Source organism: Paenibacillus anseongensis (assembly GCF_009757995.1).
GTDB classification, from domain to species: Bacteria; Bacillota; Bacilli; order Paenibacillales; family NBRC-103111; genus Paenibacillus_E; species Paenibacillus_E chondroitinus.
On sequence record NZ_WSEM01000028.1, the window covers coordinates 1 to 86653 of the forward strand.

The 86653-nt window shown below is 47.5% G+C and carries 76 protein-coding genes, 12 tRNA genes, 1 rRNA gene, 1 pseudogene and 1 riboswitch; of the genes and pseudogenes, 17 read left to right on the forward strand and 73 right to left on the reverse strand.

Annotated elements, in window-relative coordinates:
* Window positions 1-523 precede the first annotated feature (523 nt).
* Window positions 524-1054, reverse strand: coding sequence for a hypothetical protein (locus GON05_RS28155; RefSeq protein ID WP_157323889.1), 531 nt, complete (start codon window positions 1052-1054; stop codon window positions 524-526).
* Window positions 1055-1202: 148 nt separating this feature from the next.
* Window positions 1203-1493, reverse strand: a complete 291-nt coding sequence (locus GON05_RS28160; protein ID WP_157323891.1) for an immunity 53 family protein — start codon at window positions 1491-1493, stop codon at window positions 1203-1205.
* 309 nt (window positions 1494-1802) lie between these two features.
* Here GON05_RS28160 and GON05_RS28165 point away from each other — a divergent pair, with 309 nt between their 5' ends.
* A complete protein-coding gene (locus GON05_RS28165; protein WP_127457982.1) occupies window positions 1803-1961 on the forward strand; it encodes a YjzC family protein in 159 nt (52 codons plus the stop codon).
* A gap of 125 nt (window positions 1962-2086) precedes the next feature.
* Here the strand turns inward: GON05_RS28165 and GON05_RS28170 are convergent, their stop codons facing one another.
* The 9 genes from GON05_RS28170 to GON05_RS28210 all read right to left on the reverse strand — a co-directional run bounded on the left by GON05_RS28170 (window position 2087) and on the right by GON05_RS28210 (window position 12814).
* Entirely contained in the window at window positions 2087-4423 is a 2337-nt protein-coding gene (locus tag GON05_RS28170) for a heavy metal translocating P-type ATPase (protein WP_309492234.1), read from the reverse strand.
* An 8-nt stretch (window positions 4424-4431) separates the two neighbouring features.
* A complete protein-coding gene (locus GON05_RS28175; protein WP_185157253.1) occupies window positions 4432-4623 on the reverse strand; it encodes a hypothetical protein in 192 nt (63 codons plus the stop codon).
* Between the two features lie 285 nt (window positions 4624-4908).
* Window positions 4909-7122: a heavy metal translocating P-type ATPase gene (locus GON05_RS28180; RefSeq protein ID WP_157323895.1), complete on the reverse strand. Its 2214-nt coding sequence runs from the start codon at window positions 7120-7122 to the stop codon at window positions 4909-4911.
* A gap of 202 nt (window positions 7123-7324) precedes the next feature.
* A complete protein-coding gene (locus GON05_RS28185; RefSeq protein WP_157323897.1) occupies window positions 7325-7726 on the reverse strand; it encodes a cupredoxin domain-containing protein in 402 nt (133 codons plus the stop codon).
* Window positions 7727-7885: 159 nt separating this feature from the next.
* Complete coding sequence (locus tag GON05_RS28190; protein ID WP_157323899.1) at window positions 7886-8488, reverse strand: hypothetical protein; 603 nt, start codon at window positions 8486-8488, stop codon at window positions 7886-7888.
* A gap of 159 nt (window positions 8489-8647) precedes the next feature.
* Entirely contained in the window at window positions 8648-9748 is a 1101-nt protein-coding gene (locus tag GON05_RS28195; protein WP_157323901.1) for a Ger(x)C family spore germination protein, read from the reverse strand.
* Entirely contained in the window at window positions 9745-10851 is a 1107-nt protein-coding gene (locus GON05_RS28200) for a GerAB/ArcD/ProY family transporter (RefSeq protein ID WP_157323903.1), read from the reverse strand. The genes GON05_RS28195 and GON05_RS28200 overlap by 4 nt, the downstream gene beginning before the upstream one ends.
* Entirely contained in the window at window positions 10848-12185 is a 1338-nt protein-coding gene (locus GON05_RS28205; protein WP_157323905.1) for a spore germination protein, read from the reverse strand. The genes GON05_RS28200 and GON05_RS28205 overlap by 4 nt, the downstream gene beginning before the upstream one ends.
* A 167-nt stretch (window positions 12186-12352) precedes the next feature.
* Window positions 12353-12814: a carboxymuconolactone decarboxylase family protein gene (locus tag GON05_RS28210; protein ID WP_157323907.1), complete on the reverse strand. Its 462-nt coding sequence runs from the start codon at window positions 12812-12814 to the stop codon at window positions 12353-12355.
* 259 nt (window positions 12815-13073) lie between these two features.
* On the opposite strand from GON05_RS28210, the gene GON05_RS28215 reads away from it, so the two are divergent.
* The 3 genes from GON05_RS28215 (at window position 13074) to GON05_RS28225 (ending at window position 15652) form a co-directional block, all read left to right on the forward strand.
* Window positions 13074-13583 (forward strand): RrF2 family transcriptional regulator, encoded by a 510-nt coding sequence (locus tag GON05_RS28215; protein WP_157323909.1) that lies wholly within the window; start codon window positions 13074-13076, stop codon window positions 13581-13583.
* Window positions 13584-13789: 206 nt separating this feature from the next.
* Window positions 13790-14728, forward strand: coding sequence for a permease (locus GON05_RS28220; RefSeq protein ID WP_157323911.1), 939 nt, complete (start codon window positions 13790-13792; stop codon window positions 14726-14728).
* Between the two features lie 18 nt (window positions 14729-14746).
* Window positions 14747-15652, forward strand: coding sequence for a TIGR03943 family putative permease subunit (locus tag GON05_RS28225; protein WP_157323913.1), 906 nt, complete (start codon window positions 14747-14749; stop codon window positions 15650-15652).
* A gap of 66 nt (window positions 15653-15718) precedes the next feature.
* Here the strand turns inward: GON05_RS28225 and GON05_RS28230 are convergent, their stop codons facing one another.
* The 7 genes from GON05_RS28230 to uptA form a co-directional block, all read right to left on the reverse strand.
* Window positions 15719-21037, reverse strand: coding sequence for an S-layer homology domain-containing protein (locus GON05_RS28230; RefSeq protein WP_157323914.1), 5319 nt, complete (start codon window positions 21035-21037; stop codon window positions 15719-15721).
* A 198-nt stretch (window positions 21038-21235) separates the two neighbouring features.
* On the reverse strand, window positions 21236-23200 hold the full coding sequence (locus tag GON05_RS28235; RefSeq protein ID WP_246239535.1) for an AraC family transcriptional regulator: 1965 nt from the start codon (window positions 23198-23200) through the stop codon (window positions 21236-21238).
* Window positions 23201-23329: 129 nt separating this feature from the next.
* Window positions 23330-24412, reverse strand: coding sequence for a Gfo/Idh/MocA family protein (locus tag GON05_RS28240; RefSeq protein ID WP_157323916.1), 1083 nt, complete (start codon window positions 24410-24412; stop codon window positions 23330-23332).
* Window positions 24413-24646: 234 nt separating this feature from the next.
* The gene (locus tag GON05_RS28245; protein WP_157323918.1) at window positions 24647-24952 is read right to left on the reverse strand and encodes a hypothetical protein; all 306 of its coding nucleotides are present in this window, start codon (window positions 24950-24952) and stop codon (window positions 24647-24649) included.
* Window positions 24953-25204: 252 nt separating this feature from the next.
* Window positions 25205-25828, reverse strand: coding sequence for an MBL fold metallo-hydrolase (locus GON05_RS28250; protein ID WP_157323920.1), 624 nt, complete (start codon window positions 25826-25828; stop codon window positions 25205-25207).
* A 20-nt stretch (window positions 25829-25848) separates the two neighbouring features.
* On the reverse strand, window positions 25849-26415 hold the full coding sequence (locus GON05_RS28255; RefSeq protein WP_127457988.1) for a thioredoxin family protein: 567 nt from the start codon (window positions 26413-26415) through the stop codon (window positions 25849-25851).
* Window positions 26416-26527: 112 nt separating this feature from the next.
* Window positions 26528-27127, reverse strand: coding sequence for an undecaprenyl phosphate transporter UptA (uptA, locus tag GON05_RS28260; protein WP_127457989.1), 600 nt, complete (start codon window positions 27125-27127; stop codon window positions 26528-26530).
* A 261-nt stretch (window positions 27128-27388) separates the two neighbouring features.
* Here uptA and GON05_RS28265 point away from each other — a divergent pair, with 261 nt between their 5' ends.
* Both GON05_RS28265 and GON05_RS28270 read left to right on the forward strand, forming a co-directional pair.
* Complete coding sequence (locus GON05_RS28265; RefSeq protein WP_397370537.1) at window positions 27389-27751, forward strand: cupredoxin domain-containing protein; 363 nt, start codon at window positions 27389-27391, stop codon at window positions 27749-27751.
* Between the two features lie 109 nt (window positions 27752-27860).
* Window positions 27861-28178 carry a dehydrogenase gene (locus GON05_RS28270; RefSeq protein ID WP_157323922.1) on the forward strand — a complete coding sequence of 106 codons (318 nt, stop codon included), beginning with the start codon at window positions 27861-27863 and terminating at the stop codon, window positions 28176-28178.
* 64 nt (window positions 28179-28242) lie between these two features.
* Here GON05_RS28270 and melA read toward each other — a convergent pair whose 3' ends face one another.
* Entirely contained in the window at window positions 28243-29541 is a 1299-nt protein-coding gene (gene melA / locus GON05_RS28275) for an alpha-glucosidase/alpha-galactosidase (protein WP_157323923.1), read from the reverse strand.
* Between the two features lie 145 nt (window positions 29542-29686).
* On the opposite strand from melA, the gene GON05_RS28280 reads away from it, so the two are divergent.
* The gene (locus GON05_RS28280) at window positions 29687-30550 is read left to right on the forward strand and encodes an AraC family transcriptional regulator (RefSeq protein WP_157323924.1); all 864 of its coding nucleotides are present in this window, start codon (window positions 29687-29689) and stop codon (window positions 30548-30550) included.
* A 736-nt stretch (window positions 30551-31286) separates the two neighbouring features.
* Here the strand turns inward: GON05_RS28280 and GON05_RS28285 are convergent.
* The 3 genes from GON05_RS28285 to GON05_RS28295 form a co-directional block, all read right to left on the reverse strand.
* Window positions 31287-31580, reverse strand: a complete 294-nt coding sequence (locus tag GON05_RS28285; RefSeq protein WP_127457671.1) for a Dabb family protein — start codon at window positions 31578-31580, stop codon at window positions 31287-31289.
* Window positions 31581-31753: 173 nt separating this feature from the next.
* Window positions 31754-32443 carry a Rossmann-fold NAD(P)-binding domain-containing protein gene (locus GON05_RS28290; protein ID WP_157323925.1) on the reverse strand — a complete coding sequence of 230 codons (690 nt, stop codon included), beginning with the start codon at window positions 32441-32443 and terminating at the stop codon, window positions 31754-31756.
* 30 nt (window positions 32444-32473) lie between these two features.
* A complete protein-coding gene (locus tag GON05_RS28295; RefSeq protein WP_157323926.1) occupies window positions 32474-33274 on the reverse strand; it encodes an RDD family protein in 801 nt (266 codons plus the stop codon).
* A 132-nt stretch (window positions 33275-33406) separates the two neighbouring features.
* Here GON05_RS28295 and GON05_RS28300 point away from each other — a divergent pair, with 132 nt between their 5' ends.
* Window positions 33407-34381 carry a stage II sporulation protein M gene (locus tag GON05_RS28300; RefSeq protein ID WP_157323927.1) on the forward strand — a complete coding sequence of 325 codons (975 nt, stop codon included), beginning with the start codon at window positions 33407-33409 and terminating at the stop codon, window positions 34379-34381.
* Here the strand turns inward: GON05_RS28300 and GON05_RS28305 are convergent.
* The 6 genes from GON05_RS28305 to GON05_RS28330 form a co-directional block, all read right to left on the reverse strand.
* Window positions 34376-35758, reverse strand: coding sequence for a DUF58 domain-containing protein (locus GON05_RS28305; protein WP_309492240.1), 1383 nt, complete (start codon window positions 35756-35758; stop codon window positions 34376-34378). The two genes, GON05_RS28300 and GON05_RS28305, sit on opposite strands and share 6 nt — an antisense overlap.
* A complete protein-coding gene (locus tag GON05_RS28310; RefSeq protein ID WP_157323929.1) occupies window positions 35709-36629 on the reverse strand; it encodes an AAA family ATPase in 921 nt (306 codons plus the stop codon). The genes GON05_RS28305 and GON05_RS28310 overlap by 50 nt, the downstream gene beginning before the upstream one ends.
* Before the next feature lie 5 nt (window positions 36630-36634).
* Window positions 36635-37888, reverse strand: coding sequence for a DUF4350 domain-containing protein (locus GON05_RS28315; RefSeq protein ID WP_157323931.1), 1254 nt, complete (start codon window positions 37886-37888; stop codon window positions 36635-36637).
* Entirely contained in the window at window positions 37869-38522 is a 654-nt protein-coding gene (locus tag GON05_RS28320) for a DUF4129 domain-containing protein (RefSeq protein WP_157323933.1), read from the reverse strand. The genes GON05_RS28315 and GON05_RS28320 overlap by 20 nt, the downstream gene beginning before the upstream one ends.
* Window positions 38512-39543 carry a hypothetical protein gene (locus GON05_RS28325; protein WP_157323935.1) on the reverse strand — a complete coding sequence of 344 codons (1032 nt, stop codon included), beginning with the start codon at window positions 39541-39543 and terminating at the stop codon, window positions 38512-38514. Before GON05_RS28325 ends, GON05_RS28320 begins: the two co-directional genes overlap by 11 nt.
* Window positions 39544-39999: 456 nt before the next feature.
* A complete protein-coding gene (locus tag GON05_RS28330; RefSeq protein WP_157323937.1) occupies window positions 40000-41601 on the reverse strand; it encodes a sensor domain-containing diguanylate cyclase in 1602 nt (533 codons plus the stop codon).
* A gap of 181 nt (window positions 41602-41782) precedes the next feature.
* On the opposite strand from GON05_RS28330, the gene GON05_RS28335 reads away from it, so the two are divergent.
* Window positions 41783-43930: a DNA topoisomerase III gene (locus GON05_RS28335; protein WP_157323939.1), complete on the forward strand. Its 2148-nt coding sequence runs from the start codon at window positions 41783-41785 to the stop codon at window positions 43928-43930.
* Between the two features lie 80 nt (window positions 43931-44010).
* Here the strand turns inward: GON05_RS28335 and GON05_RS28340 are convergent, their stop codons facing one another.
* From GON05_RS28340 to GON05_RS39485, 4 genes are all read right to left on the reverse strand, one after another.
* The gene (locus tag GON05_RS28340; RefSeq protein ID WP_157323941.1) at window positions 44011-44340 is read right to left on the reverse strand and encodes a hypothetical protein; all 330 of its coding nucleotides are present in this window, start codon (window positions 44338-44340) and stop codon (window positions 44011-44013) included.
* 98 nt (window positions 44341-44438) lie between these two features.
* Entirely contained in the window at window positions 44439-44909 is a 471-nt protein-coding gene (gene lspA / locus GON05_RS28345; RefSeq protein WP_157323943.1) for a signal peptidase II, read from the reverse strand.
* A gap of 188 nt (window positions 44910-45097) precedes the next feature.
* Complete coding sequence (locus GON05_RS28350) at window positions 45098-45733, reverse strand: HAD hydrolase-like protein (RefSeq protein ID WP_157323945.1); 636 nt, start codon at window positions 45731-45733, stop codon at window positions 45098-45100.
* Window positions 45727-45903: a hypothetical protein gene (locus GON05_RS39485; protein WP_246239537.1), complete on the reverse strand. Its 177-nt coding sequence runs from the start codon at window positions 45901-45903 to the stop codon at window positions 45727-45729. The genes GON05_RS28350 and GON05_RS39485 overlap by 7 nt, the downstream gene beginning before the upstream one ends.
* 284 nt (window positions 45904-46187) lie before the next feature.
* Here GON05_RS39485 and GON05_RS28360 point away from each other — a divergent pair, with 284 nt between their 5' ends.
* From GON05_RS28360 to GON05_RS28390, 7 genes are all read left to right on the forward strand, one after another.
* Window positions 46188-46748: a CcdC protein domain-containing protein gene (locus tag GON05_RS28360; RefSeq protein WP_157323949.1), complete on the forward strand. Its 561-nt coding sequence runs from the start codon at window positions 46188-46190 to the stop codon at window positions 46746-46748.
* Window positions 46749-46954: 206 nt separating this feature from the next.
* A complete protein-coding gene (locus GON05_RS28365) occupies window positions 46955-49252 on the forward strand; it encodes a helix-turn-helix domain-containing protein (protein ID WP_157323951.1) in 2298 nt (765 codons plus the stop codon).
* A gap of 163 nt (window positions 49253-49415) precedes the next feature.
* On the forward strand, window positions 49416-50366 hold the full coding sequence (locus GON05_RS28370) for an ABC transporter permease (protein ID WP_220138878.1): 951 nt from the start codon (window positions 49416-49418) through the stop codon (window positions 50364-50366).
* An 11-nt stretch (window positions 50367-50377) separates the two neighbouring features.
* Window positions 50378-51244 (forward strand): carbohydrate ABC transporter permease, encoded by an 867-nt coding sequence (locus GON05_RS28375; RefSeq protein WP_157323953.1) that lies wholly within the window; start codon window positions 50378-50380, stop codon window positions 51242-51244.
* Between the two features lie 43 nt (window positions 51245-51287).
* Window positions 51288-52826 carry an extracellular solute-binding protein gene (locus GON05_RS28380; RefSeq protein WP_157323955.1) on the forward strand — a complete coding sequence of 513 codons (1539 nt, stop codon included), beginning with the start codon at window positions 51288-51290 and terminating at the stop codon, window positions 52824-52826.
* A 23-nt stretch (window positions 52827-52849) separates the two neighbouring features.
* Window positions 52850-54271 carry a sulfatase family protein gene (locus GON05_RS28385; protein ID WP_157323957.1) on the forward strand — a complete coding sequence of 474 codons (1422 nt, stop codon included), beginning with the start codon at window positions 52850-52852 and terminating at the stop codon, window positions 54269-54271.
* A gap of 126 nt (window positions 54272-54397) precedes the next feature.
* A complete protein-coding gene (locus tag GON05_RS28390; protein WP_157323959.1) occupies window positions 54398-54700 on the forward strand; it encodes a hypothetical protein in 303 nt (100 codons plus the stop codon).
* Window positions 54701-55110: 410 nt separating this feature from the next.
* On the opposite strand, the gene GON05_RS28395 is transcribed toward GON05_RS28390, so the two are convergent.
* The 20 genes and pseudogenes from GON05_RS28395 to yyaC all read right to left on the reverse strand — a co-directional run bounded on the left by GON05_RS28395 (window position 55111) and on the right by yyaC (window position 77353).
* On the reverse strand, window positions 55111-56151 hold the full coding sequence (locus GON05_RS28395; RefSeq protein ID WP_157323960.1) for a FecCD family ABC transporter permease: 1041 nt from the start codon (window positions 56149-56151) through the stop codon (window positions 55111-55113).
* Window positions 56148-57179 carry a FecCD family ABC transporter permease gene (locus GON05_RS28400; protein WP_181646541.1) on the reverse strand — a complete coding sequence of 344 codons (1032 nt, stop codon included), beginning with the start codon at window positions 57177-57179 and terminating at the stop codon, window positions 56148-56150. The genes GON05_RS28395 and GON05_RS28400 overlap by 4 nt, the downstream gene beginning before the upstream one ends.
* A gap of 79 nt (window positions 57180-57258) precedes the next feature.
* Window positions 57259-58242, reverse strand: a complete 984-nt coding sequence (locus tag GON05_RS28405) for an ABC transporter substrate-binding protein (RefSeq protein ID WP_157323962.1) — start codon at window positions 58240-58242, stop codon at window positions 57259-57261.
* Window positions 58243-58382: 140 nt separating this feature from the next.
* Window positions 58383-59717 (reverse strand): LLM class flavin-dependent oxidoreductase, encoded by a 1335-nt coding sequence (locus GON05_RS28410; RefSeq protein ID WP_181646542.1) that lies wholly within the window; start codon window positions 59715-59717, stop codon window positions 58383-58385.
* Window positions 59718-59745: 28 nt separating this feature from the next.
* Entirely contained in the window at window positions 59746-60360 is a 615-nt protein-coding gene (locus GON05_RS28415; RefSeq protein ID WP_157323964.1) for an RraA family protein, read from the reverse strand.
* Window positions 60361-60391: 31 nt separating this feature from the next.
* The gene (locus GON05_RS28420) at window positions 60392-62341 is read right to left on the reverse strand and encodes an IucA/IucC family protein (protein WP_157323966.1); all 1950 of its coding nucleotides are present in this window, start codon (window positions 62339-62341) and stop codon (window positions 60392-60394) included.
* A complete protein-coding gene (locus GON05_RS28425) occupies window positions 62341-64161 on the reverse strand; it encodes an IucA/IucC family protein (RefSeq protein WP_157323967.1) in 1821 nt (606 codons plus the stop codon). Before GON05_RS28425 ends, GON05_RS28420 begins: the two co-directional genes overlap by 1 nt.
* Before the next feature lie 10 nt (window positions 64162-64171).
* Window positions 64172-65410 carry an MFS transporter gene (locus GON05_RS28430; protein ID WP_181646543.1) on the reverse strand — a complete coding sequence of 413 codons (1239 nt, stop codon included), beginning with the start codon at window positions 65408-65410 and terminating at the stop codon, window positions 64172-64174.
* A 2-nt stretch (window positions 65411-65412) separates the two neighbouring features.
* Window positions 65413-67176 (reverse strand): IucA/IucC family protein, encoded by a 1764-nt coding sequence (locus tag GON05_RS28435; RefSeq protein ID WP_157323969.1) that lies wholly within the window; start codon window positions 67174-67176, stop codon window positions 65413-65415.
* Between the two features lie 34 nt (window positions 67177-67210).
* The gene (locus GON05_RS28440; protein ID WP_157323971.1) at window positions 67211-68578 is read right to left on the reverse strand and encodes an aspartate aminotransferase family protein; all 1368 of its coding nucleotides are present in this window, start codon (window positions 68576-68578) and stop codon (window positions 67211-67213) included.
* Between the two features lie 129 nt (window positions 68579-68707).
* The gene (locus GON05_RS28445) at window positions 68708-69172 is read right to left on the reverse strand and encodes a helix-turn-helix transcriptional regulator (RefSeq protein ID WP_157323973.1); all 465 of its coding nucleotides are present in this window, start codon (window positions 69170-69172) and stop codon (window positions 68708-68710) included.
* A gap of 48 nt (window positions 69173-69220) precedes the next feature.
* The gene (locus GON05_RS28450; protein WP_157323975.1) at window positions 69221-71227 is read right to left on the reverse strand and encodes a helix-turn-helix domain-containing protein; all 2007 of its coding nucleotides are present in this window, start codon (window positions 71225-71227) and stop codon (window positions 69221-69223) included.
* Between the two features lie 190 nt (window positions 71228-71417).
* Window positions 71418-71855, reverse strand: a complete 438-nt coding sequence (locus GON05_RS28455) for a rhodanese-like domain-containing protein (protein WP_157323977.1) — start codon at window positions 71853-71855, stop codon at window positions 71418-71420.
* Between the two features lie 104 nt (window positions 71856-71959).
* A complete protein-coding gene (locus GON05_RS28460; protein WP_181646544.1) occupies window positions 71960-72850 on the reverse strand; it encodes a LysR family transcriptional regulator in 891 nt (296 codons plus the stop codon).
* 103 nt (window positions 72851-72953) lie between these two features.
* A complete protein-coding gene (locus tag GON05_RS28465) occupies window positions 72954-73217 on the reverse strand; it encodes a hypothetical protein (RefSeq protein WP_157323981.1) in 264 nt (87 codons plus the stop codon).
* 56 nt (window positions 73218-73273) lie between these two features.
* Window positions 73274-73819 carry a hypothetical protein gene (locus GON05_RS28470; protein WP_157323983.1) on the reverse strand — a complete coding sequence of 182 codons (546 nt, stop codon included), beginning with the start codon at window positions 73817-73819 and terminating at the stop codon, window positions 73274-73276.
* A pseudogene (locus GON05_RS28475) lies at window positions 73783-74454 on the reverse strand (phosphotransferase enzyme family protein); the annotation flags it as partial. The gene GON05_RS28470 and the pseudogene GON05_RS28475, both read right to left, overlap by 37 nt.
* A 15-nt stretch (window positions 74455-74469) precedes the next feature.
* Window positions 74470-74787: an aminoglycoside phosphotransferase/kinase family protein gene (locus GON05_RS28480; RefSeq protein ID WP_221435271.1), complete on the reverse strand. Its 318-nt coding sequence runs from the start codon at window positions 74785-74787 to the stop codon at window positions 74470-74472.
* 198 nt (window positions 74788-74985) lie between these two features.
* Window positions 74986-76788 carry an ABC transporter ATP-binding protein gene (locus GON05_RS28485; RefSeq protein ID WP_157323988.1) on the reverse strand — a complete coding sequence of 601 codons (1803 nt, stop codon included), beginning with the start codon at window positions 76786-76788 and terminating at the stop codon, window positions 74986-74988.
* 31 nt (window positions 76789-76819) lie between these two features.
* Window positions 76820-77353: a spore protease YyaC gene (gene yyaC / locus GON05_RS28490; protein ID WP_181646545.1), complete on the reverse strand. Its 534-nt coding sequence runs from the start codon at window positions 77351-77353 to the stop codon at window positions 76820-76822.
* 102 nt (window positions 77354-77455) lie between these two features.
* On the opposite strand from yyaC, the gene GON05_RS28495 reads away from it, so the two are divergent.
* Window positions 77456-78637 (forward strand): glycosyltransferase family 2 protein, encoded by a 1182-nt coding sequence (locus GON05_RS28495; RefSeq protein ID WP_181646546.1) that lies wholly within the window; start codon window positions 77456-77458, stop codon window positions 78635-78637.
* Between the two features lie 85 nt (window positions 78638-78722).
* On the opposite strand, the gene GON05_RS28500 is transcribed toward GON05_RS28495, so the two are convergent.
* The 21 genes from GON05_RS28500 to rrf form a co-directional block, all read right to left on the reverse strand.
* Complete coding sequence (locus GON05_RS28500; RefSeq protein ID WP_157323990.1) at window positions 78723-79382, reverse strand: hypothetical protein; 660 nt, start codon at window positions 79380-79382, stop codon at window positions 78723-78725.
* Between the two features lie 168 nt (window positions 79383-79550).
* Entirely contained in the window at window positions 79551-80462 is a 912-nt protein-coding gene (locus GON05_RS28505; protein ID WP_246239540.1) for a C40 family peptidase, read from the reverse strand.
* Window position 80463: 1 nt separating this feature from the next.
* Window positions 80464-80613: riboswitch (cyclic di-AMP (ydaO/yuaA leader) on the reverse strand.
* Between the two features lie 142 nt (window positions 80614-80755).
* Window positions 80756-81826, reverse strand: coding sequence for an aldo/keto reductase (locus GON05_RS28510; protein ID WP_338114210.1), 1071 nt, complete (start codon window positions 81824-81826; stop codon window positions 80756-80758).
* 291 nt (window positions 81827-82117) lie between these two features.
* Window positions 82118-82188, reverse strand: a tRNA-Gly gene (locus GON05_RS28515).
* Window positions 82189-82195: 7 nt separating this feature from the next.
* Window positions 82196-82269 (reverse strand) — tRNA-Pro (locus GON05_RS28520).
* Between the two features lie 23 nt (window positions 82270-82292).
* Window positions 82293-82369: transfer RNA gene (locus GON05_RS28525), tRNA-Arg, on the reverse strand.
* 8 nt (window positions 82370-82377) lie between these two features.
* Window positions 82378-82452, reverse strand: a tRNA-Gly gene (locus GON05_RS28530).
* 101 nt (window positions 82453-82553) lie between these two features.
* A complete protein-coding gene (locus GON05_RS28535; protein ID WP_309492252.1) occupies window positions 82554-83252 on the reverse strand; it encodes an AIM24 family protein in 699 nt (232 codons plus the stop codon).
* Window positions 83253-83266: 14 nt separating this feature from the next.
* Entirely contained in the window at window positions 83267-83722 is a 456-nt protein-coding gene (locus tag GON05_RS28540) for a hypothetical protein (RefSeq protein ID WP_157323993.1), read from the reverse strand.
* 49 nt (window positions 83723-83771) lie between these two features.
* Window positions 83772-84398, reverse strand: coding sequence for a GyrI-like domain-containing protein (locus tag GON05_RS28545; protein ID WP_157323995.1), 627 nt, complete (start codon window positions 84396-84398; stop codon window positions 83772-83774).
* A gap of 134 nt (window positions 84399-84532) precedes the next feature.
* A complete protein-coding gene (locus tag GON05_RS28550; protein ID WP_127458788.1) occupies window positions 84533-85042 on the reverse strand; it encodes a ferritin in 510 nt (169 codons plus the stop codon).
* Window positions 85043-85160: 118 nt separating this feature from the next.
* Entirely contained in the window at window positions 85161-85412 is a 252-nt protein-coding gene (locus GON05_RS28555; RefSeq protein WP_127458787.1) for a DUF1450 domain-containing protein, read from the reverse strand.
* A gap of 145 nt (window positions 85413-85557) precedes the next feature.
* Window positions 85558-85642 (reverse strand) — tRNA-Leu (locus GON05_RS28560).
* A gap of 16 nt (window positions 85643-85658) precedes the next feature.
* Window positions 85659-85731: transfer RNA gene (locus GON05_RS28565), tRNA-Lys, on the reverse strand.
* Between the two features lie 15 nt (window positions 85732-85746).
* Window positions 85747-85823: transfer RNA gene (locus GON05_RS28570), tRNA-Asp, on the reverse strand.
* 30 nt (window positions 85824-85853) lie between these two features.
* A tRNA-Met gene (locus GON05_RS28575) sits at window positions 85854-85930 on the reverse strand.
* A 16-nt stretch (window positions 85931-85946) separates the two neighbouring features.
* Window positions 85947-86019 (reverse strand) — tRNA-Val (locus GON05_RS28580).
* Window positions 86020-86034: 15 nt separating this feature from the next.
* Window positions 86035-86109: transfer RNA gene (locus tag GON05_RS28585), tRNA-Glu, on the reverse strand.
* Between the two features lie 39 nt (window positions 86110-86148).
* Window positions 86149-86240: transfer RNA gene (locus tag GON05_RS28590), tRNA-Ser, on the reverse strand.
* A gap of 27 nt (window positions 86241-86267) precedes the next feature.
* A tRNA-Asn gene (locus GON05_RS28595) sits at window positions 86268-86343 on the reverse strand.
* A gap of 43 nt (window positions 86344-86386) precedes the next feature.
* Window positions 86387-86503: ribosomal RNA gene (gene rrf / locus GON05_RS28600) — 5S ribosomal RNA — on the reverse strand.
* Between the last annotated feature and the right edge of the window lie 150 nt (window positions 86504-86653).

An 86653-nucleotide genomic window follows, 5' to 3' on the forward strand; every position in this document is an offset into this window, starting at 1 on the left:
AAAGCATACCAATATATAGTAACAGATAATTACCATTTACTGAAGAATTCTGCCCGTTACTTCAATAATAAAGGAAGCAGCTGCCGGCCCCGCGGCAAACTGCTCCCTTTATTATTGTTTATGATTTTTGAAGATAACAGATCCTAAAACGACACTAATCATTCCAATTATTAATATTTTTAACCATGATATTTTTGCAATAGTAACATCAGAACCAATGTGCTCGAACTCGAATATTGACCACCATTCATCAGATTTGTGAAGGAATAACGAGAAGGCAAACCAAAAAATGAACACTACTGTTATTGCGAATACGAATATGTATAATGCCACTTTTTTCAATACCCCACCTCCTGCATTACCTATATGTTAGAACGCAAATTTATATACTTGATGTTGATAATACCCGTTTTTTAAATCATTGAAAAAGGCAGCTGGATGTGCTCAGCTGCCTTAATGTCGTGATTAAACTATAGTATCCGTTAGTTTAATAATCGGTACACTTTGGGGAAGTAGTCTCCAGTTAAAACTTATTAGTGACCTTTAGGGTTATGTCAAGTGTGTCCCCATCAAGTTCTAATTCCACATGGTTGTCCCAATTCAAAAATTCATCACATGTTATTGCTAATTTATTGTTATACCAACCCTGAAATTTAATTGTATCCATTTTTATCGGACTATCTACTGATATCTTATCTTCTAATGTTGATTTAATGATTTCGATACTATAGTAATCAGCTAAAATGAAATCGCCTAAAGTGGTTACTGTTAGAATTTGATATTGAGGCTGGGATTCATATTCAACTAACTTTTCACTAACACTGTCAAGTCTATATAAATAATCCGAAGTTAGAACAAGTACGGAATTATACTTTTTTGATACAGAAACATCTCGTGGAGACCCTCTAAAGTTTCCACACCATTCGGTTAAATCATCGTTTGTGAATTTAATCCAAGTCCAGTTTTGGGAATTCCAGAGGCTAGAAATATCATAAATCCTCTCCTTGCATTCTCCTGATTGTGGCTGATTTATTACCTCCGCTTTGATTATCATCATTCGTCCTCCATAATTCGTCTAAATCTACTTATAGATATTCAAATATCGTATTCAACTTTCCTGCCCAACTGCTGGCCACCACGCTAACCTGCCCGTGAACGTAATAAAGGCTGCTTCTCCGCAGCCTGTTAAGTATCGTTATCCGTTAGTTTAATTCTACCCAATCTTTGAAGATTAAAAGAATTTCTCCTAAGTTTTTAGGACCACCAAAACCCTCAAAGTACCCTTCTTTCAACCTACAATGTATCCAGTCATGCTCGGTTCTTTCATTGACCAAACTTTCAAATGATTTGTTTTCTAAAGTAGTTTCTTGCAAGTTTATTTTGACACTCCAACCAGGATTATCAAGCGTTTCGATTTTCAATCCATAACAATGTTCCCAATCTCCATCACACTGTGATAAATACCAATCTTCCAACCATTCTATTAAATTCAAATTTAAATCCCCCTGAACTATTTCATTTAAAAATTAATTCAAATCTTGATAAGTTGGATAAAGAAAGTTCACAACCTTACTGAAGAATTCGTGAAGTGATTAAACAATCCTGCCCGTTAGTTTAACTCCCAGTAAGTCTACAACTTTATTTTCACGGGACTGTAGGTTTCGAGTCTGCAAAACACTGCTAGCCCATTTAGTATGGACAAAATTGGAAGGTTCATCTTATTAAAGATCAGGGAATATTACTTTTCGTGAATACATGTTCTCTATTTATGTGTCACAATAAACTAAGGAGTGTGACGCCGTATGGCAAACCCAAATCATCGCCACAAGACGGGTGAAAAGGTAACGGAAGCTGGACATTATATTGATGGTGATGGAGGACACGTTGTTCTTCAAGCAGGTGATACTTTCCCTAACTGTCCTAAGACAGGTAAAGCAACCACTTGGAAGCATGAAGCATGAATAAGTAAATTTTATGTGGAAACGCTGGCTTATGAGCTAGGCGTTTCTTTTTTAATAAAAAAATGTTCAAGGCAATTAAATGCCTTGAACATTTTTTATTGATATGCTTCTATAGTACTTCAAGGTTAATCCGATTTTTTTCGAAGCAATCTCATTCCATTCGCGATTACAATGAGTGAGCTTCCCGTATCCGCTAATACAGCCATCCAAAGAGTTGAAGTACCCATAAAGATCATGACAAGAAACACAACTTTTACTAACAAAGAGAAAACAATGTTCTGTTTTATAATTTTCAATGCTCTCCGACTTAAACTTATTGCATAAGGTAGCTTGGAAAGATCATCTGCCATTAAAGCTACGTCTGCCGTTTCTAAGGCAGTATCTGTACCTGCTGCTCCCATCGCAATACCAACAGTAGCTGTAGCTAAGGCAGGAGCGTCGTTCACTCCGTCACCAATCATGGCAACATGACCATATTCCGCCATTAATTTTTTCATAGAAGCAACCTTATCTTGTGGAAGCAACTCAGCATAATAATCGATATCCCCGAGCTTAGCGGCTACAGCTTGAGCTGTTCCTCGATTGTCTCCTGTCAACATGACTGTCTTCTTAATTCCTATACGTTTTAACTGTTCAAGTGTAGATTTGCTATTTGCCCGAACCTCGTCCGCTACAGCAAAAATTGCAATGACTTGCTCACTGGTACCCATGACCATAACCGTTTGCCCTTGTTGCTCTAATTCTTGAATTCTTGCCTTTATCTCTTCAAGGGAAACATTCAAGTCGTGAATAAACCATTTTGGACTGCCTATGAAATATTCCTCACCTTGAATTGTAGCCTTGACACCTTGACCAGTGACAGAACTAAACGATGAAATTTCCTTCAACCGAATACCCTTTTGTTCTGCGAACCGAACAATTGCCTCTGCAACAGGGTGCTCCGATGAAGACTCAATTCCTGCTGCAATAGATAAGACTTCTTCCTCTTTTCGTCCATCCAAAGCGATGACTACCGTTACTTGTGGCATCCCTGCGGTTAATGTCCCTGTTTTATCAAAAGCAACAACCGAAACTGCACCTAATCTTTCTAGATGTGCCCCGCCTTTAATAAGAATGCCATTTCTCGCCGCGTTTCCTATTGCAGACACGATTGAAACCGGTGTTGAAATCACCAATGCACACGGACAGGATACGACCAACATCATGAGTGAGCGATAAATCCACGTTTGAAAAGGCTGACCAAAGAATACAGGAGGAATAATGGCTATCCCCACAGCAATAATTAATACGGCAGGCGTATAATATTTAGAAAAAACATCAACAAAACGTTGAGAAGGAGCTTTTTGAGCTTGTGCATCTTCAACCATACTAATAATGCGAGATAAGGTATTATCTTTAGACAGTTTCGTTACTACAACCTCTAGTGCACCCTGTTGGTTAATTGTCCCTGCAAATACTTCATCGCCTCTTGATTTCTCAACAGGGATCGATTCCCCAGTAATCGGGGCTTGGTTTATCGTTGAATGACCTTTGATAATAACGCCGTCCATCGCAATTTTCTCACCAGGTTTGATGATAACGGTATCGCCAATTTGAATTTCTTCAATGGCAATCATAGACTCGCGGCCGTCTCTACGAACTAAGGCTTCTTTCGGAGAGAGATCCATCAGCCCACGGATTGATTTCCTAGTCCGATCCATCGTGTAAGCTTCTAATGTTTCACCCAAGGAAAATAAAAATACAACCGCTGCACCCTCCTCCCATTGTCCGATAAGTGCAGCACCAACAGCTGCGACAGTCATGAGTAGATCCATCCCAATTGTACGGGACTTCAAACCATAAAATCCTGTCCTGGCAATCCGAAATCCACCAACAACAATAGCCGCGGCATATAATACCGTTGAGAAGACCTGATTTACGAGATCACCAAATGTTAGAACCCATGCTAATGCAAATAATAGCCCTGATAAAAATGTAGGAAGAACTTTATTATTCCGTCTCCAGAAGCTGGCTTCGGCAGTTGGTCGAGTTATATTCCCCGTATCTAACGTGGCTGTATACCCCGCCTGCTTTACCGTTTGCAGAATGCTTTGATCGGCTGTTCCATTATGTTCAACAGTCATCTTAGCAGCCCCATAGTTAACTGTTACCTGGTTCACAGCTGTAAGTGAGCCAACTCTCTTCTCAAGTTTTTGCGCGCAATCTGCACAATCCATCCCATCTATTCGAAAGACGGAAACTTGATTCTCAGATGATTGTTGTTGAATACCATATCCCAAATTATTAATCTGTTTCTTAATAACCTCAAAATTAACGATCGGTTCTGTATAAGCAAGACTCATCTTGGCTGTAGCAAAGTTAACAAAAACCTGATTTACTCCATCTAAGCGAGATACAGATCTCTCCAGCTTCACTGCACAATCGGCACAATGCATACCTTCAAGTGTAATTGTTCGATTCACCGTATCACCTAATGAGCTACCACAGCAGGAATCACCATGGTGGTGATCGTGATCGTGTGTGTGATCGTGGTCATGGTGATGATCATGAGCGTGATCGTGTGTGTGGTCGTGGTCATGGTGATGATCATGAGCGTGATCATGTGTGTGATCGTGATCGTGATCATGGTGATGATCATGAACGTGATCGTGTGTGTGATCATGAGCATACTTGTTGTCCTGATTTTGCGCACCTTCGTGTCCCTGATTTTGATGCAGGTCCTTTTTATTACCTCCGTTGTTGCAACAAGATGAATGTGAAGACATTAGAGATCAGACTCCTTAATATCCGCTAATATATGATTATATGTTCATGTATTAACTTTATATTATGTCGATCTCCTTATTATGTCAATCGTCAATAACCCAACGAAATGACTTTAAAAAGGAAAATAAAAAAAGAGGTTCCATGATGGAATCCCCTTACCTCGAAAGAGCTATAAAACATATTAATTTCGCCAAGATGCTTTCTGTAGTCTGCTCGCATTTGTAACGACAGATACAGAACTTAGCGCCATAGCTGTTCCAGCGATCCATGGTGTCAACAGCCCCATGAACGCAAGCGGTATAGCCAAGACATTGTACATTAAAGCAAAAATTAAGTTTTGACGAATGTTGCGCATGGTCTTACGGCTCATTACCACGGCATCCGCAACGCCTCCCAAATCGCTATGAAGCAAATTGACATCTGCTGCGTCCTTGGCGATCTCTGAACCGGTACCAACAGCAATTCCAATATCCGCAGCTGCTAAGGCAGGGGCATCATTCACGCCATCCCCGACCATAGCAACACGTTTTCCCTTTTGCTGAAGTGTTCTGACCAAATGAACCTTATCCTGAGGCAGCATTTCCGAATAAACTGTTGTTATGCCAGCTCTTTCAGCTATCGCATTAGCTGTTTTACGGTGATCGCCAGTTACCATAACCACAATGATTCCCATTTTTTTCAACCTTCGTAGAGCCTGAGGTGTAGATGCTTTTAATGTATCCATGAGTGCGATTACACCTGCAGGAACACCATCCACAGCTGCAAATAGCATCGTCTTACCTTCCCTTTCCAACTGTTCTGTTACAGGCACAAACCTCTGGATGGAAATCTCAGCCTGATTCATAAAAGCTCTGGAACCGATTAGAATCTCATGTTCATCTACTCGCGCCTTCACACCCAGGCCTGTTATTGCTTGTGAGGAGGTTGTCTCTTTAACCTGAAGTCCGCGCCGAACGGCTTCCTTCACAATTGCTTTCGCATAAGGATGTTCGATGCCATTCTCAGCAGCAGCAAGCAGGCGAAGCAGGCGATGCTCCTGGCCCGGGTCCGTGATGACGTCTGTCACACGGGGTGTTCCATGGGTAAGTGTTCCTGTTTTATCCATTAAAATGATGTCGATCTGCTGCAATTGTTCCACATACTTGCCTTCTTTAAATAAAATCCCCGACTCCAGAGCACGGCTTGTTCCCACAAGTATCGAAGTTGGCGTCGCCAATCCTAAGGCGCAAGGGCACGCAATTACAAGCACAGCTATCGCTTTGAATAGTGCTCCTTTGATATCCCCCGGAGTAAGCCATAGAGACCAAATACAAAATGTAAGTAAGGCAAGCACCAAAACAGTAGGAACGAACACTGCGGCAATTCGATCTACATAACGTCCGATCTCAGCCTTCGAGCCTTGGGCTTCCTCCATCAAATGAATCATCTTACCGAGCGCAGTTTGAGACCCAAGAGCAGTCACTTGCATCGTAATGGCTTCATCTCTAATAACAGATCCGCCTATCAGGCGATCGTATTGACGTTTCTCTACAGGTACGGACTCCCCCGTAATGAATGCTTCATCAACAGCTGACCGGCCGCGAATAACTCGTCCATCCGCAGGAACAACTTCACCTGGCAGGATGAGGAGCATATCCCCAATTTTGACTTCTTTTATCGATATGACTTCTGGCTGCATCTCATTTCTGATAATTGTGACTGTTTGCGGGCTTAAACGGCGCAGTCGATGAATAGTTTTCATACTTCTTTCTTTCGCAGAAGCTTCCAACCACTTACCAAGCAGCACTGCGGTAATAATCATGGCGCTTGTCTCAAAATAGACTGCATGCGGGTCAGCTCCTCCCGAACGAAGCATATGTATCGTCATGTAATGGCTATACAAGTAAGCGCAAGTCGTACTAAGTACGATAAGAACATCCATATTCGCACTTTTGTTTTTTATGGCCTTCCACGCGTTAAAATAAAATGGAGCACCTATTGCAAATTGAACCGGCGTAGCAAGCAGCCACTGGAACCATGGTTCCAAAAATAGATCAGGAATCCATAGGCTCGATGTCATGGTATAATGACGAACCATTGCCCACAGAAGAGGAAGTGTTAATAACGCCGAAATCACTAGTTTTGCTCCCAGTCCAAATATCGCTGGCTGAGAATCACTCGCTTCTTCAAAGCTTCTAGCCGAGTATCCCAGTTTCTCAATACGTTCAATAATTTCCCCTTTCAACTCTGTGCCTGCATCCAGCACTAATGCTGCACTGCCCATTGGTAAATTCACAGCAATTTCATGCACGCCTGCCATTTTGCCGATCACTTTCTCAATACGCGCAGAGCAGGCTGCACATGTCATGCCCTCTATTTGCAGGTTTATTTTCTGATACGATACTTGTTCGTTCAAGCTCTGCACCTCCGATATCAATTGCTCGCTTACTTGCAACTATATGGGGTGTGATCCAAAATCATGCTAGACTCTCTGAAACTTTTCATATCGAGGTATGGTTAATTATCACAAAATGGACAAAGAAAAAGATCGTTTCATCCCTAAAAGGTTGAAATGATCTTTTATTCGCCATTTATAGATGGAGATTTCAACTGTTCCATTATTTCACCGTTATTGTCCCATAGTACATATACATACCGCAGTGAAACTTATAGGTTCCGGGTTTTAAATCTTTTAATGTAAAGAAATTATCCCCTTTTTCCAAATAGACATCCATTCCTAATTCAGGAGATGCTACACTTTTGATACAAGTCAAGCGGCTTTGTTTTTTGAAATTTAGCTTTGTCGGCACACCTGCCTGAACCTCGATATTGTTAGGATAAAAACCGTCATCTTTCACATTTATCGTAACAACTTGATATCCGCCTTGTTGCGTAACCGTGGGCTCTTCGGCTGATGACTCCGGCTGCTGAAAATAAAATAAAGCAAAAATAAAAAGACAAATCATAAGAACTCCCGAAATAAGACCAAATCTTGAGAATTTCGTTAAACGACTTTTCAAGCTAGTCCCCCCTTTCGAATCATAAAAAAAACAACCTAGCCAGTGAATCTGGCAAGGTTGATTATACACCTGAACATGTCATTAGATTGTGTCCTTTGTGCTAATAATATGAATGATTGATGAAAATTTAGTTTCAATCCAATGAACTCACCTCTACAGCTACGCCTCTAACTGAGAAACGGAAGTATCCACAGGAAGATTTTCTTCGGCATCTAACAGCTTATATAGGAGCAACATCGAAACCGCTAAGACAACATCCATGAAAACGATGGAAAGTGTAGGATAATCCGAAATCACCATAACACCCAGCATTGCCCCCATCATGCCTCCCATCAAACCTGCTAACATGCCATCCAAAGAGGCAAGCAGATGCAAGAACCCTCCGGATAAATAACCAACACTCATGCCAAAGGTGACTCCAATAACAGTTGATAGGAATAACTTCTCCAAAACAATTCCAGCTATTGTGCCGACTGCCAGACTGGATACCATAGCAATCGCCATAGCCGCCATCATGCCTGTCATTTTAGTTAAAACAGTTTTCTTAGTGCGTAAGTGAAGAATGAGAACGACAACTACAAGCAGGACGAAAATAAGAGAAGCAATACTTGTATTCACTGTTAAAGTAGAAGGCCCCATTTGGATCTCTGTCGCTGAGTCCCCGTGTTCATGCGCGGCTGCTGGTAAACTGCGTGAACATGCACTTATGATCAGGAATAAACCGCATATTTTCATATAAATGCCTTGAGTTAATCTTCTCAACCGTCTTCACCTCTTTACTTTTTGCAGTTTATTTCAACACATGGATCATTGACCCTCCCTTCCAGTCCAGCTCAGATTAACTGTCTAAAGTATACTTGAAAGCTGAACGTTTGAAATGACTCATAAGGGCTATAAAGGAAATTAAAAACACGGTATTTTCTAATTCAACAAACCACGATTTCTTACGTTCACTGTAATGTGAGGCTCTATTTTAATTTTCGGATACGTCGTTTCCCAAGCTAATGTTTCCCATAGGTGAGGATTTGTCGCTTTGATCCGATAACCAATACCGTAACCGTCACAATTAGCTGTTTGCAGTTGTTTGACCATTTCCTTCGCACGTTCGGTAAGCAATCGCTCCAATTGGCGCCCCATCTCCACCGTTTTACTTTCATTCAGCTTTTCTCCAGTGGGGTTATCCACGAGTTGACATAAAAGCGTAGCATATAAATTTACGGTTATGCCATTCTGCGTATCGATTTTCATATTTTCATGTTTGCTCTCAAATGAGAACGTTACATAGCTATCTTTTGGCCCGATTTGTTCCGTCAACATGCCATGCGACTTTTGAGGAGATAACATCACAAATGTTCGTGCAACTTCATCTTTCAGCTTACCTGTCATCTTCTTGTTGTGAAATAACGCAATGCCGTCAATTCTGGCACGACCCTTGATGGAGGAAGATATGACATAAGGTAATACGATATCTTTACCTGGCTTATTCAACGTGGAAGAAATCAGATAAGGTGATTCTCGGGGAATCATGCCATCTTCTTCACCGCTCTTTAATAGATCGTACAAATATTCACTGATTAACGATCGATCCTCTACAGCTAACTGAACAATATTATGGGCCGAACTGTTGGTGACTGCGATATATACACTAATGGGAAAATGGGCTTCGCGATAAAAAAAATCCAAGCCTTCGTAGAGATCTTTTTTTGCATATTTTTCATTGACAAGCAAGATACGAATTTCCCGTAAGTCCATGTGCTGTGAAACAACTTGCTGCAAAAAATTACTGGCCTCAAGGACCGTATGCCCTTCGGCGCTGACTTTGGGTGTGACGACCTTCGCTGACGATTCCAGGGAGCTCTTCACGGTCGGAATTGATACCGTTAGCTTAACTAACCCATTTTCCATCAAATCGATGCCTGCCATATGAACCATTCGTATGTTTTTTAATTCACGCTGATCCCAGCATCCGCTTAGCACAATAACTGAGAAAAGCAAAAAAACACAGGACAACCTTTTCTTCATGAAGGCTCACTCCCATTTTTAGCCGGAAAAATCTTTAGCAGCAAGAGTACACATAAAATCAATCCCAATGAGCATCCCTGAACATAATAGTTGACTTGCAAATGAAAACGGTCAAGCTGATCAGCAGTTAAGCGTTTCATACTGGCCAATAAAAGCAAGATGCCGCATATGAGCGTTAACACAAGAGGCATTTCTTTCTTTTGTTTTAGCATGGCAGAAAGCGAAGAGACAAATAGCATGAAATACGTGCAAAAGGAAGTCATAACAAATAGTATCCATATCGTGATAATCAGCAGATCCATCCGCTCAATAATATTTAACGAAATGGCCTTCATCTGGTAGAGCAGCGGCTCCCGAATATAGGAGATTGTTTCCGTTCCGAACAGCGCCAACGAAGACAGCGTGCTAAACGTATACAGCCCAATGGTTGTCGCATAGCTGAGCAAAGCGATTTTCAACACTTTTTTTGGCGCCAAATCTTGATGATACTTAGGGAGAATTAATAAAATCTCAACTCCTAACAGCGACCAAAGGATAACGATTGCGCCATCAAAAATCTTAAATGGACTAGCGCTTATCAGCGGCAATAAGTTGTAGATATCCCATTCTTTCAGTGTATACATCGACAAAAAAATGAATATCGGTATAAAACACACGCTAAGGACACAAAATCGGGCATACGTCGTGATGGGTTGAATAACCAGATAGACGCTCAAGCCAATCAAACACAATAGCAAAAAAAATTGCGGCGTTCGCTGATACGCCCATAAACCTGTGGTATAAATCCAATTCGATAAAATGATATAAGCAATCAGAGCATAAAGCAGTGAGAAGATCAGCAGCAGCAATCTGCCTGTCCAGCCGCCGAGTCGGTTCATAATCAATTGAAAAACATTGCCGCTCGATGCCTGTGAGGAAACTTTCCATACAAAATAGACAAATAGAAGGCTTATCGCACCTCCCAGCAAACATGAAATCCACCCGCTCGTCCCTGATTTGGCGTTCACGTCATGAGCGATAGAGATAGCTGTAGATCCAAATTGACTTTGCACGATCAAACTATAGAGTTGGAAAGCTCCGATACGTGGGGAGGATCTCATCATTTTGCTCTACTCCTTATTGGCATGCAGTAGGGAACACCAAACGGCTCTAAGGTAAAGAAATGGATTAACAAAGCTATTGTGACAAAAGCAATTCCGTAAAATCCTAAAATTGCTGAACCAAATACCAACAGCATTTGTCCCGCAAAAGCAAATATTCTCATTTGAAAGGTGGGAATCATGAAATTGCCGATCATGGACAGTGCGATGATGACAATATAAACGTTCGAGACGAATCCAATTTTCACCAGTGATTCGCTAATGATGATTCCACCGGCAACACCGGTCATCTGTGCCAGCTGCGACGGCAGGCGAATCGTTGCTTCCGCGATCAATTGGAAAATAACGATCATGAGTATCGCCTCGATAAATGGCGGATAGGGAACATTTTCAAGCGAGCTTTTAATACTGATAGACATTTTTGCCGGCAGCACTTCATGATGAAAGGTGACAATCGCAATATAAAGGGCACAAGCATATAAACTTAGGAACATTCCGATAGCACGCAGACTATGCAGAAGGAGGGCTATTCCTTTGCCAAGCAAATAAGCATCCACAGATTGCATAAACGTATATAAGGAAGCCGGTACGATTAAACAGGTAGAACTTTGATCGCATATAACCGCGATTCTGCCTTGCATCAACAAACCTGCCGTAGCATCAATACGTTCGGTACCGAAAATTTGCGGAAAAATGGAATATTTCGATTCCATCAATTGGCGTTGAAGCCTGCCTGGATGGACCTCTCGATTCGTTGTAAAACGAGATATTCGCTGATATGTCTCTTCGACAATCTCTTTATCTGCAATTTCCTCAATCCAGACGACAGCTACGCGGTGGGTGGACTGCCGGCCGAGCGAGCAGTAACGGACCCTGAACTCACCTGTCGACACGCGGCTGCGAAGCAAGTGCAGATTGGTCGTCATCGACTCGACAAATCCAGCACGCTCCCCGACAATGGAAAGTTCATTAACAGGCTCTTGGATGGACCGAATGGTATCCATGCCGGCATTGAACGCGAACCAGACCCTACCTGAGTCAAGCCCGATGATCCCTTTCCCTTTCAGCAATTCTTTGACTGCCTCATCTACCGCTGTTACCTCTTTAATGTCAACCGCCGTCAGCAGCTGATCCAGCTCCAGATCAGGATATTGGTTGGACTTGGCACGAAACCATTGCTTGAACAAACTAATTTGAAGTTTTTCTTCATCGCAAAGTGTTTCAAGAAACACAAGTTTCGCCATTTGGCCTTCCACTTCAAAGGAGCGAATGGTTAGATCCTCCGTATGAAATAACGCTTCCCTGATTTGCTCTAATTGTTTCTGCAGCCTAACCATCCTCCCTAGAACGATTAGTTGTACTTTTCCCCGAAAAGGAAATTATATGTAATTCCTTTACACGAATATAGCGACTGGGCAGCCTGTCAATTAATAAAAAAAGGGTATCCGATAGCCGGGAAATTGGCTTTTGGACACCCTCTTTTCATTTTCACGTCAAAATTAGATTATTTACTTGCAGGAGGCTGATAATCGCCAGGTACCATGCCCGTTGAAATCGCCATGCGATTCCAACTGTTAATGGCGTTAATTGCCATAATTAAATCAACGTATTGTTCCTCATCGAAATGTCTGCGAACTTGGTCATACAAATCATCCGGCACGCCGGCATTTGAAATTCTGGTCACAGCTTCCGTTAGAGCTAACGCAGCACGCTCTGATGGCGTGTAAAATGGAGCTTCTCTCCATGCGTTGAGCAAATAAATACGCTGCTCTGTCTCTCCCATTGCACGTGCGTCTTTCGTATGCATATCCAGGCAGTAGGCGCAGCCATTAATTTGCGAGGCGCGAATTTTAATCAACTCCACCAGTTTGCCGTCAAGCCCACTCTTTTTCACGTACCCTTCCAATTTTAATAGTGTTTGTAGAGACTCCGGCTGTACTTTCGTATAATCCAATCTGATTTCCATGTGTTTGACACTCCTTAGTTTCATTATTTTTATGAAAATTATGGTGGGTTTCATTGATCTTACTCTTCGTCATATCGTAGATAAATTTAATCGACGATTAATCTTGTCTATAATATATCTCTTTCGTTCATGGCTGTCAACCCACAATTCATCCCCGACTCATTATCCGAAAAATGCCAAACCTCCCTATTTGACAAGGTTCCTAAATCCACCTAAGATGATGTATAATAACTTTTTTTATCTGAAAGCAGGTGTTTGCATGCAGTATAGTATTGGCGTTGAATATGGACTGCATTGCTTAGTATATTTAATCGATATTCCTCCTGATTCTACGATTGGGATTAAAGAACTTTCCGCTTTTCAAGGTATTTCCGAGACCTATCTTTCGAAGATTTTCAGCAAATTAACAAAAGCCGGCATCGTAAGCTCTGTTCCTGGAGTTAAAGGCGGCTATAAATTAGCCAAGCATCCTTCGGATATCTCGTTCTGGGATGTAGTCGAAGCAGTCGAAGGGGCAGCGCCTATTTTTCAATGCAAAAACATCAAAGATAATAGTTATTTATGTATGAAGGACGAAGAGGTTGCAGCATGTACCAAAGCTACTCCCTGTACGATTAACATGGCGATGCTGGAGGCTGAGGATAGTATGCGCAATGTTCTGCGTAACAAGTCACTTACTTGGCTAAATGAGGAACTTGATCGTGTCTTAACGCCTCAATCTCGTAAACAAACCCGTGAATACTTCGCTACTAGCAAGCAAGACACCTGACATCTTCCTGATGTCAGGTGTTTTTTTATGCTGGAACAAGAATTGACCAACTCCCCCTCTCCTTAACAATTTCTTAACGTCATTTTGTTATAGAAATAATAGTCGCCTGCTAAAATCAGTAGAAAATACAAATAAAACAAATTAAAAACAACTATTAATAGTTGTTTTTAATCATTCATTCTATTATTAAGAAGGCGGCGGGCTTAATGAGTTTTCTAAGTGATTTTCGCACCATGGTTCTCGGTATTTTACTAGAGTCGTTCCCGTTTATTCTGCTTGGCGTCGTGATTTCCGCTTTGCTGCAAACATTCATTAGTGATCAAACGCTGCAGCGATGGATCCCGAAAAAAACCGTTCCCGGCATCCTCTTTGGATGTCTGCTGGGCATCGTCTTTCCGCTTTGCGAATGCGGAATTATCCCTGTTGTGCACCGCCTGATCCGCAAAGGCATGCCGCCTTATATCGGTCTTGTCTTCATGATGGCCGGACCGATTATTAATCCCGTCGTGTTTACATCCACGTTCGTAGCCTTTCGTGCTCATCCGGAGATGGCCGTGGCCCGCATGGTATTGGCGTTTGCCGCAGCGGCTATGATTGGGCTATGGGCTGCCCGAGGTGTGGGCAATTCTGCGCTTCGCTCGCAAGTAGGCAATACGATTGAACAAGCCACTCCAATCAAAAAAAGCCCCAAACGACCTCTCCCGGTCCAACCACCAAAAGCAGCCGCATGGACGAACAAATGGCATGAAACCTTGGAACATGCCGCCATTGAAATGTTTGATGTAGGCAAATTTTTAGTTTTAGGCGCTACGGTTACGGCTTTGCTGCAAACAGTTGTAAGCAAAAAATGGCTTCTCACATTAAGCGATGGCGATTTCACTCCTCATTTGTTTATGATGGGACTCTCCTACATCCTTTCCATCTGCTCCACGGCAGACGCTTTCGTCGGCGCAACGTTCCTTCCAGGCTTCAGCCTCGGCTCCGTGCTTGCCTTTCTCGTTTTTGGCGCTATGCTCGATATCAAAAGCACGATGATGCTGCTGAAAGTGTTCCGAATCAAAACCGTCGTGACGGTTATGCTCATTTCAGCTGCAGTCGTTCTGCTAGGTTCCGTCGCATTCGATCAGCTGTATACGTACTTATAGAATGGAGGCAAGGTAACTATGCAAAAATGGTCCACGTTCGCGCATCGAACGATTCGAGCTGCGGTCTTACTCGCCTTCGTTATTTTTATCGTGGAGATCAGCCGTTCTGATGCTTTGATTTATTATGTCGCTCCAACCATGAATCTATGGGTGAAAAGTCTTGCCGTGGGCATGTATGTACTGGCTATGCATCAGCTTTATTTGGCAATTCGAGCTATCCGCGCCAAGAATCCAACAGCGGCAGCCGCCTGTTCATGCTCGGCACATAGCCACGATCACTGGAAGCCCGGCGTTATTATCATGTATGGAGCTCTAATCATCCCTCTGGTCCTTGCCTTTTCTTTTCCCAGTGCAGTACTAGGCAGTCAGATGGCGGCCAAAAAAGGATTAAATTTCACGCCTTCAGGCATTCTAGTGAATAACAATTACGGCGATGCAAGCCCGAACTTAATTCCGAATGATAAGCTGCAATCAGATACGGGTCAGGTTTTTCCGTTTAATGAATACACCAAGCCTTACGCTAAGCGGGCTGCGGAGATGTACAAAGAACCTCTCATTGTGATTAACGATGATTTTTATATCGAATCGCTGACATCACTGGACTTGTATCAAGATCAATTTGTGGGTAAAAAGGTGCAGATTAGCGGTTACGTATACCGTCTGGATACGATGAGCAAAAGCCAGTTTGCCCTCGGCAGATTTTCCATGAGGTGCTGTGTTGCAGACTCTGTCCCGCTCGCGATCCTAGTCGAAGCCGATACCCCGGAACAATGGAAAAACGATATGTACGCAGTCGCGCTCGGCACCATAGAGAAACGACAATTTGACGGTAAAGACGTATTAACGATCGTGGCTAAAACAGTTGACACGCAAGATGCGCCCACAAGTCCTTATGTGTATCAAAATCCATACTTTGGAACTTAAAAAACGAGGTTATCCCAAAGGTCATCTAATGACCAAGGGATAACCTCGTTTTTTTAACTAAAACATTTAGTTCATAAACTTCTCAAATTGCAGCAATCGTTTCAGGATAACCGCCGCTTGCGCACGTGTCGCGTTCTCTCCCGGCATGAAACTGGAATTGGTTATGCCGTTCATAATGCCTGCATTTAAAGCTCGGGCAACCGCGTCTTTGGCCCATCCATTCATCGAATTCTCATCATCGAATGCTTGTAGTCCTTTGACATCCGCTAGCCCACTGTTACCTGCAAGCGCCATGGCTCGCGCAATCATTACCGCCATTTGTTCACGCGTAAGGTTGGCGCCCGGCCTAAACGTCCCATCTTCAAATCCTTCTACCAAACCGGCTTTCACAGCTGCCCCTACCGCTCCGGAAAACCAATCGGATTCCTTCACATCATTAAACTTACCATGGCTCGTCTCGGTCAATCCAAGTCCACGCACCAAAAGTGCTGCAAACTCCGCACGTGTAATTTGATTTTCAGGAACAAAGTTCTTCTCTGTCATTCCCTTGATAACTAACTTGGAAGCCAGAAGCTCAATATCCGCTTTAGCCCAGTGACCGTTCAAATCTCCAAACGACTTTGACGATTCTACAACCGTATAGATACTGTTGCCCAGACGTTTGATCGTTGCTTGCATACTGCCGTTGGCTGTAGTGAAGATTGCGGGTACAAAGCTCATTTCACCGGTAGTTGGATTGTACATAACCGCTGTCACATTTGCCGGGTCGATTACCTTAGCAAGAGCTAACGTTCTATGCACATACGTTTTGCCAAAATCATTTACGGTAATTGACTTGCCGTTCGCTTCAGCAGTTACAGTAAAATCTACGGCTTGGGACACAGCTTGGTAGCCGGATTGTTGAATCTTTGCCTCAAGCTGGCTTGCCACCGTTCCATTCAGTTTCTCGATGGTGACGCTGATTTTCACATGTTTCACATCGGTGCCAAGTGCGTCGGCCAAACCTTGCACATCTATCGCTTTGATCGGCAATTCATACGTCACATTGTCAAATTTTAGCGAGATGACAGCATCAGGAACCTTGGACTGCGTATCCTGTATGACTTCTGCCGGAAGTTTAAATTGTGCCGCATCTGTTAGTCCCTTAATTTCCAACTGAATTTCATTTTTATTTTCTGAGGAGCTTAGCGCATTGATGGCTCGTAAGAACGTCGCTGCGTCTACGTCCCATTGAGACGTTGTGCGTCCCTTTTCTTCTTTCACGACTTCAGGGGATGAATTAACAAGTTTAACCCCATTAATCGTAGTAGTTTGTGTTATTTCCTGCTTCGTAGTCGTTGTTGTTGAAGGTGATGAAGATGTTGATGACGTTTCGTCTGGCCCTTTATGGATAATCAAGTCTTTAAATGTCTTCAAAACTTGCGCCAAGTAGCTTTCCGCATCATCAATTTCTTGCTGAGTCACAGCCCCTGCAAGCACTGTATTAGCCTCATTGATTGCTTTTTGCAAATTAGAAATGGAACCAACCGGATATTGGCCATCCCCGGTACCTTCTACCGCAGCATTTATCACACCCTGTGCTTGAGCGATGAGGGCATTTAATGCCGACTTATTCAATACGTCAATTTGGACGTTATTCGTAACAGCAGCCAGCGAGATCGAATCCCCTGATGCATATCCGAGCTCCACTGGCGAGAGTGTTAAACTCGCTTTCGTCGCCGTACTAATTTCCTTGGCCTTCCAATCCAGCTCCAACAACTCTCCGTCAGAAGAAATGCTATGATCGGCCCCTAGGCTTGCAAGCAAAATTCTAACCTGCCCTGCAAGATCTGTTTGAATATGCACCATTTCCAGACCGGTCTTCAAAGATGTTGCCGAAACAAACTCCAGCAAATTCGAATCAAACCGGAACGTCAAATCCTGGGCGTATACAGCTCCATAAACACTGCCGGATACGTTGCTTAATCCATAATTCACGCTAAAGCTCTGCCCTGCGAGAACGGAGGAGATTCCCGTCAACGTTGCTATCGGAATGGATGTCTGTGACTCCGGTTGTCGGGTTACCACAAGGTTATAAACACTGATCGCTCCGTTTTGCGCCGTTACTGTAACGGTAATCGGATTAGCACCGACAACTAAATTCTCACCGCCGTAAACCGCTACGGTTGCAGTAGGACTCGCTTTCTCGTAAGTCACAGTTGCCACGGTTGTGCCGTTAGGTACAGAATACGTATAGTCGAGTTTGCTCGGGTCGAAACCGCTCAATGAAGTACCGTTCACTTTTAAATCCGTCAGATAACTCGCATTGACGCTTGAAACCTTTTCACCCGTAAAATCAATTTCACTCATACTGGTATAGGTTGCGGCCGAGTCATAGGTTCCTGTCACGACAAATTTTACATATCGGCCCTGTACCGTTTTGTCCAATGATACAAAATCTTTATAGACCGTCCCCGTCCAGGTTTGGCCAAACGTGCCGGTAACCTTATTAGCCGCATTCGCCAAGAATGTTGGATCATTTAGATCGGTCACTTGATCCGAGGCGTACAATTCAAATGTCTTAGGGAATTCCATTTTACCCTGATTCGGACGGCTCTTTCTTTGGATGCCGCTTAATTTATACGTGCTATCCATATCGATCACAACCCAATGCGGGAAAGCCGCAGCCGGCGATTGATATTTGGTATGCCATATTGTCGTTTCTAGGCCATCCAATATGTTTCCTGCGGCATCACCATCATTGTCCGCATAAGAACTGTAAGAATGAATGGACAAATTAGTTTTCGGAATAAATGTATACGTAATGCCGTTCTGAGCTGCTCGCAACGCCCAAATCAAATCAAGATAAGCTTGATCAATGACTTCTGCTTCGGAGCTGGAAGTCAAGGACTTTGCTGCCGAAATCTGGGCCGCCAGTTCATTTTGCACCTGCACAGGAAGTGACAATCCCGTTGTTCCCGTAACATGCGCAATGAATGCTTCGGATTCCTGAATCTTTGTCGTCAACTGATTGAAATTGTACAGAGTGCTTGTTGAGTCATCTTTATAGGAATCGGATAACGCTTTGGCTTCGGTTGCGGACAGAGCACGTTTCCATATTTTCAAATCGTCCAGTGTAACGGTCGCTCCGCCATTGCCCTTATTCCCATCTGCTCCAAGAATAATGTTAAAAGAAGTATCCATACTGGACGTACCCAGTACAGAGATATCCTTGGTTGCCTTGGCAACGCCATCCACATAGGTTGAGGCTGTATTATGTACCCGATCTACCGATATCGTAAAGTAGTGCCAATCCTGTCCCACATTTGCTGCTGAATAATCAACACGCTTGCCGGTAACCGCCATGTTAAGCGACATGCTGTTCGTAGTGGCAGGACCGACATACCAGCCTGGATTCCCGCCGGAATTCCAGTTTTTGTTGGAGAGAACCGTCTGATCTCCTGCCAGATTGCCCTTATGCCAGAACGAAAGTGTGAAGTCGCCGCTTCCGAACTTTAAGTCAGATCGATTGCCAAGATCGACATAGTTCGTATTGCCGGCTGCAATATTAACGGCTTGTCCGGACTTGCCTTCGACGAAAGAGACGGTTCCGCTTTGCGTAGCCAAACCCGTTGCGCCTGGAGCAGCATCGTTCAGGTTCCCGTCGAACTTCATATCCGCAACGAGCTGGTTCCACATCGTTGTCGGGTCAATTGGCGTCACTCCCGGCGCCGTTCCTCCGGTTCTGTAGGATGTCTGCAGCGGAACGCTTTTATTACCGTAAACGTCCACCGCTGTTACTGCAATGACGTAAGAGGTGGCTGGGTTTAATCCGGGCAATGGAATATTCATTTTGTTTGGAATCGGCGAAAAGTAATAATCCGACAAAACATTGGTTGTTTTCACGACATCTGCCGTTCTTTGGTCATACAATTTGATTTCGTAGTGATGCATGGACTGATCGTCTTTGGCTTGTCTGAAAGAAAGTACCGGCACGTTATTCGTTCCAGGCAATACCTGAAGAATGTTATTTACCGGAAATTGGGGGGCTGTCTTGTTGCGGTTGCTTGATGTGTAGGTAAAGTTGCTTTTAATTTCGGAATTGGAGTTTCCTTGCAGTTTCACAACCCACTTCTTCCCTGCTAGAGCGCCGGCGCTAGCGTAAGGAGGCGGGGTACCTGCTCCTTCTTTGCCGATCCCTTGCCATAAACCTCCGTTTATGATGGAACCAGGATCCCCGTTATACTCCACTCGCTCAATCTCGATGCGATCGCTGTACACCTCAATAAATTCGGATTGATTATTCGGGAATTGGTCACGATTTTCCATGAGACCTTCATTGGTAACTGCGGCATATCCGCCATCTGTTTCCACATAAGACATAGATCCCAGATTGACTGAAGTAAAATCTTTCTGATAAATAGCGCGATCATCATTAATATTCAAATGCGAGTGACCTGATAAAACAACAACCTGAGGGTAATCTTGTAAATCCGTGTATAAATTCGCATTGGTGGATTGTTGCCCATCCATAACGGTACCGCTAATCGGATGATGCAGCGTAATAAAAATAGGCTTGTTCAGGTTTGACGGATCAGCTGTCAGTTCAGCGAGTCTTCCCTTTAACCAGTTCCTTTGGCCTGTGTCTCCGTTATAATTGTTCCCGTTCAGAAAGAAAAAAGAATAGCCTTTAATCGCCTTTTCGTAATAACCGTTCGACTGGCTCGTGAACCATTCTGCCGGATAACCATTTTTCACGTCAGCAACCGCGGCGTCATGGTTCCCGATGGCAATTTGGACGGGCATGTCCTCCCAGCCTTTGCGTGCCATTTGTTCCTCAAAAACTTCATGAACAAAAGTATGATCCGGCCCCTTGCCATCGCCGTTATCATTGATCAAATCGCCTCCGATCACAATGGCATCCGGTTTAAAAATGGAAGACATGACATCAAAATTACTTGTATATCTTGCTTTAGTACTGGCTTTATCAGCATCATTATTCGTGCCGATATGGAGGTCGGACATCGCTGCGAATTTCAGTAGCGGTTGTTCCGTGGTCTTGATCATATAGCCGTATGTTCCGGCTTTGCTCCAGACGCCATCTTTCACGGCTATAACGGAAATATTCGTTGATTCGGTGAGGACAATCGGCGTCCCATTAAACTTGAGGCTCGTTTCATCCGGCAGCATGCCGTCCAGCGTGTAATAGATGTCCGCCCCCGGAGTTGCGGAAGTAAGCACCACGCTGACAGGGTGTTCATATCGGCCTGCCGGTACGGAAGGTGCAGGTCGGTCCACTGTGGACGCAAATGCGACTGGGATCATCCCCGCTCCAGTTGTATAACCAACAGAGCAAGCGATCGTGCAAGCCATAAATGCGGATACCACTTTTTTAGCATTTAACATGATTAGCCTCCTTTACATAAAAACAACATATAAACACAATAAAACATTTTATTTAGTTGTTTTTATATATAATTTAATTGTATTTTATTGCTTTTTTATTTTTGGAATGTTAATTAGATATTGTGATTTTGTAAACATAGTCTCCACAACAAAAAAAGGCCCTGAGTCGGCATCAGCCGTCCCAAGAACCTTCTTTCCTTACTTCACAACACTTTTCAGAACATCATCAATCATTTGGCTATTCGCAATCGTGCCGGAGTATAACCAGCTAGAGTTATTGTCGAAGTCATACACTTGGCCTTTTTTCACAGCGGGAATCCCTGCCCATACAGGGTCTTTCAGAATTTCTTCTTTGCTCACGCCTTTACTGTTCACAATGAACAAATAGTCAGCGTCCAGCGTTGCGAGCTTCTCCATGGACAGGGGGAGCCAGTTCGCTGTTCCTGTTTTGGAAGCTTCTTGAACAATGCTTGGAACGTTAAGCCCCAAATCCTTGTACAAGACATCACCGCTCGATAACTTCTCGCTCACCACATAAACAGCCTTAGCCGTCACCCAAAGCGCCGCGGCCTTTTGTGTGCCAATCGCTTTTTGCAGCTTTTCTTTCGCATCCTTCGCTTTGTTGTCGTAGGTTTCCAAGGCTTGCTTAGCTTCCTTGCTCTTGTTCAAAACTTCACCAATGGTTAGCAGCTCTTGGCGCCAATCATTGTTTTTCTCGCCCCCTACCGTGTAGGTTGGAGCAATTTTCGAATACTGATCATATTTATCACCTGCAACGGTTTCCGCGCTGTCCATAATGATCAGATCCGGTTTAAAGCTCATCACAGCTTCAAAAGGAAGATCAAAAGGAATCGTTGGAATGCCGTTCAGATCTTTTTGCAAATAGTTTTGTACGGACGTAGTCCCTTTATTAATGGACCATTGCGCCACTGGCTTAACGCCTAGAGCTACCAAGTGATCCTCTAAATATGAAGCGATAACACGCTGCGGATTAGCTGGAACCTTCACTTCATGTCCTAGTGCATCTTTTAAAACCCGTTCGCTAGCGGCTTGCTCAGTGGAGCTGCTCGTGGAAGCCGGCGCTTGCCCCTTATCCCCTGCCGGGCTTGATGAACTTGCGCATGCCGTTACGAACAAGGTCAGGCTGAGCAATAAAACTAAAGCAATAGACGGCTTGGAACTTCTATACATTGGTAATACCCCTTCACTTCTATATTGAGAATGATTATTATCCTCATGAATAGTATGCCCTTCCCGCTTGCGCAATGCAATGGAAGATATAGACATCCTGAATGGATTATAGAGACTGTGAAGGGACGTTTGGTGATTTTCTTTAAAATGAACCGGTGCGATGCCTGTATGCTTTTTGAAGGTACGGCTGAAAAAATAAACATCCTGATAGCCTACCCCAGCAGCAATTTGCTGAAGCGTAGCATCTGTATCTAGCAGGAGTTTCTTGGCTTTTTCCATGCGATAACGAATCAGGTAGTCAATCGGGCTGACGCTCGTCTGATTTTTGAACATCCGCGTCACTTGCCTTGGGCTGCATTCCAACACTTCTGCTAATCGCTCCAGCGTAATCGATTCTGCGTAATGCTCATGCATGAAACGGATCGCTTGCGTGACCGGCTCCCCTGGGACCATCGTCACGTTTTGGTCTTGAAGCTGCTGCATCAGCTCGTAGATGAAACTGTACAGTAATGTTTTGGCATGCAATTTCGCTAATTTGCTGGCACTGTTCCACTCCCGTTCGAGCTGCTCCAGGATCTGATACAGCAGCATGGGCAGCCTCGGCAAGAAACTGTACTGCATATAGAATGGATTGCTTTTATCTATGTATTTCAGTTTATCTCTCATTGTAGGAAGCGGAATGCTAGCTTTGTACAGCACGAGGTAATACTCAAAAATATCCTCCGTGAGCTTGATATCCAAGTAGCTTCCTTTCCCGCCGTGCAGAAGATGGAATTTTTGAACGGCATAGTCACGGTCATCAAGCGCAATGCTCGCACCGCCTTGCAAGGCAAAGATAAAGGCATTCGACGGAAGTCGGTAGGCGCGCAGCGATTCGCCGGACGTCATTTTCACATGCCGAACGTCCATAATTTTGACTGCAGCCTGGTACCATAAATGGAGCTGATCTTCTAGTTGCATGTCCCCTGCCATGTCCATCCCCCCCTTGTCCTTCCTCCTATTATAAAGTAGCCAGCAACAGAGCGACAATGACACTTACACGAAAAAAAGCCAACCTTCGTAGAGGTCAGCTCACTCCTGTATGCTGCATGACAGCAGCTACTACTGTTCCGATGTAATTCTCATTGCATCGCGTTGCGCAATCAAGCACAGCTCCGCAGCTTTGAAAGCGTGCTCCTGTGTCATCGCATTTTCTGTACGGTGCAAGCAATCCAGGATCAGCTGACCGAAGTAAGGGTAGCCCACCTGGCCATTCACAGCAAAATGCTGCTCGCCATCCTTGTTTACAAGGTACACATGATTGCTTGTTTGCTCTCTGGCAATATCCACATATTTGCGAAGCTCGATATAACCTTCTGTGCCAAGAATCGTCATGCGGCCATCGCCCCACGTGCTTAAGCCATCCGGTGTAAACCAGTCTACCCTGAAATAACCTGTAGCTCCATTATCTCCAACCAATGTCGCGTCGCCGAAATCTTCAAACGTCGGATACTGCGGGTAGTTATAGTTCGCGATTTTACTATGTACAACCTTGGCATCCTTCGCGCCTGTGAACTGAAGGAATTGTTCAATTTGATGGCTGCCGATGTCGCACAAAATTCCGCCAAACTTCTCTTTCTCGAAGAACCAGTCCGGTCTGCTCGACAAGTTGATGCGGTGCGGTCCAAGACCGATAACCTGCAGCACACGTCCGATTGCCCCCTGCTTGATAAGCTGCTCAGCAAAGATGGAGCTTTCTGAATGAAGACGCTCGCTGTAGTAAACGGCATACTTTTGCTTCGTCTCTGCAACTTTCTCGCGTGCCGCTTCCAATTGCTCCAATGTCGTGAAAGGCGCTTTGTCTGTAAAATAATCTTTGCCGCTGTCCATGACCTTCAGACCAAGCGGTCCGCGATCGCTAGGAATCGCCGCTGCGGCCACCAGCTTGACTTCGCTGTCTTGAAGGATCTCTTCCAAGGAGCTGGCAACCCGAACACCCGGGAATTTGCTTACAAATGTATCTACTTTCTTAGGATCCGGGTCATAAACCCATTTCAACTCGCCGCCCGCTTCGCGAAGCCCGTTGCACATCCCGTAGATGTGACCGTGATCCAGTGCTGCTGCTGCAAATATAAACTCGCCAGGTTGACAAACGGAGTTAAATGTACCAACTGGTGCGTAATTCATGCCATCGCTTTTTTGCATCGTATATAGTCCCCTATCATATATGAATTATCGCTGCATTGTTTCTTGTTGACCCTCTAAGCTTAACAAGATGGGGGGATGAAATGTGACTCTATGTTGTGAAAAAATGATACTACTTTGCGGTTCATTGCTGAATAACCTTCCGAGAACACAGCTAGTACCATTCACGCATAAAAAATAACCCACGCAGGCGTTTCCTGCCGTGGGCTGAGTGAACAAGTGAACTACTCGTAGTTAAAATTTACAAATACAACGAGTGATAATGACAAGCAAAATGAACAGAACAAGAATGCTGCCAACGTTGTTGTTAGGATATGCGCAAACTTTGGCTACTGGCGCTGCGGCAACCGGTTTTGGGAATACAAAAGAAGTTTGTTGGTACGAAGCGTGCAGGTGGATGTCATTGTGAACTGGTTTGTGGTGCATAATAGGCGCCGGCGCTGGTGCGACTGGCATTGGCATTGGCATCGGCATCGGGGCTGGCATTGGCATCGGAGCTGGCATCGGTGCAATTGGATACGTTGGTTTTACAAACTCCATGGATGGAGCACCTCCTTAGAATATTGAAGCTTTAACATTAGGTTGTTATCGTTAGGGTTGGGTGAATAGCTTACAACATCAGTCTATGGGGGAGCACCTACCACGAACACGGTAAACACCCAGATCACCCAAAAATGGTTACGTATCATGGGCGAACGAGCCTCCTGCATCAGCCCGCTTGTACCTGGGTAATACACGGAGGTAGGACAAAAAAACAGCGGTCAGGAACAAATTCCCGACTCGCTGTTTCTTCTACACATATGGATTATTATCTTTTTCGAAGCCAATCGTTGTTTTACCGCCATGCCCCGGATAGACGATCGTATCGTCTTCAAGGAGGAAGAGCTTATCCTGGATAGAATCCAGCAGTTCATTGTTATCTCCGCCAGGCAGATCCGTCCGGCCTACCGACAGTTTAAACAGAACATCCCCGCTAAACAAATGTTTGTCGTATAAGAAGCTCACGCTTCCCGGAGAGTGGCCGGGTGTATGGAACACTTTGAGCTTGATGCCCAGAAACTCCAACGTTTGCCCTTCGTCCAGCGCGTACTCGGCCGGCTCGGTCTCGATAAGAACGCCTAGCTCAGGCCAGCGAGTTGAACCATTTTTTTTCGGATTCGTCAGCCAGTCGGCTTCCAGATCGTGTATGTACACGGGACACTTTTTCAGCTTGCGAATTTCATCAACGCCGCCGATATGATCGAAATGCGCATGCGTCAGTAAAATCGCTTCAATTTCTAAATCAGCAATCTTTTTGATCAGCGACTTCGGGTTCATACCTGGATCAATGATAATCCCCTTTTTCGTCTCTGGATCCGATAATAAATATGCATTAGTACTAACCGGTCCTAAAACAAATGTTTCTATGTTAATCATATGCCCTCACCTTAATTCACTTAGAACGACTCGATTAAATCACGAAGTTCCTTCACGATAACAGCGTGGTACCCGTTACCTTCGCCATATTGACGGCCCATTTCGGCTCTGGCTACTTGAATTTTCTCGTTATAATCCGGCGCTTCGCGATCTGGATTTTCTTTTTTGAACTGCGTCATGACCGCTTGAACCTTTTTCGGGCGTGGGCCCCAATGTCCAAGAACAAAACCGCCAGTGTCTGTAAACGCAACGATTGGAATCGAACGGCCGCCACCTGTCAGGAACTGATCGATTACGTCGTAGTTTTGTTCCATAATCAACACTTCCACAGGCACACCGCTGTTTTCCAGCGCTTTGAACACGACAGGTACGTTGCGAACAACATCGCCGCACCAATCCGCAGCAATAATAACACAGCGCAGATCATCACGGTTATTTAGAGAATCGAAATATTCCTTATCCTCTTCATTATCCCATGCAAACCCGTTGTAATACTCCAAAAATTTCTCTTGATTTTTCTCCATGCTGTCAATGAATTGCTGTGGTTTCAAGCCTGTGCGCAATTTGCTTGCAAGATTCGTACTCATCGCTACCCATCCTCCTAAAATAGGGATCCTTGAAAGTCGATCAAAGTCCCGCCATTTCGTAATTCTTCCTTATTATTGTAACAAATTGAATCGAATGCGCAAATCCAGATGACTAAACTTTCGCTTTTCTTTTCAAATAAAGTTGGTATCCCACATACAAGAGTGTTAAAACAATCGCTGCAATAATTAACGGTTTAATGTACGGCCCTGCGATTTCATCAATCGTTTCCCAATTGTCTTTGAGCTTCATCCCCAAGTAAACATAGAGAAAAGAATAAGGAATTAGTGCTAAACCTGTGTACAGTGTAAATTTGCCAAGCGGCATTTTGGCCATGCCACCCGGAAGAGAAATCGCGTGACGGACGATAGGAATGAATCTGGCTGTGAAAATCATGCCCGTACCATAGCGGTTGAACCACGCTTCAGCAACATCGATATGATGCTTGCTGATCAGCAAGTATTTGCCGTACTTCTCCAGGAAAGGTCTGCCACCGTAGCGTCCGATCCAATAAAGCACGATTTGGGCTAGTGTCCCGCCAATCACCGCGCAAACAATGGCACCATAGAAATTAATTTCACCTTTGGATACCAGGTAGCCCGCATAGGCAAGAAGCAGCTCGTTCGGAATCACTTCCAGCATCAATCCGAGGAAAATTCCCCAATACCCAAGCCCTTCCAAGTAAAGCAAAACATTGTGAATCAACTCACCCATTCATGAACCCTCTCTCCCTCTATAATCCATCCGATTTCTACCCTCCATTCTAACACAGACGGGCTCTCATCAACCAGTTTCACCCACTTATTGCCCGGTAAAATAGGAAAGAATATTCATGTGCTGACAAGCCTCTGCATAAAATGTACAAGTATGTTTGTACAGGAGGCGGGCCCTATGTCCCAAGTATGGATTGTTAAGCGCAAGCATCTCTATCTGGCAGCCGTCATCTTGCTGCTGCTTCTCTCGGGCGTCCTCTACATGAATCGTGGCAAAATCGTCCCCACATTGGCCGAGCCTACACCTGAAAGAACCATTCACATGGTTGTAGGAGAATTCAAATCAACCACCAAAGATGGCAAAACGATTGAAGTCTACCGCTGGGATCCCGGCACCGTAGTCATTCAAAAAGGGGAACGAATCAAACTCAGCATTTACGGCGTCAACGGCGAAAGCCACCCTTTTCTCATTGAAGGGCTTAACATTAGCGGTGAAGTTAAAAAAGGAAAAGAGACCATCGTTCATTTCACTGCCGATCAGGAAGGTACGTATCGCATTATTTGTATGACGCATGCCGATATGGCGCATAACGGACCTATGATCGGCTACCTAGTAGTTGATTAACGAACTTTTACGGCTGTGCCACTCAACTTGGGCTCCTTAGCTCTTTGTCGCGAGTGGCTCCAAGCCCATTCCATGCATACACATAACATAGAGGAGTGTGGATGCAGTCATGATTAATAACAAACAAGGCGAAAAACATAAACAGCAATTCCCCAATGCCCGCAGCATTCGGAGGGCTTGCAGCAAGGAATTATACCGGACTGTGAAACGGTTGAAAATATGGCTCTCCCCCGAGCAAATCAAAGAGGCTGAGGAGCTGTATGTGAAAAAGGTGATGCTCAATCTCCCCTTCATCGTGGAGAACGGCTCCAACCGCAAAGCCCTCTCCGATTGGTTTGACATCAACGTAGGACCTGAAATTGCTCCCATATGGAAGGTTGAGTTGGCGATTCTAAACCAAGCGTTTCGCGATGCATTCGGCGGTTAAAATGAAAAAGAAGGCCACGGGTATGTCAGACATACGCCATGGCCTTCTTTATTTATGGATCTTCTTAGGAGAACTCAGGCAGCCAGCTGCCATGCGCTTCGATCAACTCATCGCACATCGCGACGATGTCATCCATCGACAACTCAGCTGACGTGTGCGGATCTAGCATCGCTGCGTGATAAATATGATCGCGCTTACGCGTAATGGCTGCTTCAATCGTCAATAGCTGCGTGTTGATGTTCGTGCGATTGAGCGCCGCGAGCTGTGGCGGCAGATCCCCGACATAAGTCGGCGTAACCCCGTTGCGGTCAACCAAGCAAGGTACTTCCACGCACGCTTCGCGCGGCAAATTCGTAATTAAGCCGGTATTCATCACATTACCGCCGATTTTGAACGGAACATCCGTTTCAATGGCTTCGAAAATGTAGGATGCATACTCATGGGAACGCTCATGCGTCAAATTCGCATCGTTCACGAGATCTTCGCGCATTTGCTTCCATCGGCTGATCTGGTTGACGCAGCGGCGCGGGTACTCGTCAAGCGGAATATTGAAGCGATCGATCAGCTCTGGATAATTCCGTTTGATGAAGTACGGATGGTATTCCGCGTTGTGCTCGGAGGATTCCGTAATATAATGGCCGAACTTCAACATCATTTCGAAACGGACCATATCCTTGTGCTTTTCCTTTTGCTTCTCGATCGCTCGTTTCTTGATTTCCGGGTATAGATCGACGCCGTCCTTCGTTACCTCAAGCAGCCAAGCCATATGGTTGATGCCCGCAATTTTGGCTTTGACGCCTTCCTTTTCCATGCCAAGGCTCTTGAACAGCTCAGGAATACAGGCCTGTACACTGTGACAAAGGCCGACAGTACGTACGCCTCCGTATGTGTTCATTACATTTGTTAAAACAGCCATTGGATTCGTGTAGTTCAGGAACAAGGCATCTGGGCACACTTCACGAATATCCGCTGCAAAATCAAGCATAACCGGAATCGTCCGTAGATTTCTGAAAATACCGCCAATTCCGACTGTATCTGCAATCGTTTGTCGCAAACCATACTTTTTCGGAATTTCAAAATCCGTAATCGTACATGGATCATAGCCACCTACTTGAATGGCATTTACGACATATTTTGCACCTTTCAAAGCTTCTTTGCGGTCTGTATACGATTTAATGACGGACGTACTGCCGCTTGTTTTTTTGATATTATTCAGCATGTTCGCTGAGTCTTGCAAACGTTCGTGGTCGATATCAAAGAGAGCGATTTCAAAGCCTTGCAGCGCGGGAGTCATCAAGCAATCTCCAAGCACGTTTTTCGCAAAAACCGTACTTCCGGCACCTAGAAAAGTAATTTTGGACATGTGTGAATACCCTCCAAATTGGTTGTCGTTTTCATATCTTCACTATAGCGCAGGAAGCTTTGGAAGCATATGGATTGAACGAACTCCAATATGGACATTTGTAGTTTATTGAGGTACGCTTAAAATAAAAAATGACGAGGTTCATATGAGTACGGAGCATACCTATTTTACCGTCAGCATTAATCCGCATGAGAGCAATAGCGAACTTTCCGTGCTTTTTAGCGGGGAAGGCAAACCTATTGCCCTGCACAATACAGGGCCAGGTGTCCACGACTACTATCTGGTCCACACTGTGCATTCCGGTAACGGCACTTTCGAGATGCACAACCGCACCTACCACTGCACAGCAGGCGATACGTTCATCATCTACCCTGGCGAGCTGTTTCGGTATACGGCGGATGCCGAGAATCCATGGCATTATTCATGGGTCGCCTTCACGGGTCACGCTGCGGGCATGATGCTCTCCCAGATCGGCGCTTCCCCGCAAAACGCCGTTATCTCAGGATGCGTCCCCCGCTCCATACGGCACTACTACCGCCGAATCCGCTCCAGCTTTCAGCAGTCGATGTACCCGGCGCTTGAGGATATGGAAGCGGCCGGCTGGCTGCGGCTGCTGCTTCGCGAGCTTGGCCGGGCGGGCGCTCATCAGGCGAAGACCAAGCCGGCCACCGAGACGGAGATTCAGCGGCAGGTCAGCCAGGCGGTCCGCTATCTGGAGCTGCAGTACACCCAAGTCGTCTCCATCGAGCAGCTCGCCCGCACACTTGGCTATCACCGAACCTACTTGTGCAAAATGTTCAAACAAGCTACAGGCCTTGCCCCCATGCAGTATCTCTTCAAAATCCGCATGGAACGCGCCAAGCAGCTTTTGGAAACGTCCATGACCATCGACCAGGTAGCCTCGTCTGTGGGCTTTAACGATGCGCTTTATTTCTCCAAGCAGTTTCACAAGTGGAGCGGCAGTGCTCCTTCGGTGTACCGGAAGGAGCTGACGGGTAAGGGGGGTTAGGCGGCGGGAGTGCAGGGCGACGGCGGCTAGAGCGAGGCGCGAGATGCACAGACGGGAGCGAGTGGTGCGCAACAGCGCGGGGGCGCTGGGCGACGGCGGGAGCAGCACGGAGACAAGAGAGTACAGCGGCGCGTAAGCGCAGGGGCGACAGGGCGGCGGGCGCGATCCGTAAGATGCACGGGCGGGCAGCGAGTGACGCGATAGCGGCGCAACTCTACATCCCCTTTTCTGCGCGAAAGGGAACTACAGGGCGCTATTTGACCGAAAATGCCGATATCGGCAGATTTGCGGAACTACAGGGCCTTATTTGCCTCATAAAACCTACATTTGGGCTAAAATGGACAAAATAGCGGACCATAGTTCCCTCTGATTGGCCTATGCCCGTATAATTTCGAGAATAGAGGATCATAGTTCCCCTCGCTAGTCTCCATACACCAAAAAGGGCTATCCCCATGGTCATATTCCTGACCTTTTGAGGTAACCCTTATCGGTGTTTTAATTTTTAGATGGAATTAGTCCCGTTAATCCCCAGCATTTCCTCGCTGTCAGGCCGCATAACAGGAATTAATCCCGTTAATTAGCTACTGTAAGCAAGACAATAAGAATACCGGCCGTTTTAAAGGGACTATTTCCAGTTATTTGTTAAGCGCCTGCCAAAAAGGAGACAATTAACGGCACTATTTCCAGTTAACAGACCAGCAAGCTGCCCCATTGCCCATCGGAGGACTTCGCCCTCTTAGATCTCAATGTCAACAATCAGACTATCCTCACGGCCTACCTCGCGAATATATGCCGCAACCGCTTGGTGCTCCGGATTTGGGCCGTAAGCTTCAAGCGCAGCGCGATCCTCGAAACGAACCGACAAAACCACTTGGTATCCTTTATTTTTCTCAGAGAAGTTAATGCCTGCTTGAATATCGACAATCCCCGTCAAATGAGAACGAAGCGCTTTGAAGCGGTCGACGACTTCTTGAAGCTGCTCCTGCGTAGTTGTTTCTCCGAATTTTACAAGTACAATATGATCGATCATGATACAAAACCTACTTTCTCCAAAACAATTTTGGCACGTTAATATGTAACGTCTTCCATCATATCAGGAAGGGATCGGCTCGTCGATATCCATAGCGGAATCTCATTTCGGGTTTGAACACTGGCATGCACCGGCGCATAACCAGGATTCGTACACGATAGGAGAACAGTCCTCTACTTGCCCGCCAACTCGGCGATTCGATCGGACAATACCACATGAGCACCTGCTTCGCCTTTTTGAGCACAAGCTATTAACCCAGCAGCAATTTTACTCGCTTGAATAGGGCGATAAGTCCGAAGCCTGCCAATCATAAGCGGAGCAATCGCCCGTGAAACCAGGCTCCCCAACTGCTCACCCACTCGGACTTCATCCCGATCCCCTAGAATCAGAGAAGGACGAAGCATATACAGTGAGCGAAGATTCAACCCCCGCAGCCCCTGCTCGACATCCCCTTTTACCCGATTATAAAAGATAGAAGAAGCACGGTTCGCTCCCATCGCAGTCACGATAGCAAAGACATCCGCCTTCCCTGTACCGGAAATCTCACCCAGTTTCATTGGGAATTCGAAATCTACTTTGCGAAATTGCTCTTGAGAGCCAGCTTTCTTAATGGTTGTCCCCAATGTACAAAACACATGAGCACCTGCCATAGCAGCCATAACAGCCGGGCCCAGGTCCGCTTCTAATTGGCTGTAATCTGTTTTCACTTGGATGAGCTTTTCACTTCCCTGAAGATGACGGACCTGGATGTCCCTGCGGACAAGCGCAATAATTTTATCGTACCTAGGGTCCTCCTGCAGCAGCCGAATCAATTCCCGTCCTACTAATCCTGTACCTCCCGCTACTATGGCCGTCACTCCCATACTGCTCCTCCTTCAAATCGCATCGGTGTCTCAAACTTCCCAATCCTCACGCAGAGTCTCATACAGCTTAACCAAGAATGCAGACGCATCTTGAGCAATCGCTGAATCCTGCTCTAATTTTTCCGCAAAATAGTGCGCAATAGGCGCAGCCAACTCGGCCAACCTCGCGTCAGACATGGTAGGCACTCTTTCGATCCAAGCCTGCAGCAGCTGCCAATCCTTAGCCGTGATTCCCTGCCTCATAGCCTCCTCGATATGCCCCATGACAATCTCCGGATAGTTCTTGCGAGCGATCGCTTTTTCAAGTTGTTTTCGCCGTTTTATCCGTTCAAATCGCGCTTCAACCACAACAAGGGTGCCAGCAACCATATCGCCGATCCGCTTATCCTTCGAGCTTAAGAAAATGCTGAGCATTCCCACAAAATAGAAAAGAGGCATCACATCGAGCAAACGAAACAAGTTGCGTATGATAATGGATAAAAGCGTTGCCGATTGGCCGTTGTTTTGAATGACACGCAGGCCTAACCAGCGTTTTCCCAGCGTTTGTCCACCCATAAAAGCTTCCGAACATACGAAATAACCCAAGTTCAATACAATCCATAAAACGATAGTAATTGCCAAAAGATAATCCGCAAGGTCAGGCAGCCAACTGCCCGAATATAGCCTACTCACCAAAATAACGAACACGAACAACAAGACATTTACAAATATTAAAATAACGCTATCCAACAGATGCGCTGCCGCCCTGCTGCCTATTCCGGCAGTTTGGAATTGCAATTGCACTTGCTCAGGGGTGACGACCGTTACTTCCCTATCCAAAGGCTCGTTCATAACATCTCCTTAATGTTGCATAATTATGGTAATTTAAGACTTTCCTATGATAAAATGAACAGATTACAGCAAACCTCAGCCTATAACCCAGATAGGTTTCGCTAGAGTTAGTTGAACGCTTAGGAGGCTTTTATGGACATCTCGCGATTTATCCGAGAACACAAATCCCAATGGACGGAGCTAGAGCAATTGCTGCTTCAGCTTGGTAAAAGAAAACGCAGCCTGCAGGCCAGTCAAGTGAACAGGTTTACGGAGCTTTACAAAACGGCTTCGGCGCATTTAGCCACACTCCAAACCCACTCGCCCGCAGATGAAACAACCGTTTATCTAAATCATCTTGTCTCACAAGCGCACAATACAATGTACAAAGACAGCCTTACAAGCAGCGCTCAAATGAAGGAGTTTTTCCTCCATTATTTCCCTTCTCTAATCCAAGCAAGAAGCCTGTTCGTCGGCTTTGCTTTCGTTCTGTTTCTGCTGGGAGGTTTGCTCGGCTTCCTCTCGGTTTGGCATGATCCGCTGAATCTAGCCTTAATTATGCCAGGTGGCATGGCCGATAACATCGATCCGTCCAAAACAGCGGAACCCCGAGGGGACCTGCATTCGCCGCTAATCTCGACGGCAATCATGACAAACAATATCCGAGTCGCGGTCCTCGCCTTCATCAGCGGCATCACGCTTGGCATCGGAACTGTCTACCTGATGATTAGCAATGGCCTTCTCGTTGGCGCCTTAGCTGCCATTTACATGCAATCCGGAAAAAGTTATGTATTCTGGGCATACATTTTGCCGCACGGGATTATTGAACTTACGGCTATTTTCATAGCGGGTGGTGCCGGTTTATACATGGGCTATCGCTTTTTCGTACCGGGACCTTATCCACGCAAGCTGCGTTTTCTGGAGTCGGCCAAGGAATCCGCCCAGCTCTTAATCGGTACGATTCCGCTATTTATTATCGCAGGTCTCATCGAAGGTTACATTACGCCTTCAACGCTGCCACTTGAAATGAAATACATCATCGCCGGAGTTACTTTGCTGCTCCTCACGTTATACTTCGTTTATGGCATCCGCAAACGCACAAACAACAGGCAATTATTAACGCTATAAACGATCATTAGCTTTCAAATCCAAATAAGCATTAACGGCGCTAAGCGTCAGCTGGTCGGCGGGGACATCCATCACGGGAATGCCTTTGCCGGCCATTTCGTTTACATAGGCGTATCGATCCGTCGTAAACTTGTGGGCCATGCTCATCTTATAGGCTTGCCGGCTATCTTCAGCCCGAACACGCGCCCATTGATGAATCAGCGGATCCTGGAGCGATAAGAGCAGCGCCTGATGGCTTCTGCGGAGCCGCTGCACATACGGCAGCATTTCTTGGTTATATAGATAGCTCTCCATATCGGAAAATAGGACGACAAGCGAGCGTTTTTTCAGAAAACGCAGGATGTGTGTGAAGGCGATCTGCGTGCTGGATTCCACAAAATCTGTGCTTAAATCATACACCGCCTTCGTTAAGGCTTGCAGATGAGGCAGTCCTTTTCCTGCCGGCACATATACTTTAACTTTGTTGGAGTAAGCGATTAACGCTACTTGATCTCCTTGCTTAAGCGCTACTGCAGCCAAAGTTAACGCAGCTTCCAAGGTCCGATCCAGCTTCACTTGCCCTTCCAGCTCAATCGCCATTTGCCTGCCGCAATCCAGCACGATGGTGACAATCTTTCCTTTTTCCGGTTGAAAAAGGTTCGTCATGAGCTTCGTACTACGCGCCGACGCTTTCCAATTGATAAGCCGGACGTCGTCCCCCTGCACATAATCCCGAATATAGTGGAATTCGGAGCCGCTGCGCTGCTTTTTGAAGACACGATGGCCCTCCAAAATTAAAACGTCCTGAACGGCGTTAAGCACACCCCGCACCTGTGACAAATCCGGGTAAATCTCGATGATGTTTTGGGAGCTCAATAGCACCTGCTTCTTCCAAAGCCCCATGCCTCCGAAATAGCGCAGAACTACGTTTTCAAAAACATACCGGCCTCTTTCAGTGGCCATCACCGTATAACCAAAAGAAGTTGATTTCCACGAAATGGAGCCGCTTAATTGGCTGCTTTCCAGTTGAAAGGTGTAGGGCATATGATCCATTAGCTCAACGTGCACGACTGAAGATTGGTCCAAACCCAAACTCTCTAGCTCTAGACTCACCTCAAAAGTGCTCCTCACATCCGCCTGTTCAGGGAGTGTTCGCCGTATTTTCCAACTGCTGCGTTTGGGAAGCAGAAGAAGGTCGATTGCACTTAGTACCAGTAATAGCGCATTGAAGCTCCAAAAAACAGGCAGAACCGCATCAAAAGGAGCTGCGATCAGCATCCCGGCTGCGCCAATAAGCACCAGAACAATGAGTCTTCGCGTGGGCAAAATGAAGTCGTGGAAGAAGGTTTTATCTAGGAACCGGAATAGAGCCGAGCGTTTCTTGAATGATTTGGTCACTCGTTCCGCCCTCCAGTTCCGCTTGCGGTGTCAGCAGCAGTCTGTGCCGCAGCGCAGGCCGCGCGACAAGCTTGATATCATCCGGCGTGACATAGGTCCGGCCATCCATAAGAGCCCAGGCTTTACTCGCCATCAGCACAGCGATTCCCGCTCGGGGACTAGCGCCCAGTTGAATCTTCTTGGACTCGCGGGTTTTGCGAATAAGCGTTGTGATATAAGCGTATAAAGATTCCTCCACCACGACATCGGTCAATTTCCGCTGCAGTTCAATGATCCTCTCTGGGGTCATTAAAGCTTGAAGCGGCTCTTCTTGCTGCTGGTGAAAAGGTACATGTCCCCGAAGAATCGCAATCTCCGCTTCTTCGCCGGGGTAATCGAGCACCAGCTTAAACATGAACCGGTCGAGCTGAGCTTCCGGCAACGGGTACGTGCCTTCATACTCGACGGGATTTTGGGTCGCTACGACAAAAAAAGGATTAGGCAGCTTGTACGTATTACCTTGAATCGTGACCTGCCGCTCCTCCATGGCTTCGAGCAGCGCCGCCTGTGTTTTCGGCCCAGAACGGTTAATTTCATCAGCCAATAACACATTCGTGAAAATCGGACCTTGAATCGTTGTAAACGAATGGTCCTGCATTTGGTAGATCACACTGCCTGTAATATCTGCAGGCATCAAGTCCGGTGTAAATTGAATACGGCGGTATTCCCCGCCAGTTAATTCTGCGAGGGTGCGCGCCATCTTCGTTTTCCCGAGACCCGGCACACCCTCCAGGAGGACATGCCCTCCTGCTAATAGGGCGGTTGCAAGCAGTCTGGTGTTCAGCTTTTGGCCGAACACACGCTGCTCCAAAGCTTGTATCAGTTCATTCATTACGCTCACTCCTTCTCCAAGTAGGCGATCATTTCGCCCATCTCCCGCGTTCGCTGCACGAACGCTGTCGTGCTCACGCCGCAGCTCTCTGCCGGCGGCTCCGCCAGCAGGCGCATCAGCTGCGCTGCTTGCGCCTCCGGCATGCGGCCGCGCGCAGCTTCCGCGGCCTGCAAAGCACTAGCGCTGGGGCTTAGCCCCCAGCGCTGATACAGCAGCTGCCGCAGGAACAGCTGCTGCTGCGCCAGCGCCTCGCGCCTGTAGCCGAGGCGCTCGTACCAAGCGGCGACGGCGTGCACGCCTTCGTCGCCGCGACGGACCGTCCACGCCCGGGGCGTGTGGACGGGGCCAAAGCGCTTGCCGCGCAGCCAGAGCCACAGCAGCAGCGCCAGACCAAGCTGCGCGCTTGCCAGCACGAGCCACGCGGGATACACGGCCAGCAGTCCGGGCTTCGTCCCGTAGCCGTGATGGGTCTCGTCGACCCACACAGCGTCCCAGGACTTCGCGAACAGCGGCCAGATTAATTCGAAATGGGACGCCTCATCAATCGTCCCATTCTGCAACCACGTCGGGGTCAGCACCATCGTGATGCTGCCCGCCCCTTCCTGTACGCGGCTGGCCAGCACGCCGCGCTCATCTTCAAACAGCGCCAGCCCGCTGCCCCCAGGCTGGAGCCGATAAGAGGTTTCGACTTTGCCCGTCAGCGTCCCTTCCACTGACGTATAATCCGCCGAAACGCGAATCGTTGAGGCATCCTTCACTTGTTTCACTTGTTTCTCTTGATTCTCTTGATTCTCTTGATTCTCTTGTTTCACTTGTTTCTCTTGTTTCTCTTGTTGCACTTGCTGCTCTTGCTCACCCACTGCATCCCGTGTACCCAGCGCCCCGCCATCCACGCGAACCGTCCCCCAAGACGCCCAGCCTTGAGGTTCGCGATCAAAAATAATCGCATCATTCCCCGCCTGCACCCATTTCAACAGATGCTCCCGATCCGATTTCGTCACGGCGGACGGCTGTATAGCGACTAGCAGCATGGAGGTTCCCCCCGGCAAATGCTTCCAATCCAGCCGCCACTCCTTTACCGCAGATTGCTTAGTGGTAAGCAGTTCTTTCCAAGCTTTGGTACCATCTACATCTGCAGAAAACGATAGATACGGAGGTAAATCCGGCAGCTTAGGCTTCGCGACCCAGTACCCTAGTGCAAAAAACAGCACGATGCTGACAGCTAGTCCCACATGGAGCTTATTCAGCCCTTTTGTCATCTCCGGTTACCTCCTTCCTGGCGATAACCCTGGCTACCTGTTCATACAACCATGAGAACTGCTGCTCAGTTACGGCTTCTTTTCCGTACCAAACTCGTTCAAAAAGCAGCGAGCTCTCCTGGAACAAAGAAACTAACGATGAGGCTGAGCCTCTTAGCTCCTCCGCATATTCCCAGTTTGTTTTCCATTTTTCCACACGAATCAGACGCGCATCTTCCATATAAAACAGAAACGACAGAAAGACGGAGCGCACTCCCTCTCTCCAATCGCCTACTCCCTTAAGCTCCGATGCTTGCTGCCAGTAATAGCGGTACGACCGGCTTACTTCACCTTGCGGCAAAAACGTTTCCGAGCGAACCCGCTTTTGCCACATAATTTGTTTCAGGAACCAGTAAATCGCAAAAGCCGTAATCCCCAGCAAGAGAATAGCTACTACTACAGTCAACCAGTCTGACACCGCCGCAGATACCTCAAAATGAGGCAGCCAGCTCCGTATTTTCTGAAGAACGGGTTCCAGCCATGTCAACAGCGAACCATTCTTTTTGGCTTCATAGGCTGTGTATTCATCCTGTTTCAGGATTTGCAGCAATTGTTCTTTGTCGTCCTGCAAAGAAATTACGAATCTATAACTCATTCTTTTTATCCAAATCAATAGGCAAATAATGGGCTGAAGCGTCTGAGATTGTACTATCAATCATAGACTCTAAGCCCAAACCCTCATTCCGTACCCGTTGGTCGAAGAAACTGACCACATACGGCAGGAACCACAGTGACATAACCAGAATGGAAATCAAACTTTGCAGCAGCTGCGCCCCTAGCCCCAACCCAAAAATAGCGGCAATCACGAGCTGAACAACGGCTAGAAACAAGTACAAAATAATGCTAAGTACGATGTACATGCCAAATAAACGCCAAAAACTTTTACGCGACAAGCTCCAGCTTCGGCCAATGCCAATCGATTCTTCTCCCAAAGCTACATAAGGTAAATAGTAACTCCAGCGAATCATAAAATAAGCAAACGTGAATAGCGCCCCCAGCCCAAGAATGGCAAAAAACACAATGGTAAACGCTAGCGCACCGCCACCAAACCCGCCTACCGAGCTTGAGAAACTGCCCCCAACGGCAAAAATGACAGCAAAAACAATCATAATAAGAGCTATTCCTAAATAAAAGCCAAACATAATGAGTCCAAATAAAAACGTACTGCCTGCCATCGGCCAAAAACGAGTGAATGATTTTTTTAATAATTTCCCTAACCCCGGCGTCTCTTCCCCATCGAAACTAGCCTTTACCAGATGAACAACCGATGCGATTGAAGCTGGCATAAGACCTAAAAACATAATCGGGACTAAAACCAGCACGAATACGAGCATTTTCCACACGTAGCCCTCATCACGTAAAGCAGGATCGTTTTGCAGAAACGTAGAGTTCGGTCCGAACATATCCTGCAGCGAACCGCCATTACGAATTTGTTCAATAAAGGACCCCGATGTTGCCGCCGTTTCTTGAAAAGTCAGCAAGTGCTGCAGCAGATAAAAAGGACCGTATAAAATTAGCATGATGAATGTTAATACAATGAAGTGTTTTCGATATAACTGGAAACTGCGATCTAACAATCTTCCAATTCCCATCGGTCGTGCGCTTGCATTTTGCATGGTTAACCATAACCCCCCAAATGTTGGTAATTCTTAAACTCCCTGACTATTATACACTAATCCTGCAAAATTCTGACCATTAAATTGTATGAAAAAGCAGTTCGCCATACTAACAATAGTGGAACTCCGTTCGCTGGCGTTTCACGCAACTACTTGCATAAGGAATGTAGCGGTATTTCAACCATTTCAGAGAACTACAGGGTCTTATTTCGGCAAAAAACAGACATTCAGATGGCGAAGTGGAACTACAGGGCCTTATTTCACCCTGATCCCTCCGATTTGCGGTCATAGCGGCGAAATAGCGGCCCACAGTTCCCTTCCTCAGCTAAATCGGCTGTTCAGCCCCAAATAACGCCCTGTAGATCCCCTATCCCTGTTCGCCTCTGCCTAGCGCCACCTGTCTTTGCTTTTGCCCACTCAACCCCCAAAAACAAAAAAAGCCAGATCCATGATTTCTCATCGATCTAGCTCCACGCGGTTTCGTCCCGCCGATTTTGCGCGATATAGCGCATGATCTGCCCTAGAGATCATATCTTCAAGCACCATCGTGCCAAACTCCAGTTTGGGCGAAAATTCGGCTACGCCGATACTCGCTGTCAACTGTACCGTTACCTGCTCATCCGAGTACGGCTTCGCTGCAATACATTGCCGAATGCGCTCGGCTAATAGTTCACTGTCCTGTGCATTTTGGCGGAGGCACACTAGAATAAATTCCTCGCCGCCATAACGGGCCACGATGATTTGGCTGCTTGCCAGCTGTTTCAACAAAGAAGCTACCTGTTGAAGAACGCGGTCGCCTACCAAATGCCCGTAGGTATCGTTCACTTTTTTGAAATGATCGATATCCATCATCATCACCGAGCACGTATAGCCCGCTGCGATACATGCCTTTAATTCTTCATTCCCTTCCGACATGACATATCGGCGATTCGGAATATCGGTCAGTTGATCGACCAACGCGGATTTCTCAAGCAGCGAAATGGTCGTATTCAGCTTGTCCGACATCAAATTAAACGTGTTAACGAGCGTTTTGAGCTCAATTGGAGCGTTTCTGATTTCGTCTGCATCAATCTGATAATGGTAAGTTCCATTACGAATGTGTTGGGTGGCTCGGAGCAAATAGCGAATAGGTCGCTCGATGCGGGACGCTATCGTGAGCGCTGCAAGGACACTTAGGATTAAAGCAATGAGGGAAATGATAATAATCGTCAAACTAAGCTGATTTAATTTCTGAAAAACCTCTTTTTGCGTGATTTCACCGACGACAATCCAATTTTTCCCCGTCGACCACTGGTACTGACCGAAGACCTTTTCACCATGAAAGCCGGTATAGACCTTGCTTGAAGTAGTGCCGCTCTTCGCTCTTTGAATGATTTCGGATGACATGAAGAGATTGTTCTTCGCCTCACTCATGCTTGAATGACCTGACGCCGTCACAACTTGGCCTTTGTCATCTAAGACATAGACCTCTCCTGTTTCCCCAAAACGCAGCTGCTTCATTAGCTTATTCAGCATGTCCAGGGTCACAACCCCCATCACAACGCCTTTAAATTCATTCAGATCACCAAGCACCGGGGCTGAAAAGGTAATCATCGGTTTACCGGTCTCTCGCGAGATGTCGACCCCCGATATAAAGCTCCTATTTTCAAGCGCATTTTTAAAAAACGGCCGGTCCCCTACATAAATAGCTGTGTCACTGCTCGTGTAGATAATCCCGTTCGGCTCTACGAAACTCAGTGTATCAAATTCCGAATTAAGGCGTGCATAGTTATGGAATTCCCGTTTTAATGGTTCCAACTGATGAAATTTGGCGTAATCCGAAAGGGCAAACCGCTGGACGGCATCCAGTTTCTCCTGATTCCATTTTTCAATATATAAGCTTTGCAGCGTAATCATCTGTTTGAGCTGATTTTCCGCTTCGCCGATCCGGTTCTTCTTTTCTATCCAATAAAATGGCACAATAATGGAAAAAGCCAAAGCCAGAATAGCGACGCCAATCCACATTTGAAACCTCATTTTCAAGGATTGACTGGAGAAATAAGCAAATTTGCGTCCCATTCTGGTCTCAGCCCCTTTCTTTCTATACGTTTATTATACCTTGAAATCAAGACAAAAACAGGCAGAATATATGATAATTCGACATTTTTCACCAGGGACTTTTCTCCATATCCGTTCATGTTTGAAAAGAAAACTTCAATCGCTTATGCTAATTTGTAATACGAAATGAGGTTATTATTCCATGAAAATTCTTGTGCTCACCGAAAAACCGAGCGTCGCCAAAGAAATTGCCCGCGTTCTCGGCTGCAATCAGAAGCAAAAACACCATTATGAAGGCCCCAAATACGTTGTCACCTGGGCCTTAGGCCACCTGGTAACCCTCGCAGAGCCTGACGATTACGATCCCAAGTACAAAACCTGGAACCTGGAAGATCTGCCTATCCTTCCCGAGCGCATGAAGCTCAAGGTCATGAAAGAAACGTCGCATCAGTTTCGCGGCATCGAGCAGTTAAGCCGGCGCGGTGATCTCGCTGAACTGGTGATCGCAACCGACGCCGGGCGCGAAGGAGAACTCGTCGCCCGTTGGATTATGGAGCTGATCCGCTGGAAGAAGCCGTTCAAACGGCTGTGGATCTCGTCGCAGACGGATCAGGCGATTCGCGAAGGCTTCGCGCAGCTGAAGCCTGGCACGGACTACAACCGGCTGTATCAAGCAGCCGTGTGCCGTTCCGAGGCCGATTGGCTGATCGGCCTGAATGTGACGCGCGCGCTGACCAGCAAGTTCGGCGCGTCCTTGTCCGCTGGGCGTGTGCAGACGCCCACGCTGGCCATGATGATCAACCGCGAGACGGAAATCCGGGATTTCCGGTCTGTCGACTATTGGTTGATCGAAACCGATTTGGGCTCTTTCCGCGCGGCGTGGCGGGACCCCAAAACAGGCGACTCGCGCATCTTCGATAAGGAGCGCGCGGACGCGTTGAAAGCGAAGCTGCAAGGACAAAATGGCCGCATCGTGCAGATTCAGCAAACCGAAAAGCAAATTCCTCATCCGCTTGCTTACGATTTGACGGAGCTTCAGCGCGATGCCAATCGCAAGTTCGGCTTTTCGGCGAAACAGACGTCCAACGTGCTGCAACGTTTGTATGAACAATACAAAATCGTGACCTATCCGCGGACAGATTCACGATATCTGACTTCCGACATGGCTCCGACGTTGGCAGGCAGACTCAAAGGCGCAGCGATTGGTCCCTATGCACCGCTTGCCGCTCCATTACTGCGCAAGCCGCTAGCCATCACAAAGCGCATCATTGACGACAGCAAGGTATCCGATCACCATGCGATTATACCGACCGGCGAAGCCATCTCACTCGCAACGCTAAGCGCAGATGAGCGCCGACTCTATGATCTGATCGTACGCAGATTCATAGCCTTGTTCTATGGACCTTGCCGTTATGATGAGACGAAACTAACCGTCGAAGTTGCCGGCGAGAAGCTGTATGCCTCAGGGAAAGTCGTCAAACAAGCCGGTTGGAAAGAAGTTTACGGCGCGAACGATTTCACCGATCCTGAACGAGAAGAGTCAGACACGGATGACGATGCGTCTCAGCTGCTGCCGCAAGCCAAAGAGAAAGACGCCGTGACGGTTAAACAGGCTCATCAATTGAACCGCCAGACCAAACCGCCCGGCCGATATAATGAAGCTTCTTTGCTGTCGCAGATGGAAAAATGGGGGCTCGGCACCCCGGCAACCCGCGCGGATATTATCGAGAAGCTCGTGTCGTCCGATACCATCGAGCGCCAAGGATCCCAGCTCATTCCGACGGGCAAGGGCAAACAGCTCATTGAGCTCGCTTCGGAAGAGCTGCGTTCTCCTGAGCTGACAGCACGCTGGGAGCTTGAGCTCGAGCGCATTGCCAAGGGCAAGGGAAGCATGGAACAATTTCTAAGCGGCATTCGGACCAAAGCCGTGGAATTAGTTAATGAGGTTAAGAAAAGCGACGCGGCGTATAAACCGCATAACTTAACTGGCAGCAAATGTCCGGACTGCGGAGAATTTCTTCAGGAAGTGAAGGGGAAACGCGGACGTTATCTCGTTTGCTCCAGCCGGGAATGCTCTTACAAACGGGAAGCGGACGGCCAGCTGACGAACCACCGTTGTCCGCAGTGCCATAAAAAAATGGAGATCCACACAGGGAAATCGGGCAAGTATTTCCAATGCCGTCCTTGCAACGTGGTGGAGAAGATTGATAACGAAGCTTCCGGCGGCGGGCGTCGTGCCTCAGCCAAAGCCAATCGTCAGCTTATCGAGAAATATTCCGATCAAACGAGCGTCGGGAACTCGCTCGCTGACAAGCTGCTTGCCGCACTTCAGCAGAATAAGGAAGAATAGCGTGGAGCAAGCATGAAAAAACCAAGCAGAGACTTTCGTCCTTGCTTGGTTTTTTTCTGCTGGCTGTTTTTTTCTGCAGACTAATTCAATATTTTTCCTTTTACCGCCAACTGCAGTTCCTCTAAACTCGTAATGCCTAGACTAATCAGTGCCTCTCCTGCTTCCATGTGTACATTCGCCAATATATGCATACTTGTATTAGGGACAAGTGATTTGCGGAATTCATGAAATAAAACAGCATTATATGTTTTGAGCACTGTCATAAATTCAACTGTCGGAGGAATAAAGCCGCGCATTTCGGAAGATTTCCAGAAGAAATCCCGCACATGTATAATGTCAGCGCCCGTTTTGTTCAATTTACGGATCATCACAAAAAAATCATCGATCAAAGCTTGTCTCTCCAGACTCATACGACCATCTCCCAGTCTAACATCAATCCACACTGTCGTAGAATAGGATACCACAAATAGTTCTTTTGATCTATATATTATAGTATATTAGACCTAACTTATGACGCGGTTTTTTCTTTGCGGAAACCTTTTCGCCGGAGTGAGAAAAACATATCCAACGCAAAACATACGACGCCCAAATTAATGGCCAAGTCCGCCACATTCATGATACCGTTCCCCGAACGGAAGACGATGAAATCCGTCACTTTTCCGAACAGCAAACGTTCAATCGCATTGCCTATCGCTCCGCCTGCAAACAACGCTGCTCCACATTGCAGCAGAACGCCTTGAAGACGTCCTTTCTTCCTGTAGTAGAAGATCGCTATAACAATAATGACAGCAAAAATACCAAGATAACGCGCCCAACCCTGCAGCGAACTGCCTGCCGCTCCCGTATTTTGATAATGCGTAAATGAAATAATATCCTTATAGAATGGCATGGATTCTCCCACTTTCAGCATCGTACGAATCCAAACCTTTGAAATCTGATCAATGGCCGTAACGACAAAAAAGACGATATAAAATAGCATAACACTCCCCCTATTTTGAAAATACAACCTCCTCACCATTTTACATGATATATGGCCTCTACTGCGAATCCTGCGGCCCCGTTCTCCCTTTTGTCCCATGGTTTTCCATTATCAACGCAAATAGCCGCCTCAGTCACGCTTAGGCAGCTACACACGGAGCATTCTACATGTAAACTTCATGCTCTCCATCATGCTAATGTCAAAAGTGTTCTCAACAGTTCCCCGGGGGTGTTTACCAAATAATCCGGTTGACCTCGAAGCAGCAGTCGCGGGGCGTCATACCCCCATGTAACGGCGACGATCGGCACACCCAACTTTTTACAAGCCTCGATATCCCTTAATTCGTCTCCAACATAAATCATTCGCCCAGGCGTTGTCCCCCACTGCTTCATAACTTTGCGTATGGCATGGTGCTTGCCGAAAAGAAGTTTAGCTGAGATCACTTCCTTAAAGGAACCCTCCATCTTGTTATTTTTCAGAAATGTACGAATGTTTGCCTCCGAATTGGAGGAGAGAATGGAGCTTTTCAGCCCATGGGAGGATAACCTCGCTATAATCTCCTTCATGCCCGGCACCACGTGAAGCGTGCGAATGTTCTCTTGATACATCTGTCTTCCGGCGACGATAAGCTTAGGTATCTGCAGCGCCGGTACGCCCAACCGATCGACCCGCTCCGCAATTGAAAGTGTCCGGAGAAGCGCAAGATCCTGTTCGCGAATCTTACGAAACTGATGCTGTCCCGCTATTTCATTGTACAACTTAACAAGCAAAGCCCTGGAATCGACAAGTGTCCCATCAAAATCAAATAGGATATGTTTTACCATTCAGTTGTATATAGAAACAGGGCCGGCCCCTCAGTCGGCACTTCTTTGATTTGATTATTCGCGAACTCTTCAAGCGGATCTTTGGCAATATGCGGATTGCTGACGATGCGAAGATCTTCCCACACACAGGATACCCCACGCCCATAGTCGTCTGCATTTCCAGCAAACATTTTACATCCCTGACAAAAGTGTTTCTGTTGATTGGCATCTAGCTTAACAATTTTATTCCTTAGACAGCAGTAAATTTCATCATCTGCATTACATACATTAACGTGAGTGATTAGAGCCATATGCATGTCAACTCCTTGCGGCGCATTTTGTGTGTAATAGTAAGTTTATAGCACTACTATTAAGTGTATGACAGTTTTTTGTAAACGGAATAAGATTTCTCATGACAAGCTGCCTAAATTTGCTACAATGAGGAAATGTTACAAAATCGATTGGAGGAACACCCATGCAAGATTGGATGCACTACGCCATACCTGCTGTTTTGATCTGTTTTTTCATTTATCGCCGAACCAAACGCACCATTGGTTTTCAAAAGCTTGCCAAGGGTCGGCTCAAATTTCGGCTCACGCTGTTCAGCATCCTCGGAATCGCCATTTTCCTGCTGGGCTTCGTTCATCCGATCCATTTCATCGGCTATTTGATCGGACTTGCTGCCGGCGTGGGATTAGGACTTACCGCCATTCGCCACACCCGCTTCGAGCACCGGGCCGACGGCTGGTATTACCGCACTCATCTATGGATTGAGATTGCTGTTCTCGTGCTATTTCTTGGCCGGATTATTTATCGCGTGGCTTTCATCGCGCTTTCTCCGAACCCCTCCAGCATGAATCCCGCTGATCCGACACAATTTACAAAAGATCCCGTGACAGCCGGCGTATTCTTCATCATCGTCTCCTATTACATCCTGTTTTTCGGCTATCTGCTGCGGGAAGAGACCAAATTGGATTCAGACGCGACGCTTTCCAATACTTCTAGCAGTGAAAGCTCCGCCCATACAGTCAAATAAGAAGACATAACAACCCTCAAGGTCTGAAATTGCTCAGATTTCCTGAGGGTTGTCTTATTTTAAATGCCGCTAAACATCTATGCCGATGAATTTTGTGGTATCCTTCATAGATATACTGCTTCTTATTGGCTTAGTCGTTTCGAATTGCTTTTTTATAAAGCGCTTACATAAAAAGGGTCGGAAGTCCGGCGTTCTAGGGGGAAACTATGAAACGTACTATCTTTATACGTCTTTTGCTGCATTTAACCATTTCCGTCGTGTTGATTACGCTCTTGGTCGGTACGCTCGTATACCGATATACAGATTCGATGCTGAGAGAAGAAGTGCTCCTCCATAATCAGGAATTGCTCGGGCAATCGAAGAAAATGGTCGAGCAGGCACTTGGAGAAGTGAAGCAATCAGCGGCTTCGCTTGCCTTGCACTCCGATCTGCAGAAAACAGTATGGCTTTCATGGGATTTGGAGGAGGAGTACCGATTTCTGAAAAATACCGAAGATCTCCTCACCGAACGGATTAATTCCTCCACGTACCTGGACTCCATCTATTTGTACAGCGCCCAAAATCAAAAGTTGATCTCCTCCTCCGGCATCACCGACTTGCAGCAGTTTTCATACAAGCAAGGGGTGCAGCAATTTATGGAAAGCAAACATATTTACGATTGGCAAGCTGTGCATCTGGAAGAAGGCGATCATTCCGTCAACGTCATGACGTTCCTTTTCTCCGTCCCCATCTGGGGCATCCAGAAGAAAGGCGCGATCCTTATGAATTTGAAAGAGGATGTGCTGTACAGCGCCGTCGTTAATTCGAATAACCGCAAGCTCGGGAATGTAGCCATTTTAAACCAGGAGGGCGAAGTGCTCTCGTATAAGGATAAAAGCATGCTGCTCAGCCGGTTCAATCAAGCGGACATCCAGCGGATTCAGCGTGAGAAGGAAGGCTCGTTCACGGAGAAGATCAATGGGCAGGATACCCTTGTATCCTTTTTGACCTCGGATGCCAACGGCTGGATTTATTTGACTCTGAATCCGTCAGCAGAAGTATTCAAGAAATCCCACGAAGTCATCCGCGTGACGCTCCTGATTTCCTATATCGCTTTTTCGCTGGGAATGCTAATGATGATTATCGTATCCATCCGATATTACAAGCCTGTAAGAAAAACGGTTCACATGATTTCAACGCTGCTGGACAAGCCTTTCTCCAAAATGCACGACCGAGATGAGTTCAGCTATATCGGCGATTCGGTCAACAGGCTTTATGTCGAAAAAGAAGCATTTAAAGAAAAATTTCGCGGTCAAGAACTCGTCATTCGGGATCATGTCGTACTCAGCCTGCTGTCGGGCAAGACGAATGACGACGAGTTAATGCGCCAAATGCAGTACTATGAGCTCGATTTAGATCACACTCATTTCATTGTGCTTGTGCTTCGCATCCATGTGGAAGCCGATATTCCGGCAGGGCCTGAGGAGCAGGCGCTAAATTTACTGCATTTTCAGGTGCGCGCCATCAGTGAAGAACTCATCGCAGCTTGTGGGAAAGGGCTGTACGTCAGCCAGTTCCACAGCCGTGATGTACTTATTATGAACGCCGGTCATTGGGGAGGCCCTCAATCCGCCTACCATCATGCGAAGGAGCTGGCGATTCGGTTGCGGAACCGGGTGGCTGTTGAGCTGCATGGAACGGCAGTTACCGTAGGTATCGGCGGAAAGTATGAGAAGTTAAGTGAGATCTCCCTATCGTATAACGAAGCTTTGGATGCTTTGCTGTACGAACGGATTGCCGGCAAAGGCAGCATTCTAAGCATTTCAGACTATCAGACCAACCATGTGGACCGCAGTCGCTTCACCGCCTGCAGGCAGCTCGTGGACAAGCTGATTCATGAGCTCAAAACGTGGAACACGGATAAGGCGCTGCAGCTCAAGGACGAGCTGATCGAACGGCTTGCGAGCGATGAATTGGTTGGCTTTCCCTATAAAGATATTATGTTAACGCAGCTTCTTCATGCGCTTATGACCGTTCGTATTGAGCTTTGTGGAGATGAAGAAGACGGCAGTCCGGACTTAATTTTGGCATTCAGCAAAAAGAACAGCTTGGAGCAAGTTCGCGTCGACCTTGATCTCGTGATACGCGACATCGCTGGAAGATTGGAAGGAAAACGTGAAGTCAAGCATCAAGACGTCGTCGAGAAGCTGGTCGAGTATACCAAGCACAATTACCGGGAGCCGATCAGCTTGCAGACGCTCGCGGATATGGCATTGATGAACAGCCAGTACGTGTCCAAATTGTTCAAAGAAGTGACCGGGAAAAATTTCCTCGATTATTTGACCGAAACACGTTACAACGAAGCTTGCCGTTTGCTTGAACAAACGTATTTAACGATTAACGAAATTGCGGAAGCGACCGGATTCGGACAGAAGCAAAATTTGATCCGTACATTTAAAAAATACTGCGGTTTAACGCCTTCCGAATATCGGAATCAGCGATCCGTGCAGCGGATTAAGGGGTAAAATGAGATAAAAGGCAACAATTGATACTAAAATGAAAATCTGATACTTCATCAAAAACGAAAATTGAATCCATTCAATGGTATTGATTCTTGCCCGACCTCCCCCTCCTTTTTATGATGAAAGTGCAGTCACAAATGCATGAGAAGAGAGGGGGAAGAAAGCTATGTCAGTGCCAATGACGACAATTGCACGCAAACGGCAGCTTCGTAAACCGACTTTTTGGAAACGTTTACTGGCCAACCGTTATTTGTATGCCATGTTGGTGCCTGCGCTTATCTATTATACGGTGTTTCATTACATACCGATGTACGGGGCGCTTATTGCTTTCAAGCAGTTCAGCATCACCAAAGGCATTATAGGCAGTCCATGGGTCGGATTCCAGCACTTCACGTATTTATTCGAATTAGAAAAATTTTGGCAAGTGTTCTGGAATACGATTGTAATCAGCTTGTACAGACTCGTTTTTGGGTTTCCGCTGCCGCTTATCGTCGCAATTCTACTAAATGAAGCCCGTAAAATCATGTTCAAGCGGACGGTTCAAACCATTATCTACTTGCCTCACTTCATTTCTTGGGTCATTATGGGCGGACTCTTGATCAGCTTGCTTTCTACAGATCAGGGCGCCGTTAACAATGCCGTCCGTTCGTTATCCGGGGAACCGATCGGCTTCTTAACCGATGAGCGTATTTTTCGCAGTACATTGGTAGGTTCGATGATCTGGAAGGAGTTCGGCTGGAATACGATCATTTACATGGCTGCCTTGGCAGGTCTAAACCCGCAGCTGTATGAAGCCGCCGTGATGGACGGGGCGAATCGGTGGCGGCGAATCTGGCACATTACACTGCCGGGCATCCGCAGTACGATTATCATCTTGTTCATCCTGCGGATCGGCAGCTTAATGGAGGCAGGATTTGAGCAAATATTCGTCTTGTATCATCCTGGCGTCTATCGCGTAGCCGATATCATCGACACTTATGTTTACCGAATCGGGCTCACCGAAGGGCGCTACAGCCTAGCTGCCGCAGTCGGCCTGTTCAAATCCGCTATCAACTTCACGCTGCTTGTCGTCGCCAACTGGTTGTCCAGAGCGCTCGGCGAGCAGGGTGTGTATTAGGAGGGATAGCTATGCCTAACAGCAGCTTAGGAAGCAAAATCTTCGACTCGCTCAATTACGCGCTCCTTGCTCTATTGGCGTTACTGACGGTATATCCGTTCTGGGATTCGCTGATTGTTTCGATTACGCCGATGCAAGAGAGTGTGACTTCGAGTTTGCATCTAATTCCAAAGAGTGTGACATTCGAGGCTTATCAATACATGCTTAGTCTGGAGCAACTATGGACGTCTTACGGGATTAGCATTTTCATAACCGTCCTGGGTACAGTCATCAGCATGATCGCAACGACAATGGCCGCCTATGCTCTCTCCAAAAAGCAGCTTCCTGGCGGCAGAACGGTCATGTTCTTGATCATTTTTACGATGATGTTCAGCGGTGGTATTATTCCGACTTACTTGGTCATTAAACAGCTTGGCATGATGAACACCGTATGGGCCATGATGGTTCCAACAGCCATTACAACCTATAACCTGATCATTATGCGCAGCTTTTTCAGCTCCATACCTGAGAGCTTGGAAGAGTCCGCTAAGCTAGACGGATGTAATGATTTCGGCATTTTGCTAAGGGTGGTCGTCCCCCTTTCCATGCCGGCGCTGGCGACGATCGCCCTCTTCTACTCGGTGTCCAGGTGGAACGAATTTTTCACGGCAGTCATGTACATTACGGATAAAAAAATATGGCCTTTACAGCTCTTCCTGCGCTCCATGCTGATTGATAACGAGGCCGCTTTCCAATCGGGAGGGGACAGCCCTTTCCTTCTCGGTCCATCCGTCAAAATGGCGACGATTATGATATCCGTCATTCCTGTTATTCTTATCTATCCCTTCTTTCAACGTTATTTCGTGCAAGGGGTTACGCTTGGAGCTGTTAAGGAGTAGCAAGAATCGTAATTTAAGTATAGGAAAATGAGGAGGAACGAACATGCGAATGCAATTACAGACAAAATGGGTAAGTTTTGCATTAGCTTCAATACTTGCATTAACAACGGCAGGTTGTTCTACTAAAACGGACAATGCGAACCTGGCCGAGGGCAGCGCAAAAACCGGGCAGCCCACAAAGCTGGTGTTTCTGACATCGGGCGATGCGGCCGCCAAGTCGATTCAGCCTGGGGACCGCATTATTGCTGAAATTAATAAGCGACTAGGCATTGATCTCGAAGTCAGAACCGTTCCAGAGGGCGGATATGAGAAAATCAGCGTAGCCATGGCTTCGGGCGATATGCCGGATGTCGTAACGATTAACTATCCTTCGGCATCCGTAAGCCAATGGATCAGTGAGGGTTTGCTCGTCCCGCTTAACGACTATTTCCCTGTTATGCCGACCGCCAAAGCGAAAATTGAAGCCAATTTCAAGGGAACGGCTGTTGATGGAAAGTATTACGGCTATCCATTCGTCGAACTCGAACGTGCCAATCAAACGCTTGCCTACCGAGCGGATTGGCTGCAAACGCTTGGGCTGAAACCGCCTGAGACGCTGGATGACTTTTATCAAACTATGAAAGCCATTGCTACGCAAGATCCGGACAAAAACGGCAAAGCGGACACCTATGGCCTAACGGGAGTTAAGAGTAACGGGTTTAACAGTTCCTTCAACTTCGTGTTTTATGCCTATGGTTTGCCTTACTCCGACTGGGCGCTAGATAACGGCGGGAAAGTCATTCCCATTTTTGAGCATCCCGCATTTAAGCAAGGTGTTCAGTATATTCACAAATTGTGGAGCGAGAAACTGATCGATCCCGAATTTTTGCTCAACGACACGCAACAGCGCGAGCAGAAGTTTTATCAAAGCAAAGTCGGATTCATGGCCCCTGCTCTTTACCGGCATGTGAGTCGACTGGAAACGAGTTTGCAAAAAGTAAATCCTAACGGCAAGCTTGGGTTTATGGCTCCGCCTGCTGGTCCGGATGGAAAACGGGGTCTGGCGCAAGCCCCGAAGAGCGGCCTATTCACGGCGATTACGAAAAGTGCGAAAAATCCTGAAAAAGCGGCGAAATTCATTGAATTCATGCTCTCCAAAGAAGGCCGTGATTTGCTGGAGCTAGGGATCGAAGGCGTCCATTATACCAAACAAGGCGATAAAATTACTTACAATGAAGAAGAACGGGCAAAAGATAACTTTGCTTCGAACGGATGGTCTCATCCGCTTGCCTGGGGTAGTGTCGTTTGGCCGCTGACGGAAACCTACTTGCCGCAAACCGAGCCTCAAGCGGACAGGGCTAAACAATCCGTAGAGATTGCCTCCAAATATATGGTTCCGAATTTGGTCAACACGACAACTCCGGAAGAAATTGAACGAGGCAGTGTCATTAATGAACTGGCCAATCAATATTATTTGGATATGATTACGGGCAAGAAAGATATCGACAGCGGGCTGGTCGAACTGTCCAAGAAGTGGCGGGAACAAGGCGGCGACAAGGTGCTGGAAGCTGTCAATAAAGCTTATTTGGGACAAAAAAAATAAGTGATGGAGGCGAATGAACGACGATGAGTACCGATCAAAAGCAGGAATCGACGCATGCAAACCGAAATGAGCAGCCTAACATTATAGTCATCTTATCGGACGACCATGGGGCGTGGGCTATGGGCTGTGCAGGCAATCATGAGATCCGCACACCTAATCTGGATCGTCTTGCAGACCAAGGGATGAGGTTCTCCAGCTTTTTTTGCACCTCACCGGTCTGCTCGCCGGCACGCGCTTCGCTGATGACTGGGCGCATTCCGTCCCAGCATGGTGTACACGATTGGATCCGGGATGGCAATGTAGGTGACTCCGCTATCCAATATTTGCAGGGGCAGATGGCGTACACCGATGTGTTGGCTGGTGCCGGTTACGTTTGCGGACTAAGCGGCAAATGGCATTTGGGAGACAGCATCACACCGCAAAAAGGCTTCACGCACTGGTATGCGCACCAAAGCGGCGGCAGCAATTATTACGATGCCCCGATGATTCGCAACGGCGAGCTGGTGAATGAGCCTGGCTATCTGACCGACGTCATCACGGACGATGCGCTTTCCTTCTTGGATCGGCAGGACGGCAGCAAGCCGTTTTACTTAAGCGTCCACTACACGGCGCCTCACAGTCCATGGATCGATAATCATCCTCAGGACATTGTCGATTCTTACGATAACTGCAAGTTCGAAACTTGTCCGCAGGAGCCCAAGCATCCATGGTCGATCAAAACAGCGCCATGGTCAGACGACCAACGGGAGAATTTGAAAGGCTACTTTGCCGCTGTGACCGCGATGGATACGAATATCGGCCGGATCGTAGATAAGCTGGACAGCATGGACATTCGCAAAGATACCCTGATTATTTATATGGGGGACAACGGCTTCAACTGCGGCCATCACGGCATATGGGGAAAAGGAAACGGGACGTTCCCGCAGAACATGTTCGATACTTCTGTCAAAGTACCGGCCATTTTTAGCCAGCCGGGCATCATTCCTCAAGGGCAAGTTTGCGATAATCTCGTAAGCGGGTACGATTTCATGCCTACGCTGCTTGCTTATGTGGGCTGTGAGCAACCGAACACCATAAAGCTTCCTGGATCAAGCTTCCACTCCCTCCTCCTGGGCGAATCGGCTCCTATGCGTGAGCAGGTTGTCATTTATGACGAGTACGGTCCTGTGCGCATGATTCGGACGACCGACTGGAAATATGTGCACCGCTACCCATACGGTCCGCATGAGCTGTACCATTTGGCTGAGGATCCCGATGAAAGGCATAATCTGATCGACCTGCCAGGGACGCAAGAGCAGAGCGTCGCAATGAGAGGCGAACTGGAAGCCTGGTTTGCCCGCTACGTCGATCCCATGATTGACGGCGCCCGTGAAGGGGTAACCGGATTCGGGCAAATCGGGTTAGCCGGCGTTCATGGTAAAGGGAAAAAAGCCTATTTTGAGTAAGAAACAGGACAAATGAGGGCAATTGAGCCTTGTCGTTAAAATAAGCTAGAATACGACACCGACATTCGAGCGACATTTTATCCAAAGTACGTTAACCTATGAAAAATGATTCATAGGAGGACAACCATGATGAGAGATTTGGAATTCATTATAATGGGTGTGTTCGTTGTAGGTATCATGTTCTGCATGTTTGTAGATGTGCTCATAAAGGACAAAGCGATGAGGTTCTCCTATCAGAGTCAACACGGGAATGAAAGCAGTGAAAAACCTCCGAAGGTCATTGAGGTATTTGAGGGGCTTGCGGATTTCGGAGGCTCAGAGGAGACATTGCCACTGTCTTTATCTTCCGTCCAAAAAAGAGAAGTTGTTTACCCGATGTATATAGATTGCAGCCGCAACACTCTTCAAGCGCAGCCACCTGCGTGCTGAATACGTGCCGAGGATGCGTGGAGCGCAGCTTCCTATCTCCTAAAAAGGGAATGGACTCGGGGAAATCCCCGTGTCCGTTCCCTTTTGTTCGGCTGCTTCTAATCTAGCAAAAAGCCTCAAAATTCTCGCTGTACGCGGACATTTTGGGGCTTTTTGCTAGATTTCTATGAATGGCTTCTCAATAACGCCGATTACTCCTGCTATTTATCGCAATAAACCCACTTTTATGCTCATAGCGGGAGTTTCTGCCACTAATTTCGCCGAAACTACCTGATATTGGCCAACTATCGGCGATTTAGATGGAGTTTCTACATCTATTTCTTCCACGGCCGCTGAGCAGCACAGATTAGCGGTAGCTTTTCCATCTTTTTCATCTGGCCAGTTGCAGCAGGCTCTTCCCACCTACCTCCTCATCGATTCCGATTCCGATACAGCAGAAAAATAAAAAACGGAGCGCCAATAGCTGCGGTAAACACGCCGGCCGGAATATCCAGTGGAGGAAACGCCGTTCTCGCCACTGTATCGGAGATCAAGACCATCAGGCTTCCAATCAGCGCTGATACGGGAATTAATCCCCCATACGAGGGTGCAACCAGCTTTTTAGCAATATGCGGCGCAATTAATCCTACGAAGCCAATCGCACCGGCAACCGCCACCGCCGAACCCGCCAGCGCCACGCTGATGAAAAGCAAGAAAAAGCGATGCAGCTGAACGGTGGCTCCCAGCCCTGCAGCCAGGTCATCTCCCATCTCCTGTAAGTTAATATGCCTGGCAAAATAGAGCGCCAATGGAATGAACACAATCACCCAAGGCAGCAAGGTATACACGTTGTCCCAAGATGTGCCGTAGACGCTCCCAGTCAGCCATGTATACGCTTTGGTCGCTGAATTCATCGGGCTGAGCACGATCATTAACATCGTTAAGGAACTGGTCGCCGCCGAAATTCCGATCCCGATCAGAACCAGCCTCGTGGGTGTAATCCCTTTATGCCACGCCAATAAATAAATGATCAGGGACACGAAGCCAGCCCCCACAAAAGCAGCTACAGGCAGCCAATGAATGCTGACAGTGCCTGCAAAATAAGTAATGAACGTAACTGCCGCTAACGTGCCCCCTCCAGTTACACCAATAATATCAGGCGAGGCAAGCGGATTACGAATCATTCCCTGAAGAATCGATCCAGCAACACCCAGCGAAGCGCCCACGAGGATGGCCACAATAATCCGTGGAAGCCTTAGCGTTCCGATCACTAATTCATGTTGCGGAGTGCTTTGTCCAAAGATCGTTTTCAACACATCCTGCGGTGTTATGAAATTGCTGCCAAGCCCCGTACTAATCAAGAACAACACGATTGTCAGCAATGTCAGACCAGATATAACAAGGAGTGTCCTCCTATGAAAAAGAAAAGAAAACCTGCCGGTTTTACTTCGGTACACGACTAACCGACTCATGACGATGACGTCCCTCCTTTCGAGCGCAGCCCTTTTCTAGCGGTATAGATGAAAAAAGGTACGCCGATCAAAGCCGTCATAACGCCAAGCGGTACTTCTCCCGGCATAATGACAAATCGGGCAACAAGATCAGCCAAAAGAAGCAAAATAGCCCCCAAAACAGCACAATATGGAATCACCCAACGATAATCGAGGCCAACAACAAACCGGGCAATATGCGGTATCACAAGACCGACGAAACCGATCGAACCGGCGACAGCCACCGAGCTGCCTGCTAACAGGATTACGGTTATGGCTACCGTCACTTTAACTAGTCCAAGCTTCTGGCCCAAACCCTTGGCAACATCGTCACCCGAAGCAAGGATATTAACAGGATGTGCCATCACCAGCGCTGTAACGGCGGCAACTAGCATATAGGGCAGCACCGGAATCAACGTATCCAGATTTTTGCCCGCCACAGCCCCTGCTAACCAAAACATGACATTCTGCAAGGTAGCCTCACGAACGACCAACATCCCTTGCGTAAACGAACTGAACAGTGCGGTCATGGCAGAACCGGCCAATACAATTTTAATCGGCGTAAGTCCCTCTCGTCCTAGAGAACCGAGGAAATATACAGCGAAAGCAGCAATACCAGCACCAGCGAACGCTACCCAAATCAATTGGTCAATTGAAGTAAGTGGGAGAAATGTAATCGCGATGACGACAAAAGATACGGCCCCTGCATTAATGCCAAAAATGCTCGGGGACGCTAACGGATTCCGTGTCAGCGCCTGCATGAGCGCACCTGCAATGGCCAAGTTCCCTCCAACCATTGTAGCGAATAGAGCCCGGGGAATCCGGGTCGTTCGAATGATCACTTGCTCGTTCGAATTCACATCGTAATGAATTAATGACTGCACAACCGATGCAACACTTGTATGCGATGAACCAAGCACAACACTTAGCACAAAGGATAGTACAAAAATAATTATCCCAAACACCAAACCCAGCGCTTTATAAGGTGTCTGGTGCAATAATGGTCTCACAGGGATCCTCCTCTTCTAAATTCACTGTAAAATTAAGGGAAGGCCGTTGACATAAAGGTCAACAGCCTCGAAATTCCAATTATTTCGTCACACCATAGAATTTATAAAGATCATCAATCATTAGAGTTGCTGCCAACGGGCCGGAACCGTTATTCCACGTTGCTGCATTCACTTCGAATACTTTACTCGCTTTAACAGCTCTCAAGTTTTTCCACAGCGGGGAGTCACTCCAAGTTTTTCTTAACTCCAGGCGTCCATCCGTACGATTTGCCGTTTGGTCAAAAATGATGTCTGCATCCATCTGTGTGATATTCTCTTTGGATTGCAGTTGAATACCCCACTCTTTACCCCGTTGGTTGGCAGGACGTGTAATCCCAAGTTCCTCCAAGACAGATGCCGAGAACCCTGTGTACACGATACGGGCATGATCCACACGGAAGTCAACGATGCCGGCTTCCAGTTTCAGCTTATCTCCCATCTTTGCTTTAAAATCCGTTACTTTTTTATTCCAGTCAGCCAAAAACTTAGTTTCAGCATCCTTCGTATTCGTCGCTTCAGCTGTCAATTTCAACGAGTCTTTCCAGAAATACACGTCTTCCGTCATTACCGTTGGTGCAATAGCTTTTAATTGCTCATAAATTTTTTCATCACGGAATTTACTTCCGATAATAAGGTCCGGCTGCAAAGCAACCAATTTCTCCAGGTTCGGCTGATTTTCCGACCCCAGGTTCGTAACGCCGTCCATTTTGTCCTTGATGTAGTTGTACCAAGGCTGCTCGATCCACGCCTCAACCGCTCCAACCGGCTTCACGCCTAAAGCCAAAGCAGCATCTGTCGCCCCTTGGAACAAAGTCACAACTTTTTTAGGCGTTCCTTTGATTTCCGTCGTGCCCATCGCGTGCTTGATCACTCTGACGCTATTCGCGTCCGCAGTCGCCTGTGCCGGCGCTTGCGTCTGTGCGGCTGCCGGAGCCGCTTCCTGTTTTGGCTGACAGCCTGTAAATATAGCTGCCATTGAAAGCATTGCAGCCAGTACTAGTGTTGCTTTTTTTTGCCTTACCATTTTTGTTGATCCCCCTACATATATATTCGATCAATGATATTGATTCTCATTCTTATTATACGGAAGTACCTGGTTATGAAAATGGACATTCGCGACCACTTTTTTGGACTTTTCTGACAATTATCCCCATACTTCCAAACCTAACTGCGTGTTACCAGTTCATGTTCAAGGGTTAAACCTAAATGCTCTCTCAACGTGGAACCTGTATATTCCGTGCGATAAATGCCCCTTTTCTGAAGCTCGGGAATCACTTTATTCACAAAATCATCCAAACCTCCTGGCAAGAGCGCAGGCATCAGATTAAACCCATCTGCCGCTCCGTTCACCAACCAACGCTCCATTTCATCTGCAATCTGCACAGCCGTTCCGGCAAAAGTAAAATGCCCTCTGCCCCCAGCCGTCCGGATAATCAGCTCTCGAATCGTCAGGTTTTCCCGGCGCGCCAGGTCGACATATAGTTGGAACCGTGCTTTCTGCCCTTGTATCTCGTCTATGGATGGAAGATCCTCGAGCGGCACGGGACCGTCCAGCGGATATTGAAACAAATTGATTTTGAGCAGATCCGATAGGCTCCGAATGCCGTATTCAGAGACGGCCAGCTCATTCAGCTCTCTTTCTTTCGCCTTGGCTTCCGCTTCCGTGTCCCCGACAAATGGGATAAACCCAGGCAGGATTTTCAATTGATCCTCGGAACGTCCAAACTGCTTCAATCTGCTTTTCACATCGGAATAAAAGGCAATCGCTTCCTCCATCGTGTTCTGCGCCGTAAAAATCACTTCCGCCAACTCGGCAGCAAACTGCTTGCCATCTTCGGATGAACCGGCTTGCACCAAGACAGGGTGCGTTTGTGGAGAACGCGGGATATTCAAGGCCCCTTTTACAGAGAAAAATTCACCAGCAAACTCCGCGCCCTTAATCCGGCTGACATCAGCATAGATGCCTGACTGCTTATCAACCAGCAACGAGTTCTCTGCCCAACCAGCCCACAACCGTTTAACAACCTCCACGAATTCCTTGCCGCGTTCATAACGGACTTTATGATCCAAATGGTGATCCTTGCTAAAATTATGCGCCGTTGCATCCCCTGTCGAAGTCACGATATTCCATCCCGTCCGACCTCCGCTAATGTGATCGAGAGAAGCGAATTTCCTCGCAATATGGTACGGCTCATTGTAAGTGGTCGAGGCTGTTGCCGTCAGTCCGATGTGTTCGGTCACGGCCGCTATCGCAGATAGCAGCGTGAACGCTTCAAGCTGGGGAATGACCCGATATTTAATTAACGGGGTTAACCTATATTTTTCAGCTAAAAAGATAGAATCCATTTTGCCTCGCTCGGCGGTTTTGGCCAGCTGTTGGTAGTAGTCCAGACTTGTCGCAAGCTGCGGCTGCGCGTCCGGATGCCGCCATGAGGCTTCATGATGGCCTGTGCTCAAAATAAACAAGTTCAAATGCAGCTGTTTCTTCGGTTCTTTCACTCCTATCACCTCATATACGGAAATTTATCTAGATCGGCAGGACGTAGCCGTATTCTTTTCTTCTCTGCTCTTCCTTCTGCTGTTTCTCCAAAGCCTTCAAGCCGATTTCCGTCGCTTCGCTCGGATTAATAACGAAAACACCGTCATCATCCCCCACGATCAAATCGCCGGGCTGGATGCTTACCCCAAATACGCTAATAGGTGTATTAACCTCGCCCTCCAGCTTCAGCGTCCGCGTGGTGAGTGCGCTGATGCCCTTGGAATACACGGGAAAGCCGAGCCCCGTAATCGCGCGAACATCCGCAGCGCAGCCGGAAACAATGACACCGGCAACCTTTTTAGCTATCGCCGCATAGGTTCTGAATTCTCCCCAACAAGCACGCTGCTCATCGCCGGACATGTCAATCACGAGCACATCCCCGGGCTGCACCAACTCCATAGCCTTAGTAATGGCGCTGGAGTCAATATGCGGTGTACGTACCGTTACAGCGTTCCCCAACAGACGAATCGGTCTGAACAACGGCTGAGCGCCGTGCAGAAAGCCGAAGTCTGTCATATGACCGATCGTAGAGGGGCTAATGTCTTTATACAGCTCCAGAAGTTCAGGCGTTACGCCTTGTACCCTTGGTTGAATACGAAACATACGTGATCTCTCCTATCGTTAACATCGTTAATTATGCGCGACTCGTCAGCTGAGCTTCTTTGCTCAAGTCCTTGGTCTGATGTGCCTCACTCAAAACATGAAAGGGATTCGCCACTTCGCCTTGGCCATAAGGCATGCTGCCCGGAACGCGCAAAGCCTGCTTTTTTAGAAGCGGACGCACGATCTGCTTCCATGGCCAAGCAGCCTTAACGAACAGCGCATCGTTCAGAACTTCCGCTACTTCATCCGGCACTTCTGCTTTCTGGATGGCCTCCTCCAAGCATGACTTCAGCTCTTTCCACAAGGAGGCTTCATTCAAGCCGTAGTAGTCAGCAACGCTTTTCAGAATGGCGTAGCTGTTCACTTGGATGCCGAGCATTTGGAAAAAAGTCAGCAGCTTTTGCGGCTGATCGTGATACAGCGAGTTCGGATATCCCGCACGGAGCGTGTATGCCGGGTCTTCGAGACCATTCGCGTTTAACCAAGGCACATGCACGCGCAGTGCATCATGATCGCGAAGCAGCAGCCCTTCTATTTTGCCTTGCTTCCAGACCAGCACGCAGTTCTGGCCGTGCACTTCCGGCATCATGCCGAGTCGGAACAAGCGGAAACAGATCTCGAAGTAGGACACCAGCACTTCACGAAACAGCCGCACGACAGCATCGGCACTTAGATCGGATCCAATCCATTTTAACCACTCATCAAATAGATGTCCGTTTTCCACAGACTCATGAACCGAAAGCGCTGACATCGGCAGCAGACGAATATCAGCATCTTGCACAAGCTCTGCTGGATATTCCCGAATCATCGTAGATAAATGTCTTGGATAGTCCGCGAACAAATCCCGGTCTTCCGGCAAATACGCCCACCATTTCGTTTCATCGCATAAAAACAGCTTTTGCTTCAGCACGGTATCCCGCTCCACGGCTTGTCTCATCAATGACTCCGCTTGCTGGCCGTTCATCAGCTTAATCGCCGACAAATAACGAAGTCCGCCAAGTGAATAAATGCCTAACGGCAGTTTCACATGATAAGGACTCTGATTCTCCGGCATTAAGGAGCGCACGGATGACGTTGCGTAGAAGGTGCCCGTTTCCGTCTCCAAAGGAATGCAGATCTTCTCTTCGAGCTCTCTTTTAATCTGCTCCGGCAAAATCGCGGACATCTGCCATGGATGCACAGGAATCGCTGTATATGCGCCTTCACCTAGACCGCGTCTGTCCAGCTCCGCGTTGATTTGATTTCGTTCCTCCTCCGAAAGCAGTAGGTCTACCGGAAACAACTCGCGCCCTTCCTCAAGCCCGGATACGACGTAATCCTGCTTCACAGCCATCCAGTTCAGCTTGATCGGACGTCCGAATTCAGCCGTGTAGCTGCTGCACTCGTCATAAACCCATCCTTGCTTCACTTTGGACACTGGATGGAATGGCCGGTCACGGTAAGCCGCTTTACGCTCTGCCTCCAGCAGGGAAGCCGCCTGCGGCAATCCGAGAATCGGCGCGCTCGGCTGCTCATTTTCCAGCGAAAATGACGTTTGCAGCAGCGTTTGTTCGATCATATGCAGGAACTTCACCGCGCCATATGGATCGACCGCCACCGGGTCATTGGCGTACAGCGTCACAACATGCCCCATAAGCTCCAGCGAGCCGAGCCTGGACAGTTTTCCTTGGTTCACTTTAAACACACCGTAGGAAGCTTCAAACCGATATGGCTGTGTAATCGACGTGCTCACTGGTAACACAATGACGGCATCCTCCAGCTTCCACCGGTATACATGAGTTGCCTGCGCTTCTACCTCAGCTCCAAATTGCTGCTGAACCATTTTCAACAGATCGTCCTGAGAGGCAATGGAAGTCCACTCTTCTTTGGCTATCAGCTCTACAGACGCATGACCTTCTAGAAATTGTTCCGCCAGTAAAGCATTCACCAGATCTTCCATTACCCGTTGTTCAGCCTTATTACCTGCATGTTTGTTTGGCATTATACACGGCCTCCTTGTGAGAAACGATAATGGGCTAACGGGTTCGGAACATGCTTCGGATCGACTTCCATGTCCTTCCACAGCCTTCTACGCGCTAATTGTTCGATCCGAATTGTATCGGAGAAGAGATCATATTTTTCAAAATTAGCCTTATGCTCGGGGTGCTCCTGTTGATATTGCTGAATGACATCGGCGACCATTTGCCAAAACTCCGACTCTTCCAGCCCGTAACGCTCGTTCAAAAATATCCCGATATCGCCTAAACAAACGAAGAAAAAGGCGCTATGCAGAAAATCTTTCACGGCTTCCAAATCATCCGTTTGCATATAGGAATGCCGGTTGATTGCCCGGTGCGCTGCTGGTTCCAAGTTCAGGTCCGGACAAAGCTCCGGCTGTGGAAGCTGCGCTTTGGAGAATCGCAGGCCATCGTGGAAATCCTTCAACGCCAGTCGAGCAGGCAGGCCGTCTTTGTGAATGAGCACGATATTTTGGGCATGCGACTCCATCGCCAATCCGTGCGCATACAGCATGTGAATAAGCGGGGTTATAGCTGTATCAAGCAGCTCGCGCGTCCAGGCCTGGAGGCCATATTGCTGTACCCACGGCTCAATGAATGGCTGCTGACCGTCTACATACGTGACTGAGCTCAGCGGAATAGCGGCTTCGCCGTCTTTCAAGAAGCGGTGTACGCTTTGCCTCCACACGACCCCCAAGTTCCCGTAAGCCTGCGGCTGCAATTCAGCTGGAAGCTTATCATACTCATAGGTGATGCCAGCAAATTCAGCCAGAAAAACAAGATCAAGCTTCTGAGCCGTCTCATCCTTCTCCGTCAGTGACAACAACCAGCGCGAAACAAGCGGCGCGTTCAGAATCGTATGCTTCGCAAGCATGCGTCTTGTCGATGTATTCGTAATATTTAGCGCCATTTTCAAGTAAGCTCTCTCCGGGTTCGACTGATTCGCCCAACTGCGAATGGATTGCTGCGCACGGTACACATCTTCCCCAAACCCAAGCTTCACGATTGTAGAATCCGTTAACTGCTGCTGAAAGGCAGAGGTAATCATGTGTTCCCACTGCCAAGGATGAACAGGCATGAACAGATACTCAGCCGCATTTAACCCTTTTTCCGTCAAAATCGCCACGAACCGGCTAACAACGTCACTGCCAAGTTCAGCTTGAATCATGTTCCGATAATCTTCGCCTTCCAAAAGAGAAAGCTGACTTTGAGCCTTGGCAACGGCCAACCATACAGGCTGCAGATCCTGATTGAATTCAGGGCCGTAACGGGCATTCTCCTCCAGGCTGAAGCCGATTCGAGACTTATAGCACGGGTGATACGGATGGCCGTCCAGCAAGCTTTCCAACTCATCATAGCTGCGCTGCTGCCTTGTTTGCGGCAAAGATGCCCGGTAAGCCTGAGCCTGCACATCGTTCACGAACGTGCTTTGCAGCTCTTGAAGCAGCATACCCAGTCGTTCTTTGTCCGGCTGAATCTGGCCAAGCACTTCCAGGACGAACTGGGATACTTGCGCAGTGGCCCATTCTTCCTTCCCCTTCTGGCGCTTGATTGTATCTCTGGCTAAACGGATGCGGTCAAAGGTCATTTTTCTTTTCGCCTGAAAACGATAAGTTACCGTCTCCCCGTCAGCTGCCTTCCCTTCTAAAACAAGTTCTCCGTTAAATCCGGAAGCCGGCACCCCGCTCAAGGGGATGGCAATTTGCTCATAAAGAACAGCTTCAATTAACTGGCCAAGCACCCGTTCCTCTACTTTTTTATCCAAATCAACTTGGCTTGCAGATACCCATTGTGTCGTATTCATTCGCTACACCTCATTTGATTATTTCCTGACCGACGGCCAGAGCAGCCGAATCCTTGCGCTGCGTGATGTGGGGAAACACGTTCACTCTCATCCAAATGTTACTCATAATCAGCAGTCCGGCTGCACACAGAAAGATCATCGGCAAGCCAAAATTCGACGCGATGACGCCCATACCGAGTGAACCTGCCAAGCCGCCCAGCAGCACTGTGCAGTTAACATAACTGTATGTGCGGCTCTCCATGCCTACCGGTGCATACTGCCGAATCAGCACATTCATCGATGGCATCATGCCGCCAATGCAAGCACCGGTGCAAAACCTTAAGACAATTAACTGCCACAACTGGTGGACAAATGCCTGCGGGATCGAAAACACAATCGCACCAAGTACCGCATAAATAAAAATGCGATGTGAACCGTATTTGTCGCCGAGCTTGCCCAGATACGGAGCTGTGATCATATTGGCAATCCCCATGGATGCCGAGGTGATCCCTGCCAGAACGACCAGATTATCGGATCCGGCTGCCAAATGCTGTACATATAGCGGAATGAGTGGCAGGGTGCCGATCATTGCCGCCCTTAATATTGCGGAGGAGACGAAAAGCGAGGCAATTGGCTTTCTAGCCACAATGATTTTAAAATCCTGAATCAGATCTGTTTTCTTTTCCGCTTTCACTTTCTTCTCGAACTTTTCCTTAACGCCAAAAATAACGATTAGGGCAGCTACAAAAATGCTGATGCCGGTATAAAAAAACACCTCTCTCAAGCCGAAATGGTCAGCCATCAAGCCGCCCAGCAGCGGCCCGCAAATCGTTCCGGCTACCGCCCCGGAGTGTAAAATACCCAGCGCATACCCGCTTCGCTCTTTGGGCGTATTCGTGGCGGTAAGGGCGATTGCCGCCGGGCCGAACCCGGAAAGCACGCCGTTGACGAGACGCAGCAGCAGCAAATGCACCGGGCTGGTGGCAACGCCCATCAACGTAATCGTGACCGCCATGCCGATGCCGGATCGGACGAGCATCACTTTGCGACCATAGCGGTCAGCCAGCTTCCCCCAGATCGGGGAGAACAGAAAGGCTGTCAGTAGGTTCGCACCGTAGATCATGCCGGACCAGAAAAGCACCTTTTTCGGATCCGTAAATCCAAGTTCTTGTAAGTACAACGGTAAAAAGGGGGTAATGCTGCTTGTTGAGGCCATAGCCAGAAATTGACCGACGTATAAAATGTAAAGATTCCGTTTCCACTTCTCCACAGTTACACCTTCATCGGATTTGGGATGTCGACAAACAGCGGTTTTTCTCCCCTAGATAAAAAACAGCTTGTAAAGTTGGCTTTCGCGGGCAGGCTTTCGCTATGCAGCAAATCGTCAAGATAAGGAAGCATCCTTTCGTCTGCTCTCGAACGCTCTTGTTGGAGCACGTCCTGGACGATGCGCCAGTATGGCTCTTCAGCTTCACGGCTATAGGCCGCAATCGTATGCACCAGTGAACCTAAGTGATTCACGAAGAAATAATATTTCGTTCTCATCCAAGTTTCAGACTCTTCGTAGAGCACAGGACTGCTCTCTGCCAGCAGCGTTTGGGTCCAGCCAGCTTCGGCGGCCTTGCGGCGGTCGATACTTACGCCTTCGAGGTCACGCACATAAAAACAATCGGGCATGCCATTCTTCAAGGACACTAGCGAGTTCTGCAAATGAGCCTCGAAGGAAATTCCCTGCTCGGCTAGCAGGCGCAGCAGGGATACCATCGAGATTCGTAAGTATGCAGCCAGCCACTCCCGCAAGTCAGGCAGTGTACCCTGCCCGCTTCGTCTAATTGCCTGGATCAGTTTAGGCTCCTTTTGCCCTGGCAAGCTTTCTAACACCGAAGCCAGCACGTACGTGAATGGGTTAGGAAGCTTCATTGGACGGTAAATGACCGTGAAACAGGCTGACCATTCCTCTGGCATCTCCGTCAACCGAACGCTGCTGTAGCCCGTTTCGGAAAGAATTTGAAAATGTGCATTGTTGCACGCATCCTTAAGATGATGCAGCACGCGTGCCGCATCCATCGTCCGTTCTGCTTGCTCCTGTGTATTCTCGCGCAGCAGATTCGTGATGCGAACATGCAGCGGCAGCTTGAAGCCGTAGCCTCCGGCCGGTTCCCACACTGTTCTTACCGATGAAGTCGGATATACGACAGGACCGCATAAACCAAGGCTGATGATATCCGATTTCTTCATCCTTTCCTGAATTTGCGGCTGGCGCAGGACATGAACCGCCTGCCAAGGATGCATAGGCAGCAATTTGTAGCTTCCTGCTGCATCGCCTAATTGCTGACGCGCATGCAAGGTAGCGAAAGGTCGAAGCGCCACGGCTTCTTCTCCATCCAGCCACTCTTCGTGCACCAGCTCATTGCGGACTGCAAAATAATGCAGTTGAAAGGAAGCCCCCATCTCGGGGCTGTAAGCAGCCAGTTCGTTAAAGTCAAAACCTTCGGTGCTTTTCGGATAAGGATGAAATGGATGACCGATATAGAGCGACTGCTCCGAGCGGACGTATTCCGGCTTCCAGGCGAGTTCCGCCTGGGTTTGATTCAGGAAATGCTCCATATACTGGCTCATTTTCCGGTAGCTATTGTCGATTCGGGATCTTACCCGCTGTTCGTCACTAAGACCATTTTCAGCCTTTTCACTTTTTCCCAGCTCTGCGAGCAGCAGCGTAAGCAACCGTTCCATGTTCAGCTCACGAAATACACCACCGGATATGGCTTCATAAAAAAACGATCCATACGTATGCTGGCCAATAGCCGAGTAATACGTAATGGCCCCGGTGATCGTTTTGCCGATCATGGGAAGATGAAGCATAAACGGATCGCCTTGCTTAGGAAAAGAATCAATAAAATATCGTAATCCGGGGATTGCTGCCCTAGGGTCTCTTTCCCCGGTTTCTCTCAAATAGCTGTTTAGCAATGCGCGTATGGTCGCCGTTTCCGCCAGCTCCGTACTTTTCGCGGCTGAGTCCGTTTGCTGTTGTAACATCCGTGGTCGATCTCTCCTCTCTCTGCCGCTCCGCTCACGCATCCAATGCAGCGCAGGCCGCATGAACGGCTTCACTGAACAGACGCGCAATTTCATCCAATTGCTGCTGCGTGATGATAAGCGGTGGTAAGAAGCGCATGACGGAAGAATGTCTGCCGCCTACTTCCAGAATTAAGCCCCTGTTGAAGCACTCCTGCTGTATCCTTCTAGCCAACTCGGGATACTGGGGATAATGGCCGATCCGGTCCAACGATGCTTTTGCATTGACGATTTCTACGCCGACCATCAGGCCTCTTCCACGCACATCTCCGATACAGTTCACATCAAGTTTCAACTCGTTTAAATGATTGCGCAGATGTTGGCCGAGTTTCTCCACTTTGCCTGGTACATCATGCTCCTTAATGAACTTCAGTGTAGCCAGACCTGCTGCCATGGCCATCTGATTGCCCCGGAACGTGCCGATATGCGCGCCCGGCTTCCATACATCCAATTTGCTGTTATAAATGACAACCGATAGCGGTAAGCTTCCGCCAATTGCTTTGGACAGCACCAGCACATCCGGAATGATGCCGGCATGCTCGAAAGCGAACAGCTTGCCGGTCCGACCAAGCCCTGTTTGCACCTCATCAATAATGAGTGGAATATTCCGCTCTTGCGTAATTCTCCGCATTTCGCGAAGCCATTCCACAGGTGCAGGAATAGACCCGCCTTCGCCTTGCACGACTTCAAAAATCATGCCGGCCGGAGAAACAATGCCGCTTTCGGGATCGTCGAGTAAATTTTCGATATAACGGGAGGAAAGCTCATGCGTCTGTTCTCCGCCAACGCCAAATGGGCAGCGATAGGCATAGGGGTATGGCATGAAGTGTACATCCGGTATCAGGCCGTTCACCTTTTCTTTTTGCCCGAGCGTTCCGCTAAGGCTCATTGCTGCATGGGTTGATCCGTGGTACCCGCCTTGGAAGGACAGGATGCTGCGGTTGCCCGTAGCCGTTTTGACAAGCTTAATCGCCGCTTCAATGGCGTCTCCGCCTGTCGGACCGCAAAACTGGATGCGTGCGTTCTTGGCGAATTCCTCCGGCAAGCTGGCAAACAGCTCATCCACGAATTGCTCCTTAAGCGGAGTCGTCAAATCCAGTGTGTGCAGCGGTCGCTTGCTGTCCAGCATTTGCTTGATCGCGTCAACGACCACAGGATGATTGTGACCGAGCGCAAGCGTCCCGGCTCCAGCAAGGCAGTCATAATACACCTTGCCGTCCATATCTTTTACGTAAATTCCCTCCGCTTCTTGTATCGCAATCGGAAGCCTTCTAGGATACGATCTCGCATTGGATTCCCGCTGCGATTGGCTTTCGAGATAGCGCGTATTTTGGGACTGTTCCGTGACAGTAAGATTAACCATTATTGCTTCACTCCTTCAGATCTTGTTTATTTTATGTTATCTACATGATAATGATAATCATTATCATTTAACATCATCAGCATACCAAACAAGTCCGAATACCGTAAATTCTCCAATCAGATAATATCACTACTCCGATTGAAGCATCACCTTACTCTCACTGCCCCCATATTGCAGTATTTTCTTCACCGTATAAATAAAATCTGCGCCCGAAACCTCGATATTGAGCACTTTTTTCATATTCTGAATATGTTTCTTGACGGTATTTACACTCACATAAAGCTCTTCCGCAATTCGTTTAATCGAATAATGGTTGCAGAGCATCTCGGCGATTTGCCGCTGCCTCTCACTTAAGCTATCCATTTTCCCGCTTTGCAGATCATCCCCATCCTTCTCACCACTCGCCACCGCTGGCGAAGAAAGCCGATCTTCCAGATCGGCTCCCCCATATTCAATCGTGACTTTCACCGATTCATTGATTTTGAGCCGCATCACCTGATCAACGACAATTTGATGCAAATCGATCAGCTTAGCACGCGCCAATTCATCCTCCGCACTGGAATCGATCGTCAAACGCACTTTGGTTAAGGTCATATTCTCTTCTCCATCCGTATATAGTAGGTGACTCTCACACTAGTATCTCTATACCGTCAGCAAATCTTCTTGCAGGAAAGCTACTGCGATCTCATCCAAAATAAGATCGATGGCAATAGGACCGTAATATCCGATCCACATTGTTGTATTAACCGAGTACACTTGATTGGCTTGCACAGCTCTTAGACGCTGCCACTCTTCAGATTTTTGATATTCACTAATCAATTCTTTGTTGGAATCGTCAGTTAAAACTAGTAATCGATCTACATGTTGAAGCGACTCCAGGGAAATCCACTTACTGGACCTCTCCCTATCCTTAGCGCAATCCGGAGCTTGAATCCCTAGATCTCTATACAAGATATCTGCTGTGCGATGTGCAATCGTATGAAGCCGAATCTGATGATCGCGCGGCCTGATCAGAGCAACAGTCTCGCCGCCCAACTTGCTTGCCAGCACAGCCTGCAGAGTAGCGATTTTATGCTCATAGGAGACCAATACGTCAGGCACCTCTTGCTCTTTGTCCAAAATTTGCGCGAAAGTTTGAAGCGTGGAACGCCAATCCGCATTCCGATCCAGCAACAGCGTCGGCGCGATCTGAGCAAGCTCATCATATTTATGCGCCTGAAACTCCGTGCAAATAATAAGATCGGGCTCTGCCAGCTTAATCGCTTCGAGATCAGGCTTCTCCTTAGTCCCCATCAATTGAATGCCACTCAGGTGATGTGAGAGATAGGCAGGGAATTCCGAAACATCCGATGTAGCAATCACCGTGCCAACGGGCTGTTTGCCAAGCGTCAACAGCTGGTCGATATATTGCGCATCAAGTACAACAATTTTTCCGGGTATTTTGTCCAGGGGCAGTTCGCCTTTAAGATGTCTGATCGTTCGAGTTGTATGTACAGCAGCCATAGCAGTCGACTCTGCCGTCCCTCCGACTACTGCCGAAGACTGTACCAAAGCTCTTTTCGTATAAGCTGTACTCCCGTCTGCCTGAGCGCTTACAGCGGTTGGTCCTGAACATACACTTAGGAGCAAGGCAAGCGTCAGCATAAAGCCAACGGCAATAGAAGACTTTGGATTTGAGTCGGCATAAGCTGCCATACCTCTACCCAGATCCTGATAATGATATTCATCCTCACCTAACCCACTATACTTTTGCAATTTACTGGGAACAATGGGCAATTGCGACAAAATCAATGGATTTTGACGACGGAAATCAGCCTGACCTGACTTATCCCTAAATCGACCTGGAGAGAAGCCAACATGCTTTTTGAATATTCGGCTAAAATAGTAACTGTCCGTATATCCAACGTCCTCTGCGATTTCGGTAATCGGTACATCCGTGTGTTGCAGAAGCGATTTCGCTTTCCCCAGCCGGACCTGCATCAAATATTCCATAGGCCCCATGCTTACCTTCGCTTTGAACAGCCTCTGCAGCTGTCGTCCGTTGCAGTCCAGCAGCTCCGCCAATCCCTGCAGCGTAATTTGCTCCGCATAACGTTCCTGCATATAGCGAATTGCTTGGCTGACAGGCTCTGGGCTTGTCATTTCGCCGCCCTGCTCCTGCAACTGCTGCAGCATCACATAGACAAATTGATGGAATAACGCTTTGACGTGGAACTTTTCCAGAGCGCCAAGCTGTGTCCATTGTTGGTGCATTTCTTCCATCTGCAGAAACAAGGAGAGCGAACGCTGCGGCATAAATCCAAACTGCCATCTAAATGGATTATTTTTCTCCTGCAGCCGAAGCAGATCTTTCCTGGCAGGAAGCGCCAGAACGGCTTTATAGAACACCATAAAATACTCAAAAGTTTCCATCACATTGACAATATCAAGAAAAGTGCCTTTGCCCGCATGACAAACATGACATTTATCCGCTGAATACACACTATGATCAAGCAGCAGCTGAGCCCTTCCCCGAGAAGCATACAGAAATACACTCGCTGGAAGCTGATAACCATGTATACTTTCACCTGGCTGCAAAACCGTACGACGCACGTCCAACACTTTCAGCGAGGCATGATTCCAAAGCAAGATTTGCTCCTGAAAAGACAATATTCGTTCACCTCCTGGTATTTGTTGGGTGATTACCTATTCACTAGCTTTATTATATTGATACTGATAATCAATATCAATTGTTTTATCTAAAAAACCCTTAATATCCATTCCTCTCCAATCCGAAAAAGAAAAAGGCCTCCCCCAAGTCATCGAATGACCGAAGAAGTGCCTTTTTTCAGCTATAATACTATCCAATCAACGGAGCTGCTTGCCCCAATGTGCCCTCTACCTCGTTTCCTTCTTTGCGCCAATACTCAATTCCACCTAACATTTCTTTCACTCTAAATCCAAGTCTAGATAGCCGGGCTGCGCCTTTCGTACCTCCATTGCATGCTGGGCCCCAGCAGTAGACAACAATCACTTGGTCTTTGGAAAATGCAGCCGTCGTCTCTTCATTGATCTGGTTGGACGGCACATTAATTGCGCCGGGGATATGACATTCCGTATACGCCTTATTGCTCCGCACATCAATCAGCAGGAAATCATTGACCCCATGCTGCATGTCATAGCGCACATCCGCTACATCCGTTTCGACCGCTAATTTATTCATAAAATGGCGATGCACAGCCTCCGGTGAAGCAGCAGGCGTTTCCAGGACTAGCGAATTTACAGGTTGATTGTTCATAATGAAGACCTCCATTGAGTGTTATTTTCAATCGCTGAATGACTTGAATTGACTATAACACGTTCCTAAACCATGGAGTTATCGATAGAATTCGATACTATACTTCATTCATTTTGATAATTGGATGCACCGAGGACATCTAAGAAGCCCGTAAAAGCTTTGGACTGCCATTTTTTCTTCGAATAAATAAGCTGCGTATAGAATTTAAAATCCGGATGAACAAGGGGAACCGCGGCCAGCCGGCCTTTTTGAATATCCTCAGCAACAACAATGCGCGGCAATAACGCAATGCCAAGTCCGTACATGACGCACTGCTTGATTGCTTCCAGGTTTCCGAACTCGTAGGACATAGAATAGGGAATTTGATTGCTTTTGAGCGTCCTAAGCAGCATTGCCCTGTATGTGCAGCCCTCTTCCGTTAAAATCAGCGATTCTTTTTCCAAATCTCCGATCTGCACACCCTCGATACCGGCGGCAAATTTGTGCGCAGGACTAGCGATGATCACCAGCTCTTCCTCCCTTAAAATGTGGCAATACAGCTCAGGATCGCTAAAAGGCGGATCCAAAATGATGCCCAGATCAAGGGCCCCCTCTTTTACAGCTTCAATAATGAAAGGCTCGTTGCCCGGTTGAATCGTCACATTGATTTCCGGGAAATGCTGGCGGTACGTCTGTAGATGCGGCGGAAGGAAAAAAGCGGCTAACGTTTCTATCGTTCCAATGGAAAGTATGCCTTTGGACTGCCGGGAAACGACCTCCTTAGACTCCTCATGGAGCCTGTAAATGTCGTTGGCATACTGAAGAAGCGCCTCGCCGGCAAGCGTCAGCTTCATACTTCTTCCGAATCGTTCGACAAGAACGGCTCCGTAAGCTTCCTCCAGCTTTTGAATTTGAGTCGTAATACTCGACTGCGCATACCCGAGCACTTCCGCGGCGCGTGTGTAGCTTCCCCATTTGGCTACTTCTCGAAAGGTTTTTAAATATGTTAATTCCACTATGGATGACCTCTCTTCCTGCAAACATATTATCTACATCGTACCATAACTGGGCACTAAAAAAGCCACCGAACCTCGGCAGCCTTCATTTTCCTGATTCTATTTAAAGGTCTTTGGCAAAATGGGGTTTACTATAATGACTAACGCCCCCGGAACCAACCAACACCCTGCCGCCTTTATTGAAGGTGATTAATTTGCTTGACCCGTTATTCAGCAAAACGGTCACTTTGGCCTGATTAGCCGTCGCAATGTAGATGATATACCCGCTTCTACCTATCACCGTCCGCCAGTTCTTATCGAACTCCGATCTCGCAACCCGATTCGAATACACTTGATTTTCCAATCTAGCTGCCTGTGTCTTTTTCATGAAACCTCACCCGCTTCCTGCTAGAAATACGATTCCCTATATCGTATGCAAGAGTTCTAGTTTGGCATGGACAGGTTTAGCTGTGGGTGGTAAAGATTATTCCTAATGAAGAATGTGTGTAAATCATACTTAAGCGTCATTGCGATCATATTATTTTCTTGTGTAAAAACTAAAAGCTTTGGGGTGTACGTATCCGACTGACTTACAAATAAGACAACTTGCGTGACCGTTCCCTTTAGCCATGGATTGTTGATTTTCAAAGGGGGAGCCAGCTCAATTTTAATAGCTATTCCACTATCTGGTTCAATGTTCATAGAGCCTACAGGACCTTCAATCGCTGCCAGCCACTTCTCTACTTCGCTCTGCAGTTGGGCCGAGTGGGGAATAATCTTCACGACCTCACCCTTCTGAATATCGAACGCTTCTGCCCCGTCAGCAGCTGAAACTGGTAGGCAACTGGCGCTCAACAGGAGGACAACCGTCCAAATGCACATAAATATTTTCAAAATAATGACCTCACCTTGCTGCTTATTTGCAGTTAGCTTGTGCAGAACATGGAAGTCTATTACAAATGGCCAATTAAATCCGGCAGTCTGTCCCAATGCTCAGTCAGCCACTCCATTTCTTGCAAAAACCGCGCCGGGACGCCAGTCTCCTCATAAATCTCCGTACGAAGCCACCAAATGGATTCAATTAAATACAGCATTTGAATGGCTCGCAGAAGCATTCCATCAGGCGCTTCAGCATGCTCCCGATACCCATGTAAAAAAGCATGAACCGTATCCATTCGAATCCCACCCAGCCCCCATGCACCGGACAGTACAGCTCGAGCGATATCAATTTCAGGATATGCCACATCCATCCGGTCAAAATCGACAATCGCCGCTATCCCCTCCGCATCCAGCAGCAGATTATCCGCCCACAGATCCCAGTGCAGCCAGCCGACCGGGCACTCCGAAAAATGTTTAAAATCTAGCGTCTGGATGTTCCTGATCGCCTTTTCCAGCAAGGCAGTGAGTCGCAAGTTATTGCTCTGTATCGCTTGCTCCAGATTAGTCTGAAGCTCCTTCAGGCATGCTGCTTGATCCGGTTTCCATGCTTGTTTGGCTAGCGGAACCTGTTGAAGCAGCTGATGCATATGACCTGTTGTTTTACCCAAATCAACCATATGGGAATGGCTCATACGGCCGGGAACAGGAACATTCCCCTCGACCCAGCTCATGATCACATAGTGATGGCCAGAGAGGGTTTCTTACATGAACACTCCCTCCGTGGAGGCATATACCTCTGGACAAGACAAACCCGATTCATGCAGCCGCTGCTGCAAAGATAGAGTCAACTCTATCTTTTTCCTTTTCTCCGATACATGCAGCTTATACCGATCCGGATGATAAAACTTAACGAAAACAGGACCCTGATCTGTCACCATCCGCCATTTCACATTCAACCAACCTCTATTAAGCCGGTAAGCATCCATAACGCTCCTACCAAACTTCTCATGCATATCGCTAACGATCTCTTCCAGCACCTGGTTGATCTCGACCATCGTCTCTACTCCTTGTCCTCTCACCGACATGTGGGAATATCCTATAGTTGGCGGTTTATGCACCAAATCCTGCAATCTCCACAAGAAGTGTCTCTTATGAGCAACCGATGGATCGCGAGTGGGAACTACAGGCCGTTATTTAGGCAAAGTCAGCAAGTTTCCTCCATGAAGCGGAACGCACAAAAAACCCCGAAAGGTCTTTCCAGACCTTCCAGGGCTATCCTACGCCTCTTCTTCCGTCTTGGCGAACTGCGTGCTGTACAGCCGCGCGTACAGCCCGTCAAGAGCCAACAGCTCGCGGTGCGTGCCCCGCTCCACGACGCTGCCCGCTTCGATCACCAGAATGTGATCGGCGGCCAGCACTGTGGAGAGCCGGTGCGCGATCACGAGCGTCGTGCGCCCTTGCATCAGCTCCTCGAGCGCCGCCTGCACATAGGACTCGGATTCCGAGTCCAGGTGCGACGTCGCCTCATCGAGGATGAGGATGCGCGGGCGCTTCAGGATCGCGCGAGCAATCGCGATCCGCTGGCGCTCGCCGCCGGAGAGCCGGTGCCCGCGCTCGCCCACCATCGTGTCGTACCCTTCGGGGAGCGACACGATGAAATCGTGGATGTAGGCCTGGCGGCACGCGGCCTCCATCTCCTCACGCGTAGCGTCCACCCGCGCGAAGCGCAGGTTGTCACCAATCGTCGCGTGGAACAGAAACGATTCCTGCGTCACGTACGCGATTTGCGCGCGCAGCGAGGCAAGCCCTACGTCGCGGACGTTCACGCCGTCGACCTCGACGATCCCCTCCGTCGGGTCGTACAGCCGCGCGATCATGCCGATCAGCGTCGATTTACCGGCGCCGCTCGGCCCGACGAGCGCGATCATCTCGCCAGGCTGCGCCTCGAACGTGACGTCGCGCAGCGCGTACTGCCCTGGCTTATAAGCGAAGGAAACCTGCTTATAAGCCACTCGTCCCGCCACTTGGCTCAGCGGCCGCGCATCAGGAGCATCCATGACATCGGGCACCATGTCCTGGTATTCAAAAATCCGCTGAAATACCCCCAGCGCCGTCCCTACTTCCACCTGTAGGTTCAACAGTGTGCCTACAGGCATATACAGTCGGCCGAGATAGGCCGAGAATGCAACAATGGCCCCAAGTGACATGGTGCCGGAAATCACCGAATACCCGCCATACAAGTAAATAATGGCTGTCCCAAGCGGCCCGAGCGTACTCGTCGCCATCCCGAACCATCGGCCGACCAGATTGAGCCGCAGCTCCAGATCCATCACCTTCTGGTTCATCGCTTTGAATTCAGCCTCCTGCTGACGCTCCCTGCCGAAAATACGGGTCAACAAAGCGCCGGAGATGCCGAAGTTTTCACTCAGCTGCGAGGTAATATCGGACCTTACCTTTTGCGTTTCGATGCGAAGCGCTTTACGCAGCTTGGAAACCTTTTTAACCGGCATCATGAAAAGAGGAAGAATCAGCACAGCGATAATAGCCAATTTCCAATCCAGGGCAAACAAAATCCCAATCGTTGTCGCAACGATGACAAGCTGGGTGATGGAAGACACCACTAGCGAGGTCACCACCCCTTGAACGGCCTGCACATCTCCCGTAATCCGCTGCACGATTTCACCCGATCTGGCATCCGTGTAGAACGCCATGGACTGGCGCTGCAAATTTTGAAACAAAGACAGCCCCAAATCCCGGATAACCCCTTGCGTTACTTTGGTATTGAGATGATTTTGCCATACCCCCAGCACACCGCTCACGACTGGAAGCAGCAGCATGAGCATTGCCATCTCGGCCAGCAGCTTCATACTTCCTTGAGGTATCGCCTGGTCAATGATCTCCTTCATGACCAAAGGGGGGATTAACCCAACCACAGCTGCAAGCAGCGCCAATCCGATAATGCCTAAGAGTTGTCCCCAGTATCCTCGGAACAAGGTCAGAATTCTTTTAACCGACACATCCTTCAATTTCGCTTTAGGCCGGTCCCTATCGGATAGACGCCTCATATCGCCTGGTGCCATTTTCGTCCCTCCATTCTGTTACTTAAACTGTTTATGCAAGGGGAAATGCATGCCGAATCGCTTCCACAACTTCATCCGCCATATTCATAACCCTGTAAAGCGACGTCGTTTGTAAAATGTTATACTGCCTAGGCCCATCCACGTTGACAATGGCGGCAATGGTATAATCGCCAACCTGTGGTAGATCTTTGCCAACCGACTTCCCTGGCGCCAGGGGCTGATTCGATACTTGGTACATGCCTACCGACAGCTTTTGACCCAAACAAGCATCTATCGCAATAACGACATGGCCCTGCGGGATTTCCTGCAGACGCTCCGCGATATTACTGGCATCACAAGGTGCCTCCAACGTCCCTATGACATGAGGATACCCACTTTGAACGAGCTTGCTGCCTACTAACGGCCCCAAGGCATCACCGCTTGATCGGTCTGTCCCGATACATACAAAAAAGAGCGCGCTTGGCTCCATTTCAGACGATTTTTCAATAGTTGCAAGAAAAGTAGCTAACTGCTCGCCATTCATTTTTTTCCAAAATTGCTCCCGCCTGTCTAACGTCTCTCCCATCCATCATTACCCCCTCATACAAGCTTCCAGCAAAAATTTCCCCCTACCAAGGATGAATGATATAATGCGATCAACTTCTATTCTTCCATAAGGAGGTATCCTGTGTCCACTCTCGGCATCATCGCTCTTCTGACCCTCCTGTATTGGTTATACGTCACTGTGGATGTGTTAAAAGGTTTGCCCAACCTGCGAACGCTGCCTAAGTCTCCGCTCACTTCTTTCTCGGACAAGCCATCGCTCGTATCCGTCATCATCGCCGCCAAAGAAGAGGAATCGACAATTCGCGAGACCGTCAAGCATCTGCTTTCCCAAAATTACCCGCGCCTCGAGATCATCGCCGTGAATGACCGATCCCGGGACGCTACCGGTGTCCGGTTGGAGGAGCTACGCAAGTGGTCGGAAGGTAAGCAGGACATCCGTACCAAACTGCAAATCATTCACATCACGCATCTGCCGGATGGTTGGCTTGGCAAAAATCATGCGCTATACCAAGGGTATCTCCAGGCAAGAGGGCAGTATTTGCTTTTTACAGATGCGGATATTCTTTTTGCTCCCGGTACGATCACCGACGCGGTCACCTATATGAAGGAACAGGATGTGCAGCATCTCACGCTGACCCCCAATATGTTTGCGCGAGGCGCTTTACTCAAGGGTTTCGTTCATTTCTTTCTGTTCTCATTTTCTTTGTTCGTTCGACCTTGGCGTGCAAATATCGACAACGCGAAAGGAACAGGCATCGGGATCGGAGCCTTTAATATGGTAAGCCGGAGCGCCTATGAAGCGATTGGTATGCATAAAGCGATCGCATTACGACCTGACGATGATCTACAGTTAGGCATCTTCCTCAAAAGAGCTGGTTACCGCCAAAGAGTGCTGTCTGCCAAACACCTGCTTCAAGTGGAATGGTACCGTTCGCTCAAAGATGCGGTAATTGGTCTGGAAAAAAACCTTTTTTCCGGCTTTCGTTACAGCTACATGGTCGCATTACTCGCTTGTTTGGGACAGATCGGCTTTTTTATATGCCCGTGGCTTGGCCTCCTCTTCCTCTGGGATTGGCGCGGAGCCGTCTATGCGGTTGCTGTTATCCTGCAAATCTGGCTCTATCGCAAGCTAGTGTCCCGATTAATGAGCCTCAGAGGTGATTCCGCCTATCTGCTTCCCGTCAGCGCCTCACTGCTTGTTTATACAATGATTCGCTCCGTTTGGCTTACTTGGAAACAAGGCGGCATTTACTGGAGAGGTACCTTTTATTCGCTTCGTGAACTTAAAAGAAGTAAGAAGTAACCTTGGAGCAAACGCCAAATAAGCGTTACTCGACAGAGCAAAGCTTACCCTCACGGTATGTGGCACCATTATATCGTTTATCGTTCTAGTGAACACGATTCATCCGTACAACTCTATAATACAAATGGCTGCTCGGCTCTTGTTCCACTTCCAAATACCCCTCCGCATGCACATAATCTCCCGTAATAAACGTGGAGGCATCTAACGAACTGGAGTGTGTGAGGAACAGGAGTGCAGCTTTATCGTTGCCTACGACGAAACCCGTTTGTTCTTTAATTTGAAATTTATCTAAAATGGTGCCATGATGCGACCTTGCAATATGGTGGAACTTCCAGGAATCATTTTCCTTAATCAGAAAATACAAGACGCGATTCTTGTGATTGTTGCTAAACTCCCTCGTAACACCAATCATACAGATTTTTTCACCAAGACTCAGATACTCATCGATTACATAAGATTTCAAGCGCAATCTCAGCACATTCTTATGTTGAATATAGGCTTCCATTTCTTCAACTGTTCGCTGATCTTTCGGATCCTGCTTCGTCGCGTAAAATACTTCTTTGATAAACGTATCCGTTTGCAGGCTTCTGGCCCCTTTGAAATGATTGTATGTACGAAAAAACTGCTGAATAACTTCCCTGACCTCATCTGGCATTGCAGGTCCCTTATCCACGGTATACATGCTATCTGCTACACTCGAATGTCTCTTTTTATGAAACCAACTCTTCCAGACACTTAATTGCATGCGCTCGTGTTCACCTGCTCTTTCTTTCTTCCAAACATTTCTTCATTATAGGCTAAAAACCATAAAATTTCGATAAAAATCGCATGATTCTGCGAACGAAAAAAAACACCTGCCTTCTATGTCTTTCAATTGAAAGAACATAGAAACAAGTGTTCGATAGTCCTATCCTTACAGAACTCTTCTCGCTCCGACATACCTTGCGCTCCAATAAGCGCTCGAAAGGCTATCCACAGCCACGCCTCTGGATGTTGTCGCTGAAATGAATTGATCATTGCCGAGATAAATGCCTACGTGATTCACTGTTTTTGAAGCAAAAAATACCAAGTCTCCGGCTTTCAAATCTGAAACTTTCGTACCTGCTTCACTGTGCATCTCCGCTGACGTACGGGGCAAATCAATCCCCTTCGCTTGATACAGGAATCGAACAAAACCGGAGCAATCAAAACCACTCGGCGTCGTTCCACCCCATACATAACGCACGCCCATATAGGAGTTCGCCGCCTGAATAATTTGCTCACTCACAGACGGAACAACGGCAGCGGCTGCCACCTTAGGTGCAGGTGCTGGAGCTGGTGGTGGCGGCGGTGCGATCCAGGCTGGCTTGTGCGATTTTCCATCCACATCCACAATCGCGATCTGATTAGCTTCATTCCATTCAATTGGCGAACCGAAGGTTTCCGTGATGAAACGCAGTGGGACATATGTATTCCCTTGGTACACGGTTGGACTGCTTTCCAAACTGATCTTCTTACTGTTCACAAGCGCTTGTTGCTGCTCTGTAATGAGTAAGATGGACTGCTGTTTGTTAACCAGTGTGACCTCGATTTGGTCCTCTTGCTTCTCCCAGCTCACCTGATAGCCCAGCTTCTCAGATAGCACTCGGAGTGGAACTTGCATGATGCCCTTGTCATCAATGTAAGGCTGAACTTCCGGAAACTTCAGCAGCTCATCATTGACTTGCACCTTGACAGGGCGGTCCGTAGGCGCGGATGCAGCCTGAGCGGAGTGTGCTGTAAACATCGGTACTGCGGCGCATAATAGTGCGCATGAACAAATAAGACGTGAAGAAAAAGATTTCAAAACCTTGCCTCCTTGACGCCTCCGAGGTTAGTTGACGGGTTCGGGAAGAGGTTTTCCCTAGTACGCTCAGCTAGCAGCGCTCATTCACCCCAAATAAAGAAGTCCCCCGTACCAGAGCTTGCGATGCTCCAAGATTCGGCATTTTTTGTCTATGTTAGACTAGCATAGTTTAATTGGTAGGTACAACCTTTGCAAAACGGTAAGTTTTACCAATACATTTTGTCGCATATTGCGTACGGAATACTCGGGATAATAGGCAAAAAAAACCACCCTTAGGGTGGTTTTCCTTGCAATTATGTGTAACCAATGACTGATAGCACACGATCGCTGACTGTGTTCAAAGTTGCTAACTCTGAGGCGGATAATGATAATGAGGCCGCTTTGATATTATTTTCAAGATGATGCTCATCCTGTGTCCCTATAATAGCCGAGGTAAGTGCTTCCTGGTGCAGCAGCCAAGCAATTGCGATCTGTGTCACGTTAGCGTCCTTGGCATCCGCCATTTCTTTCATGACAGCTAAAAGCTCTTTCTCCGCCTCCAGATGCTCCGGAAGGAACAGCCTTCTCTCCTTGCGGAAGTCTCCTTCTTTCAAAGCCTTTCCATGAAGGTGGAAAGCACCTGTCAGAATCCCCTTGGCGATTGAGCTGTAGCTCATCACACCAATGTTATGCTCCAGGCAGAATGGCAAAATCTCTGGCTCGATAGCTCTGTGCAGCAAACTGTATTCCGGCTGAATGACATCGATTTGCGCGTAGTTCACCGCTTCTTTCAGCTGCTCCAAAGAGAAATTCGAAACGCCGATAGCCCGAATTAAGCCTTCTTCTTTCAGCTTCACAAATTCATCAAGCGTATCCTGCACCGGGATCTCAAAACTTGGCCAGTGAATGTAATACACATCTATGTAATCAGTCTTCAAACGGTTCAAACTGTTTTCTGCCGATCTTCTTACATCTTGAGGAGCTAGATTGCTTCGGCTCACCTTCGTCGTAATGATGCATTGCTTACGTATATCCGCCAAAGCAGCGCCGACGATCTCTTCCGAGTGTCCATTGCCGTAGCCTTCAGCTGTATCAAACGTTGTGATGCCCAGCTCGAACGCTTTACGGATGAGCTCGATATTATTTTGGTCGTTCGTGAACTCCCAAGGACCTCCTCCAAGCTCCCAACAGCCAAAAGTTATGTTTGAGATGTCAAAACCTGCATGTCCTAGCTTTTTCGCCTTCATAGTCGCCGACCTCATTTCATTGATATCGTCCCACGCTAATGCACACGTTAACAAAATAAGTATACCGCTTTCATTTACTTTTGCCAAGGAATGTGCGGGCTCGGGCATCGGGTTAGGACGACTTTGTGGCTGTATCACGTCTCTTCTGTACGTTAACGGAACTACAGGCCTCTATTTAGCTGGAAAAGGGTGCATTCGCCCTTCTGAGGGAACTATGGTCCTCTATTTTGCCGCTTTCGGGTGATGCGCCGCTTTTTGGCAGCAAATAGAGCCCTGTAGTTCCCCTAGGCGGGGAATTCGGCTGATTTGCTCGAAATAGCGGACGCCAGTTCCCTTTGCCTTCACGGACGGCCGAATCCCTGTGGGTTCTCTTCCCTTACCCGCACAAAAGAAAAAGCCACCCGAAGGTGGCTCTTTCTTTTCTTGTGAAGCGGGTGATGGGAATCGAACCCACGCTACCAGCTTGGAAGGCTGAAGTTCTACCATTGAACTACACCCGCGTAAATATCGGGATGACACGATTTGAACATGCGACCCCCTGCTCCCAAAGCAGGTGCTCTACCAAGCTGAGCTACATCCCGAAACGCTTATAACTTAATTAAAATGGCGCGCCCTGAGAGATTCGAACTCCCGACCTTTTGATTCGTAGTCAAATACTCTATCCAGCTGAGCTAAGGGCGCTTAAAATATGGAGCGGAAGACGGGGATCGAACCCGCGACCCTCGCCTTGGCAAGGCGATGCTCTACCGCTGAGCCACTTCCGCACGGTATGTGTTGCTTGTCACTTCATTTCTTTCTCAGAGGCGACAAGGAATAATATATCAGGATTTCAGAACAAATGCAAATGTTTTTTGTTACCAATCGCTTATTTTATAAAAATACCGCCAAAAGGCAGCACTTCCCTTGCAATTCGCCGCAATAAGCTATCGTTTTTCATATGCTCATCCAACTTGCGATCCGGCTTACATGGCTGCAGCAGCACATGTCCTTGCCCTGTCATCTCCCAATGATAATTCATATGCTGGCTCGCTAATGTATTGCCATATACACAAAGACGCAGTACTGCATTCCGAGGATACGCAATTAGACAATGAATATCCACATATAAAGGCTGTTTCGGATCCAAAGCCATCTGATACAACGGACCAGCGGTCAAAAGCCCCACCGTTCCCGGCCCTTTGAACTGCATTTTCACGAGATCTTGCGTGATCAGTGTATTTTTAACATTTTGTAAGTGGGAAGTAAAGCTGACACCGCCGGTATAAAACAGAACATGCCGGAACTCATACAAAAGATCATCCTCATCACCAATAGGCACCACTGACATACTGTAGCCTTCTGGCAAACCTAGCATGAGCTGAGCAGGACCATACACGCGCGACTGAATTAGACGTTTTTTTCGGTACATACTGGGCAGCTTCATCAAAGAATCCTCTCTTTGCTCAGACTTCCCTTGAAAAGCTACGATTTGGTTCGGATGCAGCACATGGATCGATTCGTCCTTCTCGATGCGCAGTGTGGCCATTTTTGCGTGTGAGCTTGCATGTTCGAAAGTAACTTCCACGCCTCTCAGGCCTCCTATCTCATTTGACGCTTCTGCCTCCGCCAGACCACATACCGGAACACCCGTCCAAGTACAAAATACAACACTACAAGCACGACCACCGCGATAACCATATTCGTTATCTTCCGACTCCGGTTTTCTTTATCTATTGCAACCTGCTCCATGGCCTTTAAGCGCTCTTGCAGGCGTTCATTTTCTTTCTGAAGCGCTTCGTTTTGTTGAAGGAGCTTTTCCTCGGTTTCCTGCGAATGCCGAATCGTTTCCGAGAGCTTGTCCTTTTGCTCCTCTAATTGCTGTTTCGTTGCCTCGTAATCTTTCTGAATTTGCTCCACATTCTCAGGCAATTGATAGATATCTTTCACCCTATCGAGCCAGGAGGCTTGGGCTGCAGAAGTAGGGTACATAAGCCCTATCCAAATCACCAGCACGCCGATCACATGACCAATAACAGATATATGCCGTGTCCGCATCGCCTTCCCTCCCAAGAGCTCGACATTTTCTTCTATTTTACAGCAAAAATCAACCCTTCACCACTCCTGCCGCCTTAACAGGGTAACGCAAAATCGTTCTCATTTTCAAAGGATCAATCTTCCTCGGGTCAGATAAATAGATTTCATGATGGAGGCCGCTGATGCTTAAATGACTTGTCTCCATAAATTCGTACATTTGGTTTAGCGTTTCAGGCTCGGAAGCATACGGACCCATATGCAGCATCTGGACACAGCTTCCTTCATGCAAGGTTTCAAATACAATATCCGAAAGCAGCTCCAGCTCCTTTTTCTTGCCTAAAGCTTTAACTCGGGCTTCCTCTACCTTCTCTGCTGTAACATAATCGGGCATCCTGATCAAAAGTTTCCAACGCCACTGCTCCCTCGGCACCTCGAGCGCGTTCCGGCTATCTCCATCTACCCACCACAAGCCCTCCAGCTTGGCCACAGTGAAGTCTTTCTCCTCCATCTTATAAATGCCCTTAATGCTGTAAGAAAGCGTGTAGAGCGCTTCAGTCGCTTGTGCGAAGACATCCCCATTCGGATCCCCAGTTCCTTGGATGGTCACATACCAAACAGGTCCAAATTCCATTAGCTGTGGTTTCGTCGGAGCTGTGTAATAGGATTTGTAGACTTTGGCTAAATCTAACTTCTCCATGCGGCACTTCCTTTTTTTCTTTCAGTATATAAAATAAACCCTGACAGCTATGCGTCAGTAAACATAGAAAAAACCTACCCTTCGCTGTAAACGGCGAAAAAGTAAGTTTTGGTCTTCGTTAGTATCGTATGTAATTATTCCCCGGTTGGTGGAGTGAACGTGCGCTGTGCAAATTCCGCATCCAACATGAAGAAGGCATTGCTGTCTTTGTCGATTCGTTTCAACTTGTTAATAATGCTGTCGAACATCGCTTCTTCCTCTACCTGCTCATCGATAAACCATTTGAGGAACTGCATCGTCGCATGCTCACGATCGTTGAGAGCCAAATCAGACAGATGGTAAATACGTCTTGTCACTTCCTGCTCATGCTTGTATGCATGCTCAAAAGCGTCGAGGATCGATTCGTACTCATTCACTGGCGTATCCATGCCGGCGAAAGCAACCTTTTTCCCGCGATCATTAATAAATTTGAAAATCTTCATTGCATGAAATTTCTCTTCTTCCGCTTGAACGATAAAAAAGTTCGAGAACCCATCCAAGCTTTCTGCTGCACAATAACCAGCTATGGCCAAATAGACGTGCGCGGAGTAAAATTCATAGTTCATCTGCTCATTGAGCGCTTCCGTTAGTTCATCTTTTAACATGATGTGCTGCACATCCTTTCTGTATGGTTACATTTTGCAAATCCCCATACATACAAGATTACCAGAACTTCATATACAAATACAAACGGAAGTCATAAATTTTACAAAGGTTATGTACTTAAGCCATTACGGTTTCAGCCCTGGATTCAGCAATAATCTGCTTGAGCTGAGCATATAGTAAGTCAGGCGAAGCGGCACAAACCAGATCCTTTTTGCCGATCATCGCGATGCATTCTTTCTTGCAATGTTTACAGTTTCCTAGGCAATCCTTCTTCTTTTGCTTCAGATCAGGGTATTCATTTTTCAATGACTTATATATTTGTTTGGATCCGAATTTCTCATTTCTGCAGCAGTATTTAATCGTTTTCATGTCATAACCTCCACCGCTCATATCTACCGCCCATAACCTGATATTAGTGATAATAATAATCAATGTCAACAGAAATTTGCAAATGGATGTACAAAAAAAGAGCTTCCTTAGCTCCTATAGAAGGAATTAAGAAAACTCTTGGTGATGCGGTCAAGAGGACTCGAACCTCCACGGGGGGTTAGCCCACACGGACCTGAACCGTGCGCGTCTGCCAATTCCGCCATGACCGCATAAAATAAAAAAAACTGAGTCATGTAGGATTCGAACCTACGACACCCTGATTAAAAGTCAGGTGCTCTACCAACTGAGCTAATGACTCAAACTTCATAAAAAATGGCGGAGCCGACGGGATTCGAACCCGCGGTCTCCTGCGTGACAGGCAGGCATGTTAGGCCTCTACACCACGGCTCCACACAAAAATATAACACCTCGTCAAGAGGTTGGTTGCGGGGGCAGGATTTGAACCTGCGGCCTTCGGGTTATGAGCCCGACGAGCTACCGAGCTGCTCCACCCCGCGTCGTTAAAAAGGAAAATGGAGGCTGACGGGATCGAACCGCCGACCCTCTGCTTGTAAGGCAGATGCTCTCCCAGCTGAGCTAAGCCTCCATGGGAAATACATAATGGTGACCCGTAGGGGACTCGAACCCCTGTTACCTCCGTGAAAGGGAGGTGTCTTAACCACTTGACCAACGGGCCGCGTAAACAGGCTTTTCTTGAATAAATCATGCTTTAAGGTGGCGGAGAGAGAGGGATTCGAACCCTCGAGACGCTTGTGACGCCTACACGATTTCCAATCGTGCTCCTTCGGCCAGCTCGGACACCTCTCCATGAAAGCCTGGCATCGGATAAAAAAGTGGCTCCCCGAACAGGACTCGAACCTGTGACAACTCGATTAACAGTCGAGTGCTCTACCAACTGAGCTATCAGGGAATAGCAGAGAGACTTTTGACTTTCGTCAAAAGATCCCTATAATGTTTGGCAACGTTCTACTCTCCCAGAACCCTGCGGTTCAAGTACCATCGACGCTGGAGGGCTTAACGGTCGTGTTCGAGATGGGAACGCGTGGGTCCCCTCCGCCATCATCACCAAACAGTCAAAGCGTGGTTTGCGCCTTGAAAACTAGATACGAAACTTGCGTAAAGGTAAGAATATTTTAGGTTTTCTGGGCCCCGAGAAAGTAATCGGAATCAGCTACAGAGCTTATCTTCACTTTCTTGGGTACATTTGGTTAAGCCCTCGA

What these genes read in the sequence shown, in the direction of transcription:
- GON05_RS28155 (WP_157323889.1), bottom strand. Translation starts at nt 1,054, where the DNA reads ATGATAATCAAAGCGGAGGTAATAAATCAGCCACAATCAGGAGAATGC.
- GON05_RS28165 (WP_127457982.1), top strand. Translation starts at nt 1,803, where the DNA reads ATGGCAAACCCAAATCATCGCCACAAGACGGGTGAAAAGGTAACGGAA.
- GON05_RS28175 (WP_185157253.1), bottom strand. Translation starts at nt 4,623, where the DNA reads ATGATCACACACACGATCACGTTCATGATCATCACCATGATCACGATC.
- GON05_RS28195 (WP_157323901.1), bottom strand. Translation starts at nt 9,748, where the DNA reads ATGAAGAAAAGGTTGTCCTGTGTTTTTTTGCTTTTCTCAGTTATTGTG.
- GON05_RS28200 (WP_157323903.1), bottom strand. Translation starts at nt 10,851, where the DNA reads ATGATGAGATCCTCCCCACGTATCGGAGCTTTCCAACTCTATAGTTTG.
- GON05_RS28205 (WP_157323905.1), bottom strand. Translation starts at nt 12,185, where the DNA reads ATGGTTAGGCTGCAGAAACAATTAGAGCAAATCAGGGAAGCGTTATTT.
- GON05_RS28210 (WP_157323907.1), bottom strand. Translation starts at nt 12,814, where the DNA reads ATGGAAATCAGATTGGATTATACGAAAGTACAGCCGGAGTCTCTACAA.
- GON05_RS28215 (WP_157323909.1), top strand. Translation starts at nt 13,074, where the DNA reads ATGCAGTATAGTATTGGCGTTGAATATGGACTGCATTGCTTAGTATAT.
- GON05_RS28220 (WP_157323911.1), top strand. Translation starts at nt 13,790, where the DNA reads ATGAGTTTTCTAAGTGATTTTCGCACCATGGTTCTCGGTATTTTACTA.
- GON05_RS28225 (WP_157323913.1), top strand. Translation starts at nt 14,747, where the DNA reads ATGCAAAAATGGTCCACGTTCGCGCATCGAACGATTCGAGCTGCGGTC.
- GON05_RS28230 (WP_157323914.1), bottom strand. Translation starts at nt 21,037, where the DNA reads ATGTTAAATGCTAAAAAAGTGGTATCCGCATTTATGGCTTGCACGATC.
- GON05_RS28235 (WP_246239535.1), bottom strand. Translation starts at nt 23,200, where the DNA reads ATGGCAGGGGACATGCAACTAGAAGATCAGCTCCATTTATGGTACCAG.
- GON05_RS28240 (WP_157323916.1), bottom strand. Translation starts at nt 24,412, where the DNA reads ATGCAAAAAAGCGATGGCATGAATTACGCACCAGTTGGTACATTTAAC.
- GON05_RS28245 (WP_157323918.1), bottom strand. Translation starts at nt 24,952, where the DNA reads ATGGAGTTTGTAAAACCAACGTATCCAATTGCACCGATGCCAGCTCCG.
- GON05_RS28250 (WP_157323920.1), bottom strand. Translation starts at nt 25,828, where the DNA reads ATGATTAACATAGAAACATTTGTTTTAGGACCGGTTAGTACTAATGCA.
- GON05_RS28255 (WP_127457988.1), bottom strand. Translation starts at nt 26,415, where the DNA reads ATGAGTACGAATCTTGCAAGCAAATTGCGCACAGGCTTGAAACCACAG.
- uptA (WP_127457989.1), bottom strand. Translation starts at nt 27,127, where the DNA reads ATGGGTGAGTTGATTCACAATGTTTTGCTTTACTTGGAAGGGCTTGGG.
- GON05_RS28265 (WP_397370537.1), top strand. Translation starts at nt 27,389, where the DNA reads ATGAATCGTGGCAAAATCGTCCCCACATTGGCCGAGCCTACACCTGAA.
- GON05_RS28270 (WP_157323922.1), top strand. Translation starts at nt 27,861, where the DNA reads ATGATTAATAACAAACAAGGCGAAAAACATAAACAGCAATTCCCCAAT.
- melA (WP_157323923.1), bottom strand. Translation starts at nt 29,541, where the DNA reads ATGTCCAAAATTACTTTTCTAGGTGCCGGAAGTACGGTTTTTGCGAAA.
- GON05_RS28280 (WP_157323924.1), top strand. Translation starts at nt 29,687, where the DNA reads ATGAGTACGGAGCATACCTATTTTACCGTCAGCATTAATCCGCATGAG.
- GON05_RS28285 (WP_127457671.1), bottom strand. Translation starts at nt 31,580, where the DNA reads ATGATCGATCATATTGTACTTGTAAAATTCGGAGAAACAACTACGCAG.
- GON05_RS28290 (WP_157323925.1), bottom strand. Translation starts at nt 32,443, where the DNA reads ATGGGAGTGACGGCCATAGTAGCGGGAGGTACAGGATTAGTAGGACGG.
- GON05_RS28295 (WP_157323926.1), bottom strand. Translation starts at nt 33,274, where the DNA reads ATGAACGAGCCTTTGGATAGGGAAGTAACGGTCGTCACCCCTGAGCAA.
- GON05_RS28300 (WP_157323927.1), top strand. Translation starts at nt 33,407, where the DNA reads ATGGACATCTCGCGATTTATCCGAGAACACAAATCCCAATGGACGGAG.
- GON05_RS28310 (WP_157323929.1), bottom strand. Translation starts at nt 36,629, where the DNA reads ATGAATGAACTGATACAAGCTTTGGAGCAGCGTGTGTTCGGCCAAAAG.
- GON05_RS28315 (WP_157323931.1), bottom strand. Translation starts at nt 37,888, where the DNA reads ATGACAAAAGGGCTGAATAAGCTCCATGTGGGACTAGCTGTCAGCATC.
- GON05_RS28320 (WP_157323933.1), bottom strand. Translation starts at nt 38,522, where the DNA reads ATGAGTTATAGATTCGTAATTTCTTTGCAGGACGACAAAGAACAATTG.
- GON05_RS28325 (WP_157323935.1), bottom strand. Translation starts at nt 39,543, where the DNA reads ATGCAAAATGCAAGCGCACGACCGATGGGAATTGGAAGATTGTTAGAT.
- GON05_RS28330 (WP_157323937.1), bottom strand. Translation starts at nt 41,601, where the DNA reads ATGGGACGCAAATTTGCTTATTTCTCCAGTCAATCCTTGAAAATGAGG.
- GON05_RS28335 (WP_157323939.1), top strand. Translation starts at nt 41,783, where the DNA reads ATGAAAATTCTTGTGCTCACCGAAAAACCGAGCGTCGCCAAAGAAATT.
- GON05_RS28340 (WP_157323941.1), bottom strand. Translation starts at nt 44,340, where the DNA reads ATGAGTCTGGAGAGACAAGCTTTGATCGATGATTTTTTTGTGATGATC.
- lspA (WP_157323943.1), bottom strand. Translation starts at nt 44,909, where the DNA reads ATGCTATTTTATATCGTCTTTTTTGTCGTTACGGCCATTGATCAGATT.
- GON05_RS28350 (WP_157323945.1), bottom strand. Translation starts at nt 45,733, where the DNA reads ATGGTAAAACATATCCTATTTGATTTTGATGGGACACTTGTCGATTCC.
- GON05_RS39485 (WP_246239537.1), bottom strand. Translation starts at nt 45,903, where the DNA reads ATGTTTGCTGGAAATGCAGACGACTATGGGCGTGGGGTATCCTGTGTG.
- GON05_RS28360 (WP_157323949.1), top strand. Translation starts at nt 46,188, where the DNA reads ATGCAAGATTGGATGCACTACGCCATACCTGCTGTTTTGATCTGTTTT.
- GON05_RS28365 (WP_157323951.1), top strand. Translation starts at nt 46,955, where the DNA reads ATGAAACGTACTATCTTTATACGTCTTTTGCTGCATTTAACCATTTCC.
- GON05_RS28370 (WP_220138878.1), top strand. Translation starts at nt 49,416, where the DNA reads ATGTCAGTGCCAATGACGACAATTGCACGCAAACGGCAGCTTCGTAAA.
- GON05_RS28375 (WP_157323953.1), top strand. Translation starts at nt 50,378, where the DNA reads ATGCCTAACAGCAGCTTAGGAAGCAAAATCTTCGACTCGCTCAATTAC.
- GON05_RS28380 (WP_157323955.1), top strand. Translation starts at nt 51,288, where the DNA reads ATGCGAATGCAATTACAGACAAAATGGGTAAGTTTTGCATTAGCTTCA.
- GON05_RS28385 (WP_157323957.1), top strand. Translation starts at nt 52,850, where the DNA reads ATGAGTACCGATCAAAAGCAGGAATCGACGCATGCAAACCGAAATGAG.
- GON05_RS28390 (WP_157323959.1), top strand. Translation starts at nt 54,398, where the DNA reads ATGATGAGAGATTTGGAATTCATTATAATGGGTGTGTTCGTTGTAGGT.
- GON05_RS28395 (WP_157323960.1), bottom strand. Translation starts at nt 56,151, where the DNA reads ATGAGTCGGTTAGTCGTGTACCGAAGTAAAACCGGCAGGTTTTCTTTT.
- GON05_RS28405 (WP_157323962.1), bottom strand. Translation starts at nt 58,242, where the DNA reads ATGGTAAGGCAAAAAAAAGCAACACTAGTACTGGCTGCAATGCTTTCA.
- GON05_RS28415 (WP_157323964.1), bottom strand. Translation starts at nt 60,360, where the DNA reads ATGTTTCGTATTCAACCAAGGGTACAAGGCGTAACGCCTGAACTTCTG.
- GON05_RS28420 (WP_157323966.1), bottom strand. Translation starts at nt 62,341, where the DNA reads ATGCCAAACAAACATGCAGGTAATAAGGCTGAACAACGGGTAATGGAA.
- GON05_RS28425 (WP_157323967.1), bottom strand. Translation starts at nt 64,161, where the DNA reads ATGAATACGACACAATGGGTATCTGCAAGCCAAGTTGATTTGGATAAA.
- GON05_RS28435 (WP_157323969.1), bottom strand. Translation starts at nt 67,176, where the DNA reads ATGTTACAACAGCAAACGGACTCAGCCGCGAAAAGTACGGAGCTGGCG.
- GON05_RS28440 (WP_157323971.1), bottom strand. Translation starts at nt 68,578, where the DNA reads ATGGTTAATCTTACTGTCACGGAACAGTCCCAAAATACGCGCTATCTC.
- GON05_RS28445 (WP_157323973.1), bottom strand. Translation starts at nt 69,172, where the DNA reads ATGACCTTAACCAAAGTGCGTTTGACGATCGATTCCAGTGCGGAGGAT.
- GON05_RS28455 (WP_157323977.1), bottom strand. Translation starts at nt 71,855, where the DNA reads ATGAACAATCAACCTGTAAATTCGCTAGTCCTGGAAACGCCTGCTGCT.
- GON05_RS28465 (WP_157323981.1), bottom strand. Translation starts at nt 73,217, where the DNA reads ATGAAAAAGACACAGGCAGCTAGATTGGAAAATCAAGTGTATTCGAAT.
- GON05_RS28485 (WP_157323988.1), bottom strand. Translation starts at nt 76,788, where the DNA reads ATGGCACCAGGCGATATGAGGCGTCTATCCGATAGGGACCGGCCTAAA.
- yyaC (WP_181646545.1), bottom strand. Translation starts at nt 77,353, where the DNA reads ATGGGAGAGACGTTAGACAGGCGGGAGCAATTTTGGAAAAAAATGAAT.
- GON05_RS28500 (WP_157323990.1), bottom strand. Translation starts at nt 79,382, where the DNA reads ATGCAATTAAGTGTCTGGAAGAGTTGGTTTCATAAAAAGAGACATTCG.
- GON05_RS28540 (WP_157323993.1), bottom strand. Translation starts at nt 83,722, where the DNA reads ATGCGGACACGGCATATATCTGTTATTGGTCATGTGATCGGCGTGCTG.
- GON05_RS28545 (WP_157323995.1), bottom strand. Translation starts at nt 84,398, where the DNA reads ATGGAGAAGTTAGATTTAGCCAAAGTCTACAAATCCTATTACACAGCT.
- GON05_RS28550 (WP_127458788.1), bottom strand. Translation starts at nt 85,042, where the DNA reads ATGTTAAAAGATGAACTAACGGAAGCGCTCAATGAGCAGATGAACTAT.
- GON05_RS28555 (WP_127458787.1), bottom strand. Translation starts at nt 85,412, where the DNA reads ATGAAAACGATTAAATACTGCTGCAGAAATGAGAAATTCGGATCCAAA.